Genomic DNA, 113464 nt, shown 5'->3' with positions numbered 1-113464 from the left:
GCAGTAATCAAGGAAGATCATGAGCAACATCCAGCCCGTCATCCTCTCCGGTGGTTCCGGAACCCGCTTGTGGCCGCTCTCGCGCGAGGCCTATCCGAAGCAGTTTCTGCCACTGGCGGGCGAGCTGACGATGCTGCAGGCCACCTGGCAGCGCGTTGCACCCATCGCCGCGCATGGCCCGCTGGTGATCGCCAACGAAGAACACCGCTTCGTCGCTGCCGAGCAGCTGCAGCAGGTGGGTGCCGAACCGGCCGCGATCATCCTTGAACCGGTGGGCCGCAATACAGCGCCCGCCATCGCAGTGGCGGCATTGGAGGCCACCCGTGACAGCGCCGATGCGCTGCTGCTGGTGCTGCCCTCGGACCATGTGATCACCGATGAGGCCGCGTTCCGCGCAGTCGTGCAGGCTGCAGCCAGCGCTGCCGAGGCCGGTAAGCTGGTGACCTTCGGCATCGTGCCGACCGGCCCGGAAACCGGCTATGGCTACATCAAGGCCGCTGATGGCCAAGGTCTGCGTGCGGTCGAGCGCTTTGTCGAAAAGCCCGACCTTGAGACCGCCACCGGTTACGTCAGCAGCGGCCAGTATTACTGGAACAGCGGCATGTTCCTGTTCAAGGCCTCGCGCTACCTGCAGGAACTGGAGCGCTTCCAGCCCGACATGCTGGCCGGCAGCCGCCAGGCCTGGCAGCAGGCCCGTCGCGATTCGGATTTCACCCGCCTCGACAAGGAGGCGTTCGCCATCGTCCCCTCCGATTCCATCGACTATGCCGTGATGGAAAAGACCGCAGACGCCGTGGTGATTCCGCTGGACGCGGGCTGGAACGATGTCGGCTCGTGGACGGCACTGCGCGATGTCTCGCAGCAGGACGGCGACGGCAACGCCCACCAGGGTGATGTGATCGCCATCGACTGCCGCAATACCTACGCCTACGCGCAACGCCTGGTGGCGTTGGTCGGCCTGGACGATGTGATCGTGGTCGAGACCGACGATGCGGTGCTGGTCGGCAAGGCCGACCGCATGCAGGAGGTCAAGACCGTGGTGGCGCAGCTGAAGGCCGACGGTCGCAGCGAAGCGACGTGGCACCGCAAGGTCTACCGCCCGTGGGGCGCCTACGATTCGATCGACAATGGTGAGCGCTTCCAGGTCAAGCGCATCACGGTCAAGCCCGGCGGTACGCTGAGCCTGCAGATGCACCACCATCGTGCCGAGCACTGGATCGTGGTCAGCGGCACCGCAGAAGTGACCCGGGGCAACGAGGTGATCCTGCTCAGCGAGAACCAGAGCACCTACATTCCGCTGGGCGTGACCCATCGCCTGCGCAACCCGGGCAAGCTGCCGCTGGAGCTGATCGAAGTGCAGTCCGGCAGCTACCTTGGTGAAGACGACATCGTGCGTTTCGAGGATACGTACGGGCGCAGCTAGTGAGGTAGCGCCGGCCCATGGCCGGCGAGCGCAGCGGTTCAATGCATGCGCCGGGCATGGCCCGGCGCTACCGTCAGCGGGTCAGTTCTGCCATGACCCGCTTCAGTCCATCCTGCCACGTTGGCAGTTCGATACCGAAATCCTGCTGCAGCTTGCGGTTGTCCAGCACCGACCATGCCGGGCGCTTGGCCGGGGTCGGATACTCCGAACTGGGAATCGCCTCGACGGCCGGCACCTTCGCCAACACACCGGTCGCCAGCGCCTCGGCGAAGATCGCCTCTGCAAACCCATGCCAGCTGGTCTGGCCGCTGGCGGTCAGATGCCAGGTACCGGACAGCTGCCCCGGATGCTGCAGTGCCTGCGCAGTGACATCGGCAATCAGCGCGGCCGGTGTAGGCGTGCCGATCTGATCAGCAACCACCCGCAGCTGGTCGCGCTCGGCGCCCACCCGTAGCATCGTGCGCAGGAAATTGGCGCCATGTGAGGCATATACCCACGCCGTGCGGAAGATCAGGTGGCGGCCACCGGCCGAACGCACCGCATCTTCGCCATCACGTTTGCTGGTGCCATAAACCCCCAGCGGCGCGGTCGGTTCATCCTCGCGGTACGGGGCCGTGCCCTGGCCATCGAACACGTAGTCGGTGGAGTAATGCACGAACGGCACGCCATGGGCCGCACACCAGCGCGCGATCACGCCCGGCGCCTCCGCATTGGCGGCGAAGGCGGCCGTTGTGTCCTGCTCGGCACGATCGACTGCGGTATAGGCCGCAGCGTTCACCACTACCGATGGCTGCAGGCGGTCCAGCAATGCCGGCAGGCTATCGGGCTGGCCGAAATCAGCCATCTCGCAGGCGCCGCCATCAGGCAGCTGACCACTGCGGGTGGTGGCAACCACTTCACCCAGCGGCGCCAGCGCACGCAGCAGCTCCTGGCCGACCTGGCCATTGCCACCGAACACCAGAACGGTCATGGCACGAAGACCGGCAAGCGATCTTCAGCGATGTCCTTCAGGAACGGCGCGTTCTCGTCCTTGGCCGACAAGGTCGGCGCGCTGACCGGCCAGTCCACGGCAATGTCGGCATCGTTCCAGCGCACGCCGGCATCAAAGTCCTTCAGGTAGACCTCGGTGCACAGGTAGCTGAACACCGCACGCTCGGACAGCACGGCGAAACCGTGGGCGAAGCCCTCCGGAATCCAGAACTGCTTCTTGTTTTCCGCACTCAGCACCACCGCTTCCCACTGGCCGAAGGTCGGCGAGCCGCGGCGGATGTCCACGGCCACGTCGTAGACCTCGCCTTCCAGCACGCTGACCAGCTTGCCCTGCGGGCGCGGCCACTGGTAATGCAGGCCACGCAGCACGCCCTGCGCCGAGGTGGACACGTTGCTCTGCACGAAGCGATCCGGCAGGCCCAGCGCGGCGAAACGCTCGGCATTCCACGTTTCAAAGAAGTAACCGCGGGCATCGCCGAACACGGCCGGCTCGATCACCACACAGCCGGGCAACTTGGTTTCAATTACTTTCACGGAACAACTCCACGCAAAGCGAGTTTATGCAGGTACTGGCCGTAGCCGTTCTTGATCAGCGGCGCAGCCAGCGCTTCCAGCTGCTCTGCATTGATCCAGCCCTGGCCGAACGCGATTTCTTCCGGGCAGCAGACCTGCAGGCCCTGGCGAGTCTGGATGGTCTCGATGAAGTTGGACGCTTCCAGCAGCGACTGGTGGGTGCCGGTATCGAGCCAGGCATAGCCACGGCCGAGTGCCTCCAGGTGAAGATTGCCTTCTTCCAGGTAGCGCTTGTTGAGATCGGTGATCTCCAGCTCACCACGCGGCGACGGCTTCAGTTCGGCCGCATGATCGCTGGCCTTGCCGTCATAGAAGTACAGGCCGGTCACCGCATAGTTGGAGCGCGGATTCTCCGGCTTCTCCACCAGATCAATGACCCTACCGCTTGTGTCGAACTCGGCCACGCCGTAACGCTCCGGATCGTTCACCCAGTAGCCGAATACGGTCGCACCGTCCACGCGCTCATCGGCACGCTTGAGCACTTCGCGCAGGCCGTGGCCGTGGAAGATGTTGTCGCCCAGCACCAGGCAGCTCGGCTTGCCGGCGACGAAGTCGCGACCGATCAGGTAGGCCTGGGCCAGGCCATCCGGACTCGGCTGCACCGCGTACTGGATGTCCATGCCCCACTGCGAACCATCACCCAGCAGCTGCTGGAACAGCGCCTGCTCGTGCGGGGTATTGATGATGAGCACTTCACGGATGCCCGCCAGCATCAGCACGCTGAGCGGGTAGTAGATCATCGGCTTGTCGTACACCGGCAGCAGCTGTTTGCTGACGCCTTTGGTGATTGGATACAGCCGGGTGCCGGAGCCACCGGCGAGGATGATGCCCTTGCGCTGCGTCATGTTGTCTCCCGGGTTCAGGCCGTGGTGCCGATGCGCTGCAGTCGGTAGCTGCCGTCGAGCACGCCGTTGACCCATTCCTGGTTGTCCAGGTACCAGTCGACGGTGAAGGTAATGCCCTGCTCGAACGTATAGGCCGGCTCCCAGCCCAGGTCGTTCTTCAGCTTGGAAGCATCGATCGCATAACGGCGGTCATGACCGGGGCGATCGGTGACGTAGGTGATCTGGCTGCTGCGCGGCTGGCCATCCTCGCGCGGGCGGCGCTGGTCCAGCAGGGAACAGATCGCCTGCACCACCTCGATGTTCTGCTTTTCCGAGTTGCCACCAACGTTGTAGGTCTCGCCAACCTGGCCCTTGGCCAGCACGGTACGGATCGCTTCGCAGTGATCGGACACGAACAGCCAGTCGCGCACCTGCTTGCCATCGCCGTACACCGGCAGCGGCTCGCCGGCCAGCGCCTTGGCGATCACCAGCGGGATCAGCTTCTCGGGGAAGTGGTACGGGCCGTAATTGTTCGAACAGTTGGTGGTCAGCACCGGCAGCCCATAGGTGTGGTGGAACGCACGCACCAGGTGGTCCGAAGCTGCCTTGGACGCCGAGTACGGCGAATTGGGCGCGTACTGGGTCGTTTCGCTGAATTTGCCGGTCTCACCCAGCGTGCCGTACACCTCGTCGGTGGACACATGCAGGAAACGGAACGCCGCGCCCTGCTCGGCCGGCAGCGTCTTCCAGTAATCCCGCACCGCTTCCAACAGGCCCAGGGTGCCCACCACGTTGGTCTGGATGAACGCGCCCGGGCCGTCGATGGAACGGTCGACATGACTTTCGGCAGCGAAGTTCACCACGGCATCCGGCCGGTGTTCGGCCAACAGGCGGGTGACCAGGGCGCTGTCGCCGATGTCACCCTGCACGAACACATGGTTCGGATTGCCGTCCAGGCTGGACAGGGTCTTCAGGTTGCCGGCGTAGGTCAGCACATCGAGGTTGATGACCCTTACGCCGCGGGCAACTGCCTCGAGAACGAAGTTACCGCCAATGAATCCGGCGCCGCCGGTGACAAGCCATGTGGGCACTACCTGTTCTCCTGATCAGTTTTCATACCAACCGCATCGGGGCGGCCGGATTCCAAAGCTGAAGGATACAACGACTGCGCGCCGAGACCTTGAACAGCCTCGCCCGACGTGGGGAGCGCCGACCGGGGTTCAGCCAACCTGAAGCAGCCAGACCCTGATATCTGCGGGCATCATGGACAGGATCGGGCTGGCCAGGGTCAGCACCGACGTGACCGCCATCGCCTTGGCGAACGAGACGCTGCGGTCGGTGCGGATGCGGGCGTAGAGCCCCCGGGTACTCATTGACGGCAAGGTGCGGACGTCAGACACCCGCAGCCCATGATGCGCGGCGATGGCGGCCACGCTGGCATCGTCCAGATAATGGACATGTGGCGATGGGAAGTCCTTCTGCCACATGCGGTCGAACGAAGCCGGCATCCCGAGACTGGCCATCGCCCTGGATATGCGGTACAGCACCCCAGTCCGGGCCGGGGCATTGACAACAATCCAGCCTCCGGGAGTCAGGTGGCGGATGCAGGCCTCAAGGGCGGAATCGATGTCCGGAATGTGTTCCAGGACATCGTTGAAGATGATCACGTCGAATCGTTCTTCGTCCGCTAGCACGCCAGGGAAGAAACCCCTGCGCACATCCAGGCCTTTGGCTGCGGCGATCGCCGCGATGCGTGCATCCGGTTCAATTCCAACCACTTCGAAGTGGGGCATGGTTGCTTCAAGAAACCAGCCGTGCGCGCATCCGACGTCCAGCAGGCGTGGGCGTCTGCCATCGGTACGCGTGATCCGCGCCCCCAGATCCGTGGTCAATGTCTGGAAATTGCGTTGCCGCAGATGCTCCAGCCCTTCCTCGCGCATGGCCTCATCGACAACTTCAACGCTTCCATCGATATCGATGTCAACGCTGAGCGTGCTTCCTTCGTAGGTGCAGTCGTCGCATACACGGTGCCAGGGCCGGAGGCCCACCTTCAGCGTGGAATGACAGCCAGGGCAAAGCTCGTCAGGTCCAGTCACCATTTTCTCCTCGGGTTCTTCCCACGGGGTCACGCTAAGGGTGGACAGAGCGTACCGGCGAACCCGATGGTGTCAAATGCCGAGCAGGAAACTAGCTGCCTCGGCCACTCCAGGAAGAGATCACCACACCAATCAGTATCACCACCGAGCCCACCCAAGTCTGCGGCCGGATCGGCTCGTGCAGAAGCCACCAGGAGAATGCGGGCACCAGCAGGAACGTCAGGCCATAGAATGGAAATGCGGCTGAAAGCGGCACACGTGCCAGAACCGCCAGCCATAACAGCGTGGCTGCGCCATACACGAACAAGGCCAGGATCAGGGTGCCGGAGAAGAAGCTGGCCGGACGGCTGAACGACAACTGCGAAGATGCCAGCTTGAAGAGGACCTGTCCGCTGGCCAGCATGGCCAGGGTGGTCAGGATCATCGCGATCACGGCAGGGGTCAGTACAGCGGCAGAACGGGTCATCGAAGATTCCTGGCGGGGCGCTACAGCGGGGCGGCGTGATTGAGCTGCATTGCAACATTAAACCTGCGCATGCCGGTGTAGTCCTCCGCCTCAGCGAGTGGTTCATGGTCATACAGCATATACAGGCGCCAGATGTTCCGGAAATGCGGAACGGCTCTGTACGACGAGACACACCATACGCATTCGCATGGTCACCCCAAGCCAGCTAGAATCAGGGTCCCACCCCCGAACCGGTTGCTGTTGCAGGACCGGACGTTCTCCCTGTTACTGAAGGACCCCGTACCAGATGAAAATCCTCGTCGCGTACAAGCGCGTGGTGGACTACAACGTCCGCATTCAGGTCAAGCCGGACGGTTCCGGCGTGGTCACCGACGGCGTCAAGCTGTCCCCCAACCCCTTCGATGAAATCGCTCTGGAAGAAGCCCTGCGCCTGCGCGACAAGGGCATCGCCAGCGAAGTCGTGGTTGCCACCATCGCCCCGGCCGACGCCCAGGCGCACCTGCGCAACGGCCTGGCCATGGGCGCAAACCGTGCCATCCACGTCGTCACCGACCAGGCCATCCAGCCGCTGACCGCGTCGCGCACCCTGCTCAAGCTGATCGAAAAGGAACAGCCGGACCTGGTGATCCTTGGCAAGCAGGCCATTGATGACGACGCCAACCAGACCGGCCAGATGCTGGCCACGCTCTGGGGCCGCCCACAGGCGACCTTCGCCAGCAAGCTCGAAATTGCCGATGGCAAGGCCACGGTGACCCGTGAAGTCGACGCCGGCCTGGAAACGCTGGAAGTGGATCTGCCGGCCGTGGTCACCACCGATCTGCGCCTGAACGAACCGCGCTTCATCAAGCTGCCAGACATCATGAAGGCCAAGGCCAAGCCGCTGGAGACCCTGCAGCTGGCCGACCTCGGCGTTGAAGCCGCCGACACCTTCAAGACCACCCAGTACGCCGCGCCGTCCAAGCGCAGCAAGGGTGTGATGGTCAAGGACGCGGCCGAACTGGTTGCCGCACTCAAGCAGAAGGGGTTGCTGTAATGAGCAGGATTCTCGTCATCGCCGAGCACCACGACGGCAAGCTCAACGCCGCCACCGCCAAGACCGTCAGCGCCGCCACCGCCATCGCCGGTGCCAGCATCGACGTGCTGGTGCTGGCCGCCGACCCGGCCGCCGTTGCCGCTGAAGCGGCGAAGATTGCCGGCGTCGCCAAGGTCCTGACCGTGGCCAACGCCGCCAATGCCCAGGCCCTGGCCCAGGTGCTGGCCCCGCAGATCGCGCAGCTGGCCAAGGGCTACAGCCACGTGTTCGGCCCGTCGACCACCTTCGGCAAGGACCTGATGCCGTGCGTGGCCGCCCTGCTCGGCGTCAACCAGGTCTCCGACCTGATGAGCGTCGAAGGCAGCCACACCTTCAAGCGCCCGATCTACGCCGGCAACGCGATCATCACCGTCGAAGCCCCGGCCGACCAGATCGTGGTCGCGACCGTGCGTGCCGCCTCGTGGCCGGAAGCCGCCCAGGGCGGCAGCGCCGCCATCGAAGCGGCCAGCGTCGATGCTGCCCTGCCGACCCACACCCGCTTCGTCGGCCTGGCCGCTGGTGCCAGCGACCGCCCTGACCTGCAGAGCGCCAAGCGCGTGGTCTCCGGCGGCCGTGGTGTCGGTTCGGAAGAGAACTTCAAGGTCATCTTCCAGCTGGCCGACAAGCTCGGTGCCGCGGTGGGTGCCTCGCGTGCCGCGGTCGACGCAGGCTACGTGCCCAGCGACCTGCAGGTCGGCCAGACCGGCAAGATCATCGCGCCGGAACTGTATGTGGCCGTTGGCATCAGCGGTGCGATCCAGCACCTGACCGGCATCAAGGATGCCGGCACCATTGTCGCGATCAACAAGGACGCGGATTCGCCGATCTTCGAGATTGCCGATATCGGTCTGGTAGGGGATCTGTTCGCAATCCTGCCGGAGCTGGAAGCGGCGCTGGGTTGAAGCCGATGCCGTACTGCTGAATCATGTCGGGGCCAGCACATCCAGCGCTGGCCCCGATGTGTTTTCCCAAGCATGGTTGGCGCGACGCGTGTCCATCCAGCCCTGCAAACCACCTGGATCATTGAATGACCGTTCTGATTGCGATTGTGATTCCTTGCTACAAGGTCAAGGAGCACATTCTTGATGTCATCGCCGGCATCGGTGAAGACGTTGCCCGCATCTATGCCGTCGATGACTGCTGCCCCGTGGGCAGTGGTGATTTCATCGAAAATCATGCGACGGATCCGCGCGTGAAGGTATTGCGCCATGCGGAGAACCAGGGCGTGGGTGGCGCAGTCATGACCGGGTATCGCGCGGCAATCGAGGACGGCATGGATATCATCGTCAAGGTGGACGGTGATGGGCAGATGGATCCCGCGCTGATTCCAGATTTCGTAGCACCGATTGTGGCCGGCGAAGCAGACTACACCAAGGGAAACCGATTCTTCGATCTGGAACAGATCCAGCAGATGCCTGCGCTGCGCCTGTTCGGCAATGGCGGCCTGTCGTTCCTTACCAAGCTCTCATCCGGCTACTGGGACCTGTTCGATCCCACCAATGGCTATACGGCCATCCATCGCGATGTTGCTCGACACCTGCCGCTGACCAAGATCAGCCGCCGGTACTTCTTCGAGACGGATATGCTGTTCCGGCTCAACACGCTGCGGGCAGTCGTGGTCGATGTGCCGATGCACGCTCGCTACGGTGACGAAGTGAGCAACCTGAAGATCTCCAAGGTAATGACCGAATTTCTTGGCAAGAACCTGGCGAACTTCGGCAAGCGCGTGTTCTACAACTACTATCTGCGCAACTTGACGCTGGCTTCGCTGGAGCTTCCGCTCGGGCTTGCATTCACGCTGTTCGGCCTTGCCTACGGCATCAAGCACTGGTTGTTCAGCATCGACAGCGGCCAGGTCGCCAGCAGCGGCACCGTCATGCTCGCCGCCATGCCAGTCCTGGTCGGCGTGCAGCTGTTGCTTGCATTCTTCGGCCAGGACATCGCCAGCACCCCGCGCCGCGCGATCCATCGCCGCCTGGCCCGTTCGGCGCTGCGGGGCCCGAGCGCGTGACGGATACCCGGACCGCATTGCCGCCGCAGCAACCTGTACTGTGGCCATTCTTCCTTGCGTTCGCGATGCTGCTGTCGATCGTTCTCTCCGCGTTGACCCCATCGTTCCAGACCCCGGATGAGCTGGACCATGTCAAGCGTGCCTATCTGTTGAGCAAGGGCCAGCTCCTGCTGCATGCACGCGATGGCAACCCCTCCGGCGGCGAGGTCGATACCGGCCTGCTGTCCTACATGCAGCAGTTCACGCAACTCGTGGGCAAGCGCGCACAGAAGCTGACCGCCGAGGAGCTTGCCCGGTCCGAGTCGATCGCCTGGTCCGGTGAAACGGTGTACCAGGCGCCTTCTGGCACCGCCTATTACTTTCCCGCCGTCTATCTGCCCCAGGCCACTGGACTGGCCGCCGGCCGGGTGCTGGGATGGACCGTGGCGGATTCCTACCGGCTGGCCCGCTACCTCTCGCTGGCCGCAGCCATCGCCCTGCTGGCCCTGGCATTCCGGATCTTTGCTCCACCTGCGGGGGCACTGGCCCTGCTAGTGCTGCCAATGACGCTGTTCCAGTTTGGCGGCGCCGTGCTGGACCCGGTTGCCACCGGACTGACCTTCGTGGCCGTCGCTGCTTTCATGCGTCTTGCCGTCGACGGACGCCAGGCCAACGCTCGCATTTTCATTGCATTGGTCGCGGCCACATTGCTTGTCTGCGCAAGCCGCGCGCACATGTTACCGATGCTCGCATTGCCCTTTGCTGCCGCATGGTTCGCGCGCTGCGGCCGTCGCTTCTGGATCGCCCTGGCCCTGGCAGTGTTCGTACTGGGCTGGACGGCGGTGACCATCAAGACAACGGTATACGCCCCCGGACCGCGCGACGCGGATCACGCAGCGCGCCTGATGCACTATCTCACCCACCCTTCCGAGCTTTGGCACATGCTCTGGGTGACCTGGTCGCACCCGGTCCGCATGAGCGAGTACTGGGAATCCTTCCTGGGCGTACTGGGCTGGCTCGACATCGGCTTCCCTGCCTCGTTCTATCTCTGGGCGGGCACAGCCTTCCTGGCGACAGTGGCCGCGTCCGTTGCCACCGGTGCCTGGCGCAGCCTGGCCTTGGCTCGTACTCTGCTGGTGGTCGTCTGCTTCTCGGCAATCCTGCTGACCTTCCTTGCGCTGCTGGTGCAATGGACCGAGCCTGGTTCGCGCCTGATCGAAGGCGTGCAGGGACGCTACTTCCTGATTCCTGCCGTCTGCCTGTCCTACGCGCTTCTGGCCCAGCCGCAACCGCGTCCGCGTGCGCTGCACCTGGTGTCACACCTGCTGCTGGCCGGTCTGGTGCTCATCTCCGGCTATGGCACCGCGAAACTGCTGGCCGACCGCTACTACATGCAGCCGGTACGCCCTGTGGCCTTGCCAGCGTACTCGCTGGAGGCGGGGCAGGCGATCGCCACGGACGCGCCCACCCAACTACAGCTTCCACGAGCAGTGACGGGACCTGAAACAGCCATCGATTCGGTCTCCATCCTGCTGGACATCAGGAAAGCCATCACCGATCCGCGGGCCAAGGCGAGCCTGCGCCTGTGGGACTCGGACGGCAGCGAACATCGCTTCGAACTGCCTTTGACCGGAATCGGGGACGACGATTACCACAGCGTGCCGGTTGACGCGCGTGCCTATGTCAGGGGCGATGTCCGGATCGATGGCACAGCTGAGGTTGGATTATGGGAAGCCGTTGACGACACCGGCCAGCGCACCAGCTGCCTGGCGGTGCATGCCACCGACGGCACCCGACGCGTTACGCCGGGCTGCCCCCTACCCTAGGCCCGAAAAACAGGGCCGAGCCCTTGCCCGGACGCTGGTGTCCATGCAGGCAACAACATGGTCCTCGCACGCTCTGCCTGCGGGACCATGCTGTTGTGCGTGCAGGCCGGTGACTCAACCGCGCAGACGGCGAATGACGGATGCCGGCACCATCTTGCGTACCAGTGATGCCAGTCCCGGCCGACGACGAACAAAACGCTCCAGCGACGACGAGGAAGGATCCAGTGCGACCTCGTCCGGAGCCGAGTCGAAATGCGCGATGATGGCCTCGTACTGTTCGTACGGGCGCGGGATCATGCGCTTGAGCGCGGGCTGGCTGCGATAGTAGCGGCGCCAATCGGCCGGAATCTTGCGACCGTTGGCAAACACGCCGTACTTGTCAGGCAGGCCCGCCGGATTCTTCAGTCGCTCCAGTTCCGAGGTGTACCACTGGGTCATCGCCTGCAGGGTGGTGTTGCCTGCGTCGTGCTTGCCCAGCATCTTCTCATGCGTACCAATGTCGAAGCCTGAGAAGTGATAGAAGCGCAGCGGATAGCTGCCGTTGACCACGATCGTGCCGTCGGCGCGGGTGCTGACTTCGCGGTAGTAAAGATTCCAGGTCGCGACGTTGTAGGACGGCACACGAAGAATTCCCAGCGTCTGGAAGAAGCAGGGAGCCAGGTCCACCCACTTCTGATCAGTGAAAAGCCCACGCTGGTTATCGTCGAAGCAGTAGTCGCGGCAGCGATCCAGCCACCACTGCAGGAACGCCGGGCCCTCTCCCTCACGGGTCAGCGCGAGAAAGCCCAGATTGAACACGCCATGGCGCAGGCAACCGAGCATTTCTCCATCCTGAAGGTCATCGGTATCCGTCGCGGGCACTGATACATGCGGAGTCAGCACGATCGGATGGCTGACCATCTCCCGCTCCAGCTCCTCCAGCCGTGCATACAACACCGTATCAGGATCCTGATAGACGACATTGGCAAAACCATGCTTCTGGAACAGGTGTGCAAATGCAAAGGGCTTCACTGCCGTGCACAATTCCACCACCGTATGATCGAACAACCATGACTGGAGTTCGCCGACACCTTCGACGACATCATCCGGGGTCAGGACGATATCGAAATCGGAATAGTCCAGGGCCGGGTCCTGATGATCGCTCAGCATGAGCGCCATCTTGGCTTCAGGATGATGGCGGCGGACCGAAGCGGCGAGGATGCGCGCCTTCGGCAGGTAACCGTTGTTGATGGAGGTAAAGATGCATTCGATCATGGGATTCACTTCTTCATGTTGTCGCGCAAGCGGCGCACCAGCGGCAACAGCCCGGTGGCACCCAGGGTGGATCGGACAGCGTTGCGCCATGCCGTTGAGCCCGCCGGCGCAACCTCACCGCGAAGCTCGCTGATTGTACGCTTGAGGGCCGCGATCTCGTGCTGCAGCTCGGTGTTCTGTTTCTTCAGCAATACCGGATCGGTGATGCTCCATTGACTGGAAATGCCGGCAACCGCCTGCTGGTAGAACATGTCCTCGTCCGAGATCAGCGAGGTGTCCTGATACCAGGGCAAGTGCAGCGCTGAATATGGCGGAGCGGTGCGGATCGAACGCCACCAACGCTCCTCGTCGCAGTGGACGCCAGGGCGGTAGAGAGCGAACGTGGTATCAAGAGCCGCCTCATAGTTGCCGTCCTCCAGCAGGTTCTGCCAGAACGGCGATTCCCAGGCGATCACCTGCTGCTTGAACGCATAGTGGTCAGGCAGGTCATCGATCCTCAGTGACAGCCCGGCCTTGTTGTGCCGCGGATAGCGCTCCAGCAGCTCAGCCAGGTGCTCGGTGATGTCGGACGGGCAATCATGGGCCGGCATGACATCGCTGTCGTTCAGGATGAAACGCTCGCGCTGGATGACGTCGTCGAAACGACCACTGCGCCAAAGCGCAAGATGGCCATAGTTCTTGTCGAGCCGGACCACGCGATGCGGACTGTGGTTGAGATAGTCCAGCAGTGGTTCGTAGGTCGACGCATTGTCGACCACGATGAGATTCTGGAAATCCAGCGCTTCCAGCCGCTCGATCACGCTCCTGATGTAGCCGACCCGGTTGTAGGAAATGATGAAGACCGGAACGGTACGATTGGACAGTACGCTCATCCTTCCACTCCAAAGATGTCGAAGCCGCGCCCAATCACAAGGGCGCCAAGCATCCTTTCCATTACATGCTCCAGCCCGCCCTCAACCTCCCTGCTGTCCAGACTGAACTCATCGAGCGACAAGCCAAGCTCGAGCAGCGGCCTGAGCAATGAGGATCGAATCCAGAACATCGTGCCGGCCACGAACGGAGCTCCCTGCGGCACACCAAAGCGCTCGTACGCCGCTTGGCTGAGCGCTGCATTGGCATCGGGAACACTGGTGATGAACGGTCGTGCTCCCACCATGCCGATCGCCGGATCATCCTGGAACAGTTTCAGCACGTTGTTGATCTGCCAGGTGCTGCCGGTCAATGGCTGCACAAGCGCGCGGCGCCAATGATCGCCATCGCGTATTTCCTGCCCGAACAAGGCAGAAATTGCCTGGAAGTAGCTTTCCGGATTGTGGCTCTTCTTGGAGTGCAGCTTCAGCACCAGATCTGAATCGAGGAGACCTCCATCACGGATCGCCGCCAGCAATCCGCCCACGTCCTTGCCGCGATTGGGGACGACCAGAATCTGCACATCCACACCGCGCGCAACCAGTTCATCCAGTGGACCGTCGAAGTCCTCGCGACTCCAGGGTCCGGTAATGACCACTTTGCGCAGGTTCGGTATGCGCAGCGCATCGGCGATCAGTTCGGGGGCAAGATCACGGTAGAAAATGTGCAGATGGACCGCCACCTCTGCTACCAAGGGCACGATCGGCAGAGGATCACGCGCGACATGCCGGACCGTACCAGCCGTGACTCCATTGCGCAGGAAGCCGATGGATTCGTTGATGCGGCGCGCGCTCCTGATGGCGCGCGACACGCGCTGACGCAAACTCAACGGCATTCCGTAGGCTGGGGAGCCTGGCAGATTTCGCCCTTCAAGGTGTTCCAGCATCCGCACCTCGCGGCAACGCTGCAGGTCCCGCTCGTACCTCACCCGCAGAGAATCGCCGTATACATCCATGCGCTGGGCGTGTGCACGCTTGCGATACTCCTCGTGCACCTGCTCCAGCGACGCCTGCTGCTCCTGCTGCACTATCAGCGCCTCACGCAGCTCTGCTTCGACCACCTGCGCTTGCCGGCGCTCGGCTTCGCTGGCCTGCTCCCGCTGGCGCCGCTCCGCCTCGATCAACTGCTGGCGTTGTTTCAGAAGCTCTACATGAGCATCGCGATCTGCTTCAACTGCATGGAATGACTCGCGGTACTTGTTGACCTGGCCCTGCAGGTAGCGACGCAACAGGCGGTCATGCCGGTGGTGACTGAGCAGCAGGCTCTGGGGTGCATGCATCCGACGACGGTAGATCTGCCGCGTGATCAGCTGAGCCTCGGCCGCAGCGCCGGGCATGCCACTGAGAATCGCGTTGTCACCGTGCAACCGATAGCGCATCAGACGCTGGTCGACGAACTCCACCTTCACGCCCTCGGTATCCAGACAGCGCAGCACGTAGTCCCAGTCCAGGTTGTAGCGGAAGCGCCGAAACCAGCCAACACTGGCCAACAACTCCTTGCGGAACAGGAAGTTCGACGTGGAAACAGTGAAGTTTCCATACAGCAGCCCGTTCACCACACCTTCGCTGCGCACGCGCTCGCGCAAACGCTGCACGCTGAAGTTCCACCAATGAGACGGGTCATCGATGAACTCGCCATCGGCATCAATCAGGCGGATATCGCTGAACAGGAACTGCGCATCTTCGCGCTCGGCGTGCTTGAGCATCTGCTCCAGCCGCTCAGGCTCCCAGATATCGTCCGAGTTGAGGACCGCCAGCCATGCGCCCCGCGCTTTTGACAAGCCACGGTTGATCGCCGCGTGCGACCCCGCGTTGTCCTGGCGCACCACTCTTATCCGGTCATCCTCTGCCGCCATGGCAGTTGCAACCAACACAGAATCATCCCTGGAACCATCATCGATGATGATCAGTTCCAGAGAAGACATCGTCTGTGCCAGCACAGACTCGATGGCCTCACCGATGAAGCGCGCGTGGTTGTAGGACGGGATCACCACGCTCACGCGTGGCAGTGCAGCGTGGTCTGCGAGGGTCACTTCAGCCACTCGCCACCTCGTCGGCCCAGCGCTGCAGCGCTTCTGCATCCTCGACCCGCCACGGGCGCTGCGGCACTTCACTGCGACGCGCCTCCAGCACGAACTGGAACACGTTGGCGGTGGGATGTCGGTTGAGCATGTGCTTGATCGGTTCCGGCAGAGGCTGCCAGTACTCAAGGAACTGCTCGTGGTTTCCGCCGGCATTGACTGCTTCGCGCCTGGCAACCTCCAGGCCCTGTGCGTTGAGCATGCGCTCCAGCGAATCCCAGGTGAAGAAGCGCAGGTGGGTTTCGTCGAGCAGCCCTGTCGGCGTGTAGTCGAAGCGCCCGCAGAACAATGCAGCGATGATGCCGGCATGACCCACGTTGGGCACGGACGCCACCAGACGGCCGTCCGGAGCCAGCAGGGTCAGTAGCTGGCCGAGTGTGTATGCAGGATCACGCAGGTGTTCCAGCACGTCCGCGCAGACGATCACATCGTAGGTGCCGCGAACCGCGGCCAACCAGTCGTCACCTTCCAGAGTTCCAACATGCAACGCATTCAGGTAGGGACGAGCCTGATCGGCACTGATCGGATCGATCTCCACGCCGGTCACTGTGCACCCTTGTGCCTGGCTGAGTTGACGCGATATGACACCGTAGCCGCAGCCAAGTTCAAGCACCCGCTGCCCCTGTCCCACCATCCGCGAGATGCGGGCAGCGGTACTCGGCCCTTCCGGATCGAAACTGTAGTCGTATGGCGAAACGCGATCTTCAATCTTCATTGGCATCCACCTCGATTGCGACCTCCAGCATGGGAATGCCCACCAACCCCGTGGAGACGCTGGTCGACACTGAGCGGACGATCAGTACGTCATGCCCCCACTTGAGCTGCCGATGGTCCAGCTGGGTGCCCTCGGCGATAGCGACGTCAAAACTGTAGTCACCCACCGGCAGGATCGGCATCGGGAAGCTGAACACCGCACGGAAGCGCTCGCCGCTACTGACCATGGGGGGGGCATCCAGGTAAGTCAGGTACGTGTTGTCGCCAAACAGTGTTTGCCCGTGCTTGTCCTTCAGGAAGAAGCCGACAATGGGTTGCTGCAGATCAACCAGTGCGCGCGCCTGCACGACCAGCGATACCGCCTCGCCGCCGACTACCCACGACAGCGGGTTATGTTCGCGGTCCTCCAGCACCACCTGGGTGATTTCCACCCCGCCCTGACCAAAGGATGCACTCTCCGGCGTGAACTGCATCACCTGGATGTCATTGCGCAGCGTGCTGCCATTGATCATCGATTGGCGCTGATCCTTCCAGTCCTCGGCCGACAGGATGTCCTGCACGGCATGGTCTCGTTCCGGTGCGCTGCTCTGCGACTGGTTGAACAAAGAGGCCAGGTACTTCTCTGTCACGCTCTTGGCATCGCCAATCGCTTGCACCCGGCCATGCTCGATCCACATGGCCTGGTCGCACAGGCTTCGCACCGCGCCACTGTCATGGCTGACGAACACCAGCGTGCCGTTCTCCTTGAACTTGCGCAGCCAGCGCATGCACTTCTGCGTGAACTGCGCATCCCCCACGGCAAGCGCCTCGTCGATGACCAGGATGTCAGCGTCGACGTGGGTGATCACCGAGAAGGCCAGGCGCACGAACATGCCACTGGAGTACGTTTTGACCGGGCGATCGATGAATTCACCGATCTCTGCGAATTCGATGATCGACGGCAGGCGTTCGTTGATTTCCGCAGTGGTCAGGCCATAGATGCCGCCACTGAGAATCGCGTTCTGACGCCCGGTGAATTCGGGATTGAAGCCTGCCCCCAGTTCCAGCAGCGCTGCCACTTTGCCGACACGTTCGACGCTGCCGCTGGTAGGCGACAACGTGCCGCACACGATCTGCAGCAAGGTCGACTTTCCAGAGCCATTCTTTCCGATGACGCCGAACGTCGTGCCCTTCCGCACGCTGAAGTCGATATCACGCAGCGCCCAGAAATCGCGGTAGAACTTTCGCCGTCCACCCAATAGACCCTGCCAGAGGCGGTGCGCGGGCTTCTCATAGATGTGGTAGCACTTGGACAGATTGTGGACCCGGATCGAGACGTCAGATGACATCGGCGAAGCCTCCACGCATCTTCTGGAAGAACATGTAGCCCAAGGCGGCCACCGGCAGGGCGATCAGCAGATAGACCCCCAGCGCAGCCCAATCCGGGGATTGGCCAAGCATCAATGCCGCACGTGATTCCTGCATCGGCAATGTCAACGGATTGAACATCACCCAGGTCTGCGCGGCCTTTGGCAACGCGGTGATCTGGTAGAACAACGGCGACAGGAACATGAAGGCACTGATCAGCAACGTCACCATCTGGTTGATGTCGCGGATGTAGGTTCCGAGTGCCGCCAGCAACCAGGTCACTCCCAAGATCAACACCATCAGCGGCAGAAGAATTACCGGGATCCACAGCCCCTGCCAATGCATGGGCGAATCCAGGTACCAGGACACGGCAATGAGCACCAGCATCGCCACGAACGCGTTGAACACAGCCGTGATCAGGGTGACGACGGGCAGCACATCAAGGGGGAAAACAACTTTCTTCACGTAGTTCGCATTGGCCAGGATCAGCGTTGGCGCACGCGTGACGCATTCGGCGAATAGATTGAACACGATCAAGCCGATGAAGAGCGCGACGGTGAAGTTGCCCGACGGATGATCACCCTGCCCCCATCGGTTCTTGAACAGCGTACCGAACACGAACGAGTAAAGCGTCAGCAACAGCAGGTTCTGGATCACATACCAGGAGAGGCCACCGTAGGATCCTTTGAACCGTGCAGCGATCTCACGCCGGGACAATGCCCAGAGCAGCTCAGCCTTGCGTTGTACGCCACTGATCATCACGCCAGCGCCTTTTCCAGATCCACCTGCAGATCCCCCAGATCCTCAACACCCACGCTCAGCCTTACCAGCGCATCACTGATGCCCAGCTGCTCGCGCCGCGCCACCGGGATCGATGCATGCGTCATCACCGCTGGATGGTTGACCAGGCTTTCCACGCCGCCCAGCGACTCGGCCAGGGTGAACAGTTCGGTCTTCTCGCAGAAGCGCTTGGCCGCGTCGAAGCCGCCCTTGAGCACGATCGAGACGATGCCGCCGTAGCCAGCCATCTGCTTGCCCGCCAGCTCATGTTGCGGGTGCGAGGCCAGGCCCGGGTAGATCACCTTCTCCACCGCCGGATGCTTTTCCAGCCACTGGGCCAGGGCGAGCGCGTTGGCGCAATGTGCCTTCATGCGCAGCGGCAGGGTCTTCAGACCACGCAAGGCCAGGAAGCTGTCGAACGGGCCCTGCACGCCACCCACCGAGTTCTGCAGGAAGGCCATCTGCTCGGCCAGTTCGGCGTTGTCGCCAACCACAACCATGCCACCGACCATGTCCGAGTGCCCGTTGAGGTACTTGGTGGCCGAATGCAGGACCAGGTCCGCGCCCAGTTCCAGCGGACGCTGCAGCATCGGCGAGGCGAAGGTGTTGTCGACGACTACGATCAGGCCATGACGCTTGGCGATGGCGGCGACCGCAGCGATGTCGACGATCTTCAGCATCGGGTTGGTCGGGGTCTCGATCCAGACCATCTTCGTCTTCGACGTGATGGCGGCCTCGAACGCGGCCAGATCGGTCAGGTCGACGAAGCTGAAGTCCAGCGCAGCGGTACGGCGACGCACACGCTCGAACAGGCGGAAGCTGCCACCGTAGATGTCATCCATCGCCACCACGTGGCTGCCGGCGTCCAGCAGCTCGATCACGGTCGAGCTGGCGGCCATGCCCGAAGCGAAGGCGAAGCCACGGGTACCGCCTTCCAGCGAGGCCACGCAACGCTCGTAGGCGAAGCGCGTCGGGTTGTGGGTACGCGAATACTCGAAGCCCTGGTGCTCGCCCGGGCTGGACTGGGCATAGGTCGAGGTCGCGTAGATCGGCGGCATCACCGCACCGGTGCTGGGGTCCGGCGACTGGCCACCGTGGATGGCCAGGGTAGCCAGGGCCAGGGCGCGATCCTGGGAAGTAGCGTTGGACATGTTCTTTCCTGAGGGGCGCCGACGCACGGCGCCATCGAAGGTGCGGAAGTCTATCAGCGCGGCCTTAACGACCTTTGACGCGGATAAACCAGGATTCAGCGGCGAACATCTGCGATCAGCGGCTTATTGAACACGCCGACGCAGGTAGTTCAGCAGGTCGATACGGGTGATCAGGCCCAGGAAGGCGTCACCGTCCATCACGATCGCCACCTGGCCGCGGTCGAACACCGGCAGCAGCGCTTCAATCGGCGACTTCACGTCCAGCCGGTCCAGCTTGCTGACCATCGCGGTGGCCACCGGGTCGCGGAAACGGGCTTCATCGCCGTAGACATGCAGCAGCACGTCGCTTTCATCCACGATGCCGACCAGCTGGTCGCCGTCCATCACCGGCAGCTGCGACACGTCATACAGCTTCATGCGCTGGTAGGCGGTGGTCAGCAGGTCGTTCGGGCCGATCACGACAGTGTCGCGCTGGCCGTACGGGCGCAGGATCAGGTCGCGCAGGTCGCCGTGCTGGGGGCGCTGCAGGAAGCCGTTGTCCAGCATCCAGTAGTCGTTGTACATCTTCGACAGGTACTTGTTGCCGGTATCCGGCACCAGCACCAGCACCTTCTTCGGCGTGGTCTGCTCCTTGCAGTACTTCAGCGCCGCCGCCAGCAGGGTGCCGGTGGAGGAACCACCGAGGATGCCTTCCTTGCCCAGCAGCTCCCGCGCGGTGTGGAAGCTCTCCGCATCGGAGATGGCGTAGGCCTTCTTCACCCGGCTGAAATCGGAGATCGACGGCAGGAAGTCCTCACCGATGCCTTCCACCAGCCAGCTGCCCGACTTGTCGTTCAGATTGCCGTCGTTGATGTACTCGGCCAGGATCGAGCCGACCGGATCGGCCAGCACCAGCTCGGTCTTCGGCGACAGCTTCGCGAAGGCACGCGACAGGCCGGTCATGGTGCCGGAGCTGCCGCAGCCGAACACGATGGCGTCAAGGTCGCCGTCCATCTGCTCCAGGATTTCCGGGCCGGTACCGAATTCGTGCGCGGCCGGGTTGTCCGGGTTGCCGAACTGGTTGATGAAGTAGGCGCCCGGGGTCTGCTCGGCGATGGTCTTGGCCAGGTCCTGGTAGTACTCGGGATGACCCTTGGCCACGTCCGAGCGGGTCAAGCGCACTTCGGCACCCATCGCCTTCAGATTGAAGATCTTTTCGCGGCTCATCTTGTCGGGAACGACCAGGATCAGCTTGTAGCCCTTCTGCTGCGCTACCAGGGCCAGGCCCAGGCCGGTGTTGCCGGCGGTGCCCTCGACCAGGGTCGCGCCTGGCTTCAGGTCGCCGCGCTTTTCCGCGGCCTCGATCATCGACAGGCCGATGCGATCCTTGATCGATCCGCCCGGGTTGGCGCTCTCCAGCTTCAGGTAGAGCTCGCAGACACCGGTGTCCAGGCGCTGGGCCTTCACGATCGGGGTCTGACCGATGAGTTCGAGGACGGAAGAGTGGATGGGCATTCGGGGACTTTCGGTTCGCGCCACGCAGGGCCGGACCGATGATTATCCGACGGATGGCGATGAAAGTCAGGTCGGCATGGCCGCAGCCTGCCCACCGTAAAAAAGGGATGCGGACGGCCCCGGATCGACGAGGAGACCGGTACCGCCCGCATCGGTGAGTTGTGCCTGCAGGCCAAGGCACCACCGCCTGTGGTGCCTTGGCGCGGCCGCCTCATCGGCGGTGCCGCGATGCCGGGGCATGAGCGCCCGGCGGGGCCATCTCTGGCCAGGTCACGCCGTTCCGGGCGTGACGGGGTGCGTCAATGCGCGGGGGACGTCGTTGGAAGCGGTGTCTCGTACATTCGCAGAAGACGTTGCTTGGCCAGCAGCTTCTCACGCTTCATGCGACCCAGGGTGACATCATCGATCGGGAGTACACCCAACTCCGCGTCCATGCACTTCTTGTTCAACTTGCGGTGCTGGTCATGGAGTGCCCGGAACTCCGGATCGCGCGCGCGGCGGGCGTCGATCTCGCTCTGGGGCTGATCTTCAAACATGATGGACCTCCTTCGACAGATACACGAACGCCCCGGCTGCAAGGCACGGGGCGTTGTTCATGGAGGAGCGCCGGTCGATGGCCACCTGGACGCCTGCAACGACCTGCGGCACTGGCCTGCGCACGTCGATTCGCTGCGGTTCGCGCCCTGCTTGCATCGGCCCGGCCCTCCCATCGTCCGGTCCGCGGCATTGCGTCCCGGACGATTGACCCTACGCCTGCTCCGGGCGGGGTTCAAGCCCCTGCGTCAAAAAGACCGAACCCCGCCGGGGCGGGGTTCAGGCTGAATGCTCATCACAACGAAAAACAAACAATATCAATCAATTACGGGGCGATGATGACCTCGGCCGAACGCGCCCGGGTGGACGCTGCCTTCTTGCCGCTGAGCTGTATCCGGTTGCTTGCGACACCGCCGGCAACGAGGGCATCGCGCAGCGCTTCGGCCCGCTTCTGGCCGACGCCATTGGCACTGTCATACGCCTCGATGCGCAGGCGGCCCTTCTTGCCGATGTTCAGATACTCGGCCAGTGCCTTGGCCTGGTTGCGGGCACCACCGGACAGGCTGGAGGCACCGGCGGCGAAGGCGTCACCATTGAAGGTGAACACCTCACCGCGGCCGTCGAACTTCGAGCCCGGCAGCTTCTGCCCGGACACCAGCTCGGCTTCCTCGCGGGCCAGTTTGGCAGCGTTCTGCTGCGCGGCGCTGAGGCGCTGCTGCTGCTTGCCGGCCACGCTGGTCAGGGCATTCTCGGCATCCTGGCGGGCCAGCGTCTCGGCCTCGGCGGCCTGACGCAGGCGCTCTGCCTCCTCGGCCTGCATCTGCGCCTGCATGCGCAGCTGCTCGGCTTCCTGGCGGGCACGGGCAGCATCGCGGCGGCTGGCCTCGATCAGCAGGTCGCTGCGGGTACGCTCGAGACGATCGACCTCACGCGCCGCCAGTGCGGTACGCACGGCGGTCTCGGCGATCTCGACGCGGCGTTCTGCCAGGTAGGTGGCCAATTCCTGGTCGCGGCGCTTGGCCTTGTCCAGGGTGGCGATGGCCTGCTGCGCCTGCATGCGCTCGAAAGCGCCCAGCTCAGCCGTGTCGGGATTGGCCTGGATGGCCATCAGGCGCTGGCTCAGCTGCGCCACCATCGGGTTGTCAGCGGCCACGGCCAGGGTCGGCAGCGCCAGCAGCGCGGCCAGGGTTGCGGCGGTCATCGGCTTCACCGGCGGTCCTCCCCGGTCGACAGCTGGCGTTGCAGCTGGTTGACCTCGTTGCGGCGCAGCTGCAGCTGCGCGGTGGCGGTGGCTTCCTCGCTGCGGACGCGGGCCAGGTCGGCATCGACGGCAGCGCGCAGGGCCGTCGCCGGGGCGTTCTTGCGCTCGCGGCGGTCGCCGGCGGCGCGCTGGGCCTGCTCCAGCCCCTGCCGGGCCAGCCCGATCAGGTCCGGAGCGTACTGGTCGGCATCGGCCTGGGTGGCCTTGTCGACCGCCTGCCGGGCCTGCGCCAGTTCCAGTGCGGCGTCCTGCGCCCAAGCGGGGGCAGACAGTGCGAATGCAAACGCCATCACATACAGGCCATGGCGCATTCGTGCGAAGCTAAGTCGTTTCATTGGGGAGGCCGTACCGGTTGTCGGTTCACGGCCATTGTCGTCAAGCCGACACCGTGCTGGCAACGGGCGTCGACCGTTTCGTTGGGGAAAATTCGCAATGGATATCGGCTACTTCCTGAAGCTGATGACCGAAAAGAACGCTTCGGACATGTTTCTGACCACCGGGGCTCCGGTCTACATCAAGATCGAGGGGAAGCTCTATCCGCTGGGCAATACCGGCCTGCCGCCGGGCATGGTCAAGAAGATCGCCTACTCGCTGATGGACGAGGGCCAGGTGCCGCAGTTCGAGCGCGAGCTGGAGCTGAACATGGCCATCGCCCTGCCTGATGCCGGGCGCTTCCGGGTCAATGTATTCAAGCAGCGCGGCGAAGTCGGCATGGTCATTCGCGCCATCCGCAGCCGCATCCCGAGCATCGAAGAGCTGAACCTGCCACAGGTGCTGAAGGACGTCATCATGACCCCGCGTGGGCTGGTGCTGGTGGTGGGGTCCACCGGTTCCGGCAAGTCCACCTCGCTGGCGTCGATGATCGACCACCGCAACAGCACCACCACAGGCCACATCCTCACCATCGAGGACCCGATCGAGTACCTGCACAAGCACAAGATGTCGATCGTCAACCAGCGCGAGGTCGGGCTGGACACCCATGCCTTCCACAACGCGCTGAAGAACGCGATGCGTGAAGCACCGGACGTGATCCTGATCGGCGAGATCCTGGACGCGGAAACGATGGAGGCGGCGATCGCCTTCGCCGAGACCGGTCACCTGTGCCTGGCCACCCTGCACTCCAACAACGCCGACCAGACCATCGAGCGCATCCTCAACTTCTTCCCGGAAAGCGCGCACAAGAATGTGCTGATGAACCTGGCGCTGAACCTGCGTGCGGTGGTCAGCCAGCGCCTGGTGAAGAACAAGGAAGGCCGCCGGCTGCCAGCCACCGAGGTCCTGATCAATACGCCGATGATCCGCGACCTGCTGCGCCGCGGCCAGGTGCACGAGATCAAGGCGGCGATGGAAGGCTCGCTGGAAGAAGGCATGGAGAGCTTCGACCAGTGCCTGTTCCGGCTGGCCAAGGCCGGCACCATCGAGCAGGAAGAAGCGTTGCGTGCGGCTGACTCGCGTGATGGCCTGGCCCTGAAGTTCCGCCTGTCCGAAGGCAGCAGCGGCGACCACGACCCGTACGCCGATTTCTCGGCCGGTGCGCCCAGCATCACCCACGGCTTCTGATCCCCGCACTGCTCTTTCCATACCGGTAGCGCCGGGCCATGCCCGGCGAAAGCCTGAAGGATTCAGGGGCGGTCTCATCCAATGAGACCCCTCATCCGTAGGTTTCCTCAATGGAAACCATCCGCAAGCTGGCCATCCTGGCCGATGCCGCCAAGTACGACGCCTCCTGCGCCTCCAGTGGCTCGGGCAAGCGCGATTCGCGCGCCAGCGGCGGCATTGGCAGCACCGAAGGCATGGGCATCTGCCACAGCTATACGCCGGACGGCCGCTGCGTTTCATTGCTGAAGATCCTGCTGACCAACTTCTGCGTCTACGACTGCGCCTACTGCGTGAACCGGGTCTCCAGCAACGTAGCCCGTGCACGCTTCAGCGTGGACGAGGTGGTCGCGCTCACCCTGGACTTCTACAAGCGCAACTACATCGAGGGGCTGTTCCTGTCCAGCGGCATCATCCGCAATGCGGACTACACCATGGAGCAGATGGTGGAAGTTGCCCGGCAACTGCGCGAAGGGCACCGCTACGCCGGCTACATCCACCTCAAGACCATTCCCGAGGCTTCGCCCGAGCTGCTGGCCAGTGCCGGGCGCTACGCCGACCGCCTGTCGATCAACGTCGAACTGCCGACCGAAGCCGGCCTGATCGCGTTGGCGCCGGAGAAGACGGTGCATTCGATACGCGGCGCCATGGGCGAACTACGCTGGCGCATCGAGGAAGCCAAGGAGGCGCGCAAAGCCCCCGCAGCGTTGGCGCCGACGGCCAGCCGCAGTACACGCCCGCGCCCTCCCCGTTTCGCACCAGCCGGGCAGAGCACGCAGATGATCGTCGGCGCGGACGGGGCCAACGACCAACAGATCCTGGCCAGCGCCGATGCGCTGTACGGCAACTACCGCATGCGCCGGGTGTACTACTCCGCGTTCAGCCCGATTCCGGACGCCAGCCGGCAGCTGCCACTGCAACCGCCCCCGCTGCAGCGCGAACATCGCCTCTACCAGGCCGACTGGTTGCTGCGCTTCTACGGGTACGGCGTGGAAGAAATCACCGATACCGCCCAGAACGGCATGCTGGACCTGGACATCGACCCGAAGATGGCTTGGGCGATCCGCCACCCCGAGCGCTTTCCGGTCGACCTGAACCGGGCACCGAAGGAAATGCTGCTGCGCGTTCCCGGCCTCGGCGTGCGCAACGTCAAGCGCGTGCTGATGGCACGCCGCCACGGGCGGCTGCGCGTGGCCGACATCGCGCGCCTGAAGGCACCGATGAGCAAGATGCTGCCGTTCGTGCTGCTGGCTGACCATCATCCGCGCAAGGCGCTGGACGACCCGGCGGCGCTGCGCGCGCAGCTGGCCCCGCCCCCGCGACAGGGTTCGCTGTTCGATGCACCGTCCGCGGCCTGACGCGCAGCGCTGGTCGCTGCGGGTGGATCCGCCATGGTCGCTGGAGGCCTGGCGCAACGGTGCGCGCGAAGCCCTGCTGCGCGACGTCGTGCCGGAGCAGCTGGACTGGCTGGAGGGCAGCGACGCATCACTGCTGGATGCACCCGCGGTCACCTCGGCGCCCGTGCAGGCCAATGCTGGCACACCGAACGTACCGCGCGACTTCCTGGAGCTGGCGGCCACCTGCCTGTGTCATCGCGACGGGCAGCGCATGGCCCTCCTGTACCGGTTGCTGTGGCGCATCACCCATGGCGAACGCTCGGTGCTGTCAAACCCCGCCGATGCCGACGTACTGCGGGCGATGGCCATGGCCCAGGCGGTCCGCCGTGACACGCACAAGATGAAGGCATTCGTGCGCTTCCGCGAGGTGCCTGGCCAACCTGATGCGTTCATCGCCTGGTTCGAGCCACAGCACTACATTGTCGATCGGGTCGCGCCGTTCTTCGCGCGCCGCTTCACCGGCATGCGCTGGGCCATTCTCACGCCTTCGCGCAGCGTCGCCTGGGATGGGCAGGCACTTGCCTTCGGCCCCGGCGCACGGCGCGAGGATGCCCCGGCCGAGGATGCGCTCGAATCACTGTGGCAGACCTACTACGCCAGCATCTTCAATCCGGCGCGACTCAATACACGGATGATGATGCAGGAGATGCCGGCGAAGTATTGGCACCACCTGCCGGAAGCTCAGCTGCTGCCACGCCTGGTGCGCGATGCGGCCGACCGCGTGCAGGAAATGCATGACCGTCCCGCGCAGGCACCGCAGCGCCGGATTCCCCTGCGAGCGAACGCTGCGACATCGGCGACCGAAGCCAGCAGCCTGGAGAATCTGCGCGGACAGGCCAGCGCCTGCCGCCAGTGCCCGCTCTGGGAGCAGGCCACGCAGACCGTGTTCGGGCAGGGGCCGGCAGACGCCAAGGTGATGCTGGTCGGAGAACAGCCTGGCGATACCGAGGACCTGCGCGGACAGCCGTTCGCAGGACCTGCCGGCCAGCTGCTGGACCGCGCACTGGTGGAACTGGGAATCGATCGCGCCCAGCTGTACCTCACCAACGCGGTGAAGCACTTCCACCATGAACGGCGCGGCAAGGTGCGGCTGCACAAGCGGCCGGAAAGCCGCCACATCCAGGCCTGCCGCCCTTGGCTGATGGGTGAGATCGCCCGCGTGCGACCCCAGGTGATCGTGTGCCTCGGCGCGACAGCGGCAGCCTCGGTATTCGGTCGTGATTTCGACCTCTCACGCGACCGCGGACGCTGGCACGCCCTCGAGGAAGGCACGCGCGGGTACGCCACGGTGCACCCGGCATGGGTGTTGCGGCAGACTGACGATGCGCGCCGCGAGGATGCCTACCGGTTGTTCCGCGATGACCTGGCCCGATTGCAGCAGAAAGGGGACGGAGGGGATTAAGTCGTAAGTGCACATACGACTTAATCCCCTCCGTCCCCTTTTTCTTTCAGGCCGCGTCGAGCTGGTTTTCCGGGCGTGCGCGCTCGAAGGCGTCCAGCGCTTGGCAGGCGGCCTCGATGCGGCGCAGAGTCGGGTACGGCGCCAGGTCCAGGCCGAAGCGGTGCGCGTTGTACAGCTGCGGCAGCAGGCAGATGTCGGCCAGGCCTGGGCGGTCGCCGTGGCAGAAGGTGCCGGTGTCGCGGCTGTTGGCCAGCATAGCCTCCATCGCCGTAAAGCCTTCGGCGATCCAGTGCAGGGTCCATTGCGTGCGGGCGTCGGCCGGCACCTGCAGGCTGCGCTCCAGGTACTGCATCACCCGCAGGTTGTTGATCGGGTGGATGTCGCAGGCCACCAGCTGGGCCAGCGCACGCACCCGCGCACGACCGGCAGCATCAGCTGGCAACAGCGGCACCTGCGGAAAGCGCTCATCCAGGTACTCCAGGATCGCCAGCGACTGGGTCAGCGCATGCCCTTCATGCAGCAGGGTCGGCACCAGCTGCTGCGGATTGAGCGCGCGATAGGCGTCGAGATGCTGCTCGCCGCCTTCGCGCACCAGGTGCACCGGCCGGGCCTCCCAGGCCAGGCCCTTCAGCTCCAGGCCGATACGCACGCGGTAGGCGGCGCTGGATCGCCAGTAGGTGTACAGCACGATGCCGTCGTCGACCGGGATCTCCATCGCCGCCTCCATGCTCAGGGCTTGGCCGCCTGTTCGATGCGCTGCTCGATCGCACCGAAGATGCTGTTGCCGGCGGCATCGAGCATCTCGATGCGGACCACATCACCGAAGGACATGAACGGCGTGCTCGGCTTGCCGTCGCGCAGGGTTTCGACCACGCGCTGTTCGGCGAAGCAGGAGGCACCCTTGCTGGTGTCTTCGTTGGCGATGGTGCCCGAGCCAACGATGGTGCCGGCGCTGAGCGGACGGGTCTTGGCCGCATGCGCGACCAGCTGGGCGAAGTTGAACTGCATGTCCACGCCCGCTTCCGGCGCACCGAACCACTGGCCGTTGATGTGGGTCAGCAGCGGCAGGTGCACCTTGCTGTCCTGCCAGGCGGCGCCCAGCTCATCGGGGGTGACGAACACCGGCGACAGCGCCGAACGCGGCTTGGACTGCAGGAAGCCGAAGCCCTTGGCCAGCTCACCCGGAATCAGGTTGCGCAGCGAGACGTCATTGACCAGGCCGACCAGCTGGATATGGCCCGCAGCCTGTTCCGGGGTGGCCGCCATCGGCACGTCGTCGGTGATCACCACGATCTCGGCTTCCAGGTCGATGCCGTAGTCCTCGCTGACCACTTTGACCGCATCGCGCGGGCCATGGAAGCCGGCGCTGGTGGCCTGGTACATCAGCGGATCGGTGTAGAAGCTCTCCGGCACCTCGGCACCACGCGCGCGGCGGACGCGCTCGACGTGCGGCAGGTAGGCGCTGCCATCGACGAACTCATAGGCGCGCGGCATCGGCGCGGCCAGTGCCTGCGGGTCAAGGTCGAACACGCCATCGGCGTCGCCGGCGTTGAGCGATTCGTACAGCGCGTTAAGGCGCGGCGCGATGTGGCTCCAGTCTTCCAGGGCCTGCTGCAGGGTGACGGCAATGCCGGTGGCGCGCACGCCGTGGCGCAGGTCACGCGAGACGACGATCAGGGTGCCGTCACGGCCGCCTTCCTTCAAAGAACCAAGCTTCATGGGTGGGTGTCCGGAGTCATGGGCAAACAAGTTTCAAGTGTAATCAAATATGCGGCGACGCCAAGCTGCAGCGCCGCATCGGCCCACCCTACCGTAGTGGGGGGTTCGGCAGGGCTTGCAGCCCTGCACCTGCTTCAAGCCAGGGCAACGTCAACAGCAACAGCCGGCTCTGGGTTGTCTGTGAGTTGGGCGGGACGGTGTGGGTGGGCAGGACACGCCGTAAACCCGTCCTTGGGGGCTCGATGGCGCCATCCATGGCGCCAACGGTCCTGCCCACCCACACCGTCCCACCCCCGCCAATTTCCCGATGACGGATCGAACATCCACATCGTTCGTCGTCGAAATCCGTCAGATATCGATATTGATCGAGTGAGATTCGACAGATCGCGGAAAACTGTCGAAGGTGGGGTGGGTCCGGTTGAGGGGGTGTGAGCGGCATGGATGCCGCGACCAAGCCCCCATGGATGGGTTTACGGCGTCCCCCTCAACCGGCCCCACCCCGCCTACCCACAGGAACCCGGCTTTTGACGTTGCTCTGGCCTTGGCTCCGGCCTCTGCGGGTGCAGGGCGCAGCCCTGCAGACAGAACCACTACCTGAACAGGCCGTTTTGCGCGGGGTCTCAACCATCGGTTAGACTATGCGGGTCTGCAGCGGCCGTCCGTTTCCCTCCGGGATCGCCGGCGACCTGGGTCCGCCCACTTCGCCCGCCCCCACTCCGACGCCGTTCGTCACGCATTCCAGCCTGCGCTCCGTGCCGGCTGCACCCAATTCTCGCAGCGCGGTTCACGGGAACGCTCCGAGTCAGCCGATCAGTTTGATCTGCCCCCGTCTGTCCGTTCGGACAGGCGTTTCTTGTACTTGGAGCAATCTCAATGTCTTTTGAATCACTGGGCCTTGCGCCCTTCCTGCTGCGTGCGCTCGCCGAGCAGGGCTACGAAACCCCGACCCCGATCCAGCAGCAGGCGATCCCGCTGGTGCTGGCCGGCCGCGACCTGCTGGCCGGCGCGCAGACCGGTACCGGCAAGACCGCCGCCTTTGGCCTGCCGCTGCTGCAGCACCTCGGCACCGCTTCGCAGGAAGTGCGCACCGGCCCGCGCAAGCCGCGTGCCCTGATCCTGGCCCCGACCCGCGAGCTGGCCACCCAGGTGCATGACAGCCTGCGCGGTTACAGCAAGTACCTGCGCATTCCCAGCGCCTGCATCTACGGCGGCGTCGGCATGGGCAACCAGCTGGACATCCTGCGCCGTGGCGTGGACCTGCTGGTGGCGTGCCCGGGCCGCCTGATCGACCACCTGGAGCGTCGCAGCATCGACCTGTCCGGCATTGAACTGCTGGTACTGGACGAAGCCGACCGCATGCTGGACATGGGCTTCCTGCCCTCGATCAAGCGCATCCTGGCCAAGCTGCCCAAGCAGAACCGCCAGACCCTGCTGTTCTCGGCCACCTTCGAGGACAACATCCGCCAGCTGGCGCTGGAATTCATGCGCAACCCGGAGCAGATCCAGGTCACGCCGAAGAACACCGTCGCTGAAACCATCACCCATCGCGTGCACCCGGTCGATGGCGGCCGCAAGCGCGACCTGCTGCTGCACCTGCTGGCGCAGGACAGCCGCGAGCAGACCCTGGTGTTTGCCCGCACCAAGCACGGCAGCGACAAGCTGGCCGCGTTCCTGGAAAAGTCCGGCATCAAGACCGCGGCGATCCACGGCAACAAGAGCCAGGGCCAGCGCCTGCGTGCACTGGGCGATTTCAAGGCCGGCCGGGTGACCGTGCTGGTGGCTACCGATATCGCTGCGCGCGGTATCGACATCAACGAGCTGCCGAAGGTGATCAACTTCGATCTGCCGATGGTGGCCGAAGACTACGTGCATCGCATCGGCCGTACCGGCCGCAACGGCGCCACCGGCCAGGCAATCTCGCTGGTCGCGCAGGATGAAGTGAAGCTGCTGCGTGCGATCACCCGCCTGCTCGGCCGCGACATGGATATCCGCGATGTGCCGGGCTTCGAGCTGCAGGTGCCGATCCGCTGGGGCAACAGTGCACCGGGCAAGGCCGAGCACGAAACCGGTGAGCGCGCACCGCGCAAGAACCACGCGCGCCGTCCGCACGGCGATGCACCGCGTCACGCACATGCCGGCCCGAAGAAGGCTGGCGGTGGTCGTCGTGAGGGCGGTGGCAATGGCCAGCAGCGTGCCGGTGCAGGCGCCGGTCAGGGCCAGCGTCGTGGCGGTGCTGGCAATGGTGGTGGCCGTGGCCGCGGCCAGGGCGGCGGCGGCGGCGGTCGCGCCAGCTGATCCCAGCTGACATGGATGGCGCTTCCCGCTGCGCGGGGGGCTATCGAGGGACGGCGCTGACGCGCCGTCCCTTTTTTGTTGCCAGCTACCGTGAGTAGAGCCGGCGGTGTATTGCGCTGAGGGCGGATGGGCGTGGGGCCAGCGCAAAACACGCCGTAAACCCATCCATGGGGGCTCGGTCGGCGCATCCATGCGCCTCACGGTTTTGCGCTGGCCCCACGCCCATCCGCTTCAAGCATTACCTGCGCCTTCTTCTCCCTCCGGGTAGCCGTGGGAAGAAAGATCAAATTCAAATTCAAGTTCAAATTCAAAGGCAAAAGCCGAAGTCGCAATTCCTGGCTTTGCTTTTGCCCTTGCTCCCGCCTTGCGGTTCGATGCGTCCGCGCCCGCAGGAAACTGTCGAGGGGAGGCCGGGCGGGGTGCGCAGGACCGTTGGCGCCATGGATGGCGCCATCGAGCTCCCAAGGACGGGTTTACGGCGTGTCCTGCGCAGCCCGCCCGGCCTCCCCATACACGCATCAATCAAGGCGCCAACAAGGCGCCAAACGCCTCAACCCCGCGCTTTACTCGGATTCACCAGATTCCCGAAGAAGATCGCGTTGATCAACAGCCGATCGGTCCCGTGCCAGTACTTGCGGTGCGCCGGATCATCCGCAAACAACACCACGTTGCCCTGCCCCTGCGCCGAGACCAGCAGCCACGCGCTGCCGGCCACGCGGCTGCGGTTGCGCTCGGACAGATAGCCGTTCACCCGCGGCGTGTCATCGATGCGCACCACCGTGGAGAACGGGTTCGCGCTCGGCTGCAGCGTCACCGTGTTCTCCTTGTTGATCGCCAGCTGCCGGCGCGGCACGCCGAAGGCCAGCGGGTGACTGGTATCGACATCGGCACTGAGGATGTTGCCGCTGACGCGTTCAATGGCGGCGATATCGCGCTGGTCGCCGAACGCGCGGCGGCTTTCGTCAGCAGCGTCTTCTTCCTTGCCAAGTTTCTCGCCGTCGGCCAGCTTCTGTTCGATCGCCCACTTCGAGGCACTACCGTAGGTCACCAGCGAACCACCGGCCTGTACCCAGCGCTTCAGGGCGGCCACCGCTGTGGCATCGACACCGGTGTACGTGCCGCCCGACAGCACGATGGTGGTGTAGCGGTCCAGCGGCACTTTGCCCAGCTGTTGCGGGTCCAGCTTGCTGGCCGGCAGGTGCAGCTGCTGATCGAGCAGGAACCAGGCCGAACCGATTTCGGTGGCGGCCACTCCCTCGCCCATCACCAGCGCGACGGCGGGCTTGCGCAGCGCCTTGACACCGTCACTGCCGAGGTCGATGCCCTCGCGACTGCGGCCGCTCGCCAGCGAGTGCACCTGCACACCGGCGTCGCGTGCGGCGGCGGTCACCGCCTCAAGCAACGCCGCATCCTGCAACGGTTGACCGGCGACCGGAATCACCAGGCTGCCAGCAGCGAAGTTGACCTCGCCCTGTGCGGTCGCTGTGGTGAACGACTGGAACGCGGCACGCGCGCTCAATCCCTTGGCCTGCAGCGCGGCCAGCGCGCGCCCGGCATTGTAGTCACGCCAGTCGATGGCATAGGCGAACCCGGCCTGGCCACCCAGCACCGCGCCCTGCTCCGCCGGCACCGCACTTACGCGCGCGCCGCCTTCGATACGACTGCGGCTGCCGGCGAAGGCCACGCCATACGCCGGTGCGATCGCATAGCTGGTGCTGCCGTAGAACACATCGCCCTTGATCGGCGGTGTCTCGGCAAAAATCGAATGCACCAGGCGGAACTGCGCCTGCTGTACCGGCACCACGTAGGCGCTGCCCGCTTCGAAGTGTTGCCCATCGACACTGACTGCACGATCCAGCGCGCGCACCTCGATGCGATGCAGCAGCAACAGTTCCAGCAGGCGCCGGGTCAATGCAGGGTCATGCGCATCACCGAACACGAAGCTCTTCACCGGCTGCTGCGCGGCCTGCTTCAGCGCGCTCTGGAAGAACTGCTTCTGCAGGTCGAACAGCCCGCTGCGCTCGCTCACCGCGCCGCGCACTGTACCCAGACCGGTAGCGACCTGATTGCGGATGGTGAACGGGAAGGTCAACAGGCCGTTCACTGATTCCTGCACGCGGCCGCGCGAACTGGCCTGTTCAACGGTGACGCCCACTGCACCATGGAAGTCCGGATAGGTTGAGCCGTAGACCGGCGAGAAGTTGTCGAAATTCTCGCCGGTGTAGTACAGCGACCCCAACGCATCCAACGCCTGCGCGTGGTACTTGGCCAGGGTCTTGTTGAACTCGTACGAAGCCGGCGGAATCAGCGGGCTGTGCATGCTCTTCGGCGAGGGCTCGAAGTAGTAGGTACTGTCCTTGCCCATCTCGTGGAAGTCGATCTGCACGTTCGGGTACCACTGGTGGAACACCTCCACCTTCGGCCGCGAATCCTGCTGGGTCAGGGCAAGCCAGTCACGGTTGAGATCGGTGAAGTAGTGGTTGGTGCGGCCCTGCGGGAACGGCTCGACGTGCTCCTTGTCGGCCGGGTCGGCCGAGGCTGGATCGGAGGCCCACGCGTTGTGCCAGTTGGCCGCACGATCACGGCCATCCGGGTTCTGCGCCGGGTCGAACAGCACCACCGCCTGCTGCAGCCACTGCTGGGTTTCGGCACTACGACTGGCCACCAGGTAGTAGGCGGTCAACATCGCCGCCTCGGCACTGGAGGTCTCGTTGCCATGCACGCTGTAGCCCAGCCACACCACCACCGGGCTGTCACCGGCGGCGCTGCGCGGCTGCGCCGGATCGGCCAGGGTCGCGTGCTGCTGGCGGATCTGTTCCAGCCGCGCATGATTGCCTGCAGCGGTGACGGTGGCGATCAGCAGCGGGCGACCTTCATAGCTGCGGCCGATCTCGCGCACGCTGATCTTGTCCGAGCGTTTCGCCAGTTCCTGGAAGTACGCCACCAGCTGGTCGTGCCGGGTGTAACGGCTGCCGATCGGGTAGCCGAGAAACTGCTCGGGCGTGGGCACCGATGCATCGAACGCCGCTGCGTCGCTGACCTGCGGGAAGAAGTAGGCGCTCTGCGCCTGCGCCGGCTGCGGCGAGGACAGTGCGGTGGCGGCGGCAAGCAGCAACGGAAGAACGGCATGGCGATGCAAGGACACGGTGACTCCCCTGGAACACAACGGCAGACGATCGCGCGGCCGGTCCCTTCAGGTGACCGGCCGCGGCAGATGGATCAGAAGCGATAGTCGAAGCCCAGCGTGAAGTAGCGGCCACGCAGGTCGTACTGACTGAAGTCGTACGGCGCGCGGATGCCCGGGAACGAGGCGTCGTACGGCGGCGTCTTGTCGGCCAGGTTCTGCACCTTGGCGTACACGGTCAGCTTGTCGATGCCGGTGTAGGCCAGGTACAGGTCGTACTGGCTGTAGCTGCCGACCTGCTGCTGCACGGCCTTGGCGGCGGTGCTGGCTTCCTGGCGATAGCTGCTGGTGTAGTACCAGGTCACCGCCGCGTTGAAGTCGCCGTACTTCCAGTCCAACGTGGTGGTCGCCTTGTCCTTGGGCAGGGTCGCGCCCAGGTTGCTGCCCGCATAGTCCACCAGCGGGCCACCGACCACGGTCGGGCGACGGTAATCGCGCACATGGGTATAGGCCGAAGACACGGTGAAGTCACCGAACGCAGCGGTCGGGATCCGCTGGCGCAGTTCGACATCGATGCCCGAAGTCTTCAACTCGCTAAGGTTCTGGTAGCGGTTGTAGACCGCCTGCAGCTTGGCGCGCTCGTCGCGCTGCACCGCACCGGCGACATTGTCGTTGACCAGGGTCTGGGTGTTGTTGGTACCGACCAGGTTGTCCAGCTGGATGCGGTAGTAGTCCACGCTCAGGTTGGTATTGGCCCACGGCGACAGCACCACGCCGAAGTTCAGGCTCTTGGTCCGCTCCGGCTTCAATTCGTTGTTGCCAACGGTGAAGAAGGTCGGGTTCTGCCGCGAGCCAGGCACGTCCGGATCACGCGGATCGACCACGCTGCCGTAGGCGATGCTGGTGCTGTTGGAGTTCTCCGACAGCGATGGCGCACGGAAGCCCTTCGACGCCGAGGCACGCACCAGCAGGAAGTCCAACGGCTGCCAACGCAGCCCGATCTTCGGCGAGAACGCATCGCCGAAATCATCGTAGTGATCGGCGCGCGCGGCGGCGGACAGCTCCAGCGTCGAGGCCAGCGGCACGTTCACTTCGGCGTAGGCCGCACTGACCTGGCGTTTGCCGTGCACTTCGGCAATGGCCGGGCGCACCTGCAGGCCGGCATCGATCTGCCACGGGTTGTTGGAGTCGAGCTTCTCGCGGCGCCACTCGGCACCGGCAGCGAAACCGATCTCGCCGGCCCAGGTATGGCCGAGGCTGCCGGAGATCTTCGCGTCGATGCCCTGCAGCTTGGACTCGGCCGGACGCAGCGTGGCGATGTTGATCGAGTCACGCACCGACTGCGGCGTGGCGGCCGGATTCAGCAGGTTGTAACTGCCGGTGGCCAGCGCATCGGCCAGCGCCCAGCGGTTGGCGAAGCCGCCGGAGACGGTTTCGCGCTCGCTGCTGCGCGCGCCGAACGCCGCCACTTCCCAGTCCCACTTCGCGGTGGTGCCACGCAGGCCGAACGCGCCGCGGTAGGCGGTGGAGCGGTTGGTCTTGAGGGTGCCGCCGAGGTCGAAGAAGGTGTATTCGATCGGGATCGCACGGCCGTACGGGTTGTACGGATTGTTGGCCGGCAGCAGCGACGACACCGGCTCGGCCAGGCCACTGTCCGCGTTCAGTGCGAAGCGGCCACTCTCCAGCGTGAAGAACGGGCTGCTGCCGAACCACGCAGTGCTCTTGATCTGGCTGTACAGCACTTCGCCGAAGGCTTCGACGTTGTCGTTCAGGCGGAAGGTACCGTTGGCATAGGCCTGGTAGCGCTTGGTCGAAGGGATCAGCGTGGTGAACGGCGCTTGGTTGAAACCGCAGGTATCACCGGCCAGGCCGTCGATCGGCGCGCTGGCAACGCGGGTGGTGCCGGTGGGGCAGTTGCCGTTGGCATCGAGCATCGGCACGGAGGTGCCATTGACCAGATAGCGTGCGCCCTTGGCCGACCAGCCGTTCCAGCGGCCGCCGGGCTTGTCGGTGTAGATGCCGCTCTTGGTCAGGTTGCGCTCGTCCTGGTCCAGTCGCTCGCGGTTGTAGCCCTGCAGGCTGAAGAGGATGTTGTAGCCGTCCTTGTCGATGTCGCCCAGGCCACCAACGAACTTCAGGTTCTGCTCGTGCAGGCCGCCCTGGTCGGCGCCGCCGAAGCTGCCACCGATCTCGGCGCCTTCGAAGTTCTGCCGGGTGATGATGTTGACCACGCCGGCCACGGCGTCGGAGCCGTACACCGCCGAGGCACCGTCCTTGAGCACTTCGATGCGCTCGACTGCGACCAGCGGCAGCGCGTTGAGATCGACGAAGGTGTCGGACAGGCCGCCAGCGGGGAAGCCATAGTTGGCCAGGCGGCGGCCGTTGAGCAGCACCAGCGTGTTCTTCTGCGAAAGACCGCGCAGGCCGATGCCGGCCGAGCCGGAGGCCCAGCCGTTGTTGGTGGTTTCGTTGCTGGCGTTGCCGGTATTGGCCGAGATCGAACGCAGCACGTCGGCCACGGTGGCCTTGCCGGTCTGTTCCAGCTGCTGGCGACCGATCACCTGCACCGGGTTTGAGGCCTCGGTATCGGCACGTTTGATGTTGGAACCGGTGACGCGCACGGCAGCGAGGGTGCTGGCTTCGCCACTGGCGTCGGCGGAGGTTTCGGCGGCGGCGGACAAAGGCGCGGCCAGAGCGACGGCCAGGGCCGCCACGAGCAGGGTGTGCTTGGGCATGACGATGTGGGGGAGGTGGTAGGGGCGACGAAGTTCCGCAGTAATCCATGCGTGGCCGGGGGGCGGCCAATAACATCTCTTCATACGGATATAAGAGAAACTATCATCTCTTCATCCGGATGGAAAGAATTTCTTCACCGGGACCCAACATCCGCTCAGGCTCGCTGCCCGCGTGCGGCGTACAATCGCGCCATGGAAATCTTCAAAGTCTTCATGCTCGAGGCGGCGCACCGCCTCCCCAACGTGCCGCCGGGGCACAAGTGCGCGCGCCTGCATGGCCACTCGTTCCGGGTGGAACTGAAGGTCGAGGGCGAGCCCGGCGCGCAGACGGGCTGGATCATGGATTTCGGCGACGTGAAGGCGGCCTTCCAGCCGATCTACGACCGCCTGGACCATCACTACCTCAATGACATCCCCGGCCTTGAGAACCCGACCAGCGAGAACCTGGCGGTGTGGATCTGGAACGAACTCAAGCCCAGCCTGCCGGCGCTGAGCGAGATCACCGTGCACGAAACCTGCACCTCCGGCTGCCGCTACCGCGGCCCGACGACCTGATCAACCCATTGATCTGAAAGGTGTTTCAAAGGCGCCTTGGGCGCCTTTGTTATTTTTGTTGCATTGCCGCATCAACGGCGTATGCTGCATTGCATCAAGCCACTCCCTGATGCCCCCATGGCCTCCGCCTTCAGCGATCGCTTCAGTGATGCAACCCGCCAGCTCGCCGCCGCGGCAACGCGCGCGAACCGGTTGGCGTTGGAGAACGCGGAAAGCATGTTCGGGGTGCAGCTGAAGGCAATGGAACGCAACCTGACCGCGACCGGCGGCTGGCTCGGCGAGCTGGCCCGCAGTGACGACGCGGCCGGGGTGCTCAACAAGGGCGCACAGCTGTGGCAGGACAACCTGCAGCGGCTGGGCCAGGCCCAGCAGGACGTGGTCGGCCTCGGCCTCCAGGCCGGCAAGGCCTGGTCCGAACTGGTGCAGGGCTACAACCAATCAACTGCGGACGCGAACGGCAACAGCCACTGACGCGACGCAACGCTCATTGCATGGGTCCCTCCCCCCATGCAATCCGGACCCGGCAGATCCCTCCCTCTGCCGGGTCTTTTTTTGCCTGTTGTCTGGATGGAAGAGCGCTTCTTCGTCTGGCATCTTTGCGAACTGAAGGGCCCCGCCGGGGCAGGCAGGGGTCTGGGCAAATGTCCCCCGGCGCCGGCCGTTGGCCGTCACCTCCTCCTTTACTTTGCCCAGACCCCTGCCTACCCCGACGAGGCTCGGCTTGCGGCAGGTAAAGCGCAGTGTTCGTGGCAGCCTTTCAACGGGGCGCCGACGAACTCCGAACGCAGGGCGGAGGCCCTTGCGTACGAAGTAAAGGGGGAGGTGACGGCCAACGGCCGGCGCCGGAGGACATTCGTACGCATGGGCATCCGCGCCGCGCCATGCAGATTGAACCCGCCGCTCGCGATGCAGGAACGGCTCAGCGCCCGCGGCCACCGTGCCAGTGCTGGTGCCACGCCTGGAACATCAGCACGTTCCACAGGTGCGTGTGCCACTTGCGCTCACCCCGCAGGAAGGCCTCCCAGATGCCGCGCACGCGTACTGCATCGAAGCAGCCCTGATTGCGCAGCAACTGCGGGTCCAGCAGCGCCTCGGCCCAGTCGCGCAACGGACCGGCCAGCCAGCGTGCCATCGGAGGGCCGAAACCGCGCTTGGGGCGGTACACCAGCGGTTCCGGCAGGTAACGCGCCAGCAGGTGTTTGAGGATCCGCTTGTGCTCACCGTCGTGGTATTTCAAATGCTGCGGCAGCCGCCAGGCCAGGCGCACCACCTCCATGTCCAGCAGCGGCGCACGGGTTTCAACGCCCGCTGCCATGCCCGCACGATCGACCTTGGCCAGGATGCCCTCGGCCAGGTCCATGCGGAAATCCAACAGCTGGATGCGCGCCTCGGCCGGCAGCGCGGTGTCCTGCTGCTGGAAGATCGTCATCGGCTCGCGCGCGCCCAGCACCACCTGCGCCGGCTGTCGCCAGCGCGTCACTCGCTGCAGGTAATGCCCTTCCACATCGTTGGCGGCAACCTCGGCCACCAGTGCGCGCCAGCCACCGAGGCGGCCGCGTTCGACGTTCATGCGGTTGCCGCTGCGCCGCGCCAGGTCGCGCACCCAGTCCGGAAGGCCCCCGCACAGGCGCGCATTGCGCAGTGCGCGGCCATAGCTGGGGTGGCCGAAGAACAGTTCATCACCACCGTCGCCAGTCAGGGCAACCGGCTTGCGTGCACCCAGCAGTTCACTGGCCAGCAGCGTCGGCAGCTGCGAGGCGTCGGCGAAGGGCTCGCACCAGACCTGCGGCAGGCGCTGCAGCAGGTCCAGGCCCTGGCGCGCGTCCATGCGGTGCAGGTGATGTTGCACACCCAAGTGGCGCGCGACCTGCGAAGCCCAGTCGCTCTCATCGTGGCCCGGATCGTCGAAGCCCACCGTCCATGCCTCGATCGGCAGCGTCGACTGCGCCTGCATCATTGCCGTCACCAGTGAGGAGTCGGTGCCGCCGGACAGGAACGCGCCGCAGGCCAGCGGCGAATGCATGCGTGAAGCAATGGCCTTCTGCAGTACTGCTTCGAGCTGGTCGGTGGCCTGTTCCAGGCTGGGTGCGGGGTACAAGGGTTCCTGCAGGGCGCTGTGCATCGCATCGCGTGCGCACCAGTAGCGCGAACCACCCTGCGCGGCCTGGCTGGATCCACCGGCGGCGTGGTCGTTCAGATCGATACGCAGCATCGCGCCGGCCACCAGCTTATGGATGCCGCGGTAGATGGTGTGCGGCGCCGGGACATAGTCGTGGCGCAGCAGCAGGCTCAGCGCATCCTGGTCGATGCTCGGCGCGAAACCGGCGAACGCCTGCAGCGCCTTCAGTTCGGAGGCGAACAGGAACTGGCCCTGGTACCAACCGTAGTACAGCGGCCGCTCGCCTACCGGGTCACGTGCCAGCCACAGCACGCGCGACTCGCGGTCCCACACACTGAAACCGAACGCGCCCTCGATACGCGACAGCGCCCGCTCCACGCCCCACTCGACAATTGCCTGCAGCAGCAGCCGTGCATCGCTGCAGCTGCGCGGCAGATCGCGCAGCTGCGACTGCAGGTCAGCCCGGTTGTACAGGCGACCGTCCAGGCACAGCACGTAACGGCCACAGTCCGAACTCAGCGGCTGCAGCGGGGTGTCGGTCGGCGCCCGGCAGTGGCCCAGCGCCAGGCCAGCCTCGGCATCGGTCCAGTAACCAATGCGGCCACGGCCACGTTGCTGCAGGGCGCGAAGCATCGGCGCCAGCTGCTGCAGCAGGTGCTCGTCCTCGGCCGGCGGCAGCCAGGCGCCGACCACGCCGCTCATCGGATACCCCCGCAATGGCGGCGGCGGGACAGGTTCGGCAGGGAGAAGGCAGCGGGCGACATGAGGACGGCACGCGGAACGGAGGAGACTCCATGCTCGGCCCGGCCCCTGCCCCGCGTCAGTCGCTTTGCTGTCAGCGATGGTCACCGGACGTATCACAAAGGTAACGTTTTGTAACGGCAACAAGCTATGCTGGACGCCAAGTTGTTGCCAGGCCTGAGGCCCGGCCCGCGCGCCAGCAACCCCGGCTGAATGGCGCCCGCCCCCAGGACCCGGGCGGCCCGATGGCTGGGATAGCATCGCCGCGCTCGTGCCGTGGCGGTACGTACGCCCCACGGAGGCCTTGAAAATGCTGGATATCGTACTGGTCGAAGACGATGCCCGCCTCGGTACGATGGTCAGCGACTATCTGCAGCGGCATGGCTATCAGGTCGCCCACGAGCGCAGTGGCGAACGCGCGGTGGCCCGGATCCTGGCCGAAAAGCCCGCCCTGGTCCTGCTGGATGTCGGCCTGCCCGACCAGGATGGTTTCGAAGTGTGTCGGCAGATCAGGCCCCACTATGACGGCATCATCTGCGTGCTGACCGCGCGTACCGACAACATCGACCAGGTGCTCGGGCTGGAACTGGGCGCCGATGACTACATCGGCAAACCGATTGAACCCCGGGTGCTGCTGGCGCGCCTGCGTGCCCATCTGCGCCGCCACCGCCGGGTCGAGCCGCGTGACGGCAGCCTGCGCTTCGGCGAGCTGAACATCGACCCGTCCACCCGTAACGTGCACCTGCAGGGCAGCCTGCTGGAGCTGACCACCGCCGAGTTCGACCTGCTGTTCCTGCTGGCCAGCAACGCCGGGCAGATCCTCGACCGCGATGCGCTGCTGCGCGGCCTGCGTGGCATCGCCTTTGACGGCCTGGACCGTTCGATCGATGCGCGCATTTCGCGCCTGCGCCGCAAACTGGGCGACAACCCGGAACAGCCGGAACGGATCAAGACCGTCCGCGGCCGCGGCTACCTGTTCAGCCGCTCGGCATGGGGATGAAGCGCACGCCCTCGGCGATGCGCGGCCACGCCTTCCACTTCCTGCGCTATGGCATCGGCTTCCTGGTCGCCCACCTGCTGCTGATCGTGCTCGGCCTGTGGGCCTGGGACGCCCTGCTGGAAGACCGCACCGAGGCCGGCCTGCAGGCCGAGATGCGCGGTACCCACTCGCTGCTGCAGCACCGTTTCGCCGAGACACCGCGCGACCAGTGGCCCGCGCTGGCGCGTGAACTCGACGCTGATTTCGCCTATGCGCTGCGCATGCTGCCACTGGCCGAGGCAGTGAAGGAACTGCCAGCCAGCCAGCGTCCCGCCTTCAACAACGGCCGCGTGCAGATCGACCTGGAACACATGCGCAGCCTGCAGCGGATCGGCGACAGCGACTATGCGGTGATGCTGGGACCGTTGGACGAAGCGCTACCCGATGAGGGATGGCAGGACAGCGAAGTGTCCGGCGTGGCGATCCTGCTGCTGATCCTGATGGTGGCCGTAGCCCTGCCGATGTACGTGATGGTCTACCGCCTGTGGCGCGATGTGTCGCAGCTGGCACAGGCCGCGCGGCAGATGCGCGACGGCCAGCTGGATACGCGTGCGCCGCGTGCCGGTACCGCGCTGGTGCGGCCGCTGGCCAATGCCTTCAACCACATGGCCGAGCAGCTGCAGCAACTGCTGGAGAGCCAGCGCGTGCTGGCACAGGCGGTGGCGCATGAAGTGCGCACACCGTTGGCACGGATGCGCTTCGGCCTGGCCGATCTGGAGGACACCGCGCTCGACGAGATCCAGCGCGATGCGCTGGGTGGCCTGCGCACCGACGTTGACCGGCTGCAGCACCTTACCGATGCCGGTGTCGAGTACGCCGCGCTTGGCCGCTGCCATCAGCTGACCCGCCAGCGCCTCCAGCTGGCCGCGCTGGTGCGCGGCGTTGTGGCCCAGTTCGCACCGCTGCCGATGCCGGTGCAGCAGGTGCTCTCACCTACCGGCCTGGTCAACGTCAACCGGCACATGCTGGAACTCGCGTTGCGCAACCTGCTCGGCAATGCCTTGCGTTATGCGCGGCGGCAGATCCGCATCGCCAGCACGGTCAACGACGGCTGGCTGTGCCTGCAGGTGGAGGACGACGGCCCGGGCATTGCGCCCGAACTGCGCGGCCAGGTGCTGCAGCCGTATGTGCGGCTGGATCCGGGCAGCCCCGGTTTCGGTCTCGGCCTGGCACTGGTGCAGGTGGTGGCCGACAAGCATGGCGGCCACGTCGAGGTAACCGATTCAGAGCTGGGCGGTGCCTGTATCCGCCTGCACCTGCCGTTGGAAACCGGCGGCATCGTAGAGTGCGAAGCGGCCTGCTAGGCCGCTGGTTCCGCACGCGGCAAGGCAAACACGAACAGCGCGCCACGCTCACTGTCGCGCAGTTCGATGCGGCGGCCATGCAGCTGCACGATCCGCTGCACGATCAGCAGGCCAAGCCCACCGTTCTCGCCACGCCGTGCGCCCAGCGCGGCCGGCGCCTGGAACAACTGCGCTCGCAGCGCCGCTGCCACGCCGGGACCATCATCGGCCACGCTCACCTCGATGCTATCCGCGGTCGCACGCAGGCACACTTCGATCCGGCCACCTTCCGGTGCGTGCCGCAATGCATTGTCGAGCAGGTTGGTCAGCACCCGCTCGACCAGGCCCAGGTCGGCACGTACCAGCGGCAGGCCCGGCGGGAATTCCGCGTGCAGGCGCTGGTTGCGCGCCTGCGCGGCCAGCTCGAACTTCTGCAGTACATCCTGCAGCAGTTCCGGCAGCGCGAACACTTCCCACTCCAGGCGCACTTCGCCGTGCTCCAGCCGCGCCAGCTCGAACAGCGCGCGCGCCAGCCGACCAACCTTGGCGCTCTGTGCAAGCGCGATACCGAGGTACCGGCGGCGCTCGTCCGGCGACAGTGTGGCGTCCTTCAGCGCCAGCGTTTCCAGGTAGCCATGCAGCGACGACAACGGCGTACGCAGGTCGTGCGAGATGTTGGCGACCAGCTCGCGGCGCTGCAGGTCCTGCTGGCGCAGCTGCTGCCATTGTTCACCCAGCCGCTGCGCCATCTGCGCATGCGCATGTTCAAGGATCACCAGTTCGTCGCGCTCGCCTGGGCGCAGTGGCTCGGGTGGCGGCAACGGTGTCGGCGCATCGATGTCGAAGGCCTGGATGCGCCGGGTAAGCCGCCGCAGCGGACGGGTCACCCAGTAGAACGCCACCAACCCGGCCAGCAGGCCGAGGCTGCCAACCAGCATCACCGACCACCAGGTGGTGTTCCACTGGCTGCCGGCCGCGAGGTCGTCGGCGAGCATCTGCCGGTGTTCGCCGACCAGCACCACGTACACGTAGCCGGCCTGGCGACCCTGGACGATCAACGGTGCGGCGCTGAACACCTTGCGGCCATCAGCGCTGCGCGGGTCATCGCCGAGGATCGGCAGCGGCGCACCGGCCAGCAGGCGGCGCAGCGGTGCCACGTCCACCTTGTTGCGCACCAGATGGCCGCTGGGCGCATCGTGGCCGAGAATGCGGCCCTGATCGTCCAGCAGGTACACCTCGACGCTGGGATTGACCGCCATCAGCTGGCCGAACAGCGCGCGTACCGCCGCATCGCGCATGCCACTGGTGTCCATCAGTTCGCTGCGCTGGGCGATGTGTTCGGCCAGGCCTAGCGACAACCGCTGCACCACCTCCTGTTCGTGACGGGTATTGGCACGCATCTGCAGCGCCAGCAGCGCCATGCAGCACATCAGCATCAGCGCGGCGATCACCGCTGCCAGCTTCTGCCACAGATTGGGCTTGATCATGCCGCCGCTCCGGCCGGGTCGACCAGCTTGTAGCCGCGGCCCCACACCGTCAGCAGCCGCCGCGGGTTGGCCGGGTCCGGCTCGATCTTGCTGCGCAGGCGGTTGATGTGGGTATTGACCGTATGCTCGTAACCATCGTGCTGGTAACCCCAGACCTGGTTGAGCAGTTCCATGCGCGCGAACACCTGGTCCGGGTGGCGTGCGAAGAACAGCAACAGGTCGAATTCGCGCGGGGTCAGTTCCAACGCGTTGCCATCCACCGAGGCGGTGCGCGCGACCGGATCCAGCTGCAGCCCACCCAGCTCGATCGCGCCAGCATCGATACGTGCGCTCTGCGCCATCGCCTCGGCGCGGCGCAACAGGGCGCGCACCCGTGCCACCAGTTCCGGCATCGAGAAGGGTTTTGCCAGATAGTCGTCCGCGCCCAGTTCCAGGCCGACAATGCGCTGGGTCTCGCTGCCGCGCGCGCTGATGATGATGATCGGCACGTAGCGCGCCATCGCGCGTGCACGCTGGCACACCTGCAGACCGTCGACACCGGGCAGCATCACATCCAGCACCAGCGCATCCCATGGGCCGTCCTGCTCGAGCAGGCGCAGGCCGGCGTCTCCGCTGGCAGCATGGGCGACGTCATAGCCTTCGTCAGCCAGGTGCATGCGCAGCAGGTCAGCGATGTGGGCATCGTCTTCGACGATCAGCACGCGTTTGGTCGACATCGGCAGCTCGGGGCCAGTGGGGAGGCTGCCCGCATTGTGGCGCGGGACGGCCGCCGATACCTCACGAAAAATTGAATCCTGCGTGAGGATTCGTTGACCCGGGCGGGCGCAGCATGGCCCCGTCGCCCCTTCCCGGAGTCCGCCATGTCCCTCACCCGCCGCCATCTGCTGGGCCTGGGCGGTGTTGCCACCGCCGCCGGCCTGCTTGGCCTGGGGGCCTGCAGCCGCGCTGCTCCGGCCGCCGCCGAAGCGCGCCCGTCGCGACAGTTCGAGGTGATGCACAGCGATGCCGACTGGCGCCAGCGCCTGACCCCGGCGCAGTACGCGGTGCTACGCCAGCAGGCCACTGAGCGCCCGTACAGCAGCCCGCTCAACAAGGAACATCGGCAAGGCACCTTCGCCTGCGCCGGCTGTGCGCAGCCGCTGTTCTCTTCCTCCACCAAGTTCGAGAGCGGCACCGGTTGGCCCAGCTTCTGGGCGCCGCTGCACAACGCCATCGGCGAAGACCGCGACGTCACCTTCGGCATGCTGCGGGTAGAGGTGCACTGCCGCCGCTGCGGTGGTCACCTCGGCCATGTGTTCAACGACGGCCCGCGTCCGACTGGACTGCGCTACTGCATGAACGGTGCGGCGATGGTGTTCGTTCCCGGCGCCACTGATGGCACCGCCGATGGCTGGCGGGTGCCGGTCGGTTCTTCCCCTGCTTCCGGAGCCTGACGATGCTGCTGTTGCTGCTTGCCTACCTCGGGGGCGCGCTGACCCTGCTCAGTCCCTGCATCCTGCCGGTGCTGCCGTTCGTGTTCGCACGCGCCGACCGTCCATTCCTGCGCAGCACGCTGCCGTTGCTGCTGGGCATGGCGCTCACCTTCACCGTGGTCGCCAGCCTGGCCGCTGTGGGCAGCCAATGGGTGGCGCAGGCCAACCAGGTCGGGCGCTGGATCGCCCTGCTGCTGATGGCGCTGTTTGCCGTGGCGCTGCTGTGGCCACGACTGGCCGACCATCTGCTGGCGCCGTTCCAGCGTGTGGGTGCACGCTTGAGCGCACGCGCCGATGCCGCGGACGCCGCAGGACGTGGCGGCGCATGGACCTCGCTGCTGATCGGCGTCGCCACCGGTCTGCTGTGGGCGCCCTGTGCCGGTCCGATTCTTGGCCTGGTGCTGACCGGTGCCGCGCTGCACGGTGCCAGCGTCGGCACCAGTACCCTGCTGCTTGCCTATGCATTGGGTGCGATCACTGCGCTGGCGTTGGCGGTGTGGGTCGGCGGCCGCGTGTTCCGTGCGCTGCAGGCGCGGCTCGGCCTCGGCGACGCACTGCGCAAGGTGCTGGGCGTGGCCGCACTGCTGGCCGTGGTGGCGATCGGCCTGGGCTGGGACACTGGCCTGCTGACCCGCCTGTCCACGGTCAGCACCGCGCGCATCGAGCAGGGCCTGCTGGACGCCGTGCCCGGTGCGCAGCCGGCGGCACCGCCGATGATGATGATGGCTGGCCCCAATGCGGGTGCAGATGCACCGCTGCCAGTGGAAGGCACCCTGCCCGCACTGGACGGTGCCACGGGTTGGCTCAACAGTCCGCCGCTGACCGCGCAGCAGCTGCGTGGCAAGGTGGTGCTGGTCGACTTCTGGACCTACTCCTGCATCAACTGCCTGCGCGCGATGCCGTTCGTGCACGAATGGGAACGTCGCTACCGTGACCATGGGCTGGTGGTGATCGGCGTACACACGCCGGAGTTCGCCTTCGAACGCAACCCGAGCAACGTGATGAAGGCGGTGCAGGAACTGAAGGTCGAGTACCCGGTGGCGCTCGACAACCAGTACACGATCTGGCGCGCGTTCAACAACCGCTACTGGCCGGCGCAGTACTTCGTCGATGCACAGGGCAACATCCGCGGCCACCAGTTCGGCGAGGGCAACTATGCACGCTCGGAACAAGTGATCCGCCGGCTGCTGACCGAAGCCGGGCAGACCAACCTGCCACCACCGGCCGACCCCGCCGCAGCCGACCTGCAGGGCGTGGCCGTGCAGGCCGACATGAGCAACCTGCGCTCGCCGGAGACCTATCTGGGCCACGCGCGTGCCGAGCAGTTCGCCTCACCCGGCGGCCAACGCAGCGATAGCCCGTTCGACTACACGCTGCCAACCACCCTGGCACTGAACCAGTGGGGCCTGTCCGGACGCTGGACCGTCACCGACGAGGCCGCGCAGCTGCAGCAGGCCGGTGGCCGCATCGCCTTCCAGTTCCACGCGCGGGACCTGCACCTGGTGCTGGCACCGAGCCAGGACGGCACGCCGGTACGGTTCCGCGTCTGGCTGGACGGCAAGCCGCTGACCGCTGCCGATGCCGGCAGCGATGTCGGTGCCGATGGCAGCGGCGTGGTCAATGAGCACCGCTTGTACCAGCTGGTTCGCCAGCGCGGCACGGTCGGCCCGCACCGCTTCGAGATCGAATTCCTCGACACGGGCGTGCAGGCCTACGCCTTCACCTTCGGTTGAAACGGGAGCACACGATGAAACTCTCTTTTGAACAAGGTATCGCCGCCGGTGTCGCCGGCCTGGTGGCTACTGCATTGATCGCTGGCGTGCTGCTGGTCGACCACGGTGCAGTCGCGGCACCGCTGGAAGCCAGCGCGCAGGCCAAGGCACTACCGGCGCCCAGCGGCGACGCCGCGTTCCGCGATGACGCCACCCACGCCAGCGTGGTGTTCGCCGGCGGTTGCTTCTGGGGCGTGCAGGGCGTATTCCAGCACGTCAAAGGCGTGAGCAATGCAGTGTCCGGCTACATCGGCGGCAGCGCCGCCGATGCACGCTATGAGCGGGTCAGCAGCGGCCAGACCGGTCATGCCGAGGCGGTGAAGGTCGACTACGACCCACGCCAGGTCAGCTATGGGCAGCTGATGCAGGTGTTCTTCTCGGTGGTGCACGACCCGACCCAGCTCAACCGCCAGGGGCCCGACCACGGCAGCCAGTACCGTTCGGCGATCTTCACTGATGACGCCCGCCAGCAGGCGGCCAGCCGCGCCTACATCGCCCAGCTCGGCCAGGCCGGCAGCTACCGCGCCCCGATCGTCACCCAGCTGGTCAGCGGCCAGCGCTTCCATCCGGCCGAGAGCTACCACCAGAACTACATGACGAACTACCCGCAGGCGGCCTACATCCGCTACTACGACGCACCGAAGCTGGCCGCGCTGGGCAAGCAGTTCCCGGCGCTGTACCGGCGCGAGGCGGCGCTGGTGCCGATGCGGTAGCCGGCATTTCCCCTTGGGCTGGCCGACGCTCGGCGGTGCTCTTCTGTAGAGCCGAGCCCACGCTCGGCTGCTGTTGGCGGAAGTGCAGCCGAGCATGGGCTCGGCTCTACACACAAAAAAAGACGCACGGCCATCCGGCCGTGCGTTTCGAAAGACCGGCCGCGCCCCGATCAGGCCCGTCCGACAACGACATGCTAGGCTCGCCATCATCATGGGTACAGAACCAGATGGCGGGAAGTTCGATGGATACAGATGACCAGAGCGCGATGATCCCACCCCGCTACCAACGGCTGTCGGATGAACTGGCCGAAGCCATCCACGGCGGACGTCTTCCGGTTGGCAGCCGCTTGCCTTCGCTGCGGCAGATGGCGTCGCAGCGCCGGCTCAGCCTGAACACGGTGATCGCGGCCTATCGCCAGCTGGAAGATGCCGGCCTGGTGATTCCGCGGCCGAAGGCCGGCTTCGAAGTTGCGCCGCGGCTGTCGGTTCCGGAACGTTCGCTGCGCGACACTCCGTCCGCACCCACCGCGCCGCTGCAGCAGGTACTGATGGCCCGCGTGCTGGAGGCACAACGCCGCTCCGGTGTGATCGATCTGGCCTTTGCCGGTCCGCGCGGACGCCAGTTCTATCCCGGCGCACAGCTGGCCCGGCACACCGCGCAGGTACTGCGCCACGGTCAGCAGACAGTGGAAACCTACGCGCGCCCGAACGGCTCGCCGCGACTGCTGGCGCAGATCGTGCGGCGCGGTCCGCGCATGGGCCTGCACACCCACAGCGAGCGACTGCTGCTGACCCACGGCGCGATGGAAGCCCTGCAGCTGGCCTTGCGTGCAGTGACCCAACCCGGTGATGCGGTCGGCATCGAAGCACCGTCCTACTTCAACCTGTACCCATTGCTGGCCAACCTCGGCCTGCAGGCCATCGAGCTGCCCACCCATCCGCAGCACGGGCTGGACGTCGACGCATTGGACGCACTGATGGAGCACACGCCGCTGGCCGCACTGGTGGTGATGCCGACCGTGCACAACCCGCTGGGCTGCACCATGCCGACAGTGGCCAAGCAACGCCTGGCCGAACTGGTCAACGCGCGCCAGCTGCCACTGATCGAAGATGCGGTGTACGCCGAACTGCAGTTCTGCGAGCCGCCGGCACCGCTGCTGAAGGCGTTTGATCGCGATGGCTGGGTGATGGTGGTCGGTGGTTTCTCCAAGACGCTGGCGCCGGACTACCGCATCGGTTGGCTGGACGGGGGGCGCTTCGCCGAGCGCATCGCACTGCTCAAGTTCCAGTCCACCGGTGGCGAACCGCAGCTGCTGGGCGATGCGGTGGCGGCGTATCTGGAAGCAGGCAGCTACGAACACCACCTGCATCGCATGCGCCGCTTGTACCGCGAACAGGTCGGTCGCCTGCGCCAGCTGGTGGCCGAACACTTCCCGGCCGGCACCCGTGCCACCGAGCCACAGGGTGGCTTCCTGCTGTGGCTGGAACTGCCGGGGGTGGATACCCGCGAACTGTTCGAACGTGCGCTGCAGGAAGACATCGTGTTCATGCCCGGCCAGGTGTATTCGCGCGGCGCGCGCTACCGTCACTGCTTGCGACTCTCATGCTGCCAGACGCTGGATGCGCGCTTCATCGGTGCGGTGGAGCGGCTCGGTGCGATCGCGAAGGAGCTGGCAGCTGCAACACGGTAGTGCCGGCCGCTGGCCGGCAACCTCGGGATCGCCGGGTGGATGCAGTTGCCGGCCAGCGGCCGGCACTACTCAGGGTCACTCGAGCAGGTGCGCCGCCAACGCTTCGCCATTCGCCCCCGGAAGGTTGGGCAACCGCCCCCAGCACGGCATTGGCAGGCGCTGCTGCAGCGTGGCGATGTTGTCATCCTGGCGCTGCATCGCCGGGTCGATATGATTGCCGATCCAGCCCAGGCACTCCACGCCGCTGGCCTGCAGTGACTGCGCGGTCAGCCGTGCGTGGTTGACGCAGCCCAGCCGCATGCCGACCACAAGCACTACCGGCAGATGCAACGCACGCACCAGATCGAGCTGGTCCAGCGTGGCCGAGACCGGCGCCAGCCAACCGCCAACGCCCTCCACCACCACGATGTCTGTCTGCGCGCGCAGGCGCTTGAATGCAGCCACGATCGGCGCCAGCTCCACCTGCACGCCGTCCTCGGCAGCAGCCAGCTCCGGCGCCAGCGGCTGCCGCAGCGCATACGGGTTCAGGTCGGCATAGTCCGGCACCGGCCAGCTGGCCGCCTGCAGCGCCAGCGCGTCCTCGTTGCGCAGGCCCTGTCCCAGATCCTCACTGCCGCTGGCCACCGGCTTCATGCCGACCGCGCGCAGGCCGCGCCGGCGCAGTGCATGCAGCAGCGCGGTGCTGGCCGCGGTCTTGCCGATCTCGGTATCGGTGCCGGTGACGAACAGGGCAGGCGGCAGCGTGGCGGGCAACGGCATCGATAAGCTCCAGCGGGGCAACAGAGCGTGCATTATCGCCGGCCCGGCGCGCTTGCTAGACTGCGGGCATGTTCGCCAATGCCTCGCTTACCGGCAGCAAGCCGGAACAATACGCCCAGCTGCTGGAACAGGCCCGTGGCCTGGTCTACGCCGAGTCCGACCGCATCGCCAACGCGGCCAACCTCTCGGCACTGGTCTACCACGCCCTGCCCGACCTGAACTGGGTGGGCTTCTACCTGTACGACGGCAAAGAGCTGGTGGTCGGTCCGTTCCAGGGCCTGCCGGCCTGCGTGCGCATCCCGCTGGACAAGGGCGTGTGCGGTGCCGCCGCCAGCCAGCGCGTGACCCAGCGCGTGGATGATGTCGATGCCTTCCCCGGCCACATCGCCTGCGATTCGGCCTCGCGCTCGGAACTGGTGGTGCCGTTGCTGCGTGACGATGAACTGATCGGCGTGTTCGACATCGACAGCCCCAAGGTCGGCCGCTTCGATGCCGACGACCAGGCCGGCCTGGAAGCCATCGCCCGCGTGTTCGTCGAGGCGCTGGGATGAGCGCACCGAAGCTGCGCAACATCGGCCCGAAGAGTGCGGCGTGGCTGCGCCAGGTCGGCCTGCGCAGCCGCGAAGACCTGGCTGCGATTGGTGCCGTGGGCGCCTTCGTCAAGGTCAAGCGCGCAGGCTTCAAGCCCAGCCTGAACCTGCTGTACTCGCTGGAAGGCGCACTGCTGGACTGCCATTGGCAGGAACTGAGCGAGCCGCAGCGCGAGGCGCTGGTGCAGGACTATGAGGCGCGCATTGCCGCACATCCGTTGAAAGCGGCCGGCCCGGCCTCGGGCCCGGTGCATGAGCAGCGCTTCGACACCGATGATGACGCGGAAGACAGCGTGGCCGAGAGCGCCGACGAGGATTGAAGCCTCCGCGTTCCTGGGGATGCCGGCCAGCGGCCGGCACTACCACTGTGATGCGGGATCGGTAGCGCCGGGCCATGCCCGGCGAGTGGGCTCAGGGCTGCTGCAGCTCCAGCAGCTCGCCCACCACACTTACCTCACCGCGTTCCAGCCTCACCCGCAGGCGGGTGCCGTGGTCGATGCGCAAGGCCCAGCACAGCGACATCGGCAGGCCACAGACCTGCGACAGCACCATGCGCAGCGGGCCGCCATGGCTGACCACCAGCGTCGGCACCGGATCGTCATCATCGAGCAGGCGATCCAGCGCGCGCGCGATGCGCCGCTCAAAGTGGCCCCAGCTTTCACCGTTCGGCGGTGGGTACGCATGCGGATCTGCGTGGAAGGCCGCCAGTGCATCCTCCGGCAGGTCGAACAGCGACTGCCCGTCCCAATCACCGAAATCCAGTTCTTCCCATTCCTCGTCCGCGTCCACGTCCAGCCCGCGCGGGGTGGCCAGTGCCATGGCAGTGTGCAGCGAGCGCAGCCGCGGCGAGCTGATCACCCGCTCCCAGGGAAGCCCGCCGTAGGCCTCGACCAGTTCCTGTGGCAGGCGGGCCAGCTGCGGCGGATCGCTGCGGCCATCAAGGAATTCATCGCGACCATTGCCGGCGTGGCGGACCAGGTCGAGGATCATGCGTGCGTCCCATGCGGGCGACGCAGGTACAACGGAAAACGGGCGGACATCGGCAACTGCACCACGGGATCTGAGGGGCCATTCTAAGGGCAGTCGAGCAAGCTCGACGCTACGCGCTGCCTGCGATGCCGTAGACTGCGCGCACTTCCAGGTGACCTGCAGCCATGGCCGGCAGGTTGAAACGGGAAGCCGGTGACGCGTGATTCCACGCCATGCCGGCGCTGCCCCCGCAACGGTAAGCACGTCAGTTCCAGGCAAGACCGCCACTGTGCCGCAGGCATGGGAAGGCGCCTGGACGGTGGCCTCGCGCCACCTGGCGGCAAGCCCGGAGACCGGCCCGGAAGCCTCAGGTCGCGATGCGGTGGGCATGGCGCTGGATGACGCGGCCTGTGCTGCGGCATCGGCGCGTGCCAGCCTTCGCGGCTCCTCCCCTTCGCCACGCGGGCGTGCGTGGCACCTGGAGTCCCCCATGAAGCTGCAGTCCCGAATGCTGTCCCTGGCCGTGCTGGCCGCCCTGCCCGCGCTGGCCCAGGCCGCCGATGACACCACCGCGCTCGACCAGATCCTGGTCACCGCCACCCGCACCCCCATCGCCCTGCCGGACAGCATCGCGCCGGCGCAGGTGATCGACCGCGCGCAGATCGAATCCAGCCAGGCCACCTCGCTGCAGGAACTGCTGCGCGGCCGTGCCGGCATCAACCTGACCAACTCCGGCGGCCTCGGCAAGCAGAGCTCGCTGTTCCTGCGCGGCACCAACTCGGGCCACACCGTGGTGCTGGTCGATGGCGTGCGCATCAACAGTGCCGACCTCGGCCTGGCCATGTACCAGGACCTGCCACTGGCGCAGATCGAACGCGTCGAAATCGTACGCGGCCCGCAGTCAAGCCTGTACGGTGCCGATGCCATCGGCGGCGTGATCCAGATCTTCACCCGCCGCAACCAGGGCGACTTCGCCCCGCACTTCCAGCTCGGTGGCGGCAGCAACGGCCTGCGCGAAGCCAGCGGCGGCATCGGCGGTGGTACCGAGCGCGGCTGGTTCGGCGCCGACATCGCCTACCAGCACTCCGACGGCATTGATGCCTGCCGCGGCTCGGCTACGCTGTTCGCCGGCTGCTTTGCCGACGAACACGACCGCGACGGTTACCGCAACCTGTCCAAGAGCCTGCGCGGTGGCTACAGCTTCAATGACCAGTGGACCGTGGAAGGCAGCGCACTGCGCGCCGACGGCAAGAACCACTACGACGGTTACTACAACTACTCCGAAACCCGCCAGCAGGTGCTGGCCGGCAAGGTGCGCTACACCCCGTCCGAACGCCTGGCATTCACCGCCAATGTCGGCCGCAGCGACAACGAGTCAGACAACTTCGGCGCACCGGGTGTGTTCGGCAGTGCGCAGACCCATCGCAACAGCGCCTCGCTGCAGGGTGATTTCGGCCTGGCCGAGGGCCAGCTGCTGAGTGCCGGCGTGGACTGGAGCGAAGACAACCTGGATGGCAGCAGTGCCGGCTACCTCGTCGACAGCCGCCGCAACACCGGCGTGTTCGTGCAGTACCAGGGCCGCTTCGGCCGCCATCAGCTGCAGGCCAGCGCACGCAACGACGACAACCAGCAGTTCGGCAATCACGCCACCGGCAGCGTTGGCTGGGCCATGGAACTGGGCCACGGCCTGCGCGTCAATGCCAGCTACGGCACGGCGTTCAAGGCACCGACCTTCAGCGACCTGTACGACCCGTGGAGCGGCGTGCCGACGTTGAACCCGGAAAAGTCCAAGAGCGCCAACCTCGGTGTTTCGCAGCAGGGCCAGGGCTGGCATTGGGGCCTGGACGTGTACGAAACGCGCATCGATGATCTGATCACCTACGATGCATTCACGATGAAAATGCAGCAGGTGGAGAAGGCGCGCATCCGTGGCGCCGAACTGACCGGTGGCGTGCTGCTGGCCGGTTTCGACATCAATGCGCAGCTGAGCTACACCGACCCGCGCAACCGCACCCACGGCAGCACCCAGTTCGACAACTGGCTGCCACGCCGCGCGCAACAGACCGCACGCCTGGACATCGACCGCCGCTTCGGCGATTTCCGCGCCGGCCTGACCGTGCAGGGTGCGGGCAAGCGCTATGACGACGCGGCGAACAGAGTGAAGGTTGGCGGCTACGGCACGCTGGACCTGCGCGCCGAGTACGCGCTGACGCCATCGTGGTCGCTGCTGGCGCGTGCCGCCAACGTGTTCGACCGCAGCTACGAGACCGTGGCGTGGTTCAACCAGCCCGGTCGCGAGTACCAGTTGAGCGTGCGTTACCAGCCGAAGTGAGCGCAACGTTCATGGTAGTGCCGGCCGCTGGCCGGCACTACCCATTGCGTCGGCCCGGGTTACCGCCCGGCGACCGGCGTTATCCGTTGAATCAGCCCTGCAACCCCGGCAGTTCACGCAGGTCGTCGATCACCGCCACCGCATGCGCAGTGGCCAGGTCCAGGCCGCGCGGGTAGCCGTAGCGCACCAGCGCGATCGGCATGCCGGCATCTTCGGCGGCGCGGTAGTCGGTCAGCGAATCACCCACCATCAGGCACTGCCCCACGGCCAAGCCGAAGTGCGCGGCGATGTGCCGCAGCGGTTCACCACTGGGCTTGCGCTGCGGCAGCGAATCGCCGCCCAGTATCAGCGCGAACGCATCACCGATGCCCAGGTGCTGCAGCAGCGGTGGCACCAGTGCTTCGGGCTTGTTGGTGCAGATCGCCAGCGGCACATTGCGTTCACGCAGCTTCGCCAGCGCTTCAGCAACGCCATCGAACAGGCGCGGGCTGCGCAGCAGGCATTCGCGGTAGTGCACCATGAACACTGGCATCACCTCGCTCATGTCGACCTCGCGGCCGGCCGCATGCACGGCCTGCTCCACCAGGCGGCGCACTCCGTCGCCGATCCAGCCCAGCACGGTAGCCTCCGGCACGCGCGCAACGCCGATGTCTTCCAGCGTGCGGTTCAGTGCTTCGGCGATATCGGCGGCGCTGTCGACCAGCGTGCCATCGAGGTCGAACACGACCAGCGGATAAGGATACGACAAGGAACGGCACCTGCATGACGTGGGGCCGTCCATTGTACGTCGCCCCTTTTTGGCAGTTCCGCCTCAGCCGATCCGGCGTGCGCGGGTCGCCAGGAAGGTGGGCAGATAGCGGTCGATCAGGAAGCGCGGCTGCGGCTGCCAGTCTTCCATGAAGCGATCGATGACGAAGCCGGCATCGAGCTGGCCGCCGATCAGTTCGGTCAGGCTGTGGCCGAAGGTCAGCGCGTCACCACGGGCCAGCTTCGCCTCGCGCTCGGCCGGTGCCAGGTCTTCCAGGTCCGAATAGGGAATGGCGTACTGCGGCCGGATCAGGCCTTGTGCATCCAGCTGCGGATCGCGCGCGCCGACGAACAGCACCGGGTTGTAGAAGCTGGCCATCAGCATGCCATCGCGCGCCAGCACGCGCCGGCATTCGGTCCACACCGGGCGCACATCGGGCACGTACAGGTTCGAGATCGGGTGGAACACCACATCGAAACTGTCGTTGGCGAACACGTGCAGATCGCGCATGTCACCCTGCACGGTGCGCAGCTGCAGGCCATCGCGCGCGGCGACCGCGCGGTCCTGTTCCAGCTGCCCATCGGACAGGTCGAACACGGTGACCTCGGCACCGGCCGCGGCCAGCACTGGCGCCTGCTGGCCACCGGCCGACGCCAGGCACAGGATGCGACGGCCGCGCACATCACCCAACCAGTCCAGCGGCAGCGCGCGCGGGGTCAGATGTACCTGCCAGCGGCCCTCGCGCGCGGCAGCAATCGTTGAGCTTTCCACCGGGCGCGACCATTCGCGCACTTCGCTGGCCTGGCGGTCCCAGGCAGCACGGTTGTGGTCGATCAAGGCCTGTCCATGGTTCATGTGTTCTCCTTGCCCGGTGGGCGCCAATCCAGATCCTGGAAGGCCGGGCTGGCGAAGCACTCGGCCAAGAAGTCCAGGAATCGCCGCATGATAGCGGGCTGCTGGCGCCGTGACGCGTACACCGCATGAATGCCGAGTTCGTCCAGGCTGAATTCGGGCAGCAGTTCGATCAGTTCGCCACTGCGCAGCAGCGGCGCCACCTGGTAGGTCGGCAGCATGGCGATGCCGGCACCGGCCCGCACCGCCTCCAGCAGCAGCGAAGCCTCATTGGCGCTGATGTTGCCGCCCACCGCCACCGACAGCGAACGCCCATCGCGGTGCAGCTGCCACAGGCTCTTGCCCACGTAGTGATGGGTCAGGCAGTTGTGTGCGGCCAGGTGCTCGGGCGCGGTCGGTGTGCCACGCGCCTGCAGGTAGGACGGCGTCGCGCACAGCACCGAGCGGCAGATGGCCAACCGCCGTGCGATCAGGCTGGGATCGATCTGGCGCGCGATGCGTACTGCGAGGTCCACCCGCTCCTCCACGAGGTTCACGGTGCGGTCGACCAGCAGCAGCTCGATGCGTGCCGCTGGATGGCGCGCGACGAAGCCGGCCACGGCCCGTGCCAGGTGACTCTGCCCGAATGAGACGCTGGCGGTCACCCGCAGCGTGCCGTGCGGCTCGGGATCATCACTGGCCAGCTCGCCCTGCAGTTCTTCGCCGATCGCCAGCATCTGCCGGAAGCGCAACAGCGCCGACTCGCCGGGTCCGGTCAGGCTGACCCGGCGCGTGGTCCGGTGCAGCAGGCGCGCACCCAGCCAGCCCTCGACCTCGGCCAGGTAGCGGCTGACCATCGCCCGCGACATGTCCAGCACTTCAGCAGCGGCCGTCAGGCTGCCGCGCTCGGCCACCTCGACGAACACGGTCATGGCGGTCATTCGGTCCATATGCTCGATCCATGCAACAAACAAGCGCGTTATACGCTGTTTTTCGAGCGACTGCAGCGGCCTAGAGTGGCCCCATTCCCACCCCACACCGCTCCACGGAGTCCTGCCATGAAGATCGCCCTCGTTGGTTCCACCGGCAACATCGGCCGCCAGATTGCCCGCCACGCGCTGGCCCGCGGCCACGAACTCACCGTCATCGTGCGCAGCGCACAGGACCTCCCGGCTGAACTGGCCGGCGCCCACCCGGTGATCGCTTCGCTGGATGACCAGGACGCGCTGGTTGCCGCCATCACCGGCCACGACGTGCTGGCCAGTGCCTACGGCCCGCGCCCGGGCGATGACATCGGCCGCGTCGGCGAGGTCGCCGCGCAGCTGGCTGCCGCCGCACGCAAGGCCGGCGTGCCGCGCCTGGTGGTGGTCGGCGGTGCCGGCAGCCTGGAAGTCGCACCCGGCGTGCAGCTGGTCGATACCCCCACCTTCCCGGAGGCCTACAAGCCTTACGCACTGGCCCACCGTGAGGCGTTCAACCGCCTGCAGGCGGTGGACGACCTGGACTGGACCTTCTTCTCGCCGGCCGCCGAAATCGGCCCGGGTGAAGAGCGCGGTCAGTACCGCGTGCAGGCCAAGGCCTTCCTCGCTGATGCAAGCGGCCACAGCCGCATCAGCTACGCCGACTACGGCGCCGCGTTCGTTGCTGAGCTGGAAGCGCACGCTTATCCGAAGCAGATCATCACCGCGGCGTATTGATGCCAGGCCGCCGGGCATGGCCCGGCGCTACCCACCTGTAGAGCCGCGCCCACGCTCGGCTCGCCATCCGCCACAAGGAATTCCCATGCGTACCGCTGCCCTGCTGCTTCCCCTCGCCCTTGCCGCCACCTTCGCCAGCGCTCCGTTGCTGGCCGCACCGGCCACCGCGGCGCCGGCCATGGCGACGAAATCCCAGCTGCACCTGCAGACCTTCCATCCCGGCCCGCAGGCGATGTTCTCGGTGTCCTCGGTGCTGATCGAAGGCCGCCACGACGCGATCCTGGTCAATGCGCAGTTTGGTGCCAGCGACGCGCGCAAGCTGGTCGAGCTGATCCGCGCCAGCGGCAAGCAGCTGACCACGATCTACATCAGCCACGGCGATCCGGATTACTACTTCGGCCTGGCCACCCTGCAGGACGCGTTCCCGCAGGCACGCATCGTCGCCACTGCGCCGACCGTCGCCCACATCCAGCAGACCCAGGCCGGCAAGCTGGCCTACTGGGGACCGAAGATGGGCACCGACGTGCCCGTGCGCATCGTGGTGCCACAGGTGCTGGACGGCGATGCCCTGCAGCTGGAAGGCCAGCGCCTGCCGCTGATCGGCCTGGATGGCCCGACCCCGGATCGCACGGTGCTGTGGGTGCCGTCGCTGCGCGCGATCGTCGGTGGCATTCCGGTGGTGGCGGGCGAGCACGTGTGGATGGCCGACACGCAGACGCCGAAGTCGCACACCGACTGGCTGCAGACCCTGCAGCGGCTGCAGGCACTGAAGCCGAAGGTGGTGGTGCCGGGGCATTACGCGCCGGGTGCAGCACTGGATGCCAGTGCGCTGCGCTTCACCGCAGACTACATTCGTGCGTTCGATGTTGAGGCGGCGAAGGCGAAGGACAGTGCGGCGCTGGTGAAGGCGATGCAGTCGCGCTATCCGAAGCTGGCAGGCGTGGAGTCGCTGGAGTTGAGTGCGAAGGTGGCCAAGGGCGAGATGCAGTGGCCATGAAGTAGGAGTTTCTTTTGCAGGGCTGCGCCCTGCACCCGCTCAATGCAACAGCAACAGCCGAAGCAACAGCAGCAGCTGGCTATCCGTGGGATGGCGAGGTGGGTCCGGTTGCGGGGGACGCCGTGAATCCGTCCATGGAGGCTCGGTCGCGCCATCCATGGCGCTCACGCCCCCGCAACCGGACCCACCCCGCCTTCGACAGTTTCCCGCTATCTGTCGGAACCTGCTGCTGGTGGTGGGTGCCGACCGTTGGTCGGCACGGGGTCGGATCCCGCTGCTGCGCAACGGGCTCTGACCCCACTGTTTGATGATTAGGTATCTGTGGGATTGTTCATGTCGTGCTCGAACAACTCCCCCTGCACCACCGGCTCCTTTTCGCGGAACCCACCAAGCCCGACGCCGACCAGCCGATAGCGGGTCTCGGCCGGCAGGTCGACGCGGGCGCGCAGGGCCAAAGCGATGTCGCGCAGTTCTTCCATCGATTCCGGCGGGCGGTCCGGGGTGAAGCTGCGGGTGAGGATGCGGAACTGTGCGGTCTTCAGTTTCAGTACCACAGTGTGGCCGACACGTTCGGTCTTGCGCGTGGCGTTCCAGGTTTTCTCTGCCAGCTGCACGATCGCCTCACCCAGGTCTTCCAGAGGCAGGTCCTCGGCGAAGGTGTCCTCGGAAGAGATCGACTGCACCTGCTGGTCCGGCTCCACCGGCCGTTCATCGACACCGCGTGCGCGGTTGTACAGGCTGCGGCCGAAGCTGCCGAACGCCTCTTCCAGATCGATCAGTGCCCACTGCCGCAGGTCGCCGCAGGTGACGATGCCACGCGCGGCAAGTTTTCCTTCCATCACCTTGCCGACGCCGGGCACCCGGTTCACCGGCAACGGCAGCAGGAAGGCATCCACCCGCTGCGGCGGAATCACGAACTGGCCATCTGGCTTGCGCCAGTCCGAGGCGATCTTGGCCAGGAACTTGTTTGGCGCGATCCCGGCTGAAGCGGTCAGGTTCGTCTCCTCGCGGATCTGCGCACGGATGGTGCGGGCAATGTCGGTGGCCAGTTCGATGCCACTCTTCGGTTCGGTCACATCGAGGTAGGCCTCGTCCAGCGACAACGGCTCGACCAGGTCGGTGTGGCGCAGGAAGATCCCGCGCACCTGCTGTGACACCGCTTTGTAACGTGCGAAGTCCGGCGGTACGAAGATCGCATCCGGACACAGGCGCTCGGCACGCACGGCCGGCATCGCCGAGCGCACGCCGAACACGCGCGCCTCGTAGGACGCCGCGCACACCACCGAACGCGCGCCACGCCATGCCACGACCACCGGCTTGCCGCGCAGTGACGGATCGTCGCGCTGCTCCACCGACGCGTAGAAGGCGTCCATGTCGACGTGGATGATCTTGCGCAGTCGGGTCATGTCAGGCGTAAAGGGCGGAGGCAGGCTGAACCGACCACACGCACAGGTATGGTCGTTGCACATCAACAGGATGCGCGTATTCCCTTGAAAACACTACGGTTGCGTACGGTTGAAATGTTTGATCGGCGCAGTTTCCACGGGCATTCTCGGGCGCTTGTTTCCCTGTTCTTCGCTTCCAGGATTGTGCTTCATGACCCGTCTCCACGCGTTCAACCGCGAACAGCTGCTGGCCAGCGCACGCGGTGAACTGTTCGGCGCCGCTGCCGGCCGTTTGCCCAACGATCCGATGCTGATGTTCGACCGCATCACCGAAATCCGCGAGGACGGCGGACCGCATGGCAAGGGCATGGTACGCGCCGAACTGGATATCCGCCCCGACCTCTGGTTCTTCGGTTGCCACTTCATCGGCGACCCGGTGATGCCTGGTTGCCTGGGCCTGGATGCCATGTGGCAGCTGACCGGCTTCTTCCTGACCTGGCTGGGCGCCCCCGGCAAGGGCCGCGCACTGGGCTGCGGCGAGGTGAAGTTCACCGGCCAGGTGCTGCCGGACGCTAAGCTCGTGCGTTACGAGATCGACATCAGCCGGGTCATCAACCGCAAGCTGGTGATGGCTCAGTCGGACGCCCGCATGTACGTGGATGACCGCGAAATCTACAGCGCGCGCGATCTGCGCGTCGGCCTGTTCACTGAAACCGGGAGCTTCTGATGCGTCGCGTCGTCATCACTGGCATGGGCATCACGTCCTGCCTCGGCAATGATCTGGATACCGTTTCGAATGCGCTGCGCGAAGGGCGCTCCGGCATCACGGCATTGTCCGACCACGCCGACGCGGGCCTGCGCAGCCAGGTCGGCGGCCGCGTCGACCTCGACCTGGACGCGCTGATCGACCGCAAGCAGAAGCGCTTCATGAGCGATGCGGCGGCCTTTGCCTACCTGTCCATGCGCGATGCCATCGCCGATGCCGGGCTCAGCCCCGAGCAGGTCAGCAACCTGCGTACCGGCCTGATCGCCGGTTCCGGTGGTGGCTCCAGCGAATGGCAGATCGGCGCAGTCGACCTGCTGCGCGAACGCGGTGTGCGCAAGGTCGGCCCGTACATGGTGCCGCGCACGATGTGCTCGACGGTCTCGGCCTGCCTGGCCACCGCCTACCAGATCAAGGGCGTCAGCTACTCGCTGTCGGCTGCCTGCGCGACCTCGGCGCACTGCATCGGCGCCGCCGCGGACATGATCCGCCACGGCGCGCAGGACATCATGTTCGCCGGTGGTGGCGAAGACCTGCACTGGTCGATGAGCGTGATGTTCGATGCGATGGGCGCGCTGTCGACCAGCTTCAACGAAACCCCGGCCAGCGCCTCGCGTCCGTACGACAAGGACCGCGATGGCTTCGTCATCGCCGGTGGCGGCGGCATGCTGGTGCTGGAGGATTACGACCACGCCGTTGCGCGCGGCGCGCACATCCATGCCGAGCTGATCGGCTATGGCGTGACCTCCGACGGCGCGGACATGGTGGCGCCGTCCGGTGAAGGCGCGGTGCGCTGCATGAAGATGGCGCTGCAGGGCGTGGATCGTCCGCTGGACTACCTCAACACCCACGGCACCTCCACGCCGCTGGGCGACGTCACCGAGCTCAACGCGATCCGCGAAGTGTTCGGCGATGCGGTGCCGCCGCTGTCCTCGACCAAGGCGCTGTCCGGCCATTCGCTGGGTGCGGCCAGCGTGCACGAGGCGATCTACTGCCTGCTGATGATGCGTGATGGCTTCGTGGCTGGTTCGGCCAACATCGGCGAGCTGGACCCGAAGGTGGAAAGCTTCCCGATCCTGCGCGAGAGCCGCGAGCAGAAGCTGGATACGGTGATGTCCAACAGCTTCGGCTTCGGTGGCACCAACGCGGCGCTGGTGTTCGGCCGGGTGTGATGGGAAGGCGTGCCGGCCAACGGTCGGCACCCACCGTCAGGGGCGGGCTGTTACCTCGGCAGCAACGGCAGCAGCAGCGCGTGCGCGTCCAGCAGCGAGCCGACGATGCGGTGGCCGAATGCGCGCAGCTCCTCATCCGGATGCACCAGGTCCGGCACCTGGATCACGGTCATGCCGGCAGCCAGCGCGGCGCGCGTGCCGGCCGGTGAATCCTCCAGCGCCAGGCAGCGCTCTGGCAGCTGCCCCAGCCGCTGCGCAGCCAGCAGGTAGATGTCCGGTGCCGGCTTCGGCCGCGCCACGTCGCCGCTGGTGATCACCGCATCGAAATACGGCAGCAGGCCGGCGGCGGACAGCTTGCGGTTGGCCCGCGGCTGCCGCGTGGTGGTCGCGACCGCACGCGGTATCGCGTGCGCCTCCAGCAGTTCCAGCAATTCGAGAATGCCTGGCCGCAGCGGCAGGCCGGTCTGCGTGCGTTCCTCGTAGAGGTCGTGGCAGCGTGCGGCCACGGCTTCGATCACGCTGTCCTCGACCCCCTGCGCACGCAGCAACGCGTGCGTATCGCGGTCGCCGAGACCGACCATGCGCAGGAACACCGTTTCATCCAGGCCCAGGCCGAATTCATCGGCGGCCTGGCTCCAGCAGGCCAGCGAGACCCGCTCGCTGTCGATCATCAGGCCGTCCATGTCGAAGATGACGGCGTCGGGCAGGAACGGCAGCGCAGCGATGGTGGTCATGGAGCGAACAGCGTATCCAGGTCGGTGGGAGTGAGCTGCCGCCATTGCCCTTCGTCCAGTCCCTGCAGGTCCAGCCCGCCGACTCGGCTGCGGTGCAGGGCCTGCACATGGTTGCCGGTGGCGGCGAACATGCGGCGTACCTGATGGTAGCGGCCTTCATGCAGCACCAGGCGTGCGCGGCGCGCATCCAGCACTTCAAGTTCAGCCGGCAGCAAGGGCGTCTTCTCGGACTCCAGCATCAGCGTGCCACTGGCGAACAGCGCCCCTTCATCGCCGCGCAGGTCCTCGCTCAGTTCCACTTCGTAGACCTTGGGCAGCTTCGACTTCGGCGAGATGATCCGGTGCAGCAGGCCGCCATCGTCGGTCAGCAGCAACAGGCCACTGGTGTCGCGGTCCAGCCGGCCGACGGTGGACAGCACCGGGTCGCGGTCGCGGTAGCGCGGCGGCAGCAGGTCGTAGATCAGGCGACCTTTGTCCTTGGTGGAACAGGTGTAGCCGGCCGGCTTGTGCAGCGCGATCGACAGGCCCACCGGCGGGTCCAGCGGCTCGCCATCGACGCGCACCGCTTCATGCGGCACCTGGTCGTCGGCGTACAGCACCTCGCCATCGGCGTCGGTGACGCGGCCTTCGCGGAACATCCACTGCACCTGCTTGCGGCTGCCATAGCCCAGGTTGGCGATGAGCTTGACCAGCTTCACTTGCCCTTCCCCCTGCCCTTCACTGCCTCGACCAGCTTGAAGCCATCGCGCTCGGCAACCACGCGCACCGCACCGAAACTCTCATTGAGCGTGTACTCGTACGGCAGGTGGCGGTTGGCCACCACGTACAGGCGTCCGCCCGGGCGCAGCGCCTGCGCGGCCACGGCGATGAAGCGCTGGCCGATGTCCGGACGGTCGGCACGCGAGGGCGTGTGGAACGGCGGGTTGCTGATGATGACGTCGTAGTCCGGCTCGATACCGGCAGTGACGTCGCGCCACAGGAAACGCAGCGGCAGCGGGCGCGGCGGCGGCGCCAGGTTCAGCTCGGCCAGCGCCAGCGCACGCTGCTCGGCCTCGTACAGGTCCAGCGCGGTGATCTTCGGGCAGCGCTCCAACAGCTCGCGCGACAGGTAGCCGTAACCGGCACCGAGGTCGGCGGCGCGACCGGCCAGGTCGGCCGGCAGGTGCTCGGCCAGCAGCGCCGAGGCCGGGTCGATCCGGTCCCAGGCGAACACGCCCGGCCGGCTGAGGAAGCGGCCACCGACAATCGGGCGGACCGCGTCCAGGGCGGACCAGCGCTTGGCCAGGTCGGCATCGTGCTGGCCCTGCATCGGCGCGGTCCAGTACGCCCGGCAGTGGTTCTTGGTCAGGCTGCCGCCGAGGCCGGTCAGCTGCTTGAGGTCGCCCTCGCCGGAACGCGCGCCTTCGTTGTTGGACTGGCAGGCGACGATGCGGCCGCCTTCAGCGACCAGCGCCAGAGCGCGGGCGAACAGCGCACGGGCTTCCTCGCGCTGGCGCGGCGGCAGCACCAGCACCAGCGGGTAGCGGCCCTTGCCGGCTTCGTCATCCAGCTGGCCGCTGACGGTCCAGCCGGCGGCCTGCTGCAGCGGCTGCGCGAACGGGGCGAAGCTCTGCTCGCAGTGCACTTCACGGCCACCGGCCACTTCGCGCAGCGGCCAGCCATCGCGGGCACGCAGGAAGGCCACCGGGCCCTCCGGCCAGCGCAGGGCGCCTTGGGAGAACGGCAGGAGCAGGGTCTGCAGAGGGGCGTCGTCGCTGGAGGCCATCGGCACGGTTACTTCAAAGCGTGAGGGCCGTCCATTGTACCGGCTTGGCCGCGCAGCCCTCGCCGGCCACTTTGCGAAACCCGAACGGGGCCTTGATCCCCCGGAAACATCGCAGCGTTCAGGGTAAAGGCTCCCCCAATCCCCAGGAGAGCCTGCATGCGTGCCTTGTTCGTCGGTGGCGTGGTAGACAACAGCGAGATGGACCTGGAAGGCAGCCATCCGCCCGTGCATTACCCCGAAGATACCGGCGGTGGCCACTCACGCTACCGCCTGCACCAGGTCGGCCACGGCGCCGATGGCAGCGTGGCCTATGCAGTCTACGGCGCGCCGGACCTGGCCGACGACGAGGTGGCGAGGGTCGCAGAGGAGCGCGCATACGCACGCCGTTTCGAAGCGACCCCGACGTTGTTCGAGCATTGACATCACCGCAGCGCCCGAGCCCGAGCCCATGCTCGGGCGGTGGCGCAGCCGCACGGGCGGCAGCCGAGCGGCGGGCTCGGCTCTACACCGGCTCAAGGTGCCTTGGGTGGCAGGCGGTTGATGCTGGCGATCTCGTCCAACCACACATGGTGCTGCTGCACTGGCGTGTCGTAGTCGTCCAAACGCAGCTGGCCGTTGCTGCCTTCGTCGCCGGCATCGTTGCGGTACTGCTGCACGGTCGGCTTCACAGCGACGGTGCCGAGCAGCCGGCGACCGTCCTGCAGGATGAGTTCCACCTGCGTTTCGCCTTCCAGCTGCGGCAACAGGGCCTCCAGGCGCGCGATCTGCGCCGGATCGGTATGGATACGGGGAGCAATACGGGACATCGGCGACCTCCTGCGTGCAGGGTCGCCGATCAGCCGTGAATGCTCAGTGCAGCGCGCTGTCGGCGCGCGGCACCTGCACCTTGCGTACCGCCGACACCAGCTGCGCCACCGAATAGGGCTTGGCCACATGCTCCTGGAAGCCCGACGCCAACGCACGGCGGCGATCGTCAGCGCGCGCCAGTGCTGTCACCGCCACCGCTGGCAGGGTCAGCGCGTCCACGCCCATGTCCTCGCGCAGCGTACGCACCAGGCCGTAGCCATCCATGCCGGGCATGCCGATATCGGTGAGCATCACGTGGTACTGCAGATGGCCGGTGTCGGCCAGCAATGCCAATGCCTCGCCTGCGGAACTGGCCGCGGACACGCTCGCGCCCTGCTCTTCCAGCATGCGCCGCAGGTACTCCAGCACTTCCGGCTGGTCTTCCACCGCCAGCACGTGCATGCCGCGCAGCGGATACGGTTCAACGATCACCGGCTCCAGGATCGGCCCGCTGATTACTTCGCGCAGCGGACGGCGCTCGGCATCCGGAAGGTGCTGCGGCAGGCGCACGGTGAAGGTAGCGCCGTGGCCGTGCCCTTCACTGGCGGCGGTGACCGTGCCGCCGTGCAGCTCGACCAGCTGCTGCACGATCGCCAGACCCAGGCCCAGGCCGCCATGGCGGCGGGTGGTGGTGCCATCGGCCTGGCGGAAGCGGCTGAACAGGTGGTTGAGGAACTCAGGCGCGATGCCGTCGCCGGTATCGCGCACGGTGATCACCCAGTGATTGCCATCGGCCTGCAGGGCCACGTCGATGCGGCCTTCGGCCGGGGTGAATTTGATCGCGTTGGAGAGCAGGTTCCAGAACACCTGCTGCAGGCGGGTGGCATCGCCCAGCACCAGGCTGGGCCGGTCAGGCAGCTGCAGGTGCACATCCAGCGCCTTGCCTTCGGCCACCAGCTCCTGCGCACCGATCGCTTCGCCCAGCACGCCGCACAGATCCAGCACTTCCACTTCCAGCTGCACCTTGCCCAGCAGCATGCTGCTGAGATCGAGCATGTCCGAGATCAGCCGCTTCTGCGCGCCAGCGCTGTTGGCGATCACGCCCAGGCCCTTGTACAGCGGGCTGGTGTGTCCACGCGCTGCAGCAACAATTCGCTCCAGCCCAGGATGGTGGTCAGCGGCGTGCGCAGCTCATGCGACAACGTGGCCAGGAATTCGTCCTTCAGCCGCGCCATGTTCTCGGCCGCGCTGCGCGCGGCACGCTCGGACTGCAGCAGTTCCTCGCGGGCCAGTTCGATTTCGCGGCGCTCGGTCACGTCCGGGCTGCTGCCGGCAAGGCCGATGAAGCGGCCCATCCGCGAAAAGCGTGGACGTGCATTCATCTCCAGCCAGCGCCATTGGCCATCGGCACGCCGCGCACGCACCAACGCATGCATCGAGCGCTGCGCCTTCAAGGCCTCCTGCAGCTCGTACTCGAACACCGAGGCGTCGTCCGGATGCACCAGCCCACGCCACACATCCTCGGGAACGCGCGTTTCGTCGCCACCGAAAAACTCACTGAAGGCGCTGTTGACGAAGCGTGCATGGCCACGCTCGTCCAGCACCCAGACCGGCATCGGCAGGCCATCGGCCAGCGCACTGAAGCGCGCTTCGCTTTCACCCAGCTCAACTTCCATCTGCTTGCGCGCGGTGATGTCGAAGAACAGGATGCCGACCTTGTCCTCACCCGGGCGCCCCACGCGCACCGCGTCGACCGCGAACGAGCGGCCCAGCGCCCGCGCTTCCATCTCGAACTGCGCCGGGCGGCCGCTGCGGGCCACTTCACCGTAGATGCGGAACCAGTCTTCCTCGTGGTGCGGTTCCAGCGCGCTCATGCGCTGGCCGCGTGCGTCCTTCAGTCCGGTATGCCGCTCGAAGGCATCGTTGACCTCGATGAAACGGTAGTCCACCGCACGATCACCATCGAACAGCACCTGGATCACGCAGAAACCTGCGTTGATGCGCTCAAGCACGCCATGATGCAGGTCGGGTTCGGGCGCCGGCACCATCATCGGTGGGCGCTCCACTAGGGGCGGCAGTGTGGACAAGGGCGTTTGGACAGGCCGGGTTGGAGGCACAGCATCTTCCAAAGAGCGTATTCACAGCGTCAAGCGCCGTCAGTCATGCTTGACGACAATGAATTGGCGGCAACCACTCTTGTATGTGACGCAATCGGCCATTGCCGTTGCCTGGAAGCAGGATCACACTCGATCCGTGATCAACATCGTCCCCATCGGTGGGACGCAGGAGACCGTCATGAAACGCTCACTCGCGATTGCCCTGCTGGCAGGCGCCCTGGTGGCGGGCGGCGCCAACGCGGCCCCGCGCACCGTGACCGATGCGCAGGCACCACGTGCGCTACAGGCCGATGGCCCGGTCAGCGTGAAATGGGATGATCCGGCCAAATTCACCGAGATCCGCCAGAGCACCAACCGCTTCGAAGCCGAGCGCGGCGACTGGGTGCAGCAGCTGGCGCGCTACCTGCAGACCACGGCGGCCAAGCCGCTGCAGCCTGGCCAGACCCTCGACGTGACCCTGGTCGACATCAAGCGCGCCGGCGACTACGAGCCCTGGCATGGCCCCCGCGGCAGTGACATCCGGATCATGCGTGACATCTACCCGCCGCGGATCAGCCTGCAGTACACGCTGAAGGATGCCAGCGGCCGCATCATCAGCGAAGGCGATGCGCGCCTGAGCGACACCGGCTATCTGCACAACGTAGGGCTGAAGAGCGACAGTGATCCGCTGCGCTATGAGAAGCGCCTGATCGATGACTGGGTGAAGCGGCAGCTGGCCAGCCAGGCCACCGCTGCGCGGTAGGCCCATCGGCAGGTGTCGACCTTGGTCGACACGCATTCACGGCGCCGACCAAGGTCGGCCGCTACCAGAGCCGCGCCCGGGGACGCGTACCGGGCGACCGCTGCGCGTAAAGCCCATCGGTAGGTGTCGACCTTGGTCGACACGCAGTCACAGCGCCGAGCATGGGCTCGGCTCTACATGTACACCCTGGCCACGCGCTTGACGCCACACGGCAGCTGGTACGCACTCACGCCGCAGCGCGGCGCCAGCTCGGACAGCGTCGGCGCATTGCCCCACAGCTCCACCACGCTGCCAACGCCCGCCTGCGGATGTGCAGTCAGGTCCACGGTCAGCATGTCCATCGACACGCGACCGATCAGCACGCCGGGCTGACCATCGATCAGCACCGGGGTACCATTCGGCGCGAACTGCGGATAGCCATCGGCATACCCCAACGCGACCACGCCGACGCGGGTGCGTGCCTTGGAGACGAAGCGGGCGCCATAGCCCACCGGTTCCCCCGACTCGATCCAGCGCTCGGCAATAACCTTGGACTGCATGGTCATCACCGGGCGCAGGCGCGCGGTGAGATCGGTGTTGTCCGGCAACGGATTGGCCCCGTACAGCATCAGGCCCGGGCGCACCCAGTCGCTGCGCACATCCGGCCAGCCCAGCAGCGCCGGCGAATTGCACACGCTGGTCTCGCCTTCGAGGCCGTCGATGGCAAGGGCGAACGTCGCCGCCTGCTCGTGGGTGCGTTCGCTGTCCAGCTCGTCGGCACGTGCCAGATGGGTCATCAGCACGATGCGTTCGACCTGCGGCAGCGCCGACAGGCGCGCATGCGCGGCGCGGAAGCTGTCCACGCCCAGGCCGAGGCGATGCATGCCGCTGTCCAGCTTCAGCCACACCGTCAACGGACGCGGGCTGTCGAAGGCGGCCAGCGCCTCCAGCTGCCACGGCGAACCGACGGCGAACCAGAAATCGTGCTCGGCCACCAGCGCCATGTCACTAGCTTCGAAGATGCCTTCCAGCAGCAGGATCGGCGCACGGATGCCGGCCTGGCGCAGTTCCAGCGCCTCTTCGATGGTGGCCACGCCGAAACCATCGGCCTCGCCTTCCAGCGCCTGCGCACAGCGCACCGCGCCATGGCCGTAGGCATCGGCCTTGATGATCGCCAGGGCCTTGCCACCGCCCAGTTCGCGGGCGAGGCGGTAGTTGCTGCGCAGGGCGCCCAGATCAATCAGCGCGCGGGCAGGACGCATGTGCGGTTCTCATGTTGCGGGGCGTGACCGTACTGGCCATAGCGGAAAACATCCAGGCCTTCGGTGCTGATCTGCGGCTGGCGTGCGCTCATCAGGTCGGCCAGGTAGCGGCCCGAGCCGCATGCCATGGTCCAGCCCAGCGTGCCGTGCCCAGTGTTGAGGTACAGGTTGCGGAACGGTGTGGCGCCGATCACCGGCGTGCCATCCGGCGTGGCCGGGCGCAGGCCGGTCCAGAACTGCGCGCGCGACAGGTCGCCGCCCTTCGGGTACAGGTCGCTGACCACCAGTTCCAGGGTCTCGCGGCGGCGCTGCGACAGCGACAGGTCGAAGCCGGCCACTTCGGCCATGCCTCCGACGCGGATGCGGTCGTCGAAACGGGTGACCGCCACCTTGTAGCTCTCATCGAGGATGGTCGAGGTCGGTGCCATCGCCGGATCGGTGATCGGCAGGGTCAGCGAATACCCCTTCAGCGGGTACACCGGCAGGCGCATGCCCAGCGGTGCGACCAGCGCCGGCGAGTAACTGCCGAGCGCGACCACGAAGCGGTCAGCGGTTTCCAGGGTGCCGTTGACGTGCACGCCGGTGATGCGCTCGCCATCGGAGACCAGACCGGTGATGTCCTGGTCGAAGCGGAACTCGACGCCGGCGTCCACGCACATCTGCGCCAGGCGGCGGGTGAACAGCTGGCAGTCGCCGGTCTGGTCACGCGGCAGGCGCAGCGCGCCGACCAGGCCGTCGACATGGGCCAGGGCCGGTTCGGCCTGGATGATGCCGGCGCGGTCCAGTACCTCGTACGGCACGCCGTACTGGGCCAGGATCTCGATGTCCTGCGCCGAGGCGTCCAACTGCTGCTGGGTGCGGAACAACTGGGTGGTGCCCAGGTCGCGGCCTTCGAATTCGATACCGATCTGCGCCCGCAGCTCGTTCAGGCAGTCGCGGCTGTACTCGGACATGCGCACCATGCGCGCCTTGTTGATCGCGTAGCGCTCATGCGTGCAGTTGCGCAGCATCTGCCACAGCCAGCGGTACTGAGCCAGGTCCATGCCCGGCTTGATCGCCAGCGGCGCGTGCTTCTCGAACAGCCAGCCGATCGCCTTCTTCGGCACGCCCGGTGCCGCCCACGGCGAGGTGTAGCCGAACGACAGCTGGCCGGCATTGGCGAAGCTGGTCTCCAGCGCCGGGCCGGGTTGGCGGTCGATGACCGTGACTTCAAACCCGGCCTGTCGCAGGTACCAGGCACTGGTGGTGCCGATCACGCCGCTGCCGAGAACTAGGACTCGCATGGGACTTCTCCAACCCGATCATTCCCTGCACTGGAGCGTGCCGGGACCATAATTGGGGAAGTATAGACAGCCAATACCAGTTGATTTGCCTGATTTGCAATCAACCGGCAGGATGTTCTCCTGCAATTCATTCCCCAAGGTTGACGGCCATGGCCACCCGTACCCGCGAACTGGACAAGATCGACCGCAAGATCCTGCGCATCCTGCAGGCCGAGGGCCGTATCTCCTTCACCGAACTGGGCGAGCGGGTCGGCCTGTCGACCACGCCATGCACCGAGCGCGTGCGCCGGCTCGAGCGCGAAGCGGTGATCACCGGCTACCACGCCCACCTGGACCCGGCGGCGGTGAAGGCCAGCCTGCTGGTGTTCGTGGAAATCAGCCTGGCCTACAAGTCCGGCGACATCTTCGAGGAGTTCCGGCGCGCGGCGCTGAAGTTGCCGAACGTACTGGAGTGCCACCTGGTGTCGGGCGACTTCGATTACCTGCTGAAGGCGCGGATCAGCGAGATGGCCTCCTACCGCAAGCTGCTCGGCAGCACGCTGCTGACGCTGCCGCACGTACGTGAGTCGAAGAGCTACATCGTGATGGAAGAGGTGAAGGAGACGCTGAGCCTGCCGATTCCGGATTGAGCCGCGGCTGCGGTTGGGGTCAGAGCCCGCGGTGCGGGATCCGACCCCGGTCAGGATTCGGCAAGGGGTCGGATCCCGCGCAGCGGGCTCTGACCCCGGTCATGGCAACCGTCAACGCTGCTGCGGGTGCTTCTGCGAGCGCTGCTCCTGCTGCTTGCCACCCTTGTGCGGCTGCTGCGGGTCCATCTGCTGCTGTTGTTGCTGCTGTTGCTGCTGCGGGTTACGGCCCTGCGGTTCCTTGCCGGGATGACGGTTCTGCTGGTTTTTCATGATCGCGATCCAGTGGACGAAGGACATGCGGCGGCGGAATGCCGCCGCACGGTCAAGTTGGTCCCGGAACGGTTAATCGCAGGCGAAAAAGCAGTGATCGGCAGGATGTTGTTTTCGTGCGTTCAGGCCGGACAGCGTGCGGTAGCTGCCAACCTTGGTTGACATCCGAGATCAGCGCTTGATCTGCTGGCCGTCACCGGCCGGCATGCTGTCGTAATAGCGGCCGGTACGCGAATCGAATACGCGGTTGGGGCCGGCCGGGCGCACACCCGGGATGATGCGGCCGTTGCGGTCGTAGACCTTGCTGGACGGCTTCGGCGCCGGGACCGGCGCAACCTGGGCCGGGCCGGTGGACTTGATCGGCTGCACTGGCTGCGGCGAAGGCAGCACCTGCGGCTGCGGCCTCGCTGGCTGCACGGGCGGCACCACCGGCTGGGGGGCTACGGTGGTGCTGCTGCGGGTGACGGTCGGATTACCGGTCGGCACCTGAGCCAGCGCCAGCGCGGGCAGCAGGGCCAGCAGCAGGGAAAGGGACAGTTTCATGGCACGCTCCGGTATGGATCGCATTCACCTTGCGCCTGCGCCTGTGTGCCGCCCATGAACGGCCATCACACTTGCAAGGTCGCGCCGACAACCCCACGTTTGTGGGCATCCCCAGGCCATCGACCCCACGGAGCGCCGCCATGACTGCCTTCGACCTGACGCCCCCGACCACCACCCAGACCGAGGCGCTGGTTGCCGGTCTCAGCAATGAGGAGCGCCGCGTGCTGCTGCAGCACGGCACCGAAGCGCCGTTCTGCGGTGTGTTCCTCGACAACAAGCGCGAGGGCGTCTATTGCTGCCGGCTGTGTGCGCTGCCGCTGTTCCGCTCCAGCACCAAGTTCGATTCCGGCACCGGCTGGCCCAGCTTCTTTGCTCCGTTCGACCCGGCGCACGTGCGCGAGATCCGCGATACCAGCCACGGCATGGTCCGCACCGAGATCACCTGCGCGCGCTGCGGCAGCCATCTGGGCCATGTGTTCCCCGACGGCCCGCCGCCGACCCATGAGCGCCACTGCCTGAACTCCGTCTCACTTTCGTTCACCGGCAACGGCGAGCCCTGGCCTGACCCGTTGCAGCGTGGCGGTGCGGAAAGCGGCGTGGCGGGCTGAAATACCCCGCTGACCGATTTCACAGAATTCCCTCTTCAGAAAACCGGGCGACGGGCCGACAAGGAGATATCCCCCCTCCTTGCGTCGCCCCATGCTCATCATCGTTGGATTCCTGGTCGTCATCATCAGCGTGCTCGGGGGCTACCTCGGGGCCCACGGACGCCTGGGTGCGCTCTGGCAGCCCTACGAACTGGTCATCATCGGCGGTGCCGCACTGGGCGCGTTCCTGGTCGGCACCCCGGCCAAGACGGTCAAGCAGACCCTGCAGGCCATGGTCGGCGTGTTCAAGGGCCCGCGCTACAAGCAGCAGGACTACATCGACGTCCTCAGCCTGGTGTACGAACTGCTCAACAAGGCCCGCCGCGAGGGCTTCATGGCGCTGGAAGACCATGTCGAGCGCCCGGCTGAAAGCGCGCTGTTCGGCAACTACCCGAAGGTGCAGGCCGACCATCACCTGATCGACTTCATCACCGATTGCCTGCGCCTGATGATCGGCAGCAACATCGAGCCGCACGAGCTGGAGCCGCTGCTGGAACTGGAGCTGGAAAAGCACCACGCCGAGGCGATGGCGCCGTCGCAGGTGCTGACCAAGGTCGCCGACGGATTGCCCGGTTTCGGCATCGTCGCGGCGGTGCTGGGCATCGTCATCACCATGGGCTCGATCGGCGGCGACATCGTCGAGGTCGGCGGCCACGTGGCCGGCGCGCTGGTCGGCACCTTCCTCGGCATCCTGCTGGGCTATGGCTTCGTCGGCCCGATGGCAGCGGCGATGGAAGCCCGCGCCGAGCAGGACAGCCGTATCTACGAGTCGGTGAAGACCGCCCTGCTGGCCTGCCTGCGCGGCTACAACCCGAAGATCGCGCTGGAGTTCGCCCGCAAGACGCTGCCGTCGAACGTGCGCCCGGCGTTCTCCGACTTCGAGCAGCACCTGAAGACAGTCAAGTAAGCCATGGCCGAAACCAAGCCCACTGTCATCGTCCGCCGGGTCAGGAAGGCCGGCCACGCCGCCCACCATGGCGGTTCGTGGAAGGTGGCCTACGCCGACTTCGTGACCGCGATGATGGCCTTCTTCCTGGTGCTGTGGCTGATGGCCAGCACCAGCAAGCCCGAGCGCGCAGCCATTTCCGAGTACTTCCGCAACCCCAGCCCGCTGGTCGGCTCCAGCGCGACGCCGGCGCCAGGCATGGCCGGGCCGGGCGGTGCCAGCACCTCGATGATCAAGCTCGGCGGCGCCACCGATGTTTCGCGCGGCAACAGCAACGATCCCTTCCAGAACCAGCAGAAGTCGATACCGCAGCCGGTGGACGAGCAGCAGCGCGACAAGCAGCAGCTGGAAGCGCTGATGAAGGAACTGCAGGAAGCGATCAGCCGCAGCCAGGCGCTGGAACCGTTCAAGGACCAGCTGCTGCTGGACCTGACCCCGGAAGGCCTGCGCATCCAGATCGTGGACAAGCAGAACCGGCCGATGTTCGACCTCGGCAGCGCCACCCTGAAGCCGTACACCCAGCAGATCCTGCACGAACTGGCCGAGTACCTGAACCACGTGCCGAACCGGATCAGCCTGACCGGCCACACCGACATCACTGCCTATTCGGCCGCGCGCGGTTACGGCAACTGGGAACTGAGCGCCGACCGCGCCAATGCCGCGCGCCGCGCGCTGATCGATGGCGGCCTGGAAGACAGCAAGATCACCCGCGTGGTCGGCCTGTCTTCGTCGGTGCTGTTTGACAAGGCCGATCCGCAGAACCCGATCAACCGCCGCATCAGCATCGTGGTGATGACCAAGGCCGCCGAGCAGGCCGCACTGGCCGGTGCCGGCCCGCAGGTGGGGCTGTCGGCCACCACCGCCGACCCGGATGTGCAGGCGGCGCAGGGGCCGGTGCGCTGAATCGGGGTCAGATCCCTTTCCAAGGGAAAGGGATCTGACCCCACCTGCGCCCGGCCGCTACAATGGCGGTCTTTCCTTTTCAGGTGATTCCACCCCATGTCCCAGAACTCCAAGGCCAAGCGCGACAAGCGCAAGAAGCAGCAGGCCAAGCGTCCGTTCCTCCGTCTGAACGCGCGCGAGCAGGTGCAGAACCATGCCGTGCTGCTCAGCGAAGACGGCCAGGCCGTGGCCGCCATCGGCCTTCAGGGCCGTGAGTGGCTGCTGGCCATCGGTGGCCAGACCATGGGCAACGCCGACAACCCGGTGCCGATGCTGGCCATGCTCAAGCACCTGTCGAACATGCAGGAAGCCGAAGGCCGCACGGTCACCCTGGAATACTCCGAGCTGATGCAGAAGCTGCTGGACACCCTGGCCGCTGAAGCCGGCCAGACCGCCGAGGAGTACCTGGACAAGCTGGTGGCCGAGTTCGCCAGCGAGCAGGCCGAAGGCGCAGCCGCTGAAGGCGAAGCAGCTGCCGATGAGGCTGCTGCAGAGACCACCGGCGCCGAAGGCGCTGCCGACGCCGAGGCCGCCCCGGCCGCCGACGCCGACGGTAAGCCGCAGGCCTGATCCGGCCGCGGCGGTGTCGGTCTACGTCGATGACGCGGTGCATCCCTGGCGCGGACAGCGCTGGGCGCACCTGATGGCCGACACCCTGCCCGAGCTGCACGCCATGGCCGCGCAGCTCGGCATTCCACCGCGGGCCTTCCAGAACAAGGCCAGCGGCGCGCATTACGATGTCACTGCAGACCTGCGTGCGCAGGCAATCGCGCTGGGTGCCCGCGCGATTTCCCGGCATACCGACCGCGCGCTGGTGAAAGCGGTGATCGCCAACGCCAGGGCGCAGTACCGGCCGTAGATGGTTAGCGCCGGGCCATGCCCTGCGAGCGCGCAGCGCGGTGAAAAGCCGCCGGGCATGGCCCGGCGCTACCGATCAATCTCAGAACGGGTCGCTGCCCAAGCGGATTTCCACGTTCAGCAGCGAACACAGCGCCAGCATCGCGTCATCGTCGCGGGTCAGTGCCATCACGCCAGTGAAGCCATCGCTGCCGGCATCCACGCTCCACAGCGTGTAGTTGTGTTCGCGCAGGCGATCAAAAGCGGTGGACATCAGCTGCACACCGTCCAGGTCCTCGGCGAAGTCCTCGTCATCGAGGTCACCACCCCAGTCCAGCTGTACGTTGAAGCGCGCCGACAGCTCATTGACCGCCGACTGCAGCGAATCCAGGTCGTCGCGCTCCACGTCGAAGCCCGATTGCCAGGCGATGGCCGTGAACAGGGCCGGCAGCCAGTCGCTGTCAGCCTCCAGCGGCTGCCCCTGCTCGGCCAGCTGCTCGCGCCAGCGGTTGAACTGCTGCAGGGCCTGTTCGTCATCACCCGGATTGATCAGCACCAGCAGGTTCCAGACACGCGCCTCGAAATCGGCCTCGTCGAAATCCTGGACGTCTTCTTCGAAGTCGAAATAATCGCTGTTGTCGGGCATGGCGGGCACTCCTTGGGGCAGGCGGGCATTCTACGGTTTATCCTGTAGCGCTGAAGCCGGCCTTGGTGGCCGTCACCCTGAATGAAGCGATGAGCGATACCCCTCCCGACCACCTGGCGATCAACCCGGCCAGCCCCTTCCATGATGCGCAGGCGCTGGAGCGCGGCGTCGGCGTGCGTTTCAACGACGTCGAGCGCGACAACGTCGAAGAATATTCGGTCAGCGAAGGCTGGATCCGCGTGCAGGCCGGCAAGGCCCGCGACCGCCGTGGCAACCCGATGACGATCAAGGTCAAGGGCAAGGTCGAGGCGTATTTCCTGGAAACGAAGCCGGAATAAGCACGGCTCTCCGATCCTGGGGTCAGATCCCTTTCCTGCGGAAAGGGATCTGACCCCGATCGACGGCGCCCGACCGCAACGTCATTCGCGCTTGCGCGATTCCAGCAGGTCCAGGTTGCGGATCAGGCGTCGCGAGATCTCATCGGAGATCACCCCGCGCCGGGTCAGCCGGAACAGTTCCTCGCGCTCGGCATTGAGGCCGGCGCTGCGCAGCTGGCGATAGCCCAGTTCCATGCGCTGCACCTTCTCCGGGTCCACGTCGGGCCCGTCGCTGTCCTTCTCCAGGTGCCGCTGGTACAGCAGGCTCACCCGCGAGGCGGCGTCGTTGTACAACTGCACGTTCTCGGTGTTCTGGTTCATCACCATCTGCTGGCGCATGCGCTCCACCCCCGCCAGCGCGGCCTTCGATGACAGCCTGCGTGCCAGGTCTTCTTCCTTGCGTTCGCCCGAATCGGCCGGCAGCTGCAGGCCCTTCAGCAACTGCGGCAGCGCCACGCTGGCGCCGACCAGCGAGAACAGGATCACCGCCGCGGCCAGGAAGATCACCAGGTCGCGCGCCGGGAACGGACTGCCATCAGGCAGGAACAACGGCAGCGTCAGCACGCCGGCCAGGGTGATCGCACCGCGCACACCGGCCACCGAGGTGGCCACCACGATGCGCCAGTTCGGTGCCTCGCCACGCTCCAGCCCGCGACGCCGCGCGCGCAGCAGGTTCCAGCGCAGCGACAGCCATACCCACAGCAGGCGCAGCGTGATCAACGTGGCGTTGATCACCAGCACGTAGACCAGCAACCACCACGCGCTCTGGTGGCCGCTCTCGTTCATGGTGGTGGTGGCACGTTCGACAATGCCCGGCAGCTGCTCGCCCAGCAGCACGAACATGATGCCGTTGAAGCTGAACTGCAGCATGTTCCAGACCCCGGCACGCTGCACGCGCATGCTGCCGGAGACGCGGCCGGTCATTTCCACGTAGCTCATCGAGATGCCGGCCGCGACCGCAGCCAGGATGCCCGAGGCATTGATCTCTTCGGCCAGCAGGTAGGCCGCGAACGGAATCAGCAGGTTGACCAGCATCGCCGCACCCGGCTCCTCGCCGAAGCGGCGCCACAGCCAGCGCTGGAAGGTGGAAACACCGAGGGTGACCGCCACGCCCACCGCCAGGCCAGCCACCGCCACCCACAGGAAGGTCAGCGAGGCCGTGGCCAGCGAGAAGGTACCGGTCATCACCGCCGCCACCGCGAAGCGGAAGCAGACCAGGCCGGACGCATCGTTGAGCAGCGACTCGCCTTCCAGGATGTGCATCAGGCGCTTGGGAATCGGCGCCTTGGAGGCGATCGCCCCGACCGCCACCGGGTCGGTCGGCGACACGATCGCCGCGAGCGCGAAGCACACCGCCAGCGGCATCACCGGAATCATCCAGTGGATCAACAGGCCGGCACCGATGACAGTGAACACCACCAGGCCGAACGCCAGCTCGAGGATCGCGCCTTTATCGCGGAACAGGCCCTGCTTGGGGATGCGCCAGCCGTCGAGGAACAGCAGCGGCGGCAGGAACAGCAGGAAGAACACTTCCGGCTCCAGCGCGTGCCCGCGGTTGAACACCCCGGCGATCACCGCACCCAGGCCGATCTGCACCAGCGGCAGCGGCAATGAGAACGGCAGGACGCGAACCAGGTAGCCGCTGGCGACAACGGCCACCAGCATCGCCAGGACGACTTCGATGGTATGCATGCTTCTTCCAGGAAGCGGCGCGCGGGGAGGCACGGGGGGCCAGCGCCGGAAACCCGGAAAAAATTACCACACGCGGCCACGACCGCGGCGACCACGGCCGCCGCGCGTCAGCCCCAGCTCATGCCCCGTCGAAGCGGTACAGGTCCATGGCAAGGAATCCGGCGTCGATGCCGGCATCGATGCGACGGGCACCGAAGCCACTCTCGCCGGCCGCGCCCATTGCGAAGAACAGCGGCAGCAGGTGCTCATCGGTGGGATGCGCGCGCTCGGCGAACGGCGCCTGCCGGCGATAGTCCAACAGGGCCTGGCGATCATCAGCAGCCAGGCGCTGCTCCACCCATTCGATGAAAGGCCGCACGTACGGCGCTTCCTTGCCGTCCTGGTAATCGCCCCAGTCGTGCAGGTTGTGGGTGATGCTGCCCGAGCCGACCAGCAGCACGCCCTGCTCGCGCAGCGGTGCCAGCGCGCGGCCCAGCGCGAACTGGTGCTCGGGGCCAAGCAGCGGCTGGATCGACACCGGCACCACCGGGATGTCGGCCTGCGGGCGCAACAACCGCAGCGGCACCCACGCACCGTGGTCGAGGCCACGTTGCGGGTCGAGCGCCACCGGCAGGCCAGCGGCGGCGATACGGCCGGCCACCTCTTCGGCCAGCGCTGGATCACCCGGCGCCGGGTACTGCAGTTCGAACAGCGCGCGCGGGAAGCCACCGAAGTCGTGGATGGTCGGCGGCTGCGGGTGCGCGCCGACCAGCGGCTGCCGGCCCAGCCAGTGCGCCGAGGCCATCACGATGGCACGTGGCGCCGGCAGGTCACGCGCCAGCTCGGCCAGGCGCACGCCGACCTGGCCCGGATGCAGGGCAGTCATCGGCGAACCATGTGAGATGTACAGCGAAGGCAGGCGGGACATGGAATTCTCCAGTTGCAGGATCAAGCGGCGATCAGCGCGAACGCAGGGTCCACTTGCCGTCGCCGACCAGGAACAGCACCACCAGCGCCAGCGCCCAGAACGCCGGGTATTCCCAGCCGCCGCCAGCGTTGGCGAAACTGAAGCCATTGGCGCCATGCACGGTGACGATGGTGCCCAGCAGCAGCGGCACGCCGATCAGGCCCACCCAGCGTGCGTAGATGCCCAGCAGCAATGCGGCGGTGATCACCAGCTCAACGCCGATGGTGAGGTAACCGAGCACGCCAGGCAGGCCCAGCGATTCGAAGAACGCGGCGGTACCGGCCGGGGTGAACACCAGCAGCTTGGTCAGCGCATGGACCAGGAACAGCACGCCCAGGGCCAGGCGCAGCAGGGTGGCGCCATACGGGGCCAGCGGCGAAACAGGAGCAGTCGTGGTGTGCATGGGGGAAACACCTTGAGGGAGTGACCACAGGTTATTGCGCCTTCACGGATCGATAAATACGATCTTTCGACCGTATTTATTTCAAAAGGCGCAACAATGGACACCCTCGAGGCGATGCGCGTGTTCGTGACGGTGGTCGAGCGCAACGGCTTCAGTGCTGCCGCGCAGGCCCTGGACCTGTCCACCGCCGGCGTCACCCGCCACGTCGCCGCGCTGGAGAAGCGCCTGGCCACGCGCCTGCTCCACCGCACCACGCGCCGGGTCAGCCCGACCAGTGCCGGTGCCGCCTACTACGCCCAGTGCGTGCGCCTGCTGGCCGAGTTCGACGCGCTGGAGGCCAGCATCGGTGCACAGGCGCTGGAGCCCTCGGGCACGCTGCGGATCAACGCGCCGGTCAGCTGGGGCATCGCTCGCCTCGGGCCACTACTGGCCAGCTACCGCGAGCGCTTTCCACAGGTGGAACTGGACCTGGCCCTGTCCGACCGCCTGGTGGACATGGTCGAAGAAGGCTACGACGTGGCCATCCGCATCACCCGCGAGCCCGGCCCCACGCTGATCGCCCGCCGCCTGGGCGAATCGCGGGTGAGCCTGTGCGCCGCACCTTCGTACCTGGCCGTGCACGGTGCGCCGAAGACCCCGCAGGAGCTGCAGGCACATGCATGCCTGAGCTACAGCTACTGGTCCGCCGGTGACCATTGGCCGCTGCAGGGGCCCGGTGGCGAAGTGAAGGTGGCAGTAAGCAGCCTGCTGCACGCCAACAACGGCGACGTGCTGCGCGAAGCAGCAATCGCCGGCATGGGCGTGATCCTGCAACCGGATTTCCTGCTGGAAGACGCGTTGGCTGATGGTCGCCTGGTGCGCATCCTGCCCGAATGGGAGGCCTCGCCGATCGGCATCTTCGCGGTCTACACCAGCCGCAGCCACCTGGCGCCAAAGGTGCGCAGCTTCATCGACCATCTGGTGGATGCGGGGGTGTAGCCGAGTCTGGCGTCTGCCGGCCAGCGGCCGGCACTACTGTCATGTTTCGCTCGGGTAGTGCCGGCCGCTGGCCGGCAGATGCGAAACCCGATCAGGCGGGAACCTCGTCCAGCGCATCAATGATCTGCTCCAGCGGCGCCGGCCGGCCCAGCAGATAGCCCTGTACCTGGTCACAGCCGTGCGCGGCCAGCCAGTCCAGCTGCCCGGGCGTTTCCACGCCCTCGGCGATGATGGTCAGCCCCATGCTGTGGCCCAGCGACAGCAGCGCGCGGCAGATCGAGGCATTGCGTGGGTTGGTTTCCACGTCGGCAACGAAGCTGCGGTCGATCTTCAGGATGTCCAGCGGCAGGTGCTGCAGGTAGGACATGCTCGAGTAGCCGGTACCGAAATCATCCAGCGACACGCTGATGCCCTGCTCGTGCAGGCGCTGCATGGTCTGCATCGCCTGCGCCGGCTTGCGCATCAGGCTGCTCTCGGTCAGCTCCACGTGCAACGCGCCGCGAGCCAGGCCGAAGTCCTGCTGCGCGCGCGTGAACTCGGTTACCAGGTCACTGTTGAAGAACTGCACCGCCGACACGTTGACCGCGATCGGCAGCTCGCCCCAACCGGCATCGACAAGCCGCCGCTGTGCCTTCGCCGCCGCGCGGATCACCCAGCGCCCCAGTGCCAGGATCAGTCCGGTGTCTTCGCACAACGGGATGAACTCGTTGGGCGGAATGAAACTGCCATCAGCCTGCGGCCAGCGCAGCAGCGCCTCCAGCGCTGCCGGGCTGCCATCGCCGGCGTGCCGGATCGGCTGGAAGTACAGCTGGAATTCGTTGTCGATGGCGGCATGGATGCGCCCGGCCAGGCGCAGGCGGTCGGCCAGCCGCGTGGTCACCGCCGCGTCGAACCAGACCACCACATTGCCCTCGGCGCGCGCTGCATGCGCGGCCTGTGCCGCCATGCCGATCACCTGCTCAGCGCTGTGCCCGTCACCGGCCACGTGCGTAGCCACGCCGATACGCGGCTCGAACTGGTGCAGCGAATCCTTGCCGCGCATCGGCGCCGATACGATCTGCAGCAGGTCGTCCAGCACGCGCTGGACATCCTGCCCGGTGCTGATGGCGAACACGAAATCCTCTGCCGGCTGGAAGGCCAGCGTGCCGCAGCGTGCACCCAGCCCGCCGAGCCGGGTGGCCATCGACTGCAGCACCGCATCGCCGATCTCGCGTCCCAGCGTATCGGCCACCAGCTGCAGGCCGCGCAGCTGTACGAACGCAATGGTGTAGCCCGCATCGTGCTCGTCCAGCTGTTCGGTCAGCGCGCGCACGTTGAGCAGGCCGGTGGCCGGGTTGTGCCGCGCCTGGTAGGCCAGGTCGCGCTCATAGGCCAGCCGTTCGCTGACATCCTCGGCCAGCACCAGGCATGCCGGCTGGCCGTCGAAGTCGAGCCGGGACAGATGTGCACGTACTTCAAACACGCTGCCGTCCTTGCGCCGGTGCAGTCGCACGGTGGCGTCCTGCAGCTCGCCGACCCGGGCCTTGGCGATCGCGCCCTTCACCTCGTCCCAGCCTTCGCGCGGGCGGATGTCGAGGATGCTCATCGCCAGGAATTCCTCGCGGCTGTAGCCATACTGGCGCACAGCGGCATCGTTGACCTCGATGAAGCGCAGCGTGTCCGGATCGAATACCCAGAACGGCGCCGGGTTGCGGTCGAACAGCAGGCGGAAGCGACGCTCCGCTTCGCCCATCTGCTCCCGCGCCTGGTAGCGCTCGCTCAGGTCGGTCAGTGCACCGATCATGCGCCGCTCACTGTCAGCCACTTCCACCCGCTGGCCACGCGCACCGACCCAACGCACCTCGCCACCGGGCAGCACCAGCCGGAACACCTGGTCGAGCACCGCACTACCGGCAAACGCCTGGTCGAAGGCGTGCTGCAGGCGCGCGGCGTCATCACGGTGCACGCGCGCGAAGAAATCAGCCACCGGCAGCGCATCGGTCTGCACCCCGAAGATCTCACGGGCCAGCGGCGACCAGCGCAGCAGTGCCGCGTCCTCGTCCACATACCAGGTGCAGACACGGCCCACCTGGTGCGCCAGCCGCAGTTCGGCGTGGCCGGTCTTCAGTTCCTCCGCCATCGACTGCTGGCGGAGGGTGCTGCGGCGCACGGCGTACAGCAGTACCAGCAGCACTCCCACGTAGGCCAGCACGATCGCCACTGACGCCTGCAGGTACGGCCACCATGGCGCCAGCACGTCCTCATCGGCCAACCCGACCTGCACCGCCAGCGGGCTGCGCTCGAGCGTGCTGATGGTGATGATCCGTGGCACGCCATCGACCACGCCCGGCACGCTGCCCAGCTCGACCACCGCCTGTTTGCCGAGCAGGTCACGCCGAGGCAGGTCGAAGCGACGGCCGACCGTGCCATGCGGATCCGGCACCCGCGCCAGCATGTAGCCCTCAGCATCGCTGATCGAGACCAGTCCGTTCGGGCCCACATCCAGCCCGCCGATGATGCGCTGCAGTTCGCCGCAGCGCAGCCGCGCCAGCAGCCAGCGATCGTCGGCCATCGCCAACGCCAGCGGTACCACCCAGCCATCGTCGCCGGCCTGCTGCGGCGGACCGATGTACAGCGCGCTGCCCTGCCCGCGCCGCTGCGGGTCGGTCCACAGCGGCAGGTTCAGATCACCCTTGCCGGCGGTGATCGCGCGGCCGTGGCGGTCCAGCACCACAATGCTGTGCAGCTCGGCATGGCGGCTCAGCACACCGCCGATGGCGGCATCCAGCAGTGCCGGCGCCTGTACCGGCACGCGGCGGAACAGTTCGGCGGCGTCGGCGGCGATGCCGGACATCGCCCGTTCCAGGTTGCGCAGTTCCAGCGCCAGCAGGCGCTCGCTGCCCACCGCCAGCGCGCGGCTCTGGCGCTGCGCAGCCTCCAGCCGGCGGTGGTGGTCGTTGGCCAGCATGGTGGTCAAGCCAGCCACCAGCAACACGCCCAGCAGCACGCCGCCCCAGGTGATGGCGCGCAGCGGCCGGGCCAACGCCCGTTTCAGCGCGGGCATCGGTCGGTCTTCCTTGTGCAGTCGGCTGGCTTCATGCGCGAACGAATCCTCCACGTCCCCGACCTCAACGGCCGGCGGACGCCATTCTTGACGCCTGGCACCGCCCCGCATGGCCACCTCCCCGTGTCCGCGCAGGGTTCCAGCGGCCAGCATGCACCACGCAGCTGGCGCCGTGAAGATCGTATCCGCGCGTTCAGCCAGATCCTGCACAGGCGCTGCGGTGCAACGGAACGGCCAGCTGGGCCGGGGCGGATTAGACTTGGGGTTTTCCGCTGCAAGAGAAGTCCATGTCCAAGCTGCGCCGTCCCACCCTGGCACTGGCCATCGTTGCCAGCCTGTCCCTGGCCGCCTGCGACCGCCCGGCCGAACCGGCCGCCGGTACCGCCGCGCCGGCCGATGCCGCACCCGCAGCGGCCAAGCCGATGCTGGGCAGCTTCGGCTTCGATGCCGGCGGCATGGACCGCAGCATCGCCGCCGGCGACGACTTCTTCGGCTTCGCCAACGGCACCTGGGTCAAGAACACCGAGATCCCCGCCGACCGCTCGCGCTTCGGCAGCTTCAACGTCATCGCCGAAAAGACCCTGGCCGATACCCGCGCCATCCTCGAAGGTGCTGCCGGCAACGCCCAGGCCAACGGTGACGACAAGCTGATCGGCGACTACTACGCCGCCTTCATGGATGAAGCCGGCATCGAGCAGCACGGCCTCGCGCCGGTGCAGCCGCAGCTGAAGGCGATCGAAGCCATCGCAGACAAGGCCGGCCTGGCGCGCACGCTCGGCGGCGACATGCGCGCCGATGTCGACCTGCTCAATGCGACCAACTTCTACACCGACCGCCTGTTTGGCCTGTGGGTGTCGGTGGACATGCTGCAGCCGGACCGCACCGCGCCGTACCTGGTGCAGGGCGGGCTTGGCATGCCCGACCGCGATTTCTACCTGGGTGGTGGCCGCATGGCCGAACTGCGCAAGCAGTACCAGGCCTACATCGCGCAGATGCTGCAGCTGGCCGGCGTTGCCGACCCGGCCGGCAAGGCGCAGCGCATCCTCGCACTGGAGACAAAGATCGCGCAGGCACACGCCACCCAGGAAGAAACCAACGACGTGACCAAGGGTGCCAACCCCTGGACCCAGGCCGACTTCAATGCCAAGGCACCGGGCATGGACTGGAACGCCTTCCTCGATGCAGCGGCGCTGGGCAAGCAGCAGGACTTCATCGTGTGGCAGCCCAAGGCCGTGGCTGGCCTGTCCAAGCTGGTCGCCACCGAGCCGCTGGACGCCTGGAAGGACTACCTGGCCTTCCACGCGTTGGACCGTGCTGCGGCGTACCTGCCGAAGAAGTTCGCCGACGCCCGTTTCGCCTTCCACGGCACCGCGCTGAGCGGCACCCCGCAGCAGAGCGACCGCTGGAAGCGCGCGGTGGATGACGCCAACCACGCAGTAGGCGAGGCCATCGGCAAGCGCTACGTCGAGAAGCACTTCGACGCGAAGACCAAGGAACGCGCCGACGAGATGGCGAAGAACATCATCGCGGCCTTCGCCAAGCGCATCGATGCGCTGGCCTGGATGTCACCGCAGACCAAGGCCAGCGCCAAGGCCAAGGTCGCCGGCCTGACCGTGGGCATGGGTTACCCGGAAAAGTGGCGTGATTACAGCGGCCTGGAGATCCGCCGCGATGATGCGCTGGGCAATGCGCAGCGTGCCGAACTGTTCGAGTACCAGCGCAACATCGCCAAGCTGGGCAAGCCGGTCGACCACAGCGAGTGGGCGATGCTGCCGCAGACCATCAACGCGATGAACGTGCCGCTGGAGAACCGCCTGGTGTTCCCCGCCGCGATCCTGCAGCCGCCGTTCTTCGACGGCGCTGCCGACGATGCGGTGAACTACGGTGCGATCGGTGCGGTGATCGGCCACGAGATCAGCCATGGCTTCGACAACGCCGGTGCGCTGTTCGACGAGACCGGCAAGCTGCACAACTGGTGGACCGCCGAGGACCTGAAGCAGTTCAACGCCGCCGGTGATGCGCTGGCCGCGCAGTTCAGCAGCTATGAGCCGTTCCCCGGCGTGCACGTCAACGGCAAGCTGAGCCTGGGCGAGAACATTGCCGACGTGGCCGGCCTGGGCACTGCCTACGATGCCTACCAGCTGTCGCTGCAGGGCAAGCCGGGCCAGACCCTGGAAGGCTTCACGCCGGACCAGCGCTTCTTCCTCGGCTTTGCCCAGGCCTGGCGCAGCAAGAGCCGCGAGCAGGCGCTGCGCAACTCGCTGCTGACCGATGTGCATGCACCGGGCCAGTTCCGCGCGCTCACCGTGCGCAACATCGACGCCTGGTACCCCGCGTTCGAAGTGAAGGAAGGCCAGAAGCTGTACCTGGCCCCGGACAAGCGGGTCAAGGTGTGGTGATGTAACTGGAACGGGCGCCGCAAGGCGCCCGTTCCATTTCCCGGTAGCTGCCAACCTTGGTTGGCGCATGCCTCGCTCTGGTGGGTGTCGACCTTGGTTGGCACATGCCTCGCTCTGGTGGGTGCAGACCTTGGTTGGCACATGCCTCGCTCTGGTGGGTGCAGACCTTGGTCGGCACATGCCTCGCTCTGGTGGGTGCAGACCTTGGTCGGCACGGGGTGGGAATCCACGCATCGCGTGGATCTACCTGCGGGTGGTGGCAACCATCAGCAGAGCGCTCGCAGCCAACACCGCCGCAGCCCACAGGTTGGCGTGCAACCCGATGCCATCCAGCAGACGGCCCCCGCCCCACGCGCCCGCTGCGATGCCGATGTTGAACACGCCCACATACAGCGCAGTGGCGATCTCGACGGCCTGCGGCACCGCCTTCATCATCCAGCCCATCAGGCCCACCGACACACCGCCGTAGGCCAGGCCCCACAACAGCAGCACCGCAATGCCGCCGGCCGGCGTACTGCCCACCCACAGCAGCAACAGCGGCGTCAGCAGCAGGCCCAAGGCAATCGCCAGCAGCATTCCACGCGGATGCCGTGCGGCCATCGGACCGGCGATGAAGTTGCCGGCGATGCCGGCCAGGCCATAGGCAAACAGCAGGGCGCCGATCCACTTCGCATCCACGCCCGACACCGTCGTCAGCAGCGGCCGCACGTAGGTGAAGGCGATGAAGTGCCCGGACACCAGCAGCACAGTCAACCACAGGCCGCGCTGCAGGCCGCGATGGCCGAGCAGCTGCACGAACTGCGCTGGCCGCACCGACGTTGCCACCGGCAACGCGGGAACCACCACCACATGCAGCAGCAGGACCGCCGCACTGAACAGCGTCATTGCCGCGAATGCGCAGCGCCAACCCAATGCATCACCGATCAGCGCGCCCAGTGGCACGCCAAGGACCGAGGCGGCGGCCACGCCACCGAAGATGATCGAGGTGACCAGGCCGATCCGCTGTGCTGGCACCAGGCGCGCCGCGAGGCCCCCGGCGACGGCCCAGATGCCGCCCATGCAAAGCCCCACCAGCACGCGCGCGGCCAGCAGCCAGGCGATACCGGGTGCCAGAGCCGAGGCGATGTTGGCCACCAGCAACAGGCCCAGCAGCCCACACAGGATGCGGCGGCGATCAATGCCACCGGCGACTACCACCACCAGCGGCGCGAACAACGCCGCCAGCAGGGCCGGCAGCGAGATCATCAGGCCGGCGGTGCCTTCGGAAGCACCGAGGCTGTCGGCGATCGGCGTCAGCAGGCCCACCGGCAGCATTTCGGTAGTGACCACCGAGAACGTGGCGAGGCCGACGGCGGAAACCGCCCACCACGGATGGCGATGCACAGGCGCGGCATGCGCAGGCGATGAAGCGCTCACGGGACGATTCCTTCAGGGGATGTGGTCGACGCAGACGGGCGCAGTGCACGTTGCGCGAGCACGGCAAACAGCAGCACGCCACCGCCTGCCACCAGCGCAACGACAAAGCCGCTGCGCACACCCCCCGCATCGACACTCTGCCCGGACAGCGCCGCGCCCAGTGCCACGCCGATGTTCAATCCGGCCAGCAGCCAGGTCATGCCCTCGGTCAGGCGCGATTCGGGGACGTGCTGTTCGACCAGCGACATCGCCACGATCATCGTCGGCGCGAAGAACAGCCCGGCCAGCAGCACGGCTGCAGCCAGTGCCGGCACGCTGCCAACCCCCAGCAGCGGCAGCGTGGTCAGCGCAGTGGCCGCTGCGCCCAGCAGCAACAGGCGCTGCAACGGCACCTGCAGCTTCAGCGCACCGAACAGCAGGCCTGCCGCACAGCTGCCCAGCGCATAGGCCGACAGCACCACGCTGGCTGCGAGGGGCTGGCCACGCTGTTCGGCGAAGGCCACGCTGGTGATGTCGACCGTGCCGACGATCACTCCCATCGCCAGCATCAGCAACGCCAGCAGGCGGATCTCCGGTTGCCGCAACAGGGAGCGGCGTGGTGTGGCGCTGTCAACCGGTTGCAACGGCGGCTCGGTGCCACGCTGCAGGACCAGTGCGGTCACTCCGATCACCAGCAGAAGGGCTGCAGCCAGCACGCCAGCCTGTGGCCATACCGCTACTGACAATCCCACCGCCAACGGCGGCCCGGCAATGAAGGTGACCTCGTCGAACACCGTCTCCAGCGAGTAGGCGGTCTGCAGTTGCGGGCGACCGCGATGGATCGCGGTCCAGCGCGCGCGCACCATCGCCGAGACGCTGGGCATGCAGCCGGCCAGCATCGCCATGGCGAACAGGGTCCAGTCCGGTGCGGCCAGCAGCGTGCACGCGATCAGCAACAGCAGACCGGCCGCACTGGCCGCCGTGGCCCACGGCAGCACCCTGCCCTGCCCATGGCGGTCGACCCAGCGCGATACCTGAGGCGACAGCAGCGCGTAGGTCAGCACGAAGGTGGCCGACACCGTGCCGGCCAGTGTGTAGCTGCCGCGCAGCTGCGACAGCAGGGTGATGATGCCGATGCCGGTCATTGGCAGCGGCAGGCGGGCCAGCAGCCCGGCCAGGGCAAGGCCGGCGGTGCCGGGGGCGGCGAACAGGTCGCGGTAAGGGGTGGCCATCGCAATCTCCAGGGCAGCGACTTGCCTGGCGCGGGAAGCGCCACGACAATACATACAGAGCGTATGAATATGACACTACATTCATACGTCCTGTATGTAAATAATCATGCGCCACGTATGTAAGGAGCATCGAATGGTCCGCCGCACCCGCGCCGAGATGGAAGAAACCCGCGCCAGCCTGCTGGCCACCGCCCGCCGGGTGTTCAGCGAGCATGGCTATGCCGCCACCTCGATGGACGACCTGACCGCGCAGGCCGGGCTGACCCGCGGCGCGCTGTACCACCACTTCGGCGACAAGAAAGGGCTGCTGGCAGCGGTGGTTGCCCAGCTCGATGCCGAGACCGATGTACGCCTGCAGGCGATCAGCGATGCTGCAGATGACGCGTGGGACGGCTTCGTGCAGCGCTGCCGCGCTTACCTGCAGATGGCGCTGGAACCGGAGATCCAGCGCATCGTGCTGCGTGATGCGCGCGCGGTACTGGGTGGCGCCTCACCGGAATCGCAGCGCCACTGCGTGTACTCGATGCAGCACCTGATCGAACATCTGGTGGCGCAGGGCGTGGTGGCGCCGGTGGACGCGCAGGCGCTGGCGTCGCTGATCTACGGCAGCCTGGCCGAGGCCGCGTTCTGGATCGCCGAGGGCGAGGATGGCGACGCGCGCCTGCGGCAGGCGACGGCGGCGCTGGAGATGCTGTTGCGCGGGTTGAAGTCGGCCGGGTGAAGCCCATCCACGCATGGCGTGGATCTACTACGGAATCCGCCCTAGTAGATGCCAACCTTGGTTGGCGCTTCTGCGGCACCGCGCGAAATGCGTGCCAACCAAGGTTGACACCTACCGGAGCAGTTCAGGCCACTCGCGCAACACCGCCACTGACACGCCCACGCGCGTGCAGGCGCGACTGGCGAGGCCATCGGGCAGTGCGCGGCGGAACAGCGGCGCCATGCCCCGCATCAGTTTCGCCGACGCGGCCGCCTGCGCCCGCTGGCGGCCATTGCGTTCGAGCATGCCTTCGGCCCAGTCCGGCAGCAGCGCGGCACCGGCCCCCAGGAACACTTCGCGCGACAGGCCTGGCACCGGCACCGGAAGACGCACACCGGACAACACCTCCAGCACCTCGCGCGAGCGCTCGTCCACGCGCAGCTCCGGCTGCCGCGCACAGAAGTACGCCGCCACTTCCGCTTCGCTGCGCGGCACATCCACCGCACCCAGCGCTTCGGCCACGCGGCGGTACTCGTCGTAATAGCGGTCGGCAATGGGCTCGGGTACCTCGCGCCCGTAGCGGCGAAAACCCTGCAGGAAACCGAATGCTTCGGTCACATGCACCCAGGTCAGCAACTGCGGATCATCGGCGGCATACCCCTCACCCTGCGCGGTCTGGCCACGGATCTGCGCATGGATGCGGCGCACCTTGGCCACCAGCATCTCGACCTCGCCGGCAGGCGCATAGCTGGTGCCGGCCACAAAGGCCGTGGTGCGGCGCAGGCGGCCCACCAGGTCCTGGCGGAAATTGGAGTGGTCGTAGACCCCGGCCAACGCGCGCGGGTGCAGGGTCTGCAGCATCAGTGCGCACAGGCCGCCGGCCAGCATCGATGGAAATTCGGCGTGCAGCCGCCAGGTGACGCTGTCCGGGCCGAACCAGCCCGGGTCACCCAGCGGATGGTCGTAATCGATGCCGCTCTGGCCACGCGGGAAGGCCTCCAGGACCCAGCGCCGGATCGGCGCGGTCACGGGGCGGGAGAATCGCTGCAGCAGAGCCGGCATCACAGGTCCAGGAAAGGCGGAAGAACGGCCACGCGCTGCGCGGTCGGCCCCGATTCTGGGCGATCACGACGCCAACGGCGAGTCTCCGCACTCAGCCACGGTTTCATGTGCGGCCGCAGCACGTTTCACCCTGCGACATCTTGTCGCAGGCTGCAGCCGCGATGCTGCAACGCAGCAACATTCACTCATTCAGACAGAAGCCTTACGCCGCTTGGCCTTGGCCCCATTGCACGGCTCGCTGGAAGTGCTAGAACTGAACCCGCCACACCGTCCAACGCTGATCGACGCACGTTCCACAAGGAGCCAGCCATGATTGCTTTGTTCAAGGGTTTGGGAATTCTGCTTCGCGACAACGAGCTCTACAGCAGCCCGTTCGATAAACAGGTCGCGCACTGGCGCAATCTCAGCGAGCAGCAGATCCGCGACGAAGTGGCTGTGCTGGCCCAGGCCAAGTGCCAATGGCTGATCGCCTCGATCGTGGGCTGGCAGGCGGCGTCGCTGCTGATCCTCGGCCTGATTGCCAACTACCTGTGGCGCGACGATTTCCATATCACCTTCACCCGCGTGGTGATCGTGTTCGGCTCATGGGTATCGATCCTGTTCGTGATCTGGTTCATGGCCAACATGTTCGACCACACCGCCGGTTTCGAGCGCTGGATGAAGGCGTTCAACAGCCGCGCGCGGATCAGTTCCAAGGCCGACAGCGTCGAGCACGTGGCCGAGGCGCTGGACCTGGCCGAGCATTATCCGGAAGTGCTGGACTACAAGCAGGCGGTCACCGCCCGGCGTGAACTGCGCCACGAGGACATCCGCATCATGACCGAGATCGGGCGCATGAAGCAGCATTCGGAACTGGTGGGACGCCTCAACCACGTGGGTGAAACCGAGCACCACCACGAACTGACGCTGCAGCCAGCCTACTGACCCTTCGGGGAAGCGGGGGGACCCACAATGCCACCGTGATCACTCACGGTGGCATTGTTCTTTCCGTTCCTCGTTGACGCACTGGTTGAAGCCCTTCGGCAGGTCACTGAACTCCCGCGTCTCGCCCACCGCCACCGCGAACGACCGTATCGGCGCTTTCGCACATACGGCATCGGGACTGCAGGCCGGGTCCAGCACCAGGTAGTGGCACTGGCCGCTGCGGCTGGCGATGCACTCGAAGCGCGCCACCCCATCCACCACGGTGCGCTTGCTGTACAGCGTGTCCACGCCATTGGCGTTGGTGCGGGTGATCGCGGTCTCGGTGGACTTCTGGCAACCGGCAAGTGCCAAAGCAGCGAGGCCCATAAGCAGGAAGGAACGCATGGAAAGCTCCGCGTATCGGAAGATGCGGGGCGGCTACATGCCGCGGAACAGACTCATGAAGGGCTGGCTGACCACCAGTGTTTCCGCACGCTGGCGCAGGCGCAGTACACCGCGCCCGGTATCGTCGCGGCTCACCGCCGCCACCGCCTTCATGTTGACGATGGTCGAACGATGGATCTGGCGGAAGTGCTGCGGGTCGAGTACTTCCAGCAGCTCGCGCAGCGGCGTGCGCAGCAGGCTTTCGCCGGCGGCGGTGACCACCGTGGTGTACTTGTTGTCGGCGCGGAAGTAGGCCACGTCCTCCAGCATGATCAGCTGCGTCTCACGACCGTTGCTGGCGGTGATCCAGGCCAGCGGCGGGTGATCGGCGCTGCCCTGCGATGGACCCAGCCGTTGCAGCAGGCGTTCAAGTACCGCGTCGTCCTGGCGCGTCGATGGCAGCCGCGACAGGATGCGCTCGCGCGTGGCCAACAGGCGCTCGTCGCTCACCGGCTTCAGCAGATAATCCATCGCACCTTGCTCGAACGCATCGATGGCGTACTGGTCATAGGCGGTGACGAACACCACCTGGGTACGCGGGCTCAATTCGGACAGCGAACGTGCCACCTCGATGCCGCTGATGCCAGGCATGCGGATGTCGAGGAAGGCGATATCCGGCTGCTTCTCGGCCAGCTGCTCCAGCGCACTGGCACCGTCCTCGCACTCGGCCACCAGTTTCAGTTCCGGCCACAGCCGGCCCAGCTGCTCCACCAGTGACTGCCGCAGCAGTTCTTCGTCTTCGGCGATCAGCGCTTCAAGCGGCATGGCTGCGTTCCTTGGCCGACTGCGGCAGTGTCATGGTCGCGGCCACGCCGCTGGGGAAGTTGGCAACGATCGCCACACCGGCCTGCTCGCCGCAGGTCAGGCGCAGGCGCTCGCGCAGGTTCTTCAGGCCGATGCCGGTGCCACTGGTGCCCTGGCCGAAGCCGAGGCCATCGTCGGCCACCGTCACCGTCACATGATCATCGAAACCACGCGCGAGGATCCAGATCGTGCCGCCGCCGGGCTTGGGTTCCAGGCCGTGCTTGATGGCATTTTCCACCAGCGTCTGCAGCGCCATCGCCGGCAGCTTCACCTCATGCAGTTCGGTTGGCACCTGCACTTCCACCGCCAGCCGCGCGCCCATGCGGATACGCAGGATCTCCAGGTAGGCGCGGGTGCGCTCCAGCTCCACGCCCAGGGTGGACACCGATTCGTCCACCTGCGGCAGCGAACTGCGCAGGTACTGGATCAGATGGCCGAGCATCTGTTCTGCGCGCGCAGGATCGGTGCGGGTCAGCACCTGTGCGTTGGCCAGCGAGTTGTACAGGAAATGCGGTTCGACCTGCGCATGCAGCAGGTTCAGCCGCGCCACTGACAGCTCCTTCTCGACCTGGGTCTGTTCGGCGGCGGCCTGCTCGTCGCGACGCTGGTCGGCAACGCGTCGACTGATCGCGCGGGTGACCGCTTCGGCATTCTCGTAGTTGCTGCCCTCATCCAGCGCCAACAGGTCGGCCCACCAGCCTGCGTCCGGTTCGAACAGCAGGGTGACGGTGCTGGTGCCCTGCCCCGGCGTGACCGTGGCCAGCACGCTGTTGCGCTTGATCGCCAGCCGCGCCGGCAGGTTCCAGCGCGATGGCTGGCGGCCATTCCACAGATCGACGCGGCGTACATAGGCGCGCATCTGCAGGCTGCCGGCCGAGCTTTCCACTTCCTCCACCCGCGGCAGCTCGCCCACCGCCGCCTCGACCACCGCGAAGGCGTGGCCGGCATCCATCGGCAGTTCGATCTGCCGACGCTGGCGCCCGGACAGGGTGGCGCCATCGAGGCGGCCGGCCACCAGCCAGACCCGGCGCACATGGGTCACCGCACTGCCCAGCGCCGAGATCATCAGGAACATCACCAGCAGCCCGAACACCCAGCCGGGGCCGTCGTTCATGCCGCTGAAAATGCCGCTCCAGACCATGCCGGCCACGAACAGTGCCGCGGCCCAGGCCAGCAGGTGACGGAGGATGAGGGAGAGGCTGGCGATCACGGCGGCGCCTTGGTGGAAGGGGGTGAGCCGAGCATAGGGCGGCCCATCGGGCAAGCAAGCGGCCTGCGACGAAGGGCCGGAAAGCGGGGATGGAAGCCCATCTGGTAGTGCCGGCCGCTGGCCGGCTCCCCATTATCTCCGCATGCATCACAGGGTTGCCGGCCAGCGGCCGGCACTACCAGGAGGCGCCGGGCAAACCCCGGCGCGTTGCCTTACTTGCGCTGGTCGGCGCTGGCGTCACGCACGGCGCGGAACGACTCGTCCTTGCTCCAGTTCGGCCAGCTGCGCGAGTTGGCCAGCTGATTGCCCAGCGTGTACAGCACTTCCAGGTCGCGGGCGGCACCGGCGAACACCCAGTCCGGCTGCCATTCGTCGCCCTGCTGGTGGTAGCGCTTGGCGGTGTAGTCCTCCGAGGCCTTCTTGCCTGCGGCCACGCCGCCGTCCACCCAGTCCTGGCCAGCCGACCACGACAGCGCGGGCACGCCGCGCTTGGCGAACGGGAAGTGATCGGAGCGGAAGAACAGGCCGGCTTCCGGCTTCGGGTCCGGCGTGTAACGGATGTCCCAGCCCTTCGCGACGTCCTTCAGCTGGTCCAGCAACTCGAAGCGCGCTGCGCCATAGATACCGAAATCACGTGACGGACCGAACGGTGCCATGCCGTCCATGTTGATCATCGCCACGGTCTTTTCCAGCGGATACAGCGGATGGGTGGCGTAGTACTCCGAACCCAGCAGGCCCTTCTCTTCGGCGGTCACCGCCAGGAACAGCACCGAGCGCTGCGGGCGCTTCTGCTTGGCGAAACCGCGGGCAAGCTCGATCAGCGATGCGGTGCCGCTGGCATTGTCCAGAGCGCCGTTGAAGATGCGGTCGCCGCGTGCGTCGGGCTCGCCCACGCCGATGTGATCCCAGTGCGCACTGTAGATGACGGTCTCGTCCGGGTGGCTGCTGCCTTCCAGGCGCGCGGCTACGTTGTGCGAGGTGATCACTTCGGTCTTCACCGCGTACTTCGCATCCAGGCTGGCACCGGTCAGCGGCACCGGCGTGAAGTCACGCTGCTGCGCCTTCTTCTTCAGCGCTTCGAAATCCTGCCCGGCCGAACGGAACAGCTCCACGGCCAGGTCGCGCTGGATCCAGCCTTCCAGCAGCGGATGGCTCTCGGCCGGGTTGTCGCGCACCACGTCGAACATGGTGTTGGTGTTGGAGCCGGCCACGGTGGCCCAGCCATAGGAAGCCGGTGCGGTCTCGTGCACGATCAGCACACCCAACGCGCCCTGGCGTGCTCCCTCTTCGTACTTGTAGGTCCAACGGCCGTAGTAGGTCATGCCCTTGCCGTCGAAATCACCTTGGCCGGTTTCGAAGTCCGGGTCGTTGATCAGCACGACGGCGATCTTGCCCTTCAGGTCCACGCCCTTGAAGTCGTCCCAGTTGCGTTCCGGCGCCTTCACGCCGTAGCCGAGGAACACCAGGGGGGCCTTGCTGATGTCAACGTTGCTGGCGCCGTTCATGGCAGCGCGCACGGCAATCTGCTTGCCCTGCTCAAGCGGCACGGTCTTGCCGCCCTGGTGCAGCGCCAGCTGCGGTGCGCCGACGATGTCTCCTTTGCGCAGCGGCACCGCCTGGGTCCACAGGCGCTTGCCGTCCTTGAGATCGCCGCCCGGCTGCAGGCCGGCGTCGGCGAACTGCTTGCTGAGGAAGGCGATGGTCTTCTGTTCGCCGGCGGTGGCCGGGGAGCGGCCTTCGTAGGCGTCGGAGGCCAGTTCCTTGACGTCGGCGGAGATCCGCGCGCCATCGAATTTCGGGGTGGCCGCCATCAGTGCGCTCGACACTGACAGGGCCAGCAGGCCCAGTACTGCTCGTTTCATTGCTCTCTCCAGCAGGGAAATCCTTCTGGAGTGTAATGGGATTCGGCAGGGCTGCGCCCTGCACCTGCCGAAGCAACGGCAACGGCCGAAGCAACAGCAGAAGCTGGCTTCCTGAGGGTAGGCGGGGTGGGTCCGGTTGCGGGGGACGCCGTAAACCCATCCCTGGGGGCTTGGCCGCGGCATCCATGCCACGGACACCCCCGCAACCGGACCCACCCCGCCTTCGACAGATTTCTGCTGCTGTTGGTGGGTGTCGACCTTGGTCGACACACCGCTGTTGGTAGGTGTCGACCTTGGTCGACACGGGCGGAAACAAGAAGGGGTCAGATCCCTTTCCCGGCGGGAAAGGGCTCTGACCCCATCTGTGTGCTGCCTCGGCGTGTTACCAGTTCGGGTCTTCGGCCGGGGCGGCGGCGGGCTTGGGCTTCGGCTTGGCTGCCGGGCGTGCAGCGGCGGCCGGCGCAGCCGAGGCAGTCGCGCCGCCAGCAGCGGCGGCAGCCGGCTTGCTGCCCAGCTTCTGGCGCAGTTCGATCTGGCCCGGACGGAAGCCGCCGCGCATGGCGTCGACGCCGTCTTCGATGGTGCCGTAGGAGGTCTGCGCGGCGACGCGGTCGATGCGGATGGTGCAGCACGGGTGCTCGCTGCGGCCCAGCGAGCGGCCGGTCTGCGGGTCCTTCAGTTCTTCGCCCAGGCGCACGGCCTGCCAGCGCTGGCCGGCCTGCACGGTGTCACCGCCCTGGCTCAGCACCACCTGGTCTCCGTCCACCGAAACCACCGACACCGGGAACAGCGTGGTGACGATGGTGGTGCCGATCTGGCCGGACAGCGATTCCATCATCGCCGCGGCCATGTTGCGGCCATTGACCACGCGCGGCAGGGTGCTCGGACCGGTCGAGGCCAGCTGATGATCGAAGCTGTCGGACATCACCACCTGGCCGGTGGTGGCGTTGATCAGACGCAGGGTGATGCGGCCGCCACCGGAGTACGAGGTCACCTGGCGGTCGGACATGCGCAGGTTGCGCACGCTGCGCGGGTACTCGAAGCGTTCGATGGTCGGGATCAGGATCAGGTCGGTTGCCAGCTGCTGGCCGACGCGAGCGGTGTCCTGCAGACGCACGTTGCCACTGTTGATGTGGTCGATCTCGGCCTGCAGTTCGTCGCCGAACTCGCGATCCAGCACGATGAAACGCTGGGTCTGGGTCAGTGTGTCGGACAGGCGTGCGCGGATCGCATCGGCCACTTCGTCCGCGTCCACGCGGCCGTCGCCGACGGCATAGCTGCCGGCCTTGGTGCGCGGCAGGGCGACCACGATCTTCGGCTTTCCCTGCTCGTCCGGTGCGCGGTACTGGGCGATCTGTGCGCGCACGCGCACCTTCCAGTAGCTGCGCATGCTGCGATGGGTCACATCGGAATCGTAGGAGCTGGCGCCACGCTTGGCATCGACGTTGACCTTCTCGTCATAGCTCTGCTTGACGCTGGCCGACGCCGAACCGCCCTTGGCCGAGGCTTCGCCGGAAGCGCTGGCCGAGGCCGAGCCCTTGAAGCTCCAGCCTTCATCGCTGGCACGCACGCGGGCGATGGTTTCCTCGTCAAGCTGACGCACTTCATCCTGCGACAGGATTTCATAACCCAGCACTGCGCCCTGCGAGCCGGCGATCATCTGCTGGGTGAACGCGTCGGCGCGGATATCGCCGACGTGTTCGCCATCCACATCCACATGCAGGCCTGCACGCAGGCTCTGCATCTGGCTGGCCACGCGTACGCCGTTGACCTGCGCCACCGCCGACTGCAATGCCGCCAGCACCGCCAGTTCCGGGGTGCTGCCGATGCCGTCGGCTTCACGCGCGACCTGGGTGGTACCGCCGAAATCCGGCGTGCCACGCAGCGGCGCTGCTTCCACTGGCGCATTGCTGGCCAGTGCACTGGTTGCCTTGTCCTTGGCAGGCGCGGCGGCCGGGGCGTCCTGCTTGCCGCACGCTGCAAGCAGCGTGGCGGCCAGGCCCAGGCCGATCAAACGGGTAGTCATACGCATGGAGATTCGCCTCGGATCAGCCCATCTTGTCCAGCTGGCCCAGCATCGAGTCGGCGTTGGACGGCACCTTCACCTTGCTCTGCTTGGCGAAGGTCAGCGCCTGCTTCGACGAGCCGTACAGGCCCTTGATGAAGCCCGGCGATTCCTTGGCCACCCATGCACCGGCAGCAAGCTTGCGGCCGACGGTGGCCAGCTGGGTCGCGCCCAGGTTCTTCATGCCGGCGGTGAAGCTGCTGGCTTCGCCACCCAGCTTCTGCGCTTCAGCGGCTGAAGACAGCAGCGAGACCAGGCCTTCGGCGTAGTGCTGCTTGGACTCAGCGTTCAGTTCCGGCTGTGCGGCCTGGCGCTCATTGATCGCCGCCTGGGCGGCTTCGCTGACCGACACCGACTTCTTCATGGCATCGACGCTGACCGAACCGGACGACAGCGCCTGGCGCTCCGCTTCCAGCAGCTGCACCTGCTCGGCCAGGCCGAAGGCGCGGGCGAACGAGGTCTGGGCCTGCAGCGAGTGCGACTGCGAGCTGACGAAACGACGCACCAGCGCTTCCTGCGCGGCTTCGTCCGGAGCGGCGGCGCTGGAGGCGCTGCTGCTGGAGGTGCCGGTAGCGGCGCCGGCCAGGTCCTTCAGCTTGCCGAACTGGGCGTGGGCCGGCATCGACAGGGTCGCAGCCGCGATGGCCAGGGTGAGAGCAGTGGTACGGATCATGTGAGATTCCTTTGGGAGAGACGGCCGCACTGCGGCGCGCAAGAACGGGTATTGCAGCGGTTCAGTGCCGAGCAAGCGCGGCACCCACCAGAGCCGGTAGCGCCGGGTAATGCCCGGCGAGCGCAGCGGTAACGTCAACGAACCGCCTTGACGTTCAGCTCGTTGATCATCTGCTGGGCAGCCTTCTCGGCGGCCAGCTGCAGGGCATTGGTGCGGGCCACGGTTTCATTCGGACCGGTACCGGAGAACTGCACCGGACCCACCGACGACACGGTGCGCGGGAAGCGCCCGGTCACGTCCAGCACCTTGCCGGTGACGGTAACGAACACGCGGGTGTTGCCACTGGCCGGGTCGCGGTCGCGCATGCCGACGTCGAGGGTGCCGACGGCGATATACGGGATGTTGGCTGCACGGATGCCGTTGGCGGTGTCACGCAGAGTGGCCGCAGACAGATCGTTGCCGGTGCTGAAATCCTTGCGGATGCGCTCGATGCTGAGCAGGCCACGCGACTCGCCTTCCACGTATTCGGCTTCGACCACCTCGTAGCCGGCGGCGCTGAAGGCACCGGTCATCGCGGTGTTGACCTCGGCGGCATTGGCCACCTTCCAGCTGATGTTGTCGCTGCGCTGGGTGGTGCTGCCGCCGCTGGTGACCGACATCGACGCATTCTGGTTGATGCTGCCGTTGGTGCTGACCGAGTTGCCACGGAAGCTGTCGCCTTCACGGGTGTTCTCGTTGTAGCTGGAGCTGACGTCGGTGCGGCGGTATTCCTTGTCCTGGAACGACTGCACGGTGTCCTGCGAGCGTGCCATGAACAGGAAGGTCAACAGCGAGCGCTGCGCAGCGGTGGCGCCAGCAACGGCCGAGCCAGCATCCAGCTTGGTCTGCAGCAGGGTGGTATTGATCTCTGCGCGGACGGTGACGCTGTAGGTCTTGGCCTTCTTGTCTTCGGTGTCCGACAGCTGCACGGCGCTGAGCACGTAGCGGTCGATCTCGCCGATGAACTCGGCGCGACGGGCTTCGAACAGGCGCAGCTTGGCCGCACCGGTTTCAGCGATGTACGCCTCCAGCGCATTGACCTTGGCCTTGTTCATGGCCTGGGCGCGGGTGTCGGCACTCAGGCGCAGGCTGTAGCTGGCCGAACCGGTACCACGCGAGCTGGCGGTCTGCGCGGCGACCGGCGAGGCCACCGCCAGGGCGATGAGGAACAGCAGGATGGTACGCATCAACGACATGACTTGATCAACTCCTGGAGGGCTTGGGTCTGCTGCTGCAACGGGCGGCCGCCCGGCTTCTGCTCGTCCAGCCAGGCGCGCGAATCGGCACGCTTGGCGGCGGCGCCGGCGAAGGCATCAAAGCCGGCCAGCAGGGTTTCGTAGCTGGCCGACCACTGGTCAACCTGCCACTGCGTGACCGGCACCACCTTGGTGGCACCCTTGCGCAGCGGTTGTTCGAAATAGACCTTGCCGGAGAACGGCTCGGTCACCTTGGCGGTGAAGAAGGCGCCGAACAGCATCGTCTTCATCGCCGCGGTTTCTTCGATGACGCCGTTCTTCAGCGCATCGACCTGCACGTTGATGACGTAGTCCGGCTCGGGAATCTTCAGCTGGTAGACCTTGCCGTCGGCAAAGCGTGCAGCCATTGCACCACCGATCGCCTGGCCCGAGGCCGGCGGCAGCAGGCCGACACCGGTGTTGGACGACAGCGTCTTGGACAGTTCATGGGCCAGGGTGGCGCGCAGCGGCGCTTCCCACTTCGGGTCCGGCAACTTGGCCCGCACTGCATCGGACAGGGTCACACCGCCCACCTGCAGGCGGCGCACCGCAGCATCCGGCAGCTTGGCCTGGGCCAGGCTGGCCGCAAGGACCTGCGACAGGCTGGTGCTGGCGTTGCCATACAGCAGATCAGCGACGATCGCGTCGATATCGTCGCTGTCAGGACGGTAGTCCTGCACGTCGATGCGCTGCAGGGTGAGCGGATAGGAAGCGATCACCTGGCGCTCGCGGAAGTCGAAGAACAGCGCCTGCAGCGCCACCTCGACCAGCACCTTGTACTGGTTGCCGATCGGTTCGACCGACACCAGCTCCCGATCCAGTGCTGCGGCCAGCACGGTGGCGCTTGTGGTGCCGTCGAGCATCGCGACCGGCTGGTCGATCAGCTCCAGGTGGGCCGGCGCACGGCGCTTGAGCGCCTGGACCAGGGTCTGGTTGAGTGGAATCAGGCCGCGCTTTTCCAGCACCGCGTGCGCATGCGGCGTGGTCGCCTGCACGGCGGCGGCATCGGCGGTATAGGCAAAACCGGCCCAGTAGGCCTGCTGCGATTTGTCTGCGGCCTGCGTGGCCATCGGCCATACGGCCACGCACAGGGCACAGGCAAGCAGGCGCGCAAAAGCGCGCGATGCGCTCTTCGTCCTTGAATACATCCAACCGCTCCTCGGTCAATACGCACGGAAAGCAGACGCGCATGCGTCCACTGGGCGCGAAACATAACGGCTCGCGGGCCCGCCGACAAGTGCTGCCTTCGTCGGGGTCACTCCACGGGGGGCAGACCGGCCCTTTGCCGCAGCAGGCCGCGCTCTGCCTGGTTCTGGCTGAGTCTGGCGGCTTCCGCAAAAGCGTGACGTGCGTCGTGCTCGCGCCCCAACGACTGTAGTACCTCGCCACGCACCACCTGCAACGGTGCGTAATCGCGCAGGCGCGCATCGTCCAGCAACGGCTGCAACTGTGCCCATGCAGCGAAGGCACCTTCGCAGCGCAGCACCGCCACTACCCGGTTCAATGCGACAACCGGCGAAGGCTGCACCTGCAGCAACTGTGTATAAAGCGAGACGATACGCGGCCAGTCAGTGGCTTCGGCGCGGCGCGCAGCCGCATGGCAGGCCGCGATGCGTGCCTGCAGCACGTAGGGATCATCGCCACCACCGGCTGCCAGCGCGCGTGCCAGCACCTGCTGCCCGCGCTCGATCTGCAGCCAGTCCCAGCGCGCACGGTTCTGCTGGTCCAGCAGCACCGGCGCGCCGTGCGCATCGGTCCGTGCTGCGGCACGCGAGGCCTGCAGCTCCATCAGCGCCAGCAGGCCCAGCACCGGCGGCACCGGCAGCCGGTGCGCCAGGATGCGCGCAAGCCGCAGTGCCTCCTCGCACAGCGCCGGACGCATCCAGTCGTCACCGGCACTGGCCGCATAGCCTTCGTTGAACACCAGGTAGATCGCCTCCAGCACCGACCCCAGCCGCTCGGGCATCGCCTCCGCGCGCGGCACTTCATAGGGCACCTGCTTCTGCGCCAGCGTGCGCTTGGCACGCACGATGCGCTGGGCGATGGTCGGCTCGGGCTGCAGGAACGCGCGCGCGATCTCCACGGTGGTCAGGCCACCAAGCAGGCGCAGGGTCAACGCCACCCGTGCGTCAGCCGGCAACACCGGATGGCAGGCCACGAACATCAGCCGCAGCAGGTCGTCACCCAGATCATCTTCCAGCGCCTGGCTGTCATCCGGTGCCGGCAAGGGTGCCGGATGCAGCTCCTCGCCCCATTGCGCATGCTGCTGCGCCACCCGCTGGTGCTGGCGCAGCACATCAATGGCACGGTTGCGCGCAGTGGTCATCAGCCAGGCTCCGGGGTTGTCCGGGATGCCCTGCTCCGGCCAGCGCTCCAGCGCGGCCAGCCAGGTGTCCTGGGCCAGCTCCTCGGCGCGGCCGACATCGCCCCCGAGCAGCCGCGCCAGGCGCGCGATCAACACCGGCGATTCCATCCGCCAGAGGGTTTCCAGACGCTGCGTCAGTGCGGGCTCGAGCATGCGCCGATCACAGCACGCACGCCGGGCCCGCACAAGCGCCGCAGCTCACGCTTCAACAATCGGCTTGAAGCCGCCCCAGAACATGCGCTTGGTATCGAACGGCATGTCCTTCGGGCCCAGCGATGCCAGCCGCGGGTCCGCCATTACTTTCGCGTTGATACGGTCGCGCGCCGCGCGCGAACGGAACACCACGAAGGCGACGATCACTGTTTCGCCAGGCTTGGCCTTGACCGCACGCGGAAACGACGTGCTCTTTCCCGGTTCCACATCGTCAGCCACGCATTCCATGTACTGCAGCGCTCCATGGTCCTTCCACACCGCACCGGCCTTGCGGGCAAGGCGGCGGTAGGCCGCCACCTTGTCCTGTGGGCACGGCAGCACGTAAGCATCCACGTAAGCCATGAGGGTTCTCCCTTGCGGCGGCCGTCAGCCCGGCTCGCCGTCCATGTGTGCGATTTCCCAGAGATGGCCGTCCAGGTCCTGGAAGCCGCGCTGGTACATGAAGCCGTAGTCGCGCGCCGGCTGCGGTTCGCTGGCACCCGCCGCGAGCGCCTTGTCCACCATCACGTCCACCGCCTTGCGGCTGTCGGCCGACAGGCAGGTGATCACCTCGGTGTGGCTGTGCGCATCGGCAATCGCCTTGTTGGTGAACTGCCTGAAGAACGGCTGGGTCAGCAGCATCACGAAGATGCTCTCGCTGACGACCATGCAGGCCGCATCGTCGTTGGTGAAGGTCGGGTTGAAGCTGTAGCCCAGTGCGGCGAAGAAGGCCTTGGACGCGTTCAGATCCTGCACGGGCAGGTTGACGAAGATCATCTGCGGTTGCGGTGCACTCATCGGTGAAGCTCCTTGTGGATGAAAGAGGCAGGAATCACGGCTGCTTCATGCAGTTGACCATCCACGGCTTGCCGTAGCGATCGATCAGCATGCCCCAGCGATGCGCCCAGAACGTTTCGGCGATCGGCATCTGCACCTGGCCACCCTCGGCCAGCGCCGCGAACACGCGTTCGGCTTCTTCGATGCTGTCGACGTCGACATTGATGGTGGTCGAACCACCCTCGCCACCACCGGGACCGTCGGCCGCCATCACGATGGCACTGCCGATTTCCAGCTGGCTGTGCGCGACGTGGTCCAGGGTTTCCGGCGGCATCTCGTTGCAGCCCGGCGAGCCATCGGAGGGCGGCATGTCGCGGTACTTCATTTCCGAGGTGACCTGGCCACCGAGTGCCTTGGCATAGAACGCCATCGCCTCATGGGCCTGGCCGCTGAAGCCGAGGAAGGGAATCAATTTCATGGCAATGCTCCGTCGTGGGTTTCAGGGTGGTAGCGTCGGGCCATGCCCGGCGGGGGAAATGAATCGGGTCAACCTTCCAGCTGTGCACGCAGACGCTGTTCCTGCTGCTGTAATTCGGGGGTGAAGGCCTCGCCGAAATCCTCGGCGGAGATCAGCGGGCGCAGCTCCAGCGTGCCGCCACTGTTGAACGGCGCGCGGCTGGCCCACTCGACGGCCTCATCCAGCGAACGCACGTCCCACAGCCAGAAGCCGGCGATCTGCTCGCTGGCGGGGCCAAACGGACCGGCCTCGACCTTGGGCGCGCCACTGCCGAAATGAATGCGGCGACCGCGCTGGGTGGCGTGCAGGCCTTCACCGGCCAGCATGATGCCGGCGGCCACCAGTTGTTCGTTGAAGGCGCCCATTTCGGACAGTTCCTGTTCGCTGGGCATGCGGCCGGCTTCGGAGTCGGCGTTGGCCTTCACGATCACCATCACTTTCATTGCGGTCTCCCGTGGGGACGCGTGGTGCGTGCCCTTCACTGGGTACAACGAACCAGGGGGCTGGAAATCGACACGTCCTCTGAAAATTATTTCTTCCGTGGAAAGCGCGCCTTCGGCGGAGGTCGGCGAACGGCGGAGCCCCTCCGTGGTGGGTGGGTTGGTCGCTGGAAGCTGGTTTCCTGTGGGTGGTCCGGGCAGGTGGGATTGGCGGGGACGCCGTGAACCCGTCCATGGGGCTTGGCCGCCACGGGAAGATCAAGAAAAAAGGCAGAAGCAAAGGCAACGGCAACGGCGGTTGGCCGGCGGCCTCGGCTTTGCGAGCGAAGCGACCCGCTTTTGCTCTTGTTTGTGATTTTCCGTGGTGGGTCAGCCGCAGAGATCTGTCCAAGGCCGGGTGGGGAGGCAGGGCAGGGGCGTGAGCCGCATGGATGCGGCGACCGAGCTTACATGGACGTACTTGCAGCGCCCCCTGCCCTGCCTCCCCACCCGGCCAAATCCAAGAACCCGAGCTTTCAGCGACCAACCCACCCACCACGGAGGGGCTCCGCCGTTCGCCGATCGCCCGCCGCAGGCGGCTTTTCGCGCTGCAGCATGCCCGCAGGCAAACCTGCGCCATCATGGACACCCCGCCCCCGCCAGGACCGTGCCATGCAGCAGTACCTGCTTCTGATCTACATCGAGCCTGCCCTGCTCCAGGCCCTGCCCACCGAAGAATTCAACGCGCTGATGCGTGACTGCCTGGCCCACGCAGACAAGCTGCAGGCCGAAGGCACGCTGCTTGCCGCGCAGAAGCTGCAGCCGGTCGACACCGCGCAGACCCTGCGCGTGCGCGATGGCCACAGCCGTGTATTGGATGGCCCGTTCGCCGAGACCCGCGAACTGCTGGCCGGTTTCAACCTGATCGTCGCCCGCGACCGCGACGAAGCCATGCGCGTCGCCCGCGACTTCCCGTGGGCGCGCTTCGGCAGCATCGAAGTGCGGCCGCTGGAAGACATGGACGCCGAGCGCGAACGCTGCGGCGCCCCGGCTGCGGCTATGGCAGCAGCCGTACTCTGATCTCGCGCGGACCCACGCCTTCGTTGCCGCTGTAGTCGCGCACGCTGGCGCGCACGGTGTACTCGCCCGGTGGCAATGCCGCCGGCTGCCAGCGCCCGGTTTCCATCAGGCCATCACGCACGGTGTTGGTGGCCAGGTAGCGGAAGCGGGTTACCGCACTGCCATGCACGGTGATGCCGCTGTCCGGCGCATAGGCCACGCGCACCGCTTCGTTCTGCGGCGGCATGCGGTTGAACACGATGTTCCAGCGCGGCTGCTCATAGCCCTGCAGCGGCTGTCCGCCGGCATCGAGGATCTGGTAGCCCACCTGGTACATACCCAGCCGGCGCCGCGGCAGGTTGTTGTCAACCTGGTCCCAGGCCTCGACTACGATCTGCACGCCACGTCCCTGCCGCGCCAGCATCACCACGCCGTCGCTGCCAGCCGCCAGCGGCTGGTCGTTGTCGTCCAGCAGCGCGACATCGGTGATGCGCGGTGCGAAGTGGTCGGCGTAGTTATGGAAGCCCAGCGCCACGGCGTTGGTTTCGAAGCCGCCGGTGCCCACCGCCAGGTGCACGTGCGCCTGGTTGTTGATGCTGCCCAGGCGATCGCCGACGTGGATGCGCGTGCCGCGACGCACCCGCATGCGCTCCAGCTTGCCCTGTTCGTCGTACAGCGCCTGCCAGCGCGCATCGAACGGCTGGTCGCGCGGGGTGCGGCCGACCCGCATGTGGATGTACTTGAGGCGGTCCACTGCCAGGCCCTCGGCCTGCCCCCCCAGGCTCCACGCCGCTACCGGGCTGCTGATCTTGCCATCGGCGATCGCCAACACGGTCTGGCCGACATCGCCGCGCACATCGAAACCGCCGTGCAGGTGGTGGCGGCTCTCGCCCTTGAAGTTGCCGCGCACCTCGCCCAGCGTGCCGACCACTTCATGCCAGCCGTCCTGCGGTGCCAATGGCCAGCGACCACCGGTGTCCGGCAACGCTGCATCGGCAGCGGGCCCGACCAGCGCCGGTGCCGGCAAATCACCCGCTGGCAGCGGGCGCAGGCGGTGCAGGCGATAGCTGGCGGAATCGGCGACCAGCACACTGCCGTCGGCATCCATCGCCAGACCGCTGGGCCGGGCCAGGCGCGGCAGGCGGCCGTTGCCCACCAGTGCGATCTGGTGGCCCTGCGGTGTTACCTGCACGATGCGGCCATCAAGGTCACCCACGTAGAGCACGCCATCGTGCGTGGTGGCCAGCGACAGCGGCCCATTGATCACGCCGCCATCGCCCAGCAGCGTGCTGACCGTGCCATCGGCACCGACGCGACGCACCGCGTTGTTGAACAGGTCGGCCACCAGCAGCGCGCCATGGGCATCGAAGGCCAGCGCCACCGGCGTATCGAAGCGCGCCGCGACGCCCAGGCCATCGGCCAACCCCGGGCGCTCGCCGCCGGCCAGGGTACGCACGTTGCCGTCGGTACCGATCATCCGGATGCGGTCGTTGAAGGTGTCGGCCACATAGACCTGGCCCTGCGCGTCCACCGCGATGCCCATCGGTGCATCGAAGCGCGCTTGCGCGGCCGGCCCATCGGCGTAACCCTGCTCGCCACCGGCCAGCGTGGTCACCTGGCCATCGGTGCCGATACGGCGGATCGCGTGGTTGCCGGTGTCGGCTACGTACAGGTTGCCCTTCGCATCGGCGGCGATGCCCGAGGGCGTATTGAAACTGGCCTGCAGTGCAGGGCCGTCGATGCGCCCCTCGCCCTGCCCGGCCACGGTCTCGATGCGGCCATCCGGCAGGCGGCGGCGGATGCGGTTGTTGTCGCCGGCATCGGTGAAGTAGATGCTGCCGTCGGCACTGCGCAGCAACGCATGGGGATCGGCGAAGCGGGCCTGCGCAGACGCACCATCGCGGTCACCGGGATGACCGTCGCCGGCCAGCATCTCGATCTGTGCGGTCCAGGCCAGCGGCGTGGGCGCCGGGCCTGCCGGTTCAGCCAAGGTCTGCAGCGGTGAATCCCACCAGGTCGCGGCCAATGCCACCGCCGTTGCCAACGCGACCCCCGCCGCCATCCATTGCCACCGTGCCATCGTGCTGCGTTGCCTCTGCCTGCAATCTGAAGAGGCACCGACGATAGACGCTGCGCGCGCGATCCGCCATGGCCAAACGTACTCCTGATCGCCAGAGTTCCATCCATCGCGCTTGTCCTCGCTGGCTGCAGCAGGTTCAATGCTCTTCCCACGGATGGAGAATCTCCATGCCCCGCCTTCTCCCCCTCACTGCCCTGCTGCTCGCCGCCCTGTCGGTTGCCCCTGCCTCCGCCTCCATCGCGGTGGCGCCACAGAAGCCGTCCGTCACCAGCGACGCGGTGCATACGGCCTATGCCACCCGTTGGGACGAAGCGATCCAGCAGTCACGCAGCGGCAATACGCTGGGCGCGTTGATCGCCATGGAACAGCTGATGGAAGATCCGCTGCTGGATGATTTCGATGCCGAGCATCGTGGTCGCGCCGCGCAGGTAGCGGGCTGGACCGCATTGATGCAGAAGAAGCCGGCACAGGCCCGGCGCTATCTGCAACAGGCGCAGGAATCGTTGCCGGACGATGCACAGATCCTGCTGACCCTGGTGTCGTTGGAACTTTCCGAAAACCAGCCGGCTCCGGCTACCCGGTACCTGGTTCAGGCACTGAAGCACGCCGAGGGCCCGCTGCCGATCGAGCGCCAGCCGATCAATTACCTGCAGTACCGCCTGCGCGACCAGCCACAGCGACGCATGGAACTGCTGCAGGCACTGTTCGACAACGGCTGGAAAGGCGGTGGCGTGGAGCCGACCGGGCTGTGGCTGGCGTTGGCGACGCTGCAGGCCGACAACGGTCGCGGCGACGGCATCCCGGCCACGCTGGCACGCATCAATGGCCCGGCCGAAATCATCCGCCTGCGCAGTGACAAGCGCTTCGATCGCTATGTCGACCGCGGCGATGCACGCTTCGATCCGGTGCAGGCCGCACAGAAGCATCTCGATGAGCTGCGCGTGTCCGGCCTGCTCGACCGCGCCCTGGACGCGCGCATGGCAGAGTTCAGCAATACGCTGCTGATGCTCGACCGCAACGAGGAAGTCCTGGCCCTGACCGATGGCATGGCCCGCGCAGCGGCCGAAGGTGAATCCCCGTCGGCGGCCGAAGCCGAATGGGTCGCGTGGCTGCTCAACAGCCGGTTCACCGCGCTGCGTCGGTTGGGACGCACCGACGACGCGCTGGCCACCGCGAAGCTGGCTGCGCGCATCGGTGCGCTGGGCCCGGATGGCGCCGAGCACCAGTTCAACGTCGGCTTCGTGCTCAGCTCGCTGGGCCGCCTGCAGGACGCCACCGCAGCGGTGAATGACATGCCGGGCCTCGGCGGCTACGGCAAGGCAGCACAGGCGTTGCTGCAGTTTGCCGCCGCGCGCGAACGTGGCAATGCCAAGGCAATGGACGTCGCTCGCGCGGCGATCCTCGCCGAGGGCGATGACGCCCGCCTGTTCCATCGCGAAATGCTGCTGGACGAGGGCAATCTGGATGGCGCGGCCGCCGTGCTGATCGAACAACTGCGCTCCCCCGTCGAGCGTGGCGAAACACTGGCCAGCCTGCAGGACATGCGTACCTATCCGTCGCTGCCGGGTGACGTGAAGATCGATGCGGCCTGGCGTGCGCTGAAGCAGCGCGCCGACGTGCAGGCAGAAATCACCCGCGTCGGCCGCGTCGAACGCTACGAACTGGTCGGCAGCGCGACCTCACGCTGAGCAGACGCCCTGTAGCAACTGTCTTGTCAGGCGGAGGCCATCTGGGCCTCCGCATCCCTTTTGCGGGCGTTGAGGATCACCAGCATCTTGCGCATCACCGCGACCAAAGCCACCTTGCCCGGCTTGCCCTGGTTGACGAGGGATTCAAAGAATTCCTTGAGCCTGGGCTCATAGCGTTTGGCGGTCAGCGCCGCCATGTAGAGTGCTTCGCGTACAACGGCGCGGCCTCCGGTGATGCTCCGTCTCCCTTTCCAGGTGCCGCTTTCGCGGTTCATGGGGGCAACCCCTACCAAGGCCGAGATGGCTTTCCCGCTGAGCTTGCCCAGCTCAGGGAGCTCGCAGGCCAGGGTTGCCATCAACACCGGGCCGGCACCTTTGAGCTTGGCAAAGTCACGCCATCCTTCCTGTTCGGCCAGCAGCGCTGCGATGGTGGCGTCGAGCTGCTTGATGCTTTTCTGGATCTCGCGCAGGTGCTGATTGAGCATGGAAATCAGGCTGGGTTCGCTGAACGCGCGCATGCGCTGATGCTCGCTCACCCGCATCTGGACCAGGTGGCGACGTCGCTGGCACAGCTCACCCAGACGGCGCTGCCAAGCCGCTGGCGGTACGTAGCGGGTCAGCTTTAGGGCATCGGCCATGTGGGCCAGCACCATGGCATCAATACGATCGGTCTTGGCCTGCTTTCCCGTGGCTGAGGCAAAGCTGCGGCCACGGCCAGGATTGATTCGTACCATCGGCAGGCCTGCTTCATGCAGCGCATCCAGTGCCTTTTGCTCGTAGCCGCCACTGGCCTCGAGCACGACCTGCTTGGCTGGCCACTGCTGCAACCACCGGATCAGGCTATTCCAGCCACGTTTGCTGTTCTTGAACTGGCGAAAGGCCTGTTCATGGACGGCAACATCCAGATTCTCACCACTGACATCGATCCCGATCCCAAACATGAGGTAACTCCGCTAGGCTGACAGGGCCGAGAGCTCCCCCCGCTTGCCCAGTCTTATCAGTGCGAGCGCCAACTCGATCAACTGTTCGGGCGGATCAGGGAGAAACCGGCGCGGAGATCCTTGCTACAGAGCGATCGAGAAGACCTAGAGCCGAACGGTCGCCCGCGCCGGGCTCTCGGCACCTAAGGTGCCAGAGTCGCAAGAGATAAGAGCCGAGCCCATGCTCGGCTGCCGGCACCATGAGCCGAGCATGGGCCCGGCTCTACACGACACATCCAGCACCGCCAGCCTATCGCGCGGGCACTTCGGCACGGATGCCCATCGCTTCGCGGTAGCGCGCATACAGGGCCATCACCTTGTCCACGTAGGCCAGGGTCTCGGCATAGGGCGGCACGCCCTTGTAGCGGGTGACCGCTCCGATGCCGGCGTTGTAGGCGGCGGCGGCCAGTGGCCGATCACCGTTGTAGCGGCGCAGCAGCGCGCGCATGTAGCGGGCGCCGCCATCGATCGACTGCTGCGGCGAGAACGGATCGCTCACCCCGTACTCCTGCGCGGTATCCGGCATCAGCTGCATCACGCCCTGTGCGCCCTTGGTCGAGACCGCCAGCGCGTCGAAATTGCTTTCGGCGTGGGCGATCGCGCGCAACCATGCGTCATCCACGCCGGTGGCCTTGGCAGCGGCCTTGAACTGCTTGGCATGCTGCGCCAGCTGCGGCTTGCCGACCTTGCCCAGGCCTTCGTGCGCGGGCTCGCCCGGCGGCGTGGCTACGGTGAACTTCAGGAACACCCGCGAACCGGGCAGGTTGCGGGTGGAATAGACCAGCGCGCCGTCCTGCTCGCGTTCGTACAGCACGCCACTGAACACGCCCATGTTGCCCCACAGGTTCGGGGCCTGGACAGCGTTGTCGTCGATCTCCTTCGGCGTGCAGCGCGAGCCGGGTTCGGGAGCGGTGGCCAGGCTGACCGTATTGCCCTGCACGCAGCGGTAGACCGTGCGCGCGGCGGCCAGCCCGGGCCACAGGCTGGGCAGCAGCAACAGCGCGAGCAGGAAGGGGTGGCGGGACATGGCGGCCGGATGATCCGGCCGCGCCCGCTAACACCAAGTGAATGGGGGATGGGACGAATCCCGGCATCGGCACCGGTAGAGTCGACTGTTAGTCGACTATCGCGCGCAGCGCGGGGTTTTCCGGAGGCCCATGGAAGAGCAGTCGACTAACAGTCGACTCTACCGATTTCCGATTCCCGAAGTTCCCGAAACCCCGCATTCCCGGTCATTTCGCCGTTCTGCGACGCACCCAGTACCCCACACCCAGCAGCACGAACCACGCCGGGCTGGCGATCAGGGCCTGGCGGGTGTCGGCCTGCAGGCTCAGCAGTACCAGCACGCCTGCGAAGAACACCAGGCAGGCCCAGCACATCGCAACGCCGCCGGGCATCTTGAAGATCGAGGCGGCGTGGCGCTCCGGGTAGCGGCGACGGTAGACCATGTAGGCCACCAGGATCAGCGACCAGACGAAGATGAAGAGCACCGTCGCCAGCGTGGTGACCAGGGTGAAGGCGGTCACCAGGTTGGGGATCAGGTAGATCAGCAGCGTGCCGCCGAGCAGGCACAGGCAGGAGAACAGCAGACCACGGGCGGGCACTGCGGCGCGTGACAATTTCGACAACCCGCGCGGCGCGTGGCCTTCCTCGGCCAGGCCGTACAGCATGCGGCTGGTGGAGAAGATGCCGCTGTTGGCCGAAGACGTGGCCGAGGTCAGCACCACGAAGTTGATCAGGCCGGCCGCGGCGGGGATGCCGGCCAGCACGAACAGCTGCACGAACGGGCTCTTGTCCGGCACCACCTGGCGCCACGGGGTGACCGCCATGATCGCGATCAGCGCCAGCACGTAGAAAATAATGATGCGCACCGGGATCGAGTTGATCGCCTTGGGCAGGTTGCGCTCGGGGTTGGCGGTCTCGGCGGCGGTGGTGCCAACCAGCTCGATGCCGACGAAGGCGAACACCGCGATCTGGAAACCAGCAAAGAAGCCGACCAGGCCCATCGGGAACATGCCGCCGTCATTCCACAGGTTGGACAGCGCGGCGGTATGGCCGCTGGGCGAAGTGAAGCCCCACGCCACCAGGCCCGCACCGGTGATGATCAGCGCACAGATCGCCACGATCTTGATCAGCGCGAACCAGAATTCCATTTCGCCGAACAGCTTCACCGTCACCAGGTTCAGCGCCAGCAACAGCATCACGCAGGCCAGTGCCGGTATCCAGGCATCCAGCCCCGGGAACCAGAACTGCGCATAGGCGGCAATGGCGATCACATCGGCGATGGCGGTGACGATCCAGCAGAACCAGTACGTCCATCCACAGAAAAAGCCGGCCCAGGGACCTAGCAGGTCGGTGGAAAAGTCGATGAAGGATTTGTACTGCAGGTTGGACAGCAGCAGCTCGCCCATCGCGCGCATCACGAAGAACAGCATCGCGCCGATGATCAGGTAGACGAAGACGATGGACGGGCCGGCCAGGCTGATGGTCTTGCCCGAGCCCATGAACAGGCCGGTGCCGATGGCACCGCCGATGGCGATCAGCTGCAGGTGGCGGTTGGACAGGCTGCGGCGCAGGTGCTCGGGGGGCGTTGCGGGCTCGGTCATGGGCGTGGACTGGGGCGGGCGAAGCGTTCGACGTTAGTCCTCCCCGGCCAGGAGCGCCAGCGCCGGATGGCCCGATTACGTCAATGGCGGTCGCTTTCACCACATTGTGACCGAATACCGGATTCGTCCCATTCCGCCCGGCCCGGCGCCATGCTCAGATAGCCGCACCTGCCCAAGGACCGGCCCTGACCATGCGCCCTGACCTGCCTGCCCCGCCGGAGCTCCAGCCATGAGCCGCCTGCGCATCATCATTGGTGGCACCGCGCTGGCGCTGCTGGCCGCGGCTGTGCCGATCGCGGTGATGGCCTATGCCACCTGGGACCGTGCGGTCAGTGTCGAGCAGCAGCGCCTGCGCGACATCGCCGGCCGCGCCCTGCGCCGTTCCGACCAGTCCTACCATGACGCGCTGGCCGCGCTGAAGTCGGCGGAGGCAGGCGTCCACGTGCCGTGCAGCCCGGACCATATCCGGCGCATGCAGACCCTGGTGATGACCACGCCGTCGATCGACCAGATGGGCTATTTCGAAGGCGGCACGCTGCGCTGCACGTCGTGGGGCCCGTTCCTGGCCGATGTGAAGCAGCCCAAGGCCGATCATGTGACCAGCGAAGGGGCCGGCATCGCGGTGGACGTGCGCCCCGAAACCAGCGGGCGCCGCCAGGTGCTGTCGATCCTGTACGGCGCCTACGACGTGCTGGTCGACCCGCGCCGTTTCGTCGATGTCATCGCCGACCCCAACGTGCGCCTGGCCCTGGCCAGCCCGGACGGCCGCCTGCTGGCCAAGCAGGACGGCATGGATCCGGCGCTGCTGGAGACCCTGCTGCGCAACCCGGGCGAAGGGCTTGACCGCAACACCCTCTACGCCACCGCCCGCAATGGCGAATGGCTGGCGATCGCCACCACGCCACGCACGGCACTGGCCGCCACCTTCCGCCAGCAGGCATGGCTGTACGTGCCGCTCGGGTTGCTGATGGCTGCCGTGGGTGCCGGCCTGGTGATCTGGCTGTCGCGCCGCCGGCTGTCCCTG

Annotated in this window: 104 protein-coding genes, 1 pseudogene and 1 riboswitch (2 of these 106 only partly in view); of the genes and pseudogenes, 41 read left to right on the top strand and 64 right to left on the bottom strand. The window is 66.3% G+C overall.

The annotated features are described in order from the left end of the window. Positions 1–7 carry the end of a phosphohexomutase domain-containing protein gene (locus tag ACZK2G_RS02810; RefSeq protein ID WP_337302557.1) on the top strand. The gene continues 1340 nt to the left of window position 1, outside the view, so only the last 7 of its 1347 coding nucleotides appear in the window; its start codon lies off the left edge, out of view; it ends in the stop codon at positions 5–7. A gap of 12 nt (positions 8–19) precedes the next feature. Beyond that, positions 20–1423, top strand: a complete 1404-nt coding sequence (locus tag ACZK2G_RS02805; RefSeq protein WP_046983190.1) for a mannose-1-phosphate guanylyltransferase/mannose-6-phosphate isomerase — start codon at positions 20–22, stop codon at positions 1421–1423. Between the two features lie 73 nt (positions 1424–1496). Here ACZK2G_RS02805 and rfbD read toward each other — a convergent pair whose 3' ends face one another. The 6 genes from rfbD to ACZK2G_RS02775 all read right to left on the bottom strand — a co-directional run bounded on the left by rfbD (position 1497) and on the right by ACZK2G_RS02775 (position 6372). Further along, positions 1497–2393 (bottom strand): dTDP-4-dehydrorhamnose reductase, encoded by an 897-nt coding sequence (rfbD, locus tag ACZK2G_RS02800; RefSeq protein WP_046983191.1) that lies wholly within the window; start codon positions 2391–2393, stop codon positions 1497–1499. Next, entirely contained in the window at positions 2390–2947 is a 558-nt protein-coding gene (rfbC, locus tag ACZK2G_RS02795; RefSeq protein WP_046983192.1) for a dTDP-4-dehydrorhamnose 3,5-epimerase, read from the bottom strand. Before rfbC ends, rfbD begins: the two co-directional genes overlap by 4 nt. Continuing rightward, positions 2944–3831, bottom strand: coding sequence for a glucose-1-phosphate thymidylyltransferase RfbA (rfbA, locus tag ACZK2G_RS02790; protein ID WP_046983193.1), 888 nt, complete (start codon positions 3829–3831; stop codon positions 2944–2946). Before rfbA ends, rfbC begins: the two co-directional genes overlap by 4 nt. 14 nt (positions 3832–3845) lie before the next feature. Further along, positions 3846–4901, bottom strand: coding sequence for a dTDP-glucose 4,6-dehydratase (gene rfbB, locus ACZK2G_RS02785; RefSeq protein ID WP_046983194.1), 1056 nt, complete (start codon positions 4899–4901; stop codon positions 3846–3848). 129 nt (positions 4902–5030) lie between these two features. Beyond that, positions 5031–5906 (bottom strand): class I SAM-dependent methyltransferase, encoded by an 876-nt coding sequence (locus tag ACZK2G_RS02780; RefSeq protein ID WP_169050336.1) that lies wholly within the window; start codon positions 5904–5906, stop codon positions 5031–5033. Positions 5907–5997: 91 nt separating this feature from the next. Then, positions 5998–6372 carry an EamA family transporter gene (locus tag ACZK2G_RS02775; protein ID WP_136638619.1) on the bottom strand — a complete coding sequence of 125 codons (375 nt, stop codon included), beginning with the start codon at positions 6370–6372 and terminating at the stop codon, positions 5998–6000. 286 nt (positions 6373–6658) lie between these two features. On the opposite strand from ACZK2G_RS02775, the gene ACZK2G_RS02770 reads away from it, so the two are divergent. From ACZK2G_RS02770 to ACZK2G_RS02755, 4 genes are all read left to right on the top strand, one after another. Continuing rightward, positions 6659–7405, top strand: a complete 747-nt coding sequence (locus tag ACZK2G_RS02770) for an electron transfer flavoprotein subunit beta/FixA family protein (RefSeq protein WP_012509979.1) — start codon at positions 6659–6661, stop codon at positions 7403–7405. Then, positions 7405–8346: an electron transfer flavoprotein subunit alpha/FixB family protein gene (locus ACZK2G_RS02765; protein WP_046983196.1), complete on the top strand. Its 942-nt coding sequence runs from the start codon at positions 7405–7407 to the stop codon at positions 8344–8346. The genes ACZK2G_RS02770 and ACZK2G_RS02765 overlap by 1 nt, the downstream gene beginning before the upstream one ends. A gap of 125 nt (positions 8347–8471) precedes the next feature. Further along, positions 8472–9455 carry a glycosyltransferase family 2 protein gene (locus ACZK2G_RS02760; RefSeq protein ID WP_478474635.1) on the top strand — a complete coding sequence of 328 codons (984 nt, stop codon included), beginning with the start codon at positions 8472–8474 and terminating at the stop codon, positions 9453–9455. A gap of 65 nt (positions 9456–9520) precedes the next feature. Continuing rightward, positions 9521–11260: a DUF2142 domain-containing protein gene (locus ACZK2G_RS02755; RefSeq protein WP_478474633.1), complete on the top strand. Its 1740-nt coding sequence runs from the start codon at positions 9521–9523 to the stop codon at positions 11258–11260. 114 nt (positions 11261–11374) lie between these two features. Here the strand turns inward: ACZK2G_RS02755 and ACZK2G_RS02750 are convergent, their stop codons facing one another. From ACZK2G_RS02750 to ACZK2G_RS02700, 11 genes are all read right to left on the bottom strand, one after another. Beyond that, on the bottom strand, positions 11375–12514 hold the full coding sequence (locus ACZK2G_RS02750) for a glycosyl transferase (RefSeq protein WP_136638622.1): 1140 nt from the start codon (positions 12512–12514) through the stop codon (positions 11375–11377). 5 nt (positions 12515–12519) lie between these two features. Further along, complete coding sequence (locus tag ACZK2G_RS02745; protein WP_478474630.1) at positions 12520–13314, bottom strand: glycosyltransferase family protein; 795 nt, start codon at positions 13312–13314, stop codon at positions 12520–12522. A gap of 68 nt (positions 13315–13382) precedes the next feature. Beyond that, the gene (locus tag ACZK2G_RS02740) at positions 13383–15422 is read right to left on the bottom strand and encodes a glycosyltransferase (protein WP_169050337.1); all 2040 of its coding nucleotides are present in this window, start codon (positions 15420–15422) and stop codon (positions 13383–13385) included. A gap of 34 nt (positions 15423–15456) precedes the next feature. Further along, the gene (locus tag ACZK2G_RS02735) at positions 15457–16218 is read right to left on the bottom strand and encodes a class I SAM-dependent methyltransferase (protein WP_169050338.1); all 762 of its coding nucleotides are present in this window, start codon (positions 16216–16218) and stop codon (positions 15457–15459) included. Beyond that, positions 16208–17545, bottom strand: a complete 1338-nt coding sequence (locus ACZK2G_RS02730) for an ABC transporter ATP-binding protein (RefSeq protein ID WP_046983199.1) — start codon at positions 17543–17545, stop codon at positions 16208–16210. Before ACZK2G_RS02730 ends, ACZK2G_RS02735 begins: the two co-directional genes overlap by 11 nt. Then, a complete protein-coding gene (locus ACZK2G_RS02725; RefSeq protein ID WP_478474627.1) occupies positions 17535–18323 on the bottom strand; it encodes an ABC transporter permease in 789 nt (262 codons plus the stop codon). The genes ACZK2G_RS02730 and ACZK2G_RS02725 overlap by 11 nt, the downstream gene beginning before the upstream one ends. Then, positions 18323–19495 (bottom strand): cystathionine gamma-synthase, encoded by a 1173-nt coding sequence (locus ACZK2G_RS02720; RefSeq protein WP_046983201.1) that lies wholly within the window; start codon positions 19493–19495, stop codon positions 18323–18325. The genes ACZK2G_RS02725 and ACZK2G_RS02720 overlap by 1 nt, the downstream gene beginning before the upstream one ends. A gap of 123 nt (positions 19496–19618) precedes the next feature. Then, positions 19619–20989 carry a pyridoxal-phosphate dependent enzyme gene (locus tag ACZK2G_RS02715; RefSeq protein ID WP_478474625.1) on the bottom strand — a complete coding sequence of 457 codons (1371 nt, stop codon included), beginning with the start codon at positions 20987–20989 and terminating at the stop codon, positions 19619–19621. A gap of 299 nt (positions 20990–21288) precedes the next feature. Next, positions 21289–21525, bottom strand: a complete 237-nt coding sequence (locus tag ACZK2G_RS02710) for an HP1242/YdcH family protein (protein ID WP_012509964.1) — start codon at positions 21523–21525, stop codon at positions 21289–21291. A 323-nt stretch (positions 21526–21848) separates the two neighbouring features. Beyond that, positions 21849–22733: an OmpA family protein gene (locus ACZK2G_RS02705; RefSeq protein ID WP_136638626.1), complete on the bottom strand. Its 885-nt coding sequence runs from the start codon at positions 22731–22733 to the stop codon at positions 21849–21851. Continuing rightward, positions 22730–23095, bottom strand: a complete 366-nt coding sequence (locus ACZK2G_RS02700; protein WP_478475553.1) for a DUF4398 domain-containing protein — start codon at positions 23093–23095, stop codon at positions 22730–22732. Before ACZK2G_RS02700 ends, ACZK2G_RS02705 begins: the two co-directional genes overlap by 4 nt. Before the next feature lie 121 nt (positions 23096–23216). Here ACZK2G_RS02700 and ACZK2G_RS02695 point away from each other — a divergent pair, with 121 nt between their 5' ends. From ACZK2G_RS02695 to ACZK2G_RS02685, 3 genes are all read left to right on the top strand, one after another. Beyond that, positions 23217–24344, top strand: a complete 1128-nt coding sequence (locus ACZK2G_RS02695) for a PilT/PilU family type 4a pilus ATPase (protein WP_046983204.1) — start codon at positions 23217–23219, stop codon at positions 24342–24344. Between the two features lie 110 nt (positions 24345–24454). Beyond that, positions 24455–25738, top strand: coding sequence for a putative DNA modification/repair radical SAM protein (locus ACZK2G_RS02690; protein ID WP_136638627.1), 1284 nt, complete (start codon positions 24455–24457; stop codon positions 25736–25738). Further along, on the top strand, positions 25719–27179 hold the full coding sequence (locus ACZK2G_RS02685; RefSeq protein WP_478474622.1) for a UdgX family uracil-DNA binding protein: 1461 nt from the start codon (positions 25719–25721) through the stop codon (positions 27177–27179). Before ACZK2G_RS02690 ends, ACZK2G_RS02685 begins: the two co-directional genes overlap by 20 nt. A 46-nt stretch (positions 27180–27225) precedes the next feature. Here the strand turns inward: ACZK2G_RS02685 and maiA are convergent, their stop codons facing one another. Further along, positions 27226–27894 (bottom strand): maleylacetoacetate isomerase, encoded by a 669-nt coding sequence (gene maiA / locus ACZK2G_RS02680; RefSeq protein WP_478474621.1) that lies wholly within the window; start codon positions 27892–27894, stop codon positions 27226–27228. Positions 27895–27908: 14 nt separating this feature from the next. Then, a complete protein-coding gene (locus ACZK2G_RS02675; RefSeq protein WP_046983207.1) occupies positions 27909–28898 on the bottom strand; it encodes a fumarylacetoacetate hydrolase family protein in 990 nt (329 codons plus the stop codon). Positions 28899–29771: 873 nt separating this feature from the next. Here ACZK2G_RS02675 and ACZK2G_RS02670 point away from each other — a divergent pair. Continuing rightward, the gene (locus ACZK2G_RS02670) at positions 29772–31193 is read left to right on the top strand and encodes a DEAD/DEAH box helicase (RefSeq protein WP_478474618.1); all 1422 of its coding nucleotides are present in this window, start codon (positions 29772–29774) and stop codon (positions 31191–31193) included. A 550-nt stretch (positions 31194–31743) separates the two neighbouring features. Here the strand turns inward: ACZK2G_RS02670 and ACZK2G_RS02665 are convergent. Both ACZK2G_RS02665 and ACZK2G_RS02660 read right to left on the bottom strand, forming a co-directional pair. Further along, a complete protein-coding gene (locus ACZK2G_RS02665; RefSeq protein ID WP_478474616.1) occupies positions 31744–34338 on the bottom strand; it encodes a M14 family zinc carboxypeptidase in 2595 nt (864 codons plus the stop codon). Positions 34339–34412: 74 nt separating this feature from the next. Then, complete coding sequence (locus tag ACZK2G_RS02660; RefSeq protein WP_478474615.1) at positions 34413–37052, bottom strand: TonB-dependent receptor plug domain-containing protein; 2640 nt, start codon at positions 37050–37052, stop codon at positions 34413–34415. Positions 37053–37244: 192 nt separating this feature from the next. Here ACZK2G_RS02660 and queD point away from each other — a divergent pair, with 192 nt between their 5' ends. Together queD and ACZK2G_RS02650 are read left to right on the top strand one after the other, a co-directional pair. Then, positions 37245–37607 (top strand): 6-carboxytetrahydropterin synthase QueD, encoded by a 363-nt coding sequence (gene queD, locus ACZK2G_RS02655; RefSeq protein ID WP_046984141.1) that lies wholly within the window; start codon positions 37245–37247, stop codon positions 37605–37607. A 117-nt stretch (positions 37608–37724) separates the two neighbouring features. After that, positions 37725–38078 carry a phasin family protein gene (locus ACZK2G_RS02650; RefSeq protein ID WP_046984142.1) on the top strand — a complete coding sequence of 118 codons (354 nt, stop codon included), beginning with the start codon at positions 37725–37727 and terminating at the stop codon, positions 38076–38078. 448 nt (positions 38079–38526) lie between these two features. Here ACZK2G_RS02650 and asnB read toward each other — a convergent pair whose 3' ends face one another. Beyond that, the gene (gene asnB, locus ACZK2G_RS02645) at positions 38527–40428 is read right to left on the bottom strand and encodes an asparagine synthase (glutamine-hydrolyzing) (protein ID WP_136639265.1); all 1902 of its coding nucleotides are present in this window, start codon (positions 40426–40428) and stop codon (positions 38527–38529) included. 349 nt (positions 40429–40777) lie between these two features. Here asnB and ACZK2G_RS02640 point away from each other — a divergent pair, with 349 nt between their 5' ends. Next, positions 40778–41467 (top strand): winged helix-turn-helix domain-containing protein, encoded by a 690-nt coding sequence (locus ACZK2G_RS02640; RefSeq protein ID WP_004141029.1) that lies wholly within the window; start codon positions 40778–40780, stop codon positions 41465–41467. Further along, positions 41464–42810, top strand: a complete 1347-nt coding sequence (locus ACZK2G_RS02635) for an ATP-binding protein (protein WP_046983053.1) — start codon at positions 41464–41466, stop codon at positions 42808–42810. The genes ACZK2G_RS02640 and ACZK2G_RS02635 overlap by 4 nt, the downstream gene beginning before the upstream one ends. Here the strand turns inward: ACZK2G_RS02635 and ACZK2G_RS02630 are convergent. Next, positions 42807–44276 (bottom strand): sensor histidine kinase, encoded by a 1470-nt coding sequence (locus tag ACZK2G_RS02630; RefSeq protein ID WP_046983054.1) that lies wholly within the window; start codon positions 44274–44276, stop codon positions 42807–42809. The genes ACZK2G_RS02635 and ACZK2G_RS02630 overlap by 4 nt on opposite strands. Then, positions 44273–44992: a response regulator transcription factor gene (locus ACZK2G_RS02625; RefSeq protein WP_046983055.1), complete on the bottom strand. Its 720-nt coding sequence runs from the start codon at positions 44990–44992 to the stop codon at positions 44273–44275. The genes ACZK2G_RS02630 and ACZK2G_RS02625 overlap by 4 nt, the downstream gene beginning before the upstream one ends. A 144-nt stretch (positions 44993–45136) precedes the next feature. On the opposite strand from ACZK2G_RS02625, the gene msrB (ACZK2G_RS02620) reads away from it, so the two are divergent. The 4 genes from msrB (ACZK2G_RS02620) to ACZK2G_RS02605 all read left to right on the top strand — a co-directional run bounded on the left by msrB (ACZK2G_RS02620) (position 45137) and on the right by ACZK2G_RS02605 (position 49924). Further along, positions 45137–45709 (top strand): peptide-methionine (R)-S-oxide reductase MsrB, encoded by a 573-nt coding sequence (msrB, locus tag ACZK2G_RS02620; RefSeq protein ID WP_046983056.1) that lies wholly within the window; start codon positions 45137–45139, stop codon positions 45707–45709. A gap of 2 nt (positions 45710–45711) precedes the next feature. Further along, the gene (locus ACZK2G_RS02615; protein WP_046983057.1) at positions 45712–47481 is read left to right on the top strand and encodes a cytochrome c biogenesis protein DipZ; all 1770 of its coding nucleotides are present in this window, start codon (positions 45712–45714) and stop codon (positions 47479–47481) included. Between the two features lie 14 nt (positions 47482–47495). Beyond that, a complete protein-coding gene (msrA, locus tag ACZK2G_RS02610) occupies positions 47496–48233 on the top strand; it encodes a peptide-methionine (S)-S-oxide reductase MsrA (RefSeq protein ID WP_478474613.1) in 738 nt (245 codons plus the stop codon). A 242-nt stretch (positions 48234–48475) separates the two neighbouring features. Beyond that, positions 48476–49924: an aminotransferase-like domain-containing protein gene (locus tag ACZK2G_RS02605; protein WP_046983059.1), complete on the top strand. Its 1449-nt coding sequence runs from the start codon at positions 48476–48478 to the stop codon at positions 49922–49924. 75 nt (positions 49925–49999) lie between these two features. On the opposite strand, the gene bioD is transcribed toward ACZK2G_RS02605, so the two are convergent. Further along, the gene (gene bioD / locus ACZK2G_RS02600; RefSeq protein ID WP_046983060.1) at positions 50000–50683 is read right to left on the bottom strand and encodes a dethiobiotin synthase; all 684 of its coding nucleotides are present in this window, start codon (positions 50681–50683) and stop codon (positions 50000–50002) included. Positions 50684–50751: 68 nt separating this feature from the next. Between bioD and ACZK2G_RS02595 the strand changes: the two genes are divergently transcribed. Beyond that, positions 50752–51234 (top strand): GAF domain-containing protein, encoded by a 483-nt coding sequence (locus ACZK2G_RS02595; RefSeq protein ID WP_478474612.1) that lies wholly within the window; start codon positions 50752–50754, stop codon positions 51232–51234. Then, positions 51231–51593 (top strand): TfoX/Sxy family protein, encoded by a 363-nt coding sequence (locus ACZK2G_RS02590; RefSeq protein ID WP_478474610.1) that lies wholly within the window; start codon positions 51231–51233, stop codon positions 51591–51593. Before ACZK2G_RS02595 ends, ACZK2G_RS02590 begins: the two co-directional genes overlap by 4 nt. A 91-nt stretch (positions 51594–51684) precedes the next feature. Here ACZK2G_RS02590 and ACZK2G_RS02585 read toward each other — a convergent pair whose 3' ends face one another. After that, complete coding sequence (locus ACZK2G_RS02585) at positions 51685–52263, bottom strand: histidine phosphatase family protein (protein WP_136639260.1); 579 nt, start codon at positions 52261–52263, stop codon at positions 51685–51687. Positions 52264–52395: 132 nt separating this feature from the next. After that, positions 52396–52618: riboswitch (cobalamin riboswitch) on the top strand. 114 nt (positions 52619–52732) lie between these two features. Between ACZK2G_RS02585 and btuB the strand changes: the two genes are divergently transcribed. After that, the gene (btuB, locus tag ACZK2G_RS02580; protein WP_478474608.1) at positions 52733–54574 is read left to right on the top strand and encodes a TonB-dependent vitamin B12 receptor; all 1842 of its coding nucleotides are present in this window, start codon (positions 52733–52735) and stop codon (positions 54572–54574) included. A 91-nt stretch (positions 54575–54665) separates the two neighbouring features. On the opposite strand, the gene gph is transcribed toward btuB, so the two are convergent. The 3 genes from gph to ACZK2G_RS02565 all read right to left on the bottom strand — a co-directional run bounded on the left by gph (position 54666) and on the right by ACZK2G_RS02565 (position 57103). Further along, positions 54666–55322 carry a phosphoglycolate phosphatase gene (gene gph / locus ACZK2G_RS02575; RefSeq protein WP_136639258.1) on the bottom strand — a complete coding sequence of 219 codons (657 nt, stop codon included), beginning with the start codon at positions 55320–55322 and terminating at the stop codon, positions 54666–54668. Between the two features lie 63 nt (positions 55323–55385). Beyond that, positions 55386–56177 (bottom strand): class I SAM-dependent methyltransferase, encoded by a 792-nt coding sequence (locus ACZK2G_RS02570; RefSeq protein WP_337302567.1) that lies wholly within the window; start codon positions 56175–56177, stop codon positions 55386–55388. After that, the gene (locus ACZK2G_RS02565; RefSeq protein ID WP_478474607.1) at positions 56174–57103 is read right to left on the bottom strand and encodes a LysR family transcriptional regulator; all 930 of its coding nucleotides are present in this window, start codon (positions 57101–57103) and stop codon (positions 56174–56176) included. The genes ACZK2G_RS02570 and ACZK2G_RS02565 overlap by 4 nt, the downstream gene beginning before the upstream one ends. Positions 57104–57211: 108 nt before the next feature. Between ACZK2G_RS02565 and ACZK2G_RS02560 the strand changes: the two genes are divergently transcribed. Next, positions 57212–57850 carry an NAD(P)-dependent oxidoreductase gene (locus tag ACZK2G_RS02560; RefSeq protein ID WP_046983067.1) on the top strand — a complete coding sequence of 213 codons (639 nt, stop codon included), beginning with the start codon at positions 57212–57214 and terminating at the stop codon, positions 57848–57850. Between the two features lie 85 nt (positions 57851–57935). Continuing rightward, on the top strand, positions 57936–58847 hold the full coding sequence (locus ACZK2G_RS02555; protein WP_478474606.1) for an MBL fold metallo-hydrolase: 912 nt from the start codon (positions 57936–57938) through the stop codon (positions 58845–58847). 311 nt (positions 58848–59158) lie between these two features. Here the strand turns inward: ACZK2G_RS02555 and dinB are convergent, their stop codons facing one another. Continuing rightward, on the bottom strand, positions 59159–60253 hold the full coding sequence (gene dinB, locus ACZK2G_RS02550; protein ID WP_136639254.1) for a DNA polymerase IV: 1095 nt from the start codon (positions 60251–60253) through the stop codon (positions 59159–59161). Between the two features lie 190 nt (positions 60254–60443). On the opposite strand from dinB, the gene fabA reads away from it, so the two are divergent. Together fabA and fabB are read left to right on the top strand one after the other, a co-directional pair. Further along, positions 60444–60959 carry a 3-hydroxyacyl-[acyl-carrier-protein] dehydratase FabA gene (gene fabA, locus ACZK2G_RS02545; RefSeq protein ID WP_004140661.1) on the top strand — a complete coding sequence of 172 codons (516 nt, stop codon included), beginning with the start codon at positions 60444–60446 and terminating at the stop codon, positions 60957–60959. After that, complete coding sequence (gene fabB, locus ACZK2G_RS02540; RefSeq protein ID WP_136639253.1) at positions 60959–62167, top strand: beta-ketoacyl-ACP synthase I; 1209 nt, start codon at positions 60959–60961, stop codon at positions 62165–62167. The genes fabA and fabB overlap by 1 nt, the downstream gene beginning before the upstream one ends. A gap of 50 nt (positions 62168–62217) precedes the next feature. Here the strand turns inward: fabB and ACZK2G_RS02535 are convergent, their stop codons facing one another. Genes ACZK2G_RS02535 through ACZK2G_RS02525 form a run of 3 tightly spaced genes read right to left on the bottom strand, consistent with a single transcriptional unit; the run spans position 62218 to position 64666 of the window. Then, positions 62218–62901, bottom strand: a complete 684-nt coding sequence (locus ACZK2G_RS02535) for an HAD family hydrolase (RefSeq protein ID WP_046983071.1) — start codon at positions 62899–62901, stop codon at positions 62218–62220. Beyond that, entirely contained in the window at positions 62898–63599 is a 702-nt protein-coding gene (locus ACZK2G_RS02530; RefSeq protein ID WP_046983072.1) for a pseudouridine synthase, read from the bottom strand. Before ACZK2G_RS02530 ends, ACZK2G_RS02535 begins: the two co-directional genes overlap by 4 nt. Beyond that, a complete protein-coding gene (locus ACZK2G_RS02525) occupies positions 63596–64666 on the bottom strand; it encodes a class I SAM-dependent methyltransferase (RefSeq protein WP_295377008.1) in 1071 nt (356 codons plus the stop codon). The genes ACZK2G_RS02530 and ACZK2G_RS02525 overlap by 4 nt, the downstream gene beginning before the upstream one ends. A 156-nt stretch (positions 64667–64822) precedes the next feature. On the opposite strand from ACZK2G_RS02525, the gene ACZK2G_RS02520 reads away from it, so the two are divergent. Beyond that, positions 64823–65086 (top strand): hypothetical protein, encoded by a 264-nt coding sequence (locus ACZK2G_RS02520; RefSeq protein WP_005407925.1) that lies wholly within the window; start codon positions 64823–64825, stop codon positions 65084–65086. Between the two features lie 92 nt (positions 65087–65178). On the opposite strand, the gene ACZK2G_RS02515 is transcribed toward ACZK2G_RS02520, so the two are convergent. Then, the gene (locus tag ACZK2G_RS02515; protein WP_337302570.1) at positions 65179–65472 is read right to left on the bottom strand and encodes a DUF3247 family protein; all 294 of its coding nucleotides are present in this window, start codon (positions 65470–65472) and stop codon (positions 65179–65181) included. Between the two features lie 43 nt (positions 65473–65515). Further along, positions 65516–67503 (bottom strand): annotated as a pseudogene (locus ACZK2G_RS02510) (hybrid sensor histidine kinase/response regulator). A gap of 244 nt (positions 67504–67747) precedes the next feature. On the opposite strand from ACZK2G_RS02510, the gene ACZK2G_RS02505 reads away from it, so the two are divergent. After that, positions 67748–68311: a DUF3016 domain-containing protein gene (locus ACZK2G_RS02505; RefSeq protein ID WP_046983095.1), complete on the top strand. Its 564-nt coding sequence runs from the start codon at positions 67748–67750 to the stop codon at positions 68309–68311. A 173-nt stretch (positions 68312–68484) separates the two neighbouring features. Here ACZK2G_RS02505 and alr read toward each other — a convergent pair whose 3' ends face one another. Next, on the bottom strand, positions 68485–69552 hold the full coding sequence (alr, locus tag ACZK2G_RS02500; RefSeq protein ID WP_046983074.1) for an alanine racemase: 1068 nt from the start codon (positions 69550–69552) through the stop codon (positions 68485–68487). After that, positions 69531–70835 (bottom strand): D-amino acid dehydrogenase, encoded by a 1305-nt coding sequence (locus tag ACZK2G_RS02495; RefSeq protein ID WP_004140565.1) that lies wholly within the window; start codon positions 70833–70835, stop codon positions 69531–69533. The genes alr and ACZK2G_RS02495 overlap by 22 nt, the downstream gene beginning before the upstream one ends. A gap of 149 nt (positions 70836–70984) precedes the next feature. Between ACZK2G_RS02495 and ACZK2G_RS02490 the strand changes: the two genes are divergently transcribed. Continuing rightward, a complete protein-coding gene (locus ACZK2G_RS02490; RefSeq protein ID WP_004140558.1) occupies positions 70985–71464 on the top strand; it encodes an Lrp/AsnC ligand binding domain-containing protein in 480 nt (159 codons plus the stop codon). A 111-nt stretch (positions 71465–71575) separates the two neighbouring features. On the opposite strand, the gene ACZK2G_RS02485 is transcribed toward ACZK2G_RS02490, so the two are convergent. Beyond that, the gene (locus tag ACZK2G_RS02485; protein ID WP_049424811.1) at positions 71576–71761 is read right to left on the bottom strand and encodes a hypothetical protein; all 186 of its coding nucleotides are present in this window, start codon (positions 71759–71761) and stop codon (positions 71576–71578) included. A gap of 144 nt (positions 71762–71905) precedes the next feature. Beyond that, positions 71906–72277: a classical arabinogalactan protein 4 gene (locus tag ACZK2G_RS02480; RefSeq protein WP_478474604.1), complete on the bottom strand. Its 372-nt coding sequence runs from the start codon at positions 72275–72277 to the stop codon at positions 71906–71908. A 140-nt stretch (positions 72278–72417) separates the two neighbouring features. Here ACZK2G_RS02480 and msrB (ACZK2G_RS02475) point away from each other — a divergent pair, with 140 nt between their 5' ends. The 5 genes from msrB (ACZK2G_RS02475) (at position 72418) to ACZK2G_RS02455 (ending at position 75671) form a co-directional block, all read left to right on the top strand. Beyond that, on the top strand, positions 72418–72885 hold the full coding sequence (gene msrB / locus ACZK2G_RS02475) for a peptide-methionine (R)-S-oxide reductase MsrB (RefSeq protein WP_136639249.1): 468 nt from the start codon (positions 72418–72420) through the stop codon (positions 72883–72885). A gap of 91 nt (positions 72886–72976) precedes the next feature. Next, complete coding sequence (gene motA / locus ACZK2G_RS02470) at positions 72977–73831, top strand: flagellar motor stator protein MotA (RefSeq protein ID WP_046983079.1); 855 nt, start codon at positions 72977–72979, stop codon at positions 73829–73831. Positions 73832–73834: 3 nt separating this feature from the next. Next, positions 73835–74773, top strand: coding sequence for a flagellar motor protein MotB (gene motB / locus ACZK2G_RS02465; RefSeq protein WP_478474602.1), 939 nt, complete (start codon positions 73835–73837; stop codon positions 74771–74773). Positions 74774–74869: 96 nt separating this feature from the next. Then, positions 74870–75382 (top strand): hypothetical protein, encoded by a 513-nt coding sequence (locus tag ACZK2G_RS02460; protein ID WP_478474600.1) that lies wholly within the window; start codon positions 74870–74872, stop codon positions 75380–75382. Positions 75383–75395: 13 nt separating this feature from the next. Next, a complete protein-coding gene (locus ACZK2G_RS02455; RefSeq protein ID WP_046983082.1) occupies positions 75396–75671 on the top strand; it encodes a DUF4031 domain-containing protein in 276 nt (91 codons plus the stop codon). An 81-nt stretch (positions 75672–75752) separates the two neighbouring features. On the opposite strand, the gene ACZK2G_RS02450 is transcribed toward ACZK2G_RS02455, so the two are convergent. Further along, positions 75753–76295, bottom strand: coding sequence for a DUF6630 family protein (locus ACZK2G_RS02450; RefSeq protein ID WP_046983083.1), 543 nt, complete (start codon positions 76293–76295; stop codon positions 75753–75755). Positions 76296–76384: 89 nt separating this feature from the next. Here ACZK2G_RS02450 and ACZK2G_RS02445 point away from each other — a divergent pair, with 89 nt between their 5' ends. Beyond that, positions 76385–76633 carry a DUF3297 family protein gene (locus tag ACZK2G_RS02445; protein ID WP_012509930.1) on the top strand — a complete coding sequence of 83 codons (249 nt, stop codon included), beginning with the start codon at positions 76385–76387 and terminating at the stop codon, positions 76631–76633. Between the two features lie 81 nt (positions 76634–76714). Here the strand turns inward: ACZK2G_RS02445 and ACZK2G_RS02440 are convergent, their stop codons facing one another. From ACZK2G_RS02440 to ACZK2G_RS02430, 3 genes are all read right to left on the bottom strand, one after another. Continuing rightward, a complete protein-coding gene (locus ACZK2G_RS02440; RefSeq protein WP_012509929.1) occupies positions 76715–78364 on the bottom strand; it encodes a Na+/H+ antiporter in 1650 nt (549 codons plus the stop codon). A gap of 118 nt (positions 78365–78482) precedes the next feature. Beyond that, a complete protein-coding gene (locus tag ACZK2G_RS02435; protein WP_046983084.1) occupies positions 78483–79271 on the bottom strand; it encodes a dioxygenase family protein in 789 nt (262 codons plus the stop codon). Positions 79272–79302: 31 nt separating this feature from the next. Continuing rightward, positions 79303–79713: a DoxX family protein gene (locus tag ACZK2G_RS02430; protein WP_004140328.1), complete on the bottom strand. Its 411-nt coding sequence runs from the start codon at positions 79711–79713 to the stop codon at positions 79303–79305. Positions 79714–79809: 96 nt separating this feature from the next. On the opposite strand from ACZK2G_RS02430, the gene ACZK2G_RS02425 reads away from it, so the two are divergent. Beyond that, entirely contained in the window at positions 79810–80691 is an 882-nt protein-coding gene (locus ACZK2G_RS02425) for a LysR family transcriptional regulator (RefSeq protein ID WP_478474597.1), read from the top strand. Positions 80692–80782: 91 nt separating this feature from the next. Here ACZK2G_RS02425 and ACZK2G_RS02420 read toward each other — a convergent pair whose 3' ends face one another. Beyond that, positions 80783–83845 carry a bifunctional diguanylate cyclase/phosphodiesterase gene (locus tag ACZK2G_RS02420; protein ID WP_046983086.1) on the bottom strand — a complete coding sequence of 1021 codons (3063 nt, stop codon included), beginning with the start codon at positions 83843–83845 and terminating at the stop codon, positions 80783–80785. Between the two features lie 176 nt (positions 83846–84021). Between ACZK2G_RS02420 and ACZK2G_RS02415 the strand changes: the two genes are divergently transcribed. Continuing rightward, on the top strand, positions 84022–86133 hold the full coding sequence (locus ACZK2G_RS02415; RefSeq protein WP_478474595.1) for a M13 family metallopeptidase: 2112 nt from the start codon (positions 84022–84024) through the stop codon (positions 86131–86133). A 243-nt stretch (positions 86134–86376) separates the two neighbouring features. Here ACZK2G_RS02415 and ACZK2G_RS02410 read toward each other — a convergent pair whose 3' ends face one another. Continuing rightward, positions 86377–87549, bottom strand: coding sequence for an MFS transporter (locus tag ACZK2G_RS02410; protein WP_478474594.1), 1173 nt, complete (start codon positions 87547–87549; stop codon positions 86377–86379). Beyond that, positions 87546–88760, bottom strand: a complete 1215-nt coding sequence (locus ACZK2G_RS02405; protein WP_046983088.1) for an MFS transporter — start codon at positions 88758–88760, stop codon at positions 87546–87548. The genes ACZK2G_RS02410 and ACZK2G_RS02405 overlap by 4 nt, the downstream gene beginning before the upstream one ends. A gap of 133 nt (positions 88761–88893) precedes the next feature. On the opposite strand from ACZK2G_RS02405, the gene ACZK2G_RS02400 reads away from it, so the two are divergent. Then, positions 88894–89481: a TetR/AcrR family transcriptional regulator gene (locus ACZK2G_RS02400; RefSeq protein WP_253077883.1), complete on the top strand. Its 588-nt coding sequence runs from the start codon at positions 88894–88896 to the stop codon at positions 89479–89481. Between the two features lie 111 nt (positions 89482–89592). On the opposite strand, the gene ACZK2G_RS02395 is transcribed toward ACZK2G_RS02400, so the two are convergent. Next, a complete protein-coding gene (locus ACZK2G_RS02395; RefSeq protein WP_253077884.1) occupies positions 89593–90522 on the bottom strand; it encodes an oxygenase MpaB family protein in 930 nt (309 codons plus the stop codon). Between the two features lie 309 nt (positions 90523–90831). Here ACZK2G_RS02395 and ACZK2G_RS02390 point away from each other — a divergent pair, with 309 nt between their 5' ends. Then, positions 90832–91446, top strand: a complete 615-nt coding sequence (locus ACZK2G_RS02390) for a hypothetical protein (RefSeq protein WP_046983091.1) — start codon at positions 90832–90834, stop codon at positions 91444–91446. Positions 91447–91485: 39 nt separating this feature from the next. Here the strand turns inward: ACZK2G_RS02390 and ACZK2G_RS02385 are convergent, their stop codons facing one another. The 13 genes from ACZK2G_RS02385 to ACZK2G_RS02325 all read right to left on the bottom strand — a co-directional run bounded on the left by ACZK2G_RS02385 (position 91486) and on the right by ACZK2G_RS02325 (position 104051). Further along, positions 91486–91830: a hypothetical protein gene (locus ACZK2G_RS02385; protein WP_046983092.1), complete on the bottom strand. Its 345-nt coding sequence runs from the start codon at positions 91828–91830 to the stop codon at positions 91486–91488. 33 nt (positions 91831–91863) lie between these two features. Then, positions 91864–92634: a LytR/AlgR family response regulator transcription factor gene (locus ACZK2G_RS02380; RefSeq protein ID WP_004140108.1), complete on the bottom strand. Its 771-nt coding sequence runs from the start codon at positions 92632–92634 to the stop codon at positions 91864–91866. Further along, entirely contained in the window at positions 92624–93883 is a 1260-nt protein-coding gene (locus tag ACZK2G_RS02375; protein WP_478474592.1) for a sensor histidine kinase, read from the bottom strand. Before ACZK2G_RS02375 ends, ACZK2G_RS02380 begins: the two co-directional genes overlap by 11 nt. Before the next feature lie 212 nt (positions 93884–94095). Beyond that, positions 94096–95745: a M28 family metallopeptidase gene (locus ACZK2G_RS02370; RefSeq protein ID WP_136639240.1), complete on the bottom strand. Its 1650-nt coding sequence runs from the start codon at positions 95743–95745 to the stop codon at positions 94096–94098. Between the two features lie 382 nt (positions 95746–96127). Next, positions 96128–97777: a CsgG/HfaB family protein gene (locus ACZK2G_RS02365; RefSeq protein ID WP_478474590.1), complete on the bottom strand. Its 1650-nt coding sequence runs from the start codon at positions 97775–97777 to the stop codon at positions 96128–96130. 16 nt (positions 97778–97793) lie between these two features. Then, complete coding sequence (locus tag ACZK2G_RS02360; protein ID WP_136639238.1) at positions 97794–98483, bottom strand: hypothetical protein; 690 nt, start codon at positions 98481–98483, stop codon at positions 97794–97796. A 134-nt stretch (positions 98484–98617) separates the two neighbouring features. Further along, a complete protein-coding gene (locus tag ACZK2G_RS02355) occupies positions 98618–99718 on the bottom strand; it encodes a hypothetical protein (RefSeq protein WP_136639237.1) in 1101 nt (366 codons plus the stop codon). Continuing rightward, positions 99709–100905 (bottom strand): hypothetical protein, encoded by a 1197-nt coding sequence (locus ACZK2G_RS02350; RefSeq protein ID WP_478474588.1) that lies wholly within the window; start codon positions 100903–100905, stop codon positions 99709–99711. Before ACZK2G_RS02350 ends, ACZK2G_RS02355 begins: the two co-directional genes overlap by 10 nt. A 107-nt stretch (positions 100906–101012) precedes the next feature. Continuing rightward, positions 101013–102275 carry an RNA polymerase sigma factor gene (locus tag ACZK2G_RS02345; protein ID WP_478474587.1) on the bottom strand — a complete coding sequence of 421 codons (1263 nt, stop codon included), beginning with the start codon at positions 102273–102275 and terminating at the stop codon, positions 101013–101015. 45 nt (positions 102276–102320) lie between these two features. Beyond that, a complete protein-coding gene (locus ACZK2G_RS02340; RefSeq protein WP_032128771.1) occupies positions 102321–102677 on the bottom strand; it encodes a DUF1428 domain-containing protein in 357 nt (118 codons plus the stop codon). A 24-nt stretch (positions 102678–102701) separates the two neighbouring features. Next, entirely contained in the window at positions 102702–103112 is a 411-nt protein-coding gene (locus ACZK2G_RS02335; RefSeq protein ID WP_136639233.1) for a VOC family protein, read from the bottom strand. Between the two features lie 34 nt (positions 103113–103146). Next, positions 103147–103569 carry a VOC family protein gene (locus ACZK2G_RS02330; RefSeq protein WP_005407887.1) on the bottom strand — a complete coding sequence of 141 codons (423 nt, stop codon included), beginning with the start codon at positions 103567–103569 and terminating at the stop codon, positions 103147–103149. A 68-nt stretch (positions 103570–103637) separates the two neighbouring features. Next, positions 103638–104051: a YciI family protein gene (locus tag ACZK2G_RS02325; RefSeq protein ID WP_049424778.1), complete on the bottom strand. Its 414-nt coding sequence runs from the start codon at positions 104049–104051 to the stop codon at positions 103638–103640. Positions 104052–104699: 648 nt separating this feature from the next. On the opposite strand from ACZK2G_RS02325, the gene ACZK2G_RS02320 reads away from it, so the two are divergent. Beyond that, positions 104700–105107 (top strand): YciI family protein, encoded by a 408-nt coding sequence (locus ACZK2G_RS02320; protein WP_049449291.1) that lies wholly within the window; start codon positions 104700–104702, stop codon positions 105105–105107. On the opposite strand, the gene ACZK2G_RS02315 is transcribed toward ACZK2G_RS02320, so the two are convergent. Further along, positions 105085–107166 carry a gluconolaconase gene (locus tag ACZK2G_RS02315; protein WP_478474585.1) on the bottom strand — a complete coding sequence of 694 codons (2082 nt, stop codon included), beginning with the start codon at positions 107164–107166 and terminating at the stop codon, positions 105085–105087. The genes ACZK2G_RS02320 and ACZK2G_RS02315 overlap by 23 nt on opposite strands. Before the next feature lie 167 nt (positions 107167–107333). On the opposite strand from ACZK2G_RS02315, the gene ACZK2G_RS02310 reads away from it, so the two are divergent. Next, positions 107334–108854: a tetratricopeptide repeat protein gene (locus ACZK2G_RS02310; RefSeq protein WP_478474583.1), complete on the top strand. Its 1521-nt coding sequence runs from the start codon at positions 107334–107336 to the stop codon at positions 108852–108854. Between the two features lie 26 nt (positions 108855–108880). Here the strand turns inward: ACZK2G_RS02310 and ACZK2G_RS02305 are convergent, their stop codons facing one another. The 3 genes from ACZK2G_RS02305 to cycA form a co-directional block, all read right to left on the bottom strand. Continuing rightward, positions 108881–109795 carry an IS110 family transposase gene (locus ACZK2G_RS02305; protein ID WP_478474062.1) on the bottom strand — a complete coding sequence of 305 codons (915 nt, stop codon included), beginning with the start codon at positions 109793–109795 and terminating at the stop codon, positions 108881–108883. Positions 109796–110084: 289 nt separating this feature from the next. Then, positions 110085–110861, bottom strand: a complete 777-nt coding sequence (locus tag ACZK2G_RS02300) for a lytic transglycosylase domain-containing protein (RefSeq protein ID WP_478474581.1) — start codon at positions 110859–110861, stop codon at positions 110085–110087. A 205-nt stretch (positions 110862–111066) separates the two neighbouring features. Further along, on the bottom strand, positions 111067–112440 hold the full coding sequence (cycA, locus tag ACZK2G_RS02295; protein WP_478474579.1) for a D-serine/D-alanine/glycine transporter: 1374 nt from the start codon (positions 112438–112440) through the stop codon (positions 111067–111069). 229 nt (positions 112441–112669) lie between these two features. Between cycA and ACZK2G_RS02290 the strand changes: the two genes are divergently transcribed. Beyond that, positions 112670–113464, top strand: partial view of an EAL domain-containing protein gene (locus ACZK2G_RS02290; protein ID WP_295380931.1) — the 5' portion only. It continues 822 nt past the right edge of the window; only the first 795 of its 1617 coding nucleotides appear in the window; it begins with the start codon at positions 112670–112672; its stop codon lies off the right edge, out of view.

The sequence above is a fragment of the Stenotrophomonas sp. 107298_Sma genome (assembly GCF_056480345.1).
This window is presented reverse-complemented; position numbering and strand designations above follow the sequence as displayed.

Coding starts and splice junctions, on each gene's coding strand:
- motB (WP_478474602.1), top strand. CDS start 73,835: ATGGCCGAAACCAAGCCCACTGTCATCGTCCGCCGGGTCAGGAAGGCC.
- ACZK2G_RS02325 (WP_049424778.1), bottom strand. CDS start 104,051: ATGAAAGTGATGGTGATCGTGAAGGCCAACGCCGACTCCGAAGCCGGC.
- ACZK2G_RS02630 (WP_046983054.1), bottom strand. CDS start 44,276: ATGATCAAGCCCAATCTGTGGCAGAAGCTGGCAGCGGTGATCGCCGCG.
- ACZK2G_RS02370 (WP_136639240.1), bottom strand. CDS start 95,745: ATGAAACGAGCAGTACTGGGCCTGCTGGCCCTGTCAGTGTCGAGCGCA.
- ACZK2G_RS02565 (WP_478474607.1), bottom strand. CDS start 57,103: ATGGACCGAATGACCGCCATGACCGTGTTCGTCGAGGTGGCCGAGCGC.
- ACZK2G_RS02555 (WP_478474606.1), top strand. CDS start 57,936: ATGCGTACCGCTGCCCTGCTGCTTCCCCTCGCCCTTGCCGCCACCTTC.
- ACZK2G_RS02695 (WP_046983204.1), top strand. CDS start 23,217: ATGGATATCGGCTACTTCCTGAAGCTGATGACCGAAAAGAACGCTTCG.
- ACZK2G_RS02675 (WP_046983207.1), bottom strand. CDS start 28,898: ATGAAGCTTGGTTCTTTGAAGGAAGGCGGCCGTGACGGCACCCTGATC.
- ACZK2G_RS02770 (WP_012509979.1), top strand. CDS start 6,659: ATGAAAATCCTCGTCGCGTACAAGCGCGTGGTGGACTACAACGTCCGC.
- ACZK2G_RS02360 (WP_136639238.1), bottom strand. CDS start 98,483: ATGATCCGTACCACTGCTCTCACCCTGGCCATCGCGGCTGCGACCCTG.
- ACZK2G_RS02320 (WP_049449291.1), top strand. CDS start 104,700: ATGCAGCAGTACCTGCTTCTGATCTACATCGAGCCTGCCCTGCTCCAG.
- maiA (WP_478474621.1), bottom strand. CDS start 27,894: ATGGAGATCCCGGTCGACGACGGCATCGTGCTGTACACCTACTGGCGA.
- ACZK2G_RS02520 (WP_005407925.1), top strand. CDS start 64,823: ATGCGTGCCTTGTTCGTCGGTGGCGTGGTAGACAACAGCGAGATGGAC.
- ACZK2G_RS02365 (WP_478474590.1), bottom strand. CDS start 97,777: ATGCGTATGACTACCCGTTTGATCGGCCTGGGCCTGGCCGCCACGCTG.
- ACZK2G_RS02515 (WP_337302570.1), bottom strand. CDS start 65,472: ATGTCCCGTATTGCTCCCCGTATCCATACCGATCCGGCGCAGATCGCG.
- ACZK2G_RS02450 (WP_046983083.1), bottom strand. CDS start 76,295: ATGCCCGACAACAGCGATTATTTCGACTTCGAAGAAGACGTCCAGGAT.
- ACZK2G_RS02345 (WP_478474587.1), bottom strand. CDS start 102,275: ATGCTCGAGCCCGCACTGACGCAGCGTCTGGAAACCCTCTGGCGGATG.
- ACZK2G_RS02720 (WP_046983201.1), bottom strand. CDS start 19,495: ATGTCCAACGCTACTTCCCAGGATCGCGCCCTGGCCCTGGCTACCCTG.
- ACZK2G_RS02805 (WP_046983190.1), top strand. CDS start 20: ATGAGCAACATCCAGCCCGTCATCCTCTCCGGTGGTTCCGGAACCCGC.
- ACZK2G_RS02480 (WP_478474604.1), bottom strand. CDS start 72,277: ATGAAACTGTCCCTTTCCCTGCTGCTGGCCCTGCTGCCCGCGCTGGCG.
- ACZK2G_RS02420 (WP_046983086.1), bottom strand. CDS start 83,845: ATGCGGGGCGGTGCCAGGCGTCAAGAATGGCGTCCGCCGGCCGTTGAG.
- ACZK2G_RS02300 (WP_478474581.1), bottom strand. CDS start 110,861: ATGTCCCGCCACCCCTTCCTGCTCGCGCTGTTGCTGCTGCCCAGCCTG.
- asnB (WP_136639265.1), bottom strand. CDS start 40,428: ATGAGCGGCGTGGTCGGCGCCTGGCTGCCGCCGGCCGAGGACGAGCAC.
- ACZK2G_RS02395 (WP_253077884.1), bottom strand. CDS start 90,522: ATGCCGGCTCTGCTGCAGCGATTCTCCCGCCCCGTGACCGCGCCGATC.
- ACZK2G_RS02425 (WP_478474597.1), top strand. CDS start 79,810: ATGGACACCCTCGAGGCGATGCGCGTGTTCGTGACGGTGGTCGAGCGC.
- ACZK2G_RS02485 (WP_049424811.1), bottom strand. CDS start 71,761: ATGTCCTTCGTCCACTGGATCGCGATCATGAAAAACCAGCAGAACCGT.
- ACZK2G_RS02690 (WP_136638627.1), top strand. CDS start 24,455: ATGGAAACCATCCGCAAGCTGGCCATCCTGGCCGATGCCGCCAAGTAC.
- rfbD (WP_046983191.1), bottom strand. CDS start 2,393: ATGACCGTTCTGGTGTTCGGTGGCAATGGCCAGGTCGGCCAGGAGCTG.
- ACZK2G_RS02590 (WP_478474610.1), top strand. CDS start 51,231: ATGAGCGCACCGAAGCTGCGCAACATCGGCCCGAAGAGTGCGGCGTGG.
- msrB (WP_136639249.1), top strand. CDS start 72,418: ATGACTGCCTTCGACCTGACGCCCCCGACCACCACCCAGACCGAGGCG.
- ACZK2G_RS02760 (WP_478474635.1), top strand. CDS start 8,472: ATGACCGTTCTGATTGCGATTGTGATTCCTTGCTACAAGGTCAAGGAG.
- ACZK2G_RS02435 (WP_046983084.1), bottom strand. CDS start 79,271: ATGTCCCGCCTGCCTTCGCTGTACATCTCACATGGTTCGCCGATGACT.
- ACZK2G_RS02355 (WP_136639237.1), bottom strand. CDS start 99,718: ATGTCGTTGATGCGTACCATCCTGCTGTTCCTCATCGCCCTGGCGGTG.
- ACZK2G_RS02415 (WP_478474595.1), top strand. CDS start 84,022: ATGTCCAAGCTGCGCCGTCCCACCCTGGCACTGGCCATCGTTGCCAGC.
- ACZK2G_RS02685 (WP_478474622.1), top strand. CDS start 25,719: ATGCACCGTCCGCGGCCTGACGCGCAGCGCTGGTCGCTGCGGGTGGAT.
- ACZK2G_RS02640 (WP_004141029.1), top strand. CDS start 40,778: ATGCTGGATATCGTACTGGTCGAAGACGATGCCCGCCTCGGTACGATG.
- ACZK2G_RS02315 (WP_478474585.1), bottom strand. CDS start 107,166: ATGGCACGGTGGCAATGGATGGCGGCGGGGGTCGCGTTGGCAACGGCG.
- cycA (WP_478474579.1), bottom strand. CDS start 112,440: ATGACCGAGCCCGCAACGCCCCCCGAGCACCTGCGCCGCAGCCTGTCC.
- ACZK2G_RS02625 (WP_046983055.1), bottom strand. CDS start 44,992: ATGTCGACCAAACGCGTGCTGATCGTCGAAGACGATGCCCACATCGCT.
- ACZK2G_RS02405 (WP_046983088.1), bottom strand. CDS start 88,760: ATGGCCACCCCTTACCGCGACCTGTTCGCCGCCCCCGGCACCGCCGGC.
- ACZK2G_RS02750 (WP_136638622.1), bottom strand. CDS start 12,514: ATGATCGAATGCATCTTTACCTCCATCAACAACGGTTACCTGCCGAAG.
- ACZK2G_RS02445 (WP_012509930.1), top strand. CDS start 76,385: ATGAGCGATACCCCTCCCGACCACCTGGCGATCAACCCGGCCAGCCCC.
- ACZK2G_RS02605 (WP_046983059.1), top strand. CDS start 48,476: ATGGATACAGATGACCAGAGCGCGATGATCCCACCCCGCTACCAACGG.
- ACZK2G_RS02725 (WP_478474627.1), bottom strand. CDS start 18,323: ATGATCAGTGGCGTACAACGCAAGGCTGAGCTGCTCTGGGCATTGTCC.
- dinB (WP_136639254.1), bottom strand. CDS start 60,253: ATGACCCGACTGCGCAAGATCATCCACGTCGACATGGACGCCTTCTAC.
- ACZK2G_RS02595 (WP_478474612.1), top strand. CDS start 50,752: ATGTTCGCCAATGCCTCGCTTACCGGCAGCAAGCCGGAACAATACGCC.
- ACZK2G_RS02495 (WP_004140565.1), bottom strand. CDS start 70,835: ATGCGAGTCCTAGTTCTCGGCAGCGGCGTGATCGGCACCACCAGTGCC.
- ACZK2G_RS02730 (WP_046983199.1), bottom strand. CDS start 17,545: ATGTCATCTGACGTCTCGATCCGGGTCCACAATCTGTCCAAGTGCTAC.
- queD (WP_046984141.1), top strand. CDS start 37,245: ATGGAAATCTTCAAAGTCTTCATGCTCGAGGCGGCGCACCGCCTCCCC.
- ACZK2G_RS02615 (WP_046983057.1), top strand. CDS start 45,712: ATGCTGCTGTTGCTGCTTGCCTACCTCGGGGGCGCGCTGACCCTGCTC.
- ACZK2G_RS02440 (WP_012509929.1), bottom strand. CDS start 78,364: ATGCATACCATCGAAGTCGTCCTGGCGATGCTGGTGGCCGTTGTCGCC.
- ACZK2G_RS02460 (WP_478474600.1), top strand. CDS start 74,870: ATGTCCCAGAACTCCAAGGCCAAGCGCGACAAGCGCAAGAAGCAGCAG.
- ACZK2G_RS02765 (WP_046983196.1), top strand. CDS start 7,405: ATGAGCAGGATTCTCGTCATCGCCGAGCACCACGACGGCAAGCTCAAC.
- fabB (WP_136639253.1), top strand. CDS start 60,959: ATGCGTCGCGTCGTCATCACTGGCATGGGCATCACGTCCTGCCTCGGC.
- ACZK2G_RS02710 (WP_012509964.1), bottom strand. CDS start 21,525: ATGTTTGAAGATCAGCCCCAGAGCGAGATCGACGCCCGCCGCGCGCGC.
- ACZK2G_RS02305 (WP_478474062.1), bottom strand. CDS start 109,795: ATGTTTGGGATCGGGATCGATGTCAGTGGTGAGAATCTGGATGTTGCC.
- ACZK2G_RS02670 (WP_478474618.1), top strand. CDS start 29,772: ATGTCTTTTGAATCACTGGGCCTTGCGCCCTTCCTGCTGCGTGCGCTC.
- ACZK2G_RS02330 (WP_005407887.1), bottom strand. CDS start 103,569: ATGAAATTGATTCCCTTCCTCGGCTTCAGCGGCCAGGCCCATGAGGCG.
- ACZK2G_RS02390 (WP_046983091.1), top strand. CDS start 90,832: ATGATTGCTTTGTTCAAGGGTTTGGGAATTCTGCTTCGCGACAACGAG.
- bioD (WP_046983060.1), bottom strand. CDS start 50,683: ATGCCGTTGCCCGCCACGCTGCCGCCTGCCCTGTTCGTCACCGGCACC.
- ACZK2G_RS02380 (WP_004140108.1), bottom strand. CDS start 92,634: ATGCCGCTTGAAGCGCTGATCGCCGAAGACGAAGAACTGCTGCGGCAG.
- msrB (WP_046983056.1), top strand. CDS start 45,137: ATGTCCCTCACCCGCCGCCATCTGCTGGGCCTGGGCGGTGTTGCCACC.
- ACZK2G_RS02755 (WP_478474633.1), top strand. CDS start 9,521: ATGCTGCTGTCGATCGTTCTCTCCGCGTTGACCCCATCGTTCCAGACC.
- btuB (WP_478474608.1), top strand. CDS start 52,733: ATGAAGCTGCAGTCCCGAATGCTGTCCCTGGCCGTGCTGGCCGCCCTG.
- alr (WP_046983074.1), bottom strand. CDS start 69,552: ATGCGTCCTGCCCGCGCGCTGATTGATCTGGGCGCCCTGCGCAGCAAC.
- ACZK2G_RS02350 (WP_478474588.1), bottom strand. CDS start 100,905: ATGTATTCAAGGACGAAGAGCGCATCGCGCGCTTTTGCGCGCCTGCTT.
- ACZK2G_RS02715 (WP_478474625.1), bottom strand. CDS start 20,989: ATGCCCATCCACTCTTCCGTCCTCGAACTCATCGGTCAGACCCCGATC.
- ACZK2G_RS02400 (WP_253077883.1), top strand. CDS start 88,894: ATGGTCCGCCGCACCCGCGCCGAGATGGAAGAAACCCGCGCCAGCCTG.
- ACZK2G_RS02585 (WP_136639260.1), bottom strand. CDS start 52,263: ATGATCCTCGACCTGGTCCGCCACGCCGGCAATGGTCGCGATGAATTC.
- ACZK2G_RS02340 (WP_032128771.1), bottom strand. CDS start 102,677: ATGGCTTACGTGGATGCTTACGTGCTGCCGTGCCCACAGGACAAGGTG.
- ACZK2G_RS02635 (WP_046983053.1), top strand. CDS start 41,464: ATGAAGCGCACGCCCTCGGCGATGCGCGGCCACGCCTTCCACTTCCTG.
- ACZK2G_RS02430 (WP_004140328.1), bottom strand. CDS start 79,713: ATGCACACCACGACTGCTCCTGTTTCGCCGCTGGCCCCGTATGGCGCC.
- ACZK2G_RS02335 (WP_136639233.1), bottom strand. CDS start 103,112: ATGAGTGCACCGCAACCGCAGATGATCTTCGTCAACCTGCCCGTGCAG.
- ACZK2G_RS02700 (WP_478475553.1), bottom strand. CDS start 23,095: ATGCGCCATGGCCTGTATGTGATGGCGTTTGCATTCGCACTGTCTGCC.
- rfbA (WP_046983193.1), bottom strand. CDS start 3,831: ATGACGCAGCGCAAGGGCATCATCCTCGCCGGTGGCTCCGGCACCCGG.
- ACZK2G_RS02535 (WP_046983071.1), bottom strand. CDS start 62,901: ATGACCACCATCGCTGCGCTGCCGTTCCTGCCCGACGCCGTCATCTTC.
- ACZK2G_RS02490 (WP_004140558.1), top strand. CDS start 70,985: ATGGCCACCCGTACCCGCGAACTGGACAAGATCGACCGCAAGATCCTG.
- ACZK2G_RS02525 (WP_295377008.1), bottom strand. CDS start 64,666: ATGGCCTCCAGCGACGACGCCCCTCTGCAGACCCTGCTCCTGCCGTTC.
- motA (WP_046983079.1), top strand. CDS start 72,977: ATGCTCATCATCGTTGGATTCCTGGTCGTCATCATCAGCGTGCTCGGG.
- ACZK2G_RS02505 (WP_046983095.1), top strand. CDS start 67,748: ATGAAACGCTCACTCGCGATTGCCCTGCTGGCAGGCGCCCTGGTGGCG.
- ACZK2G_RS02735 (WP_169050338.1), bottom strand. CDS start 16,218: ATGAAGATTGAAGATCGCGTTTCGCCATACGACTACAGTTTCGATCCG.
- ACZK2G_RS02660 (WP_478474615.1), bottom strand. CDS start 37,052: ATGCCCAAGCACACCCTGCTCGTGGCGGCCCTGGCCGTCGCTCTGGCC.
- ACZK2G_RS02570 (WP_337302567.1), bottom strand. CDS start 56,177: ATGAACCATGGACAGGCCTTGATCGACCACAACCGTGCTGCCTGGGAC.
- fabA (WP_004140661.1), top strand. CDS start 60,444: ATGACCCGTCTCCACGCGTTCAACCGCGAACAGCTGCTGGCCAGCGCA.
- ACZK2G_RS02385 (WP_046983092.1), bottom strand. CDS start 91,830: ATGCGTTCCTTCCTGCTTATGGGCCTCGCTGCTTTGGCACTTGCCGGT.
- ACZK2G_RS02775 (WP_136638619.1), bottom strand. CDS start 6,372: ATGACCCGTTCTGCCGCTGTACTGACCCCTGCCGTGATCGCGATGATC.
- ACZK2G_RS02310 (WP_478474583.1), top strand. CDS start 107,334: ATGCCCCGCCTTCTCCCCCTCACTGCCCTGCTGCTCGCCGCCCTGTCG.
- ACZK2G_RS02650 (WP_046984142.1), top strand. CDS start 37,725: ATGGCCTCCGCCTTCAGCGATCGCTTCAGTGATGCAACCCGCCAGCTC.
- msrA (WP_478474613.1), top strand. CDS start 47,496: ATGAAACTCTCTTTTGAACAAGGTATCGCCGCCGGTGTCGCCGGCCTG.
- ACZK2G_RS02560 (WP_046983067.1), top strand. CDS start 57,212: ATGAAGATCGCCCTCGTTGGTTCCACCGGCAACATCGGCCGCCAGATT.